The organism is Micromonospora sp. DT201 (genome assembly GCF_049841575.1).
GTDB lineage: Bacteria > Actinomycetota > Actinomycetes > Mycobacteriales > Micromonosporaceae > Micromonospora.
Window position 1 is genome coordinate 57,846 of the sequence record NZ_JBNCKP010000021.1, and the last position, 93,666, is coordinate 151,511.

Genomic DNA, 93,666 nt, shown 5'->3' on the forward strand with positions numbered 1-93,666 from the left:
GTAGAGCATGATGACCGGCTCGCCGCGCTTGAACAGAATGATGAAGCTGGCGGCGAGGGTGCCGATGGCGTTGCAGGCGGCTATCCCGACCAGGAACACCAGCAGCGCGAGGGGGATGGACCGCCATTCGATCTGGGCACCCAACAGGCTGCCGAACGCGATCATGAAGGCCGCCATCACGGTGCCGGTGACGCTCCGCCAGATGTTCATCGCGATCGGAATCAGCGCCCACGGCACGGGCTCCACCAGGTAGGTCTCGAGTGTGCCGCGTTCCTGCGCGAACTGGAGCCGGTTGGTCAACGCGGTAAGCGCGTCCTGGAAGCCCGCGGTGACACTCGCGCCGATGAGCATGAAGGCGAACGCGTCGGTGGCATTGAGGAACGAGCCCTGGAAGAAGTAGAGCAGCACGGGGAAGACCACTGCGGCGTACCGCAGGATGGTGGTGGCCGGGAACATCCGCTCTTCCACCAGGTCGATGCGGACGTAGGCCGCACAGGTGTCGAGCGACTTGCGCCAGAGGCCACGACGGCCGATCGGGGCGGTGTAGGCGAGGCTCATGTCGGTCCGCCCTCTGCGGTCTGGTCGTGACGGTAGGCGCGGGCGATCAGGTCCCGCAGCGGCATCGGGATCTCGCGGACGTGCCGGACCTGCCGGGCGCCGGCACCGAGTGCGGCCAGCACGTCACCCGCGCCGTCGCGGACCTTGAGCCAGCACCGGACGGTGGCCCCGTCGACGGTGAGCTCCAGGCCCAGCGACGTCAGATTCGCGGCCGCCTGGTCGGCGGCGTCGGTCGAGGCGAAGACCAGTTCGAGTTGTGGTCGCTCCCACTGCTCCCGCAGGCTGTCGAGGTCGCCGAAGTACTTGACCCGGCCCTTGTCGAGCAGCAGGGCCTGGGAACGCAACGCCTCGATCTCTTCGAGACGGTGCGACGAGATCAGCACCGCGAGTCGCTCCCGCTGGACGAGATCGGTGATCAGGTCGAGCAGCCCGTGCGCGGCGATCGGATCCACCGCACCGGTCGGCTCGTCGAGGATGAGCACCCGGGGGCCGGACAGCAGCGCCCGCGCCAGCCGCAGCCGGGCCTTCATACCGGCCGACAGGCCGGCGACGACCGTGTCGATCCGCGATTCCAGATCCACCGTCGCCAGGACCTCGGGGATCCGGGTCGCCATCAACCGCGGCGACATGCCCTGCAGCCGGCCGTGCATGTGCAGGTTCTCCCGGGCGGTGGCCCGCATGAGCAGGCTCCGGTCGTCCGACGGCATCCAGCCGACGACCTGGCGGATCTGCTCCGAGTCCCGTTCGACATCGAGCCCGAGGAGGGTGCCCTCGCCGCTCGTCGCCGTGGTCAGGCCGACGATTATCCGGAACAGGGTGGTCTTACCGGCGCCGTTCGGGCCGACGATCGCGCAGATCTCGCCGGCGCGAACGGTCAGGTCGATGCCGTCGAGCGCGATGACGTCCGACTTGATGTGCGTGCGGGCCAGCACCCGCATCCACCTCGGTGTCGGCTCGTACACCTTCGTCAGGCCGGACAGGACAAGGACCTCCTCGGCATCGGCGGGTGACCGCGCGCCGACCTGTTGCGCCTGCCCGAGGCCGTCCGCTGGGGTAGGTGGTCCCGATCGCCCAGCCGGCGGGAGATCGGCTACGCCGACGTCAACCGCTCTCTCCGAAATCGCCGACATGCCGTCAACCGCCCCCTCACCCTCGTGCCTCTGCTTGTTGGCCGCGCCGCTCAGACCCGGATGCCTCGCCAACGCCACCAGCCCCACCGCACCCGGCGATCCACTCGGTCTGCCAGCCGCCGCAGCCGGGGCGGGCGCTCGGGCCGTCGTCCGCGGCGTACGTTGCGTTCGTAACGCCGCCAGAGCCGTGATCCCCGGGCCTCGGCGTCGATGCCCTCGGCCAGATCTGCCAACCGCTCGGGCAACTCGTCTCCGCCGTCGTTCAGCTCGTAGGCCCGGCTCGCGAGGGACAGCGCCGTCCGGGCGAGCGCCGCCTTGGCCGCCTCGTGCAGGTGGCGCACCGGCTCCACCCGGTCGCCCTCCTCGCTGAAGAGGATCTCGAAGACGCTGTGCCGCTCGGTGATGTCGCGGATCATGCCGCCGAACTCCTGGACATGCATGTTGGCGCCATGTACGCGGTAGAAGGCCTGGTCGACGCCGTTGACCCGGCCGACGTGGGCGCGGGCGGCAGCCCGTAGCCAGAGCAGGAAATCCGCGGCGTGCGGCACCCGTGCGTCGTATCCCTTGAGGTCGTGCATGACGCTCGCCCGCATCACCACCTCGGGCGTCGACACCGGGTTGGTGGCCCGAGCGCAGTTCTCCCGCAGCCACTCTGCGCCGGTCCAGATCGTCCAGGAGGTTGCCCGGGTCCGTGGCGTGGGAGTGCGGTCGTTGAACGCCGCGGAGAAGCCGTAGACGAAACCGACCTCGGGGTGTGCCTCCAGCAGCGCGGTGGCCCGTGCCAGCGAACCGGGCGTCAGGAGATCGTCCGCGGAGAGCAGGACGAGATAGTCGCCGGTCGCCTTCGCCAAGCCCTCGTTGTACGTGGCCAGATGACCCTGATTGACCACATGTTCGATTACCTGGACCCGTGGATCCACGGCAATCGTGCGGGCCACCTCGACGCTGCCGTCGGGGGATGCATCGTCGACGATGAGGACATCGACGTCCACCCCTTCCTGCGAAAGGATGCTTTGCACACAGGCCGGAAGATAACGGCCGTAGTTGTAACAGGGCACGACGACGGAAACTGTCGGCCGCCGCCGCAACGGGCGCGGCCGTTCCCGGGTCACCATGCGGCGACGCCCACATCGGCCAGGCTCACCAGGACTCCCTCAAATTGCCTGTGGACAGAATCCGCGCAAGCATGGCCGCGCCGTCCCTCAAGGTGCCGTACGTCCGCGCTGACGCACAACCTCCGACTGCTTCGAGATGGTGTCCGGTAGTTGACTGCGTCAGGCGTTCGGTCGGAATATGACGTCCACCCAGAAGTTGTGCGAGACGGCGGAATCGGGGAAGCCGCCGCCGTACCGGAAGCTGGCGCCACCTGCCGGTATGTGCAGTGGTCCCCGATCAGTTCCCTGGCCCGCGAACGCGTTCAGGGTGACTGCGTATTGTCCGACCGAGGTCCAGTAGGAGACGACGTACGTGGTGCCCGCCGTAATGCTCACGGGTTGCGAGAATGTGGCGGTCTGCCACCCGGATCCGGTCTCGTTCGTGAACGACGCCGTCGCGAGTAGGTCGCCGTTCGAACTCCACAACGAGCCGGTGTGGAGCCCGTTGTTGTCCGGCCCCTTGAAGAATCGCACTGCGGTCACCGCACCGCTGACGTCGGCGGTGAACCGCGCGCCGACCTCGATCGAGTTCGAGTCGTTCCAGTTTGAATGCTGCGGTGTGTCCGTGTCGCTGAACAGGCTGACCGGCGTACCCAGCGGGGGAGTCGGGCTGGGGCTGAGCGTCGGTGTCGGTGAGGGCGTCGGGCCTGGATCTTGTGTCGAGTCCGGCACGAAGAGCGTGTCGACCCAGTAGTTGCTGGACTGGTACGAGTTCTGCGGGAACGCATGCCTGCCGTAGTTGTAGACGCCGTTGGCCGTTGTCGGAGGCGCGCTGAGCGGCCCGTTGGTCCAGAGCGTCGAGAAGAAGTTGGACGTCGAGGCGTAGCGGCCGTTGGGCGCGAAGTACGAAGCGACGTACGTCGTACCGGCGGTCACCGGGATCGGGCTGTCGAAGCGCACGCTCTGCCAGCCTGAGCCGGTCTCACCGGAGAACGTGGCCCGGGCCAGCAGTGTGCCGGAGGCCGTCCACAGGCTGCCGGTGTGCGTACCGCTGTTGCCGGGGCCCTGGTAGAAGCGCACCCCGACGATCCGTCCGTCGGTCGACGGGACGAACCTCACGCCCAGTTCCACGGCGCTGGGGTCGCTGTCCGCCGCTGACTGGGGCGTCGCGTTCGGCGCGAACATCGTGTAGATGGCGGCGTACGCGTCGGTGGTGAAGGACCAGACGGTGGGCTCGTCACCCGGGTTGCCCTGGTTGTCGGCCACGGTCACCCTGGCGGTGTAGGTGGTCGCGGTGGCCAGGGAGGTCGACGGGGTGAAGGTCACCGTCTTGGTCGCGTCGTCGTAGCCGACCGTACCGGCGACGGACACGCCCGCCTGGTTCTTGAGGGTGAACTGGATGGACGTCGGGTTCAACGGCTTCGAGAAGATCACGGACGGACGTACCGTGATCGGCACTGTGGTGGCGTTCGCCGGCGGTGTGGTCGCCACCGGGCTCGGCGGGCCGGCCGCGCTGTCGATGAACGTGATGTCCACCCAGTAGTTGACGTCGTTGTAGGTCAACGTCGGGAAGCCACTGCCGTAGGCGAAGACGCCGTTGCCGCGCGACGGGGTGGATCGGGGTGCGATCAGCGGCGCGGAGTTCACGTCCCGGCCGCTGAAGACCAGTGGGTCGGCGGCGTAGCCGCCGTTGGGGGCGGTGTAGGACGCCACGTACTCCGTGCCGTGGGTGATGGGCACGGGGCTGGCGAAGGCCAGCGTCTGCCAGCCGGCGCTGGTCTCCCCGACGAATGTTCCGGTGGCCAGGCGGGTCCCTGTGCGCGTCCAGAGGCTTCCGGTGTGCGTACCCGTGTTGGCCGCGCCCTTGTAGAAGCGGACGCCGGTGACGTAGCCGTCGTCCTGCGAGGTGAACCGCACGCCCAGCTCGACGGGCGAACTGTCGTTGACCGCCGGGTTGTCCGGCACCAGGGATCCGAAGAGGGTGCTGGGCCCGGCCAGTTTCAGGCTGACCGTGGACGGCGTCGCCGGCATGTTGACGCTGTCGTCGATCGCCCGGACCCGGACCACCTGAGTGCCGGCGCCGCTGGAGTGGAAGCTGTACGACCAGGACGTGGTGCCGTCGGCGGCGTGCCAGGTGGCGCCGCCGTCGGTCGACACCTCGACGCCCGCGACCCGGCCGCCGCCGAGGTCGGCGGCGGTGCCCCGCACGGTCACCAGGGAGCCGTTGGTGACCGTCGAACCGTTCGCCGGTGCGGTGATGGTGGTTGTCGGAGCCTGGGTGTCGGTGGACGCCGACGTCGGCTGGAGGCCCGGCATCAGCGTCGCCGGCTGAACCCCCATGTCGGCGAAGAGGTTGACGGTGGCCTGCTGCATTCGGGTGTCGGCCGACGAGGTGATGCCGTCGTGGACCGAGTCCAGACCCCACGCCCACTGGACAGTCCCGGCGCCGAAAACCAGAGCGCCGCTGGCCGCGCGGTACATCGTGAGGTGGTGAGTGGTGGTGCCCGGGGTGACCGTGTTGCCGAAGTCGCGCAGGTATTCAGGTGTCGATCCGGTCGTGCTGGAGAGCCGGATGAGGCCGGCCGGCCGGAATCCGTTGTCCACGTCCTCGTCGGACTCGTAGCCGACCGTGTGCGGGGCGAGCGTCACCGTCTGGCCCGGCGCGGTACTGGCGAGGCCCGTGTACCGCCACAGCCGGAACTTGCCCTGGTATTCGGGCACCTGCAGCGCGAGATCGGTGTTGTTGCTCATGTAGGCGGTGCCGGTCAGTGCGTTCTCCGGCTGCCCCGCGCCGTTGCCGGGCTGTATGAACCGCGGATCTCGCCACGTGCCGGTCCATTCGTTGGTCGGGTCGATGTCGGCGTTGGCCCAGGTCTCCTTGTAGCAGACCAGCGTGCGGTGCGGGGTGTTGGTCCCGTCCACGCTGGGCGCGAGCCGCGTCCGCCAGTAGACCTCGTTGCCGCTGAAGAAGGCCAGGTTCACGCCGGCGTCGCGGGCCGCCTCGACGTTGGTGCGCTCCGGGCCGGACCAGTACTCGTCGTGCCCCACGGACAGGAACACGTCGTGATTGCGGATGAGGCTGCCACGTCGGTCGGTGTCGATGTCGGTCGTGTAGCTCACGTCGTACCCGTTGCGCTCCAGAAAGCGGATCATGGGGTACTCGTTGCTGAACAGGAAGTCACGACCGTTGCTGCTGCCCCGGGTGGAGAACGGCCGGTTGTAGCTGACCTCGAATGCCCGTCCGTTCTGCAGTGCCTCGTAGAAGTCCCCACCGCCGTACGTGTTGTAGGCGTGCCAGGTGGCATCGGAGGTCTTGAAGAAGAGGCCTGAGGTGCTGCTGTCGTCCCGCACCACGAAGGTGATGTGGCTCGCGCTGCCGGTGTCGACGTCGGTGCGCTTCAACCGTGCGATGTACACGCCGGAGACGGCGGTCGAGGGGACCTGCCACGACGCGGATACCCGCCAGTTCCCACAGTCGAACATCTGGGTGTCGTTGTTGGTGATGCATTCTTCCGGCTGGTGCTGCGGCAGTGTCGCGGACGGTGTCACCGGCGTGATCCGCCGGGCGCCGGCGCCGCCGTACCAACCGAGGCGATAGATCTCGATGGTGTACGCGGTCGCCACCGTGTCGATCTTGAAGTCGATTCGCTGGCCACGGTTCACGCTGATGTCGGTGGCGAAACCCTGGATCGTCCAGTCGCCGAAACCGTCGATGTCCCACTCCGAGGCCGGTTGACCCGCCTGAGCGTTCTCGCAGACCACCGGATTCGGATTGCAGACGGCGGCAGCGGCCCGCGTCGGGCCGGCGACCGCTCCGGCGAGGACGACTCCGACGACGGCAAGGAACGCGACACCGGGTCGCATCCGACGGGGCGTACCGCCTGTTGCGGCCCGACCGCTGGGCCGACCGCTGGCCGGCGGCGGTGCTTGCGGCAGCGCCGTCCGGATCAGTGGTTGGGTCTCCCCGCGCCCGCAGGCTGTGCCGGATATCCCAGTCGTGCCAGGGTTCATCGCCATCGGGCACCAACCTCTCGCTACGAGACGTCACGGCGCCTGCCGGGCGGCTCAATATTGAAAAGTAGAGAACCCCTCATCTCTTGCCAACGGCCGTCCACACTGGCTGTAACACCGGGCGGTCGCCAACGGCCACCCGATCAGGCACGCTCGGTCGGATGGCTGACAGCCGAGGCCGATGAGCAGGCCAACCTGGTCCCGCGCATGCCTCCGACTCGCCGGACCCTGCCATCCCGAGCGGCCTCGCCCCTCGGGCCTCGGCCCTCGCCTGGCCCGTCGATCTTGCAGTTTCGGTCGTCGTTTCGCGTGCTATGCCCCTTACGTCGGGACATAAGTGCAAGATCGCGTAGCCGGGGCGCCAACTCCGGCGGTCATGGAGTTGTGGTGCCCGTTGGGGAGCGTGGCGGGCGTTTTGTCACCCAGCACAGTTCCTTGATCGACGAGGCGCGCCAGCCGTGGGGTGGCTCCACCTAGTCGCGCGCATGCCTCTGGCTCGCCGGACCCTGCTGCTCCGCCCCGGTCACGCGCGGTAGGACGATGGTGAGATCGGAGGCGTTGGTGCGCGGTGATACGACAGTTGCCCTGCTCGGCTCGGTCACGTCCCGCGGAACATCCGGATCGTCGAACGGCATCACCTGCTTCGTCCGGCGCGGCCCGACCGCCTCGGCGACGGAGATCATGCCGAAGAGCAGCACCAGGCAAGCAGCGGACACCGCGATCATCGACCGGATGGTCCCGGTGACCTTGCGCGTCGGATCCGTTGGTGGGTTGATCGGTAGAGCCTGGAACAGGTACTTGTCGTCCGCGCCGTCGACCTTCTGCATGTCGTACAGCTCTTTTTCCATGCTCTTGGACACCAGGTCGAGCGTCTTCGCGGCCGACTCGGGCGAGCTGCCCGTGCCGACGATGTTGATGACCAGGCCCGAGCCGATCGCGTTGGTCGAGCTGATCGTGTAATCCTCGTCGGCTCCTTGGCTGATCAACCCCTGGCGGACCAGGCCGCCCGACACCCGCTGGGCCAGGACGTCGACCACCACGGACGGGTTGGGTAGTCGCAGGTACGGGTTGTTGGCGTTGATCTTGAGTAGCGTTGGATCCCGTTCGATCGCGGCATCGCTCGGCTGGGGTGGCGGGGCGATCAGCACATACTGCGCCTGAGACTCATACACCGGCGGTATCCCGAAGGCGACGAAGGCGTTCCCGGCGATCAGCACTGCCAGCACTGCCAGCACGATCAGCTTGTGGCGTCGCACGGTCGTGAACATGGCCAGGAGATCCATCAGGGCTCAATTCTCGCTGGAGGAGACGGGGCGTCGACGAGGGCAGCCGGCTCTGCTGGCCGCAGGGCCGCCGCCGGCACCGATACGGGAAAGATCCGGGTCTGCGCGGGCCACCGCTGGACGGCCAGCCAGCAAGTGGCGCAGAGCCCGAGGACAACGGCGTGGACCGCGGCGAACTGCGCGAAAGAGAACGCGTCGAACGTGTACGCCCCGACCGCTGCGGCGAGGCAGGCACCGGCAAGCGCACCGCACAGCGAGCGCAACTCGGGGTTGGTCGTCCGGCCCCGTGCCTGCAGCGCCGTGAGTGCGGGCACCAGGAAGTACAGCACGAGCGCGGCCAGGCCGAGGATGCCCATCTCGATGGCGGTCTTCAGGTACTGGTTGTCCAGAATCCGTGTGGCGTCCTCCGGCAGGAACGTGCCACCGCCCCGGCCCAGCCACGGGGCCTGCTGCACGAGCGCGACAACCCGGGGATAGTTGTCCAGCCGATTGGTGATCGAGGCATCCTCTGACCCTGCGGTGATCGAGCCGATGATCGTCCGCAGATAACCCGGTGTGGTGGCGAAGATGGCGACGACGGCGCCCGGTGCGAAGGCAAACAGCCAGACCCGTTGCTTGGCGGGCAGGCAGATGATGAACGTCGCCACCGCGATGCCGACAGCCAGGATCGCCGACCGGGAGACGGACATCGGTATGCACATCCCGATCAGCCCCACCGGCAGCCACCGTCGCACGGGTGAGCGTTCCCGGTCGTGGATGCCCAGCCAGATCGCCACCGGCAGGAGCATGCCGGCGACCACGCCCAGTTCGATCGGATGGATCGTCGTCCCGGTGACCCGGACGAGCGCGTCGCGGCCCTGAAACGAGCCGTACTCCGAGCCGGACTCGAATCCCGGCAGCGCCAGACGCAGCAACGGCTTGAGGTCCCACAGGAACCAGAACTGGAGGGTCGCCACGACACCGGAGAACGCGCCGCCCCACACCAGAGTCCGGATGACTCGCAGGAGGTCGGCCGGGCTGCGCAGGTGCTCGGCGGTCACCAGGATCACCCCGGACATGCCGACGAGCAGGAGCATCCAGCGGTCGGCGCCGAGCCTCTGCGTCTCGTCCGGCGTGAACAGTGGCATGGCGGCGTAGGAGAGCAGCGCGCTGATCCACAGCAGCGCCAGCGCACCGCGAACGGGATAGCGGGTGTGGACCGGGTCGTGCAGGCCGAGGAGCGCTGTCACCGCCCAGGCCAGGAAGAGGACAAGGGATACGAGGCTCGCCAGGTAACCCTGCGCGCCGACGATCCGGATCACCGTGTCCGACGGAAAGATGAAGGCGCTGAGGATGAAGAGCTGCAGCATGAATGCGGCCTGGCGGGACCCCTGCGGGCGTACGACCCGGAGAGTCTCGGCTGGCCCCGCACCGGAGGCCCGGTCGCTGTTCACACGTCTGGCGTCGCCGGTCATGGTTGTCGTCGATCCGTTGAATCGCCGCACCAAGCTCTCGTTCCTACCCTTGAATCGGGATCCTTCAGTGGAGGGCTGGCCCGAGCGTACCGCTCTGGCGTGGGCCGCGGAATCGTCCTGTTTCAGAGCTCAGCCCGCCGGACGGCCGGGTTCAACCACCGCGTCGGGCCGTCGATGTATCCGAATCTCACTCGTAAACCGCACTGTTGTCCGTGGTCAGGCTAGGGAGAGGTTGGCCAGCGCCTGCCGACGCAGCGGCGTGGGCGTACGGGACTTGGCGGAAATCATCACCGCGATGTCGCGATCCTGGATCGCGCCGAGAAACTCCCGCATCGTGCGCTCGTCCAATGGGGTCTCCTCCCAATAGGAATGGCAGAGGGTGTCCGCGGCGCGGAAGGAGCCGACGTTCATTCCAGCACCGGAAACCTCATCGACATAGACGCCGTACAGCGTCCATTCGGAAAAATGCAGCTTTGCCCCGATCACGTCCGTCCATCGGCGTCCGGTCACTGACTCCACGTGGGCCAACAGCCGTCGCACGACCGCCGGATCCCACGCCAACAGCGACGAGACGTAGTCGGCGTAGGGTGGCGCGGCCGCCGGCACACCGAGCAGGGACCGGGCGACCTGATGCCAGATCACGTGCCGGGGCAGCCGCTCGTCGACCTCGTCGGGCTTGCGATAGAAGCGGACCACCTCGTCACGACGGAAAGTGTCGGCGGAGAACGGCCGAACGAATTGGATGTCGGAGTCGACAAGCACGACGACGTCGGCATCGGATCGCGCCGCGGCCGCGAGCTTGATGATCTGTTGCAGGATCCAGCCCCGCAACGGCGGGAACGGGCGGCGGAGGTTGACCGCGAGGTTCGCGCCCGGCAGGGACCGGAAGGAGCGGGGCAGGAAATCCGCCTCGTCATGGATCACCGCGCGTGCCCCGCTCAACTGGCTGAAGAGCGCCAGGTCGGCTCGCGGCACGATGATGTGGTGCTGTATCGAGTCCGGCGAGTGCGCCAGCACCGAGCGGTGCAGGTCCGCGCAGCGGTCGAAGTCCGGCGCGAAGCTGGGGGTGATGATGGCCAGTCGTGACATGCCAGGAGTCCTCTTGTCGGCCGGCTGCGGGCCCGGCTGTTCGGTGTTCACCGGACCACCGCCGGCGACCAGGCGTCGGATACCAGTAGCTCGGGGGCGCCCGTGCCGTCCGCCGGGCTTGACCAGATGTCGCTGGTCGCCGTCCCGGTGCCGCTGCGCGGCAGCGCGTAGATGATTCTCGTGTCATCCAGCCACTCGACCTGGTCGTCGACGCTGCGGGTCTCGGCGAGCAGCGTCTCGGAACCGGTCGCGAGGTCGTGGACGGCGAGGCGCCAGCGGCCGGGTGGCAGGTCGCCGTGCTTCTTGAAGGCGATCCGGGTCCCGTCCGGCGAGAGCGACGGGCACTCGGCGTCCTCCCGGATCGCTGTCACCCGGCGGGCTGCGAGGCTCCCCTCGACCAGCCAGGTCTTTGCCCCGGATGCGGCGGTGGCGTAGAACCGGTCGTCATCGGCGAAGGTCACCCCCCACAGATTCTTGTCCACCGCGGTGACCACCGCGCCGTCGACGACGAGTTGGAACCGCTCAAGGTCCCCGATCAGCTCACCGTCGGTCCGGCTGACCACCGTACGGGTGGAGAACTGACCCGGATTCGCGTACGAGTCACCGAAGACGAACGTGGTCGTCGCCACCAGCGACCCGTTCCGCGACAACCGGGCCCTGCTCGGTGTGCCGACCAGCGGCAGGTCGCGCCGCACCGACCAGTCCGCGCCGAGCAACTGCGCCCGGTACGTGGTCAGCAGGCCCCGGTCAGCCGAGAGGCAGATCGCCTCGTCCCTGGTCGCGTAGACCCGCTCGCAGGCGGCGTCGGTGAGCGCGCGTGGCCCGGCCGGCGCCGAGAGCGGAACCATCGCCACCCGGCCGTAGTCGGCGCCGAGAGCGGTGTTCCGGAAGACCAGGTGTGGCACGTCGCGCACCACGGCGAGGTCGTTGCGTGTCGGCGCTCCGCTCGCCTTCGCCTGCGCGGCGGTCAGGTCCTGCCGGGCCCGCCAGACGAAGCCGCCCGCGCTGACGAAAGCCACAAGCAACACCACTGTCAGCGCCGTCAGCCGTGCCCGCGGCCCGAGCCCACCAACCCGTTCGCTCATGCCGGCGCTCCGCTGGATCGAGCTGCGGGGAGCGTCGCTGGGGTCGAATGATCGATGCCGCGCAGCAGCCAGGCGGCGACCGGCACCGCGACCGCCAACAGGGCGGCGAAGAGCAGCAGCGCCTGACGGGGGCCCTGGACGCTCCAGAGCAGACCGAAGAGCACCGACGCGGCGAACCGGGCCAGCGCCACAGTGGTCTGGGCGGCGGCGATTCCGCTTCCCCGTGCGCTGGGGGCCACGAGGCGGCTCACCAGCGCCGCCAGCACGCCGTCGGTGGCGGCATAGAAGGTGCCGAGCAGGAGCAGGACCGCGAGGGTCCCGCCGACGCCACTGCTGGGCAGCGCCGCGAGCAGGTAGCCGCCCAGCAGTGCCAGGTGGCCGGCGACCAGCACCCGACCGCGACCGACCCGATCGGCCAGCAGCCCCAGGGGTACGGCCAGCGCCAGGTAGGCGACGTTGGTTCCCACGTAGAGCAGGGGGAAGTAGCGGGCAGTGAAGTCGTCCCGGTCCTGCAGGAGCAGGTAGAGGAAGCCGTCACCGATGGTCAGCAGGCCCAGCAGTGCCGCGGCCAGCAGCGGTCGCCGTAGACCTCGTCCGGCGACCTCCGACATCACCTCGCGCAGGGTGGCCCGGGCCGCGCCGGCCGCGGTCGGCAGGTCCGGCACGAGCAGCACCAGCACCGCCAACCCGGCGATCGCGAACGCGAACGAGACGACGAAGATCGAGTCGTAGCTGCCGGGGACGGTCGCGATGAGGGCGAAGGCGACCAGCGGACCGATGGCCGCACCAAGGGTGTCCAACGCCCGGTGTACGCCGAAGGCCCGCCCCAGCACGTCCGGTTGCGACGCGGCGGCGATCAGGGCGTCCCTGGGCGCGGTGCGCAGGCCCTTGCCCAACCGGTCCGCCGTGACCACCGCGGTTATCGCCGCGAAGCCAGCCGCCGGCAGCAGCGCCAGGCGGCTCAGCGCCGATGCGGCGTACCCGGTCACCGCCACCCACTTCGGTCGCTGCCCGCGGTCGCCCACATAGCCCCCGGCGATCCGTACCAGCGCGCTGACGCCCTGGTACATGCCGTCCAGGAAGCCGTACGCGATGGGGCTCAGGCCGACGACGGCGGTCAGGTAGAGCGGCAGGATCGACGCCACCATCTCCGACGACACGTCGGTGAGAAGGCTGACCGTGCCGAGCAGCACGACCGTCCCGGATACGCGGTGCACGGCGATGCGGGTCCGGCTCGGACCGGCATCGTCCGGCCGGTCCCGCAGCGTCACGTACACGGCATCTCCGGTCAGCCGGCCAGGGCCGCGGTCAGCGCGGCGACGACTGACTCCTGCTGGTCGGCGGTGATCTGTGGGTAGATCGGCAGCGAGAGCAGCTCCGGCGCGATCCGCTCCGCGTGCGGGAACGCCCCCTGCGGGTAGCCGAGGCCGGCGAAGGCTCTCGTCCGGTGCACCGGCACGGGGTAGTGGATCCCCGCCCCGACACCGGAGGCGTTGAGCCGCGCCAGCACCTGGTCCCGGCGGGCCGGGGTGCCGTCGCCGGGGACCCGGAGGCAGTAGATGTGCCAGACGTGCTCGTTACCCGGCAGGGTCACCGGGCGGATCACGTCGACCGACGCCAGCAGCGCGTCGTATCGGGCTGCCGCGGCCCGGCGCAGCGCGTTCCAGTTGGCCAGCCGGGCCAGCTTGGCACGGAGCACGACCGCCTGGAGGCCGTCCAGTCGGCTGTTCACACCGATCACGTCGTGCACGTACTTCTTTAGGCCGCCGTGACTGCCGAGGGTGCGGACCATCGTGGCGACGTCGGCGTCGACGGTGACCACGGCGCCCGCGTCGCCGTACGCTCCCAGGTTCTTGCCGGGGTAGAAGCTCGTCGCGGCGACGCCGTCGGCACCGGCGCCGCGACCGTGCCGGGTGGCGCCCTGGCACTGCGCGGCGTCCTCGACGATGGCGATGTCGCGCCCGGCCAGGCCGGCCCGTAGTCGCTCCACCGGTGCCAGTTGGCCGTAGAGGTGCACCGGGATGATCGCCCTGGTGGCCGGCGTGATCGCGGCCAGCGCAGCGTCGACGTCGAGCAGGTACGTGTCGGGGTCGCAGTCGACCAGCACCAGTCGCGCGCCGGCGCGGGCGACCGCCTCGGCGGTGGCGATGAAGGTGTTCGTGGGCAGGATCACCTCGGCACCGGGTCCGACGCCGACGGCGCGCAGCGCCAGTTCGAGCGCGTCGGTGCCGTTGGCGACCCCGACGCAGTGGTCCACTCCGGCGAACGCCGCGTACTCGCGTTCGAAGGCGGCCACCTCGGGGCCGCCGATGAAGGCGGTGTCCGCCAGGACCCGCTTGAAGCCGACCGCGACCTCCTCGGCCACTTCGGCATGTGCGGCCTGCAGGTCCACCAACGGAATCGCGTTCATCGTGGGAGCACTCCCTGAAGAGTTGGCTGACGGACAGGACGAAGGAATCGGGCCGGGTTGCCGGCCCACACCTCACCGGGGGGTACGTCGTCGAGCACGACCGAACCCATGCCGATGAGCGACGTCGCGCCGACCGTGAGCGATTCGCGGATCAGCGCACCTGCCCCGAGGTAGGCGCCCCGTCCGATCCGCACGGATCCGGAGATCCGCACCCCCGAGGCGATCGTGACGTGGTCGGCGACGACGTCGTCGTGGGTGAGCACGGTCTGCGGCATGATGGCCACGTGTGCGCCGAGGGTGACGTCGGCGGTCAGCACGACCTGAGCCAGCAGCACAGAGCCCGGCCCGACCGTGCAGCCGGCGGGCACCTCGGCCGACGGGTGGACGACCCTCGCGTACCGTGCCGGCGGCAGGCCCAGCCGCTGCACCACCTGCTCGCGGACGCCGGGGTTGCGGGCGTTGGCGATGCAGACCACCACGGCGGCATCGGGCAGGTCGGCGATCGCGTCCAGCGGGCCCAGCACCGGCAGCCCGGCACGGGTCACGCCGTGCAAGGCCGGGTCGTCGTCGAGGAAGCCGCGTAGCCGCCAGGTCGGCGCTGCCGCGTTGATCGCCGCAACGGTGGCCGCCGTCTCCCGGGCTATTCCTCCGGCGCCGACGATCACGAGATCGCCTGTCATCGGCCGACCAGTCCACGAAGTGTTCCGACGATGTGGTCCTGGTCGTCTTCGGTGAGCGCATGGTGCAGGGGCAGGACCAGCGAGTCACGCGTGATCCGTTCGGTCACCGGCAGCGGGGCCGGGTTGACGTCCGCGTACGCCGGCTCCAGGTGCGACGCCATGATGCCGCGCCGGGCGGACACCCCGGCGGCGGCGAGCGCGGCGAGGGTCTCGTCCCGCCCGACGCCGAACTCGTCGGTCAGCAGCACCCAGAAGGTCTGGAAGTTGGTGCGGCCGTGCGCCGGGTCGCGGACCGCGACCACGCCCGGCACGTCGGCCAGCAGATCGTGGTAGCGCGCGGCGAGGCTGCGGCGCTGCGCCACGATCTGTCCGAGCTTGCCCAGTTGGACCAGGCCGATGGCGGCCTGGATGTCGGTCATCCGGTAGTTGTAGCCCGTCTCCAGGTACGCCTCGAGGATCGGTTGGGCGCTCGCGTGCCGGTCTGCCGCCGATACGTTCATCCCGTGTTCGCGCAGCCGCCGAAGCCGCACCGCCCACTCGGCGTCGTCGGTGGTGATCATCCCGCCTTCGCCGGTGGTGAGGAGCTTTCGCGGGTGAAACGACCACGCCGCGAGCAACGCACCGGCACCGACCGGACCACCATCCACCATGGACCCTGCCGCGCAGGCCGCGTCTTCGATGAGCGAAATGCCCCAGCGGTCGGCGGCGGTCCGCAGCGCGGACACCTCGGCCGGCACGCCGCCCTGGTGTACGGCGATGACGGCTCTGGTGCGCGCCGTGCGCGCCGCGTCGAGGGTCGCCACCGTGACGTTGCCGGTGGCGACGTCCACGTCGGCGAAGACGGGCCGCGCTCCGACGTAGCGGACCGCGTTGGCGGTGGCGATGAACGACAGCGACGGGACGATCACCTCGTCTCCGGGCTCCACCCCGACCGCGACGAGCGCGAGGTGTAGCGCCGTGGTGCAGGAGCTGACGGCGACGCCGTGGGCCGCACCGACACTGGCGGCGAACGCGGCCTCGAACGCCGCGACCCGAGGGCCCTGGGCGACCCACCCCGAGCGGACAGCGTCCGCCGCGGCCAGTGCCTCCTCCTCGCCGAGCGCGGGGAGCATCACCGGGATGCGGCGTGCCGCCTCGATGGTCACCGCGACTCCTGGGACTCGCCGCGGGCGGGCTGCTCTGCGCGCCACCACTCGACCAGCCCCTGAAGGCCCTCCCGAAGACCGATCTGCGCCCGGAAGCCGAGTGCCTCCGCCGCGGTGGAGGTGTCAGCGAGCCGCCGGGTTACCCCATTGACCTTCCGGGCCGGGCCGTACTCCGGGGACCTGTCGCTCTTCATCACCGAGAGGAGCGTGCGGGCGAGCTCGTTGAGGCTGGTCTCGACCCCGCTGGCGATGTTGAACACCTCGTCGGTGTGCGGTGACTCGGCGGCCAGGATGTTGGCTCGGGCGATGTCGAGGACGTCGACGAAGTCCATCGTCTGGGTGCCGTCGCCGAGGATCAGCGGGGCGATGCCCGCGTCGATGCGCTCCATCCAGCGGATCAGCACCTCGGTGTACAGCCCGTGGACGTCCATCCGCTGGCCGAACACGTTGAAGTACCGCAGGGCCACATAGTCCAGCCCGTACATCCCGTGGAAGCTGCGCAGCATGCCCTCGTTGAACGCCTTGGCAGCCCCGTAGAACGTGTCGTTGTTGTATGGATGGTGCCGTTCGCTGGTGGGGAACTCCTCGGCCAGGCCGTAGACCGACGCCGACGACGAGGCGATCACCTTGCGGACGCCCTCGGCGGCGGCCGCCTCCAGCACGTTGAACGTGCCGTCGACGAGCACCTCGTTGGCCAGCCGGGGCTCCTCGGCGCACTGCGTGATCCGGATGGCGGCAAGGTGGAAGACGAGGTCCTTGCCCCGGGTGACGTCGCGGACGAGGTCGACATCGCGGATGTCTCCCTCCACCACGCGCACCCGATCGTCTTGCAGCGCCCACTTCAGGTTTTCGCGTCGGCCGCGTACGAAGTTGTCGAGAACGACAACCTCGCTGGCGCCGCCACGCACGAGCAGGTCGACCACGTGCGAGCCGATGGTGCCGGCTCCGCCCGTCACCAGGGCACGCGCATTCTTGACCGAAACCGCAGCACTCATCGTTCGGACACCCCTTCCAGATCGACCATCACGCCGCCTTTGGTGAGACTGTGCGAGGCTGCCTGCAGGATCTGCAGGACCCGTAGGCCGGATCGGCCGTCGGTGAGCGCGGGCGACCCGGTGCGGATGGCGCGCGCGTACTCCTCGACCATGGTTCGCAGCGCCTCGCGCTCGGTCAGTGCCGGCGCCACCATGTCCCCCGAGCGGTAGGACACGAGCATGTCGTGGCGTTCTTCGGCGCCGAGCTCGTCGGGCGTCGCCACGTCGACGCCCCGATCGAAGATCGCCAGTCGCTGGCTGGGGTTGAGGTCGTCCCAGACCAGGGTGCGCTTGGAGCCACCGATGATGGCCGTGCGGATCTTGACGGGGGAGAGCCAGTTGACGTGGATGTGTGCGATCGCGCCCGTGTTGAGCTGGAGGGTGAGGTACGCGACGCAACTGCGGCCGGCACCGATGCCGTCGACACCGTGAGCGGCGACGGCCACCGGCACGATGCCGGGCGGCAGCACGAAGTCCAGGATGGACAGATCATGCGGCGCCAGGTCCCAGATCACGTCGATGTCGCGCTGCACCAGACCGAGATTGATGCGCACCGAGTCGAGGTAGTGCAGCTCGCCCAGCTCGCCCGCGTGCAGCAGCTCGCGGATGCGAAGGACCGCCGGGGTGTAGCAGTAGGTGTGGTCGCACATGAGCGTGAGCCCGCGCCGGTCGGCTTCCTCGACGAGTTGGCGGCCCTCGTCGTAGGTGGCGGCGAGCGGCTTCTCCACCAGCACGTGCTTGCCGGCGCGCAGCGCGGCCAACGCCACCGGCAGGTGGGTGCCGGCCGGGGTGGCGATCGCGACGGCCTGTACCGCGTCGTCGGCCAGCACCGTGTCGAGGTCGTCGGTGACCTGCACGGTCGAGTAGTCCCCGAGCACGCGGCGGGCCCGTTCGACGTCGAGGTCGCACAGCCAGCGAAGGCGGAACGCCGTCGATCCCTGGAAGTTGCGCACCAGATTGGGGCCCCAGTAGCCGGCGCCGATCACGGCGATCCCGATGGGTTTGGCGGAGACGGCAGGTGAAGAAGTCACGGCGATCCGTTTCGTCTACGGCGTTCGTGGTGGGCGACCAAGAGCTGACGTCCGACACAGCGCAGTGTCGGACAAGGATTGGCACCCGTTGACCTGGCCCGCCCCGGGAAGCTACCGGCCGCCGATCGGCGGGGACAGCGCTGTGTCGGATTTCGGCGGGCCACTGCTGGGGAACCCATACCTTCGGCCCAGGCGTACCGGCTGTCGGCGCGTCAATTCGAGCCGATGGGTGCGTGACACCGGCCGCCTCAACGGCAGCCGGCCGCCGGCGCTCGTCCCTACAGTGATGGGCACCGAACTCGCGACGAGGAGCGGAATGACCGACTCTGCGCAGCCGCACCGGAACGACGTGTTCGTCGCGCCCGGCGCCGATGTCGACGTACGCGCGACGATTCAGCCCGGCACGAAGATCTGGCATCTCGCCCAGGTGCGGGAGGATGCCCGCCTCGGGTCCGACTGTGTGATCGGCCGGGGCGCCTATGTCGGGCCGGGAGTACGCCTCGGCGACAACGTGAAGGTCCAGAACTACGGTCTCGTCTACGAGCCTGCCGTGCTGGGCGACGGCGTCTTCGTGGGGCCTGCGGCAGTGCTCACCAACGATGAGTACCCGCGGGCGGTGACGCCGGAGGGCCGGCTCAAGGGCGGTGACGACTGGACCGCGGTGGGGGTGGTCGTCGGAGAGGGCGCGTCGATCGGAGCTCGTGCCGTCTGCGTGGCACCTGTGACCGTTGGGCGTTGGGCGTTGGTCGCCGCGGGTGCCGTCGTCGCCAAGGACGTGCCCGACTTCGCGCTCGTGGTTGGTGTCCCGGCCCGCAGGGTGGGCTGGGTGGGCCACGCGGGCGAGCCGCTGGCCGACAAGGGGGACGGCCGGTTCGTCTGTCCGCGTACGGGCCGTGAGTACCGGGAGCTGGCAGGCGTGCTGACGGAGGTGTGAGAGCGGGGACACCTCTCGAGCTGGGTCGATGTAGTCGTTGCCGACCAGATTTCCCGGCGCGCCGAGCTGATTTCAGGCTTTTCCGTCGCGCCGGAGGCGTCCGCAGGGCGGGACGCGGCGGGCAGCGTGCCGGGTTGGTGGCACGCCGTGACAGACTGACCGCTGTGTTGCGCTGGTTGACTGCAGGTGAATCGCACGGCCCCGCCCTCGTCGCGATGCTGGAGGGGGTGCCGGCCGGTATCGAGGTGACCACCACCGAGATCGCCGACGAGCTGGCCCGCCGACGGCTGGGCTACGGCCGGGGTGCCCGGATGTCGTTCGAACGGGACGAGGTCGAGGTGCTCGGCGGCCTCCGGCACGGGGTCACCCTGGGTAGCCCGGTGGCGATCCGGGTCGGCAACTCCGAGTGGCCGAAGTGGCAGACGGTGATGGCCGCCGACCCGGTCGACCCCGACGAGCTGGCCCGGCAGGCCCGTAACGCCCCGCTGACCCGTCCCCGGCCGGGCCACGCCGACCTGGCCGGCATGCAGAAGTACGGCCACACCGACGCCCGGCCGATCCTGGAACGCGCCAGCGCACGGGAGACCGCTGCCCGGGTCGCCGTCGGCACGGTCGCCAAGGCGCTGATCCGTCAGGCGCTCGGCATCGAGATCGTCTCGCACGTCGTCGAGCTGGGTCCGGTGGCCGCGAAGGCCGGGCTGCGCCCCACCCCTTCCGATTCCGCCCGGATCGACGCCGACCCGCTGCGCTGCCTCGACCCGGAGGCCAGCGCCCTGATGGTCGCCGAGGTCGATGCCGCGAAGAAGGCCGCCGACACCCTCGGCGGCGTGGTCGAGGTGCTGGCGTACGGGGTGCCGCCAGGGTTGGGCAGCCACGTGCAGTGGGACCGCAAACTCGACGCCCGACTGGCCACCGCGCTGATGTCCATCCAGGCGATCAAGGGCGTGGAGATCGGCGACGGCTGGCAGCAGGCCCGGTCCCGCGGTTCCGAGGCGCACGACGAGATCATCGCGTCGGCCACCGGTGTCCGCCGGGTCACCGACCGGGCTGGCGGCCTGGAGGGTGGCATCACCACGGGTGAGCCGCTGCGGGTCCGTGCGGCGATGAAGCCGATCTCCTCACTGAACCGGGCGCTGGCCACCGTCGACGTCGCAACCGGCGAGCCGGCCACCGCGATCAACCAGCGTTCCGACGTCTGCGCGGTGCCCGCCGCCGCGGTGGTCGCCGAGGCGATGGTGGCGCTGGTGCTCGCCGAGGCGGCCACCGAGAAGTTCGGCGGAGACTCGATTGCCGAGATCCGCCGCAACCTTGCCGGCTACCTCGACGCGCTGGTCATCCGCTGATGGCACCGGTCGTCGTGCTGGTTGGCGTGCCCGGCTGCGGCAAGACCACTATCGGGCGGGCGCTCGCCTCCACCCTCGGGGTGGAGTTCCGCGACACCGACACCGACATCGAGCAGATGGCCGGCAAGCCGATCCCGGAGATCTTCATCGACGAGGGTGAGGAGCACTTCCGTACCTTGGAGCGGGCTGCGGTGGCCGCGGCGCTGGCTTCCGGCACGGGCGTGCTCGCCCTCGGTGGCGGCGCGGTGCTGGCCGAGGAGACCCGGGCCGCCCTGATCGGGCACCGGGTGGTGCACCTCTCGGTCGAGCTGCCCGACGCGGTGAAGCGCGTCGGGCTCGGCGCCGGCCGGCCGCTGCTGGCGATCAATCCGCGGGCCACGCTGAAGCATCTGATGGACCAGCGCCGGCCGCTGTACACCGAGGTCGCCACCATGACGGTGACCACCGACGGTCGGACCCCGGCGGCGGTCGTCGCCGAGCTGGCCGCCCTGCTACCCCGCTGACCCAACCTGCCGCGCCGATCTTGCACTTGCTGTCCCGGCGTAGGGGGGCATTCCCCGCATCTCGGCAACCGGAACTGCAAGATCGGCGCAGCGGGGTGGTCCTCAGCCTCGGGCGGCGGAGTCGAGGACGTCGGCCAGGGCCTTCGGCTCGCTGAGCATCGGCCAGTGCCCGGTGGGCAGCTCGAACAGCTGGCCACCGGCCAACCCGGTGAAGAACGGGTGCCCTTCGCCGATCATCTGCCGCACCACGGTCAGCGGAAAGGTGCTGGCGACCAGTGCGGTCGGCACCGGCCGGCCGCCGGTGCGTTGCACCGGGTCGGTGGCCGCCCCCAGCGGATGCGGCGTGGCCCGGGCGCGCAGCAGGGCCAGCGTCGGCTCGTCCAGGCCGGCCAGGTTGGTCGGGTCGGCGGCCGGATCCCAGGCTGGCGGCGGCAGCAGGTGCCCGGTGCCGATCGCCGCGCGAAGCCGCTCCTGCTCCTCCGGCGGCACCGTGTCGAACTGCGCGACGCCGTCGGGTAACGGCCCGCTCTCCACATAGACCACCCGGGAGATCCGGTCCGGGATGCGGTCCGCCGCCTGGGCGACCGGCATTCCACCGCCGGAGTGACCAACCAGCAGCACGTCGTGCAGGGCCTCGGTCTCGATCAGCCGGACGATGTCCGTGGTGTGGGTGTCCAGGCCAACCTCTGGCCCGGCGAGGTGGTCGCGCTCGGCCACCCCGGTCAGTGTCATCGGGTATACCTCGTGCCCCTGCGCACGCAGCGTCGAGGTCACCTCCCGCCACGCCCAGGCACCCAACCAGAAGCCCGGGACCAGCACGAACGTCGCCATCTGTCGCTCCTTTCTCTCGGTTACCGCATGACCGTACGATCGAAACCGGTCAGATTCCGCCCGGTTTCGAGGAGTGGCGCGTGTCTCATCCCGCAGGCCGCGTGCTGGCCCTGCTCGAACTTCTGCAAACCCGGCACCGGTCAACGGCCGTCGACCTCGCCGGCCGGCTCGGCGTGGACGAGCGGACCGTGCGCCGGTACGCGGCCACCCTGGTCGAGCTGGGCATCCCCGTCATCGCCGACCGGGGCCGCTACGGCGGATACCGGCTGCACCCCGGGTACAAGCTGCCGCCGCTGATGCTCACCGACGACGAGGCGGTGGCCGTGCTGCTCGGCCTGGTCGTCGCCGAACGGGTCGGGCTGGCCACCGAGCTGCCGGCCACCGCCACCGCGTTGGCCAAGATCCGCCGGGTGCTCCCGGTGACACTCGCCGACCGGCTGACCGCCGTACAGGAGCACCTCGGCTTCACCCTGCGGCGCGCGGAGCCGGAGCGGGGACCGGCGTCCGGCACCCTCCTCACCCTGGCCGCGGCCGCCCGACACCGACAGCGGGTGGCGTTGGACTACCGCTCCTGGCGAGGTGAGCAGTCGCAGCGTGAGCTCGATCCGTACGGGCTGGTCTTTCACGCCGGCCGGTGGTATGTCATCGGCCACGACCACCGGCGCGGCGAGGTCCGCACCTTCCGGCTCGACCGGATCGGCACCGTGACGCCCGTAAAGGCGACGTTCACCGTGCCGGACGGCTTCGACCCGGTGGCCCGGGTGACCCGGTCGCTGGTCGGCGTGCCCTACACGCACGAGGTCGAGGTGCTGCTGGAGACGGATCTGGTCGCCGTCCAGCGCCGCGTCCCGCCCAGCGTGGCCGAGTTGACCGCCACCAGCGCCGGAGTGCTGCTGCGGGCCCGGGCGGAGAGCCTGCCCGGTATGGCCGCGCTGCTCGCCGGGCTGGGCTGCGCGTTCACGGTGCGGCAACCGGACGCGCTGCGTGCGGCTGTGGCCGAGCACGCGCGCCTGCTGGCGGAATGGGCTGCCCGGCCAGCAGGTGGGCAGACGCCGTCACCACGCCGCCCGCTCGACTAGGCTGCCGGCGATGGACGACGTGACCCGGATTCCGGTCGGCGGCGAGCGGCCGTACGACGTGTTGGTTGGACGCGACCTGCTGGGCGCGTTGCCCGGCCTGCTGCCCGGCGCGACCAGGGCGGCGGTGCTGCACGCGCCCCCGCTCAAGGCTCTCGCGGACGCGCTGGGCGAGCGACTACGCGCCGCCGGCGTCGAGCCGCTGCCGATCGAGGTGCCCGACGCCGAGTCGGGCAAACAGATCGACGTGGCGGCCGCCTGTTGGGACCGGCTCGGAGCGGCCGGCTTCACCCGCACCGATGCGGTGGTCGGGGTGGGCGGCGGCGCGGTGACCGACCTGGCCGGCTTCGTCGCGGCCTGTTGGCTGCGTGGGGTGCGCTGGGTGCCGGTGGCAACCTCGTTGCTGGGCATGGTGGACGCCGCCGTGGGCGGCAAGACGGGCATCAACACGGCCGCCGGCAAGAACCTGGTGGGCGCGTTCCACCCGCCGGTCGGTGTGCTGGCCGACCTGGCGACCCTGGACAGCCTGCCGGCAGCCGACCTGACGGCGGGGCTCGCAGAGGTGGTCAAGTGCGGTTTCATCGCCGACCCGGCGATCCTGGACCTCATCGAGAGCGACCCGGTCGCGGCCACCGACGCGCGTGGGCCGGCGACACGGGAGCTGATCGAGCGGGCGATCCGGGTCAAGGCCGACGTGGTCGCGGGTGACCTGCGCGAGTCGGGCGTGCGGGAGGTGCTCAACTACGGTCACACCCTCGCCCATGCGATCGAGCAGAATGAGGGCTACCGCTGGCGGCATGGCCACGCCGTCGCCGTCGGCCTGGTGTATGCGGCCGCGCTGGCCCGGCTCGCCGGCCGACTGGACGCCCCGACCGCCGACCGGCACCGGGTCACCCTGACCGCGCTCGGCCTGCCGGTGAGTTACCCGGCCGACGCCTGGCCGCAGCTGCTGGCCGCGATGCGGGTGGACAAGAAGGCCCGGGGCAGCCGGCTGCGCTTCGTGGTGCTCGACGGCCTGGCCCGCCCGGCGATGCTGGAAGGCCCGGATGACGCGGTGCTGGAGGCGGCGTACCAGGAGGTGGTCACCCCGTGAGCGCGAGGAGTGAGCCGGGTTTGCGAGCCCCGCAGTCGCGAACGAAGAGCGGCCCCGCATGAGGGTGTACGTCCTCAACGGGCCGAACCTGGGCCGGCTGGGCACCCGTGAGCCTGAGGTGTACGGCGCGACCACCTACGCCGACCTGGTGGCGCTCTGCGAATCGACGGGTGAGCAGTTGGGGTTGGACGTGACGGTCCGGCAGACCGACGCCGAGCACGAACTGCTCGGCTGGCTGCACACCGCCGCTGACGAGGGCGCTGCGGTGGTGCTCAATCCGGCCGCCTGGTCGCACTACTCGTACGCCGTGCGCGACGCTTGCGCCATGCTGCGGGGGCCGCTGGTGGAGGTGCACCTTTCCAACATCCACGCCCGCGAGGAGTTCCGGCACCATTCGGTGGTCTCCGCGGTGGCGACCGGGGTGATCTGTGGTCTCGGCATTGACGGCTATCGCCTCGCTCTGCACCACCTGGCCGCCCGCTGAGGGGCCGCCCCGAGCGGGGGGTCGGGTAATTCGACGCAGCTAGTAGACTCGCAGGGTCTGTCCGCCAATTGATGATCAAGGCAGGAAATGGCCTCCACCAACGACCTCAAAAACGGCCTGGTACTCAACCTTGACGGCGAGCTCTGGGCCGTCGTCGAGTTCCAGCACGTCAAGCCCGGTAAGGGTGGTGCCTTCGTGCGCACCACGCTGAAGAACGTGCTGTCCGGGAAGGTGGTCGACAAGACCTTCAACGCGGGCACCAAGGTCGAAACCGCGACCGTGGACAAGCGCACGATGCAGTACCTGTACGCCGACGGCGAAGACTTCGTCTTCATGGATCTGGAGACTTTCGACCAGATCAACGTGCCCGGCGGCACTGTCGGCGAGGCAGCCAACTACCTGCTGCCCGAGGCGGAGGCGACCGTCGCCCAGCACGAGGGTGTGCCGCTCTACATCGAGCTGCCCACCAGCGTCGTGTTGGAGGTCACCTACACCGAGCCGGGCCTGCAGGGCGACCGCTCGACCGGCGGCACCAAGCCGGCGACCGTGGAGACCGGCGCCACCGTGCCGGTGCCGCTGTTCATCACCACCGGTGAGAAGATCAAGGTCGACACCCGCGACGGCCGTTACCTCGGCCGCGCCTGATGGCTGAGGGTTCCAAGCAGCAGATGCCGGCGCGCCGCAAGGCGCGCAAGCGGGCGCTGGATGTCCTCTACGAGGCCGACCTACGGGACAAGCCTCCGGTGGAGGTGCTGGCCGGCTACGTGCAGCGGATCGAGCAGCCCCGACCGGAGCACCTGGGCTACGCGGTGGGCCTGGTCGAGGGTGTCGCCGAGCACCTCAACCGGATCGACGAGCTGATCGCCAGCTACGCCGAGGGTTGGACGCTGGAGCGGATGCCGGTCGTCGACCGGAATCTGGCCCGGATCGCCGTCTACGAGTTGCTCTACGTCGACGAGATCGACGACGCGGTGGCGATCAGCGAGGCCGTGGAGCTGGCCCGACACATGTCGACCGACGATTCGCCTCGGTTCCTCAACGGGGTGCTCGGTCGGATCGCCGAGTACGCCTCCCGCTGAGCCGAAGTCAGCACCAGCATCCAGCACCACGAACGGAAAGGGCCCGTGCCGATGGCACGGGCCCTTTCGTCAAGCGACAGCTCAGGAGGCGAAGAACGCCCGGGGGTCGGCCACCAGCACACCGTGCTCGGTGAGCCGCTCGATCAGACCCGACGGCGAGGCGTCGTAGACGATGGCGAGCGCCCGCAGGTCGTCGGCGCGGATGGAGAGCACCCGGCCGTTGTAGTCGCCGCGCTGCTGCTGGATGGCGCGGGCGTAGCGGGCGACGTAGGCCAGGTCCTCGGAGGCCTCGTCGTAGAGCCGCTCCAGGTCCAGGACGATCTTGCTGGTGGGCTCGTGACGGACGCCACTGCCGTCAGGCAGCAACTCCGAGACGGGGACACGGTAGAACTCGGCCAGCTCGGCCAGACGGGACACCGTCACGGCCCGGTCGCCGCGCTCGTACGAGCCGACCACCACGGCCTTCCACCGCCCATTCGACTTCTCCTCCACGCCCTGCAGGGAAAGACCCTGCTGCTGGCGGATGGAGCGCAGGCGGGCGCCCAGAGACTTGGCGTATTCAGAGGGCATTCGGACACTCCCAGTGCTGCTCGGGGTTCTCCCGTCGATCGCTACGGAGCGTGACGGTACGGGGAATGCGACACCTGGTCAAGTGGTCGTGACACTACCGTTGAGGAGCGTCCGGGAAGTTTTCTCCGATTCGCTGGCCTGATCCGGTGGTCAGCGGCCGCCGTCCATCGGCCCGGTGACCACTGGTAACGTGGCGTGAAGCCCCGGCCAGGTCCGCAGCGCGGTCCGGCCGGAGGTGCCCGACATCCTTTAACGACCCGTCCCGTGAGGCGGGGAAGGAGGTCCGCCGTGGCATACCCACCGGCTGCCCGCTCGTCACCACCGCGACAACCCTCGGTGAAGGTGATCCTCGCCAGCGCCGACGTGCAACGCGTGGTCGATCGCATCGCTCACCAGATCCTGGAGAAGACCCAGGGTGCCGCCGACACGGTGCTTCTTGGGATTCCCACCCGGGGAACACCCCTCGCCCGACGGCTCGCCGCCCGGATCAGCACCTTCGAGGACGTCGCCGTTCCGGTTGGTGTGCTCGACATCACTCTCTACCGTGACGACCTGCGCCGGCACGCCACCCGCGCGGTGGGCCCGACCGAGCTGCCGTCCGGCGGGATCGACGGTAAGCGGGTCATCCTCGTCGACGACGTGCTCTTCTCCGGCCGCACCGTCCGGGCCGCGCTCGACGCGCTCAACGACGTGGGGCGCCCGGCGTCCGTGCAACTCGCCGTCCTGGTCGACCGCGGCCACCGGGAATTGCCGATTCGCGCCGACTACGTCGGCAAGAACATCCCGACCTCGCTCGCCGAGAGCGTGAAGGTGACGCTCGCCGAGACCGACGGCGTTGACGAGGTCAGGCTGTACGGGGGTAGCCCTTCATGATCAAGCATCTGCTCTCCGGTGCGGACCTCGACGCCGACACCGCCACCGAGATCCTGGACACCGCCGCCGAGATGGCCACCGTCGCCGGCCGGGAAATCAAGAAGCTGCCCGCGCTGCGCGGCCGGACCGTGGTGAACCTCTTCTACGAGGACTCCACCCGCACCCGGATCTCCTTCGAGGCGGCGGCGAAGCGGCTCAGCGCCGACGTGATCAACTTTTCCGCGAAGGGGTCCAGCGTCACCAAGGGCGAGAGCCTGAAGGACACCGCGTTGACCCTGCAGGCCATGGGCGCCGACGCCGTCGTCGTGCGGCACCCCGCCTCGGGCGCGCCGCACCGGCTTGCCAACTGGGTCGACGGTTCGGTCGTCAACGCCGGCGACGGCACCCACGAGCACCCCACCCAGGCGCTGCTGGACGCGTACACCATGCGGGCCCGGCTGGGCCGGCTCGCCGGCCTGTCGGTCGCGGTGGTCGGGGACGTGCTGCACTCCCGGGTGGCTCGCTCCAACGTGCTGCTGCTCTCCACCCTCGGCGCCAAGGTCACCCTCGTCGGCCCGCCAACTCTCATCCCGGTCGACATCGCCGGGGCCCTCGCCCCGGGCACCGATGTCTCCTACGACCTCGACTCCGTGCTGCCCAACGTCGACGTGGTGATGATGCTGCGGGTGCAGCGGGAGCGGATGAACGACTCCTACTTCCCCTCCGCGCGCGAGTACGCCCGCCGCTACGGGCTGGACGGCCCGCGCATGCGCCGGCTGCCCGAGCACGCGATCGTCATGCACCCCGGCCCGATGAACCGGGGGATGGAGATCACCCCCGAGGTCGCCGACTCACCCCGCTCCACCATCGTCGAACAGGTCACCAACGGGGTCTCCGTGCGGATGGCCGTCCTGTACCTGCTGCTCGGAGGGAACAACCGGTGACCGCGTACCTGATCACCAGCGTGAGTGTCGTCGGCGGCCCGCCGACCGACCTGCTGATCCGCGACGGCGTGGTCGCCGAGGTCGGCGTCGGCCTGTCCGCGCCGGACGCCACAGTCGTCGACGGCACGGGGCTGGTCGCCCTGCCCGGCCTCGTCGACCTGCACACCCACCTGCGCGAGCCCGGCCGGGAGGACGCCGAGACCGTCGAGTCGGGTTCCCGTGCGGCGGCGCTCGGTGGCTACACGGCGGTCTGCGCGATGGCCAACACCTCCCCGGTCGCGGACACCGCCGGCGTGGTCGAGCAGGTCTGGCGGCTCGGCCGCGAGGCCGGCATGGTCGACGTGCAACCGATCGGCGCGGTCACCGTCGGCCTGGCCGGAGAGCGTCTGGCCGAACTGGGCGCGATGGCCGACTCCGCGGCCCGGGTGCGGATCTTCTCCGACGACGGGCACTGCGTCGCCGACCCCAAGCTGATGCGCCGGGCTCTGGAGTACGTGAAGGCGTTCGACGGGATCATCGCCCAGCACGCCGAGGAGCCCCGGCTCACCGAGGGCGCCCAGATGCACGAGGGTGAGGTCTCCACCCGGCTCGGGCTGATCGGCTGGCCAGCGGTCGCCGAGGAGGCGATCATCGCCCGGGACGTGCTGCTCGCCGAGCACGTGGGCAGCCGCCTGCATGTCTGCCACGTCTCCACCGCCGGCAGCGTCGAGGTGCTGCGTCAGGCGAAGGCGCGCGGCGTACGGGTCACCGCCGAGGTCACCCCGCACCACCTGCTGCTCACCGACGAGGTCGTGAGCGGGAGGAGTGAGCTTGCGAGCCCCGCACTCGCGAACAGCTGGAGCCCAGCGGGAGCCTACGACCCGGTCTTCAAGGTCAACCCGCCGCTGCGAACGGCCGCCGACGTCGCCGCGCTGCGTGCCGCGCTCGCCGACGGTGTGGTCGACGTCATCGCCACCGACCACGCCCCGCACGCCGTGGAGGACAAGGAGTGCGAGTGGGCGTACGCCCGGCCGGGGATGCTCGGCCTGGAGACGGCCCTCTCCATCGCGCTGGACGTGCTCGGCCCGGAGTGGGATCTGATCGCCGAGCGGATGTCGCGGACCCCGGCCCGGATCGCCGGGCTCACCGGGCACGGCGTCGACCCGGCGCCTGGTGTGCCGGCCAACCTGACCCTTGTCGACCCGGCCGCCCGCCGCACCATCGAGCCGGCGGAGCTGGCCAGTCGCAGTCGCAACACCCCGTACGCCCGCATGACGCTGCCGGGTCGCATCGTGGCGACCTTCCTGCGTGGCGAGCCGACGGTCCTGGACGGAAAGGCTGTCAAGTGAGCGCGAGGAATGCAGCGCAGCGGAGTCCCGCAGTCGCGAACGAAGGGCGGGCACGGTAATGGTCAAGCGCAGAGCCGCAATCCTCGTGCTCGAGGACGGGCGCACGTTCCCCGGTGAGGCGTACGGCAGTGTCGGGGAGACCTTCGGCGAGGCGGTCTTCAACACCGGTATGACCGGCTACCAGGAGACCCTGACCGACCCGTCCTACCACCGGCAGGTGGTGGTGCAGACCGCGCCGCACATCGGCAACACCGGCGTCAACGGCGAGGACGACGAGTCCAGCCGGATCTGGGTGGCCGGCTATGTCGTGCGCGACCCGGCCCGGATCGGCTCGAACTGGCGGGCCACCGGGGGTCTTGAGGACCGTCTCGCCACCGAGGGTGTGGTGGGCATCAGCGGGGTGGACACCCGGGCGCTGACCCGGCACCTGCGCGAGCGGGGCGCCATGCGGGTGGGTATCTCCAGCATCGACAACGACCCGCAGAGCCTGTTGACCCGGGTTCGCAGCGCTCCGCAGATGGTGGGGGCGGACCTGTCCGCCGAGGTGACCACCGCCGAGCCGTACGTCGTCGAGGCTCTCGGCGAGCACCGCTTCACCGTGGCCGCACTGGACCTGGGCATCAAGCGCAACGTTCCGCGCCGGCTCGCCACGCGCGGGGTGACCACCCACGTGCTGCCGGCCTCGTCGACCATCGAGCAGTTGCTCGCCACCGGCGCCGACGCGATCTTCCTGTCGCCCGGCCCGGGTGACCCGGGCACCGCCGACGCTCCGGTGGCGCTGGCCCGGGAGGCGCTGCGGCGGGAGGTGCCGCTGTTCGGCATCTGCTTCGGCAGCCAGATCCTCGGTCGGGCGCTCGGCTTCGGCACCTACAAGCTGGGCTACGGCCACCGGGGGATCAACCAGCCGGTGCTCGACCGGGCCACCGGCAAGGTCGAGGTGACCAGCCACAACCACGGCTTCGCGGTCGACGTGTCGGGCCGCGAACAGCGGCTCGGCGCCGTGCAGGTGCCGAGCGCGGGTGCTGGCGCGGTGGTTCCCGACCAGGTGATCGACACCGACTTCGGCGGCGTGCGGGTGTCGCACGTCTGCCTCAATGACAACGTGGTCGAGGGGCTGCGGGCCGTCGACGTGCCCGCGTTCACCGTGCAGTACCACCCGGAGGCGGCGGCCGGCCCGCACGATGCCGACTACCTCTTCGACCGATTCGCCGAGCTGATCGAGGGCCGTGCCCTCGACCGGCGGCCCAGTGAGGGCCGGACCCACAGCAAGGGGCGCAGCAATGCCTAAGCGGACCGATCTCAAGCACATCCTGGTGATCGGCTCCGGGCCGATCGTTATCGGGCAGGCCTGCGAGTTCGACTACTCCGGCACCCAGGCCTGCCGGGTGCTGCGCAGTGAGGGGATCCGGGTCAGCCTGGTCAACTCCAACCCGGCGACGATCATGACGGACCCGGAGTTCGCCGACGCGACCTACGTCGAGCCGATCACCCCGGAGTTCGTCGAGCTGGTCATCGCCAAGGAGCGCCCGGACGCGATCCTGGCGACCCTCGGCGGGCAGACCGCGCTGAACACGGCCGTCGCCCTGCACTCCGCCGGCGTCCTGGAGAAGTACGGCGTGGAGTTGATCGGCGCGAACATCGAGGCGATCAACCGGGGCGAGGACCGCCAACTGTTCAAGGAGATCGTGGCGAAGGCCGGCGTCCGCCTGGGCGTCGACGACCCGACCGGCCTGGTGCCGCGCTCCCGGGTCTGCCACTCGATGGACGAGGTCGAGGCGACGGTCGCCGAGCTGGGCCTGCCGGTGGTGATCCGGCCGTCGTTCACCATGGGTGGCCTGGGCTCCGGCATGGCGCACACCCCGGAGGACCTGGCCCGCATCGCCGGCGACGGCCTGGCCGCCAGCCCGGTGCACGAGGTGCTCATCGAGGAGAGCGTGCTCGGTTGGAAGGAGTACGAGCTTGAGCTGATGCGCGACCGGCACGACAACGTGGTGGTGGTCTGCTCGATCGAGAACATCGACCCGATGGGCGTGCACACCGGCGACAGCGTCACCGTGGCCCCGGCCATGACGCTGACCGACCGGGAGTACCAGCGCCTGCGTGACCTGGGCATCGCCGTGTTGCGCGAGGTCGGGGTGGACACCGGTGGTTGCAACATCCAGTTCGCGGTCAACCCGGCCGACGGTCGGATCGTCGTGATCGAGATGAACCCCCGGGTGTCCCGTTCCTCGGCGCTGGCGTCCAAGGCGACCGGTTTCCCGATCGCGAAGATCGCCGCGAAGCTGGCCATCGGTTACACCCTCGACGAGATCCCCAACGACATCACGTTGAAGACCCCGGCGGCGTTCGAGCCGAGTCTGGACTACGTGGTGGTGAAGATTCCCCGGTTCGCGTTCGAGAAGTTCCCCGGCGCGGACCCGGAGCTGACCACCACGATGAAGTCGGTGGGCGAGGCGATGAGCCTCGGGCGCAACTTCACCGAGGCGTTGAACAAGGCGATGCGCTCGATGGAAACGAAGTCGGCCGGCTTCTGGAGTGTGCCGGACCCGGTCGGCGTCAGCCTGGCGGACACTCTCGCCGCGTTGCGGATCCCGCACGACGGCCGGCTGTACACCGTCGAGCGGGCGCTGCGCCTCGGCGCGTCGATCGCCGAGGTCGCCGAGGCCTCCGGCGGGATCGACCCGTGGTTCCTCGACCAGATCGCCGCGCTGATCGAGCTGCGCGCGGAGATCGTGGACGCGCCGGTGCTCGACGCCGAACTGCTGCGCCACGCCAAGCGGGCGGGCCTGTCCGACCGGCAGCTCGCCGCGCTGCGCCCGGAGCTGGCAGCCGAGGACGGCGTACGGACCCTTCGGCACCGCCTCGGCGTGCGCCCGGTCTACAAGACCGTGGACACCTGCGCGGCCGAGTTCGAGGCGACGACGCCTTACCACTACTCGACGTACGACCTGGAGACCGAGGTCGTGCCGTCGGACCGGCCGAAGGTGCTGATCCTGGGCTCCGGCCCGAACCGCATCGGGCAGGGCATCGAGTTCGACTATTCCTGCGTACACGCGGTGCAGGCGTTGCGGGCGGCCGGTTACGAGACGGTCATGGTCAACTGCAACCCGGAGACGGTCTCCACCGACTACGACACCGCCGATCGGCTCTACTTCGAGCCGTTGACCTTCGAGGACGTCCTGGAGGTCTGGCACGCCGAGGACTCGTCCGGCCGGGCGGCCGGCGGGCCGGGTGTGGTCGGGGTGGTCGTGCAGCTCGGTGGGCAGACCCCGCTGGGGTTGGCGCAGCGGCTCAAGAACGCGGGTGTGCCGGTGGTCGGCACCTCCCCGGAGTCGATCCACCTGGCCGAGGAGCGGGGCGCGTTCGGCGCGGTCCTGGCCCGGGCCGGGCTGCGCGCGCCGGCGCACGGCATGGCCACCTCGTACGACGAGGCCAAGACGATCGCCGACGAGATCGGCTACCCGGTGCTGGTCCGGCCGTCGTACGTGCTGGGCGGGCGGGGCATGGAGATCGTCTACGACGACCCGACGCTGCGCGACTACATCGGTCGGGCCACCGACATCTCCCCGGATCACCCCGTGCTGGTGGACCGGTTCCTCGACGACGCCATCGAGATCGACGTGGACGCCCTCTGCGACGCCGACGGCGAGGTCTACATCGGCGGGGTGATGGAGCACATCGAGGAAGCTGGCATCCACTCCGGCGACTCGTCCTGCGCGTTGCCGCCGATCACCCTCGCGGGCTCGCACCTGGCCGAGGTTCGCCGCTACACCGAGGCCATCGCCCGGGGCGTCGGGGTCCGCGGCCTGCTCAACGTGCAGTACGCGCTCAAGGACGACGTGCTCTACGTCCTGGAGGCCAACCCGCGGGCGTCGCGGACCGTGCCGTTCGTCTCCAAGGCGACGGCGGTGCCGCTGGCCAAGGCGGCGGCCCGGATCGCGCTCGGCGCGCGCATCGCCGAGCTGCGCGTCGAGGGCCTGTTGCCGGCGACGGGGGACGGGGGCACGATGCCCGCCGACGCGCCGGTGGCGGTCAAGGAGGCGGTGCTGCCGTTCAAGCGCTTCCGTACCCGCGCCGGCAAGGGGATCGACTCGCTGCTCGGGCCGGAGATGAAGTCGACCGGTGAGGTGATGGGGATCGACACCAACTTCGGGCATGCCTTCGCCAAGAGCCAGTCGGCCGCGTACGGCTCGCTGCCGACCGCCGGCAAGATCTTCGTCTCGGTGGCCAACCGCGACAAGCGCGGCATGATCTTCCCGATCAAGCGGCTGGCCGATCTGGGCTTCGAGATCGTGGCGACCACCGGCACGGCCGAGGTGCTGCGCCGGCACGGCATCGCCTGTGAGCAGATCCGCAAGCACTATCAGGCGGGTGAGGGGGACGACGCGGTGTCGCTGATCGGTGGCGGCCACGTGGCGCTGGTGATCAACACGCCGCAGGGTTCGGGTGCGAGTGCCCGCTCCGATGGCTACGAGATCCGCAGCGCAGCAGTCACCGCGGACATCCCGTGCATCACCACCGTCCCCGGTGCGGCCGCGGCCGTGATGGGCATCGAGGCGCGGATCCGCGGCGACATGCAGGTACGCCCACTGCAGGACCTGCACGCGACCCTCCGGGCGGCCCAGTGACCCTGTTCGAGCGGGCCGTGCGGCCTTGGTTGTTCCGGCTCGGGGGTGGGGACGCCGAGGCAGCGCACGAGTGGACACTGCGGCGGTTGACCGCTCTGTCGGGGCAGCCGGTCGCGCTGGCGGCACTGCGGGCCCGGTACGCGGTCAGCGCGCCGCGCACGGTGTTCGGTGTGCGGTTCCCCAACCCGGTCGGGCTGGCCGCGGGGATGGACAAGGACGGTGCGGCGCTGCCGGCGTGGCCGGCGCTCGGCTTCGGTTTCGTCGAGGTCGGCACGGTCACCGCGCACGCCCAGCCGGGCAATCCACGGCCGAGGCTGTTCCGTCTGCCGGCCAGTGAGGCCGTGGTCAACCGGATGGGCTTCAACAACGCCGGGGCCGCCGCGCTGGCCGCCCGGCTGGCGGCGTTGCCGCGCCCGCTCGGGGTGCCGCTGGGCATCTCGCTGGGCAAGTCCAAGGTGACCCCGCTCGACGAGGCCGTCGAGGACTACCTCGCCTCGTACCAGGCGCTTCGCGGGCACGGTGACTACTTCGCGGTGAACGTGTCCTCACCGAACACTCCAGGGCTGCGCTCGTTGCAGGACCGCTCCCATCTGGACGCGCTGCTCGCCGCGTTGGTGGGGGAGAAGCCGGTACTGGTCAAGATCGCACCAGATCTGACCGAGGCGGCGATCGCCGAGTTGCTGGAGGTCTGCCTGGCTCGGGGGGCCGCCGGGGTGATCGCCACCAACACCACATTGGCCCGTACCGGGGTGGCCACGGTGGACGCCGAGCGCGGCGCCCAGACCGGTGGTCTCTCCGGTCGGCCGCTGACCGGGCGGGCTCGGGAGGTGGTCGACTTCGTACACCGGGAGACCGGCGGCCGACTACCGATCATCGGCGTCGGCGGGGTGCTCGACCCGGACGACGCGGCGCGGATGTTCGACGCTGGCGCTTCTCTGGTGCAGCTCTACACCGGCTTCATCTACCGGGGCCCGGCCCTGGTGCGCGCCGCTGCCCGCGCGACGGTCACAGCGGTGACACCGGATCCGGTCGCCGGCCGGTGACCGGCCGGCTGTCCGGGTCGGTTGCCGAGTCCGAGGGCGGCACCACATTGTGTGCCGTGCCTGTCCGGTGGCGTGCCGAGGTATCCCCTGCTGCCTTTGCTCTGCTTCAACCCAGGCAACAGTCGGCGTCCGGTATCCGGACACCAGGTGTTGCCTCCGGTGAAGCAGAGCAAAGGGCGCCGAGCAGGGACCGGCCCGGCGGCGCACCACGTGTCGGTCGCGCCTCGCCGGCTGGTTGCGCCGTGTCCGCTGGCCGAGGCGCGTCCACCCGGTGGGCCGGGGGCACGATCCGGCCCGTTCGCACCTGGAGGGAGCGCACATGACACCCGAGGAGATCCTGGCTGCCGACCGGGCCCACGTCTGGCACCCGTACGCCGCGCTGCCGCCGACGAACCCGCCGTACGTGGTGCAGAGCGCCGAGGGGGTGCGGCTGCGGCTGGCCGACGGGCGTGAGCTGGTGGACGGGATGTCGTCCTGGTGGGCGGCGATCCACGGGTACCGCCACCCGGTGCTGGACGCGGCGGTGACCGATCAGCTCGGCCGGATGAGCCACGTGATGTTCGGTGGACTCACCCACGAGCCCGCCGTGCAGCTTGCCCAGACCCTGGTCGAGCTGACCCCGGACGGGCTGGAGCACGTGTTCCTGGCCGACTCCGGCTCGGTCAGCGTCGAGGTGGCGGTGAAGATGTGCCTGCAGTACCAGCGGGCCATCGGTCGGCCGCAGCGGCGCCGGTTGGCGACCTGGCGGGGCGGCTACCACGGCGACACGTTCCACCCGATGAGCGTCTGCGACCCGGAGGGTGGGATGCACCACCTCTGGGGCGACGTGCTGCCCCGGCAGGTGTTCGCCCCGGTCCCGCCGGGTGGCTTCACCGACCCGCCCGACGACGCGTACGTCGCGGCGTTGGTGGACACGGTCGAGCGGTACGCCGACGAACTGGCCGCGGTGATCGTCGAGCCCGTCGTCCAGGGCGCCGGCGGGATGCGTTTCCACAATCCGGGTTACCTGCGGGTGCTGCGCGAGGTGACCCGCGCGCACGGGGTGTTGTTGATCTTCGACGAGATCGCCACCGGGTTCGGCCGTACCGGTGCGATGTTCGCCGCCGAGCACGCCGAGGTGACGCCGGACGTGCTGTGTGTGGGCAAGGCGCTCACCGGGGGCTACCTGACGCTCGCGGCGACGCTCTGCACCCCGGAGGTCGCCCGGGGCATCTCCGCTGCTGGTGTGCTGGCGCACGGGCCCACCTTCATGGGCAACCCGTTGGCCTGCGCGGTGGCCAACGCCTCCATCGGGCTGCTGCGGGCCGGGGACTGGTCGGCCCAGGTGGCCAGGGTCGGCGCGGGCCTGCGCGCCGGCCTGGAGCCCCTGCGCGGTACGCCGGGGGTGGCCGACGTGCGGGTGCTCGGCGCGATCGGGGTGGTCCAGCTCGATCACGAGGTCGACCTCGGGGCGGCCACCGTGGCCGCGGTCGACCAGGGGGTGTGGCTGCGCCCGTTCCGCGACCTGATCTACACGATGCCGCCGTACGTCACCGACGACACCGACCTGGCCCGGATCGCGGCCGGGGTGGCGGCGGCGGTGGCGGCCGGCTGAGTCGTCCCGGTCGCCGGGTCGACGGTTACCCGGGCGGGGCTGCCGCCCGGACGACGAGAGGGGAACACTCCGATGGACAGCTTCGGTACCCGGCTGCACCGGGCGATCACCGAGCGCGGGCCGCTCTGTGTGGGCATCGACCCGCATCCCGGTCTGCTGGCCCGCTGGGGCCTCACGGACGACGTCCAGGGGCTCGAGCGGTTCAGCCGGACCGTCGTGGAAGCCCTCGGTGACCGGGTTGCGGTGGTGAAGCCTCAGTCGGCCTTTTTCGAGCGATTCGGATCCCGAGGTGTGGCCGTTCTTGAGTCAACTATCCGACAGTTGCGGGATGCCGGCTCGCTCGTTCTCCTCGACGTCAAACGCGGCGACATCGGCTCGACGGTGAGCGCGTACGCCTCCGCATACCTTGATCCATCCAGCCCGCTGTATGTCGACGCGGTCACCGCGAGCCCCTACCTCGGGGTCGGTTCGCTGGCACCGATGTTTGAGCTGGCCGCCGAGCACGGCGGTGGGGTCTTCGTGCTGGCCCTCACCTCCAACCCCGAGGGCGCGGCCGTGCAGCGGGCCCGCACGGCCGACGGCCGCACCGTGGCGCAAACCGTGATCGACGAGATTTCCCAGCTCAACAGGGGTGCGACTCCGCTCGGGAGCTTCGGTCTGGTGGTCGGCGCGACCATCGGCGACACCGGTCACGACCTCTCCGGCGTGGGGGGCCCACTGCTCGCTCCGGGGCTCGGCGCACAGGGTGCTGGTGCCGCCGATCTGCGTACCGTCTTCGGTTCGAGCCTCGCCTCGGTGCTCCCGTCGTACTCCCGGGAAGTGCTCTCGGTCGGCCCCGATGTGGCCGCCCTGCGGGCCGCCGCGGACCGCGTGTTGGTCGACTGTCGGGCCGTCCTGCCTGCCCGGTGACTGACTGACGGGTCGGTCACTCTACGGTGATCATGCGGCCCCCACGTTGCCGAAAGCTCCGTTGGCCGCTAGTTTTCCCCGCGCTGGGAACCATGGACCCCTTGGTTCACAGCGACACCACGTTTCACAGATGCGGCGGTGCGCCCCGCCCGCCGCGATAGGGACCTGAGGAGAACTGGTGCCGCTCCCGTCACTGACCCCCGAACAACGCGCTGCCGCGCTCGAGAAGGCCGCGGAGATCCGCAAGGCCCGTGCTCAGCTGAAGGAGCAGCTCAAGCAGGGCAAGACCACCCTCGGCGCCGTCCTCGAGCGCGCCGAGAGCGACGACGTCGTTGGCAAGCTCAAGGTTTTGGCCGTCCTGCAGGCCATGCCGGGTATCGGCAAGATCCGGGCTACCCAGATCATGGAGAAGCTCAAGATCGCCGACAGTCGTCGCCTGCGTGGCCTCGGCGAGCAGCAGCGCAAGGCATTGCTTGGAGAGTTCGCCGCCAACTGAACCTGGCAGCGTGTAGAAACAAGCAGTGAGCACGGATGACGAGACGCGCCCGGCGGCTCGGCTCACTGTCCTGGCTGGACCTTCGGGTTCCGGCAGGGAGAGTGTCGTCGAGCTAGTCCGGGCGCGTTCTCCGTCCGTGTGGATCCCGGTGCCGGCAACGACCCGGCCGCGCCGGGAGTCGGAGATCGACGGGGAGGACCGCGTCTTCCTCGCCCCCGCCGAGTTCGATCGCCGGCTCGCTGTCGGCGAGCTGCTCGAGTGGTCCCGGATCGGCAGGTACCACCGGGGCACCCCGTACCCACCGCTGCGCGCCCGGCTCGACGCCGGGCAGCCGGTGCTCCTCCCGCTCGACCTACCCGGTGCTCCGCTGGTCCGGGCGTGCCTGCCCGATTCTCGGCTGGTGCTGCTGAGCCCACCCGGATACGTTCCCGACGCCACCCTGGCGGCCGCCGTCGAGCACACGCTGACCCACGACCGCACCGAGCGGGTGGTCAACGAGCTGGTAGGCTTGCTCGGTTCTTCTTATCCGGATCCGGCCTGGTCGCGCGTTCGCGGCTGACGGCCGGCCGCCGTTGAGACTCAGCACCGCGTCCGCGCGGTTCGAAAGACGCAGAGGTTAATTCGTGGGATCCATCGCCAACCCCGAAGGCATCACCAACCCGCCGATCGACGAGCTCCTCGAGAAGACGACGTCGAAGTACGCGCTGGTCATCTTCGCCGCCAAGCGCGCGCGCCAGGTCAACGCCTACTACAGCCAGCTCGGTGAGGGTCTGCTGGAGTACGTCGGCCCGCTCGTCGAGACCACCCCGCAGGAGAAGCCCCTCTCCATCGCCATGCGCGAGATCAACGCGGGCCTGCTCACCGCCGAGCCGACCGACCAGCCGTAAGCCCCCGCCAGCCGATGTCCGCCTCGATCGTCCTCGGGGTCGGTGGCGGCATCGCCGCCTACAAGGCGTGCGAGCTGCTGCGACTGTTCACCGAATCGGGTCACCAGGTTCGGGTCGTGCCGACCGCGTCGGCGCTCCGGTTCGTCGGGGCGCCGACCTGGGCGGCGCTCTCCGGCCAGCCCGTCGCCGACGACGTCTGGACCGATGTCCACGAGGTGCCGCACGTCCGGCTCGGTAAGCAGGCAGACCTGGTGGTGGTCGCGCCGACCACCACCGACCTGCTCGCCAAGGCCGCCCACGGGCTCGCCGACGACCTGCTGACCAACACCCTGCTGACCGCCCGCTGCCCGGTGCTGTTGGCCCCGGCCATGCACACGGAGATGTGGGAGCACCCGGCCACCGTGGCCAACGTCGCCACGCTGCGCTCCCGCGGGGTCCGGGTCATCGAGCCGGCCGTCGGCCGGCTCACCGGCGTCGACACCGGCAAGGGTCGGCTGCCGGACCCGGCCGAGATCTTCGCCATCGCCCGTCGGGTCCTGGCCCGGGGCGACTCCGCCCCTGCCGACCTGGCCGGCCGCCGGGTGGTCGTCACCGCCGGCGGCACCCGCGAACCACTGGACCCGGTCCGCTTCCTGGGCAACCGCTCCTCGGGCAAGCAGGGTTACGCGTTTGCCCGCGCGGCGGTCGCCCGGGGCGCCCGGGTCACCCTGATCGCGGCCAACGTCTCCCTCGCCGACCCGGCTGGTGTCGACCTGATCCGGGTGGGCACCACCGCCGAGCTGCGGGAGGCGACGCTGAAGGCCGCCGTCGAGGCCGACGCGGTGGTGATGGCGGCGGCTCCGGCCGATTTCCGCCCGGCGACGTACGCGCCTGGCAAAATCAAGAAGTCGGACGATGGCGTCGCGCCCACCATCGAGCTCGTCACGAACCCGGACATCGCGGCGGAGCTCGGCCAGCGCAAACGACCGGAGCAACTGCTCGTGGTGTTCGCCGCCGAGACCGGTGACGCCGAGGCCAACGGCCGAGCGAAACTCGCCCGGAAGCGGGCCGACCTGATCGTCATCAACGAGGTCGGTCCCGACCTGGTCTTCGGCGCCGACACCAACACCGTGACGGTCATCGGCGCGGACGGCTCGGTCAGCCGACTGCCCGAGCAGGCCAAGGAAGCCGTAGCCGATACCGTCTGGGATCTCGTCGTGGCGCGGTTGCCCGTCCGCTCCTGACGGGTGGAACAGAGCGCGACCGGTCCCTACACCGGCCGCAGTGGTGACTAGACTGCCGCGGAACGACCTCACACGCTTAGGAGTGCCGTGACACGCCGCCTCTTCACGTCCGAATCGGTCACGGAAGGCCACCCGGACAAGATCGCCGACCAGATCAGCGATGGCATCCTCGACGCGTTGTTGGCTGAGGATCCGCACAGCCGCGTGGCGGTGGAAACCATGATCACCACCGGCCAGGTGCACATCGCCGGTGAGGTGACCACCAAGGCGTACGCCGACATCCCGACGATCGTCCGCCGGACCATCCTCGACATCGGCTACGACTCGTCGAAGAAGGGCTTCGACGGCGCCTCCTGCGGGGTCAGCGTCTCCATCGGTGCGCAATCCGAGGACATCGCGCAAGGTGTGGACAACGCCTTCGAGCTGCGTACCGGGGCGTCGGAGAGCGCGCTGGACGCGCAGGGCGCCGGCGACCAGGGCATGATGTTCGGCTTCGCCTGCTCGGAGACCCCCGAGCTGATGCCGCTGCCGATCGCCCTCGCCCACCGGTTGGCCCGCCGCCTCGCCGCGGTCCGCAAGGACGGCACGATCCCCTACCTGCGGCCGGACGGCAAGACCCAGGTGACCATCGAGTACGAAGGGCTGCGCCCGGTCCGGCTGAACACGGTGGTCGTGTCCAGCCAGCACGCCGCGGACATCTCCCTCGACTCGCTGCTCACCCCGGACGTGCGTGACCACGTGATCGCGCCGGAGCTGGAGAGCCTCGGTCTGGACACCGACGGCTACCGGCTGCTCGTCAACCCGACCGGCCGGTTCGAGATCGGCGGCCCGATGGGTGACGCCGGGCTGACCGGCCGCAAGATCATCGTTGACACGTACGGCGGCTACGCCCGCCACGGCGGCGGCGCGTTCTCCGGCAAGGACCCGTCCAAGGTGGACCGCTCGGCCGCGTACGCGATGCGCTGGGTGGCCAAGAACGTGGTCGCCGCAGGTCTGGCCGAGCGCTGCGAGGCGCAGGTCGCCTACGCCATCGGCAAGGCGCACCCGGTGAGCCTGTTCATCGAGACGTTCGGCACCGAGACCGTGCCGGTCACCTCGATCGAGAAGGCCGTTGCCGAGGTGTTCGACCTGCGGCCGGCCGCGATCATCCGGGACCTCAACCTGCTCCGCCCGATCTACCAGCAGACCGCCGCGTACGGCCACTTCGGCCGGGAACTGCCGGACCTGACCTGGGAGAGCACCGACCGGGCCGCCGACCTCAAGTCGGCCGCGGGAGCCTGACCGCCACCAGGCGTAGCGACCGGCGACCCGCGGACGGGTCGCCGGTCGCGCGCGTCTGCGTAGATGTCCCGCTGGCGCATCTGGACCGGCCGTTCGACTACCTGGTGCCGGCGGAACTGGACGACGCGGCAGTGCCCGGCACCCGGGTGAAGGTGCGTTTCGCCGGGCAACTCGTCGACGGATGGCTGCTGTCCCGCGCCGACGACTCCGGGCACACCGGCCGCCTCGCGTACCTGGAAAAGGTGGTCTCCCCGGAACCCGTGCTGGCACCCGAGGTCGCCCGGCTGGCCCGCGCGGTCGCCGACCGGTACGCGGGCAGCCTCGTCGACGTGCTCCGGCTCGCCGTGCCGCCCCGGCACGCTCGGGTGGAGAAGGAACCCCACGACGAGCCGCCCACCCCGGTGGTCGCCGCCGAGGTCGGCGCGGTCGACCCGCGCGGTTGGCGGGACTACCCGACGGGCCCGGCGTTGCTGCGCGCGCTCACCGACGGCCGGGCGCCCCGCGCGGTCTGGTCGGCGCTGCCCGGTGAGGACTGGGCGGCCCGCTACGCCGACGCGGTGGCCGCCACCGTCGCCGGCGGGCGCGGCGCGGTGGTCGTGGTGCCCGACGCCCGTGACCTCGACCGGCTGGATGCCGCGCTCACCAGCGTGCTCGGCCCGGGGCGGCACGTCAGCCTCTCCGCCGCGCTCGGGCCGGCCCGACGCTACCGGGCGTTCCTCGCCGCCCGTCGCGGGCAGGTGCCGGTGGTGATCGGCACCCGGGCGGCGATGTTCGCCCCGGTGGAGCGGCTCGGCCTCCTCGCCATCTGGGACGACGGTGACGACCTGCACTCCGAGCCGCGGGCTCCCTACCCGCACGCCCGTGACGTGCTGCTCACGCGCGTCCAGCTCGCCGAGGCCGGCGCGCTGGTCGGCGGGTACGCCCGCACCGCCGAGGCGCAGCTGCTGCTGGAGACCGGCTGGGCGCGGGAGGTCGTCGCCGAACGGGCGACCGTGCGGGCCCGTATCCCGGCCATCGCGCCGACCGGCGACGACCCGCAACTGGCCCGCGACCCCGGGGCCGCCACCGCGCGGCTGCCCAGCCTGGCCTGGACGGCCGCCCGCGATGCCATCCGAGGGGACCTGCCGGTGCTGGTGCAGGTGCCCCGACGTGGTTACCTGCCGTCGATCTCCTGCGCCGAGTGCCGCACCCCGGCCCGCTGCGCGCACTGCGCCGGCCCGCTCGCGCTGCCCTCGGCCGGCGGCACCCCGGCCTGCCGGTGGTGCGCTCGGGTGGACGCCGCGTACGCCTGCCCGGAGTGTGGTGGACGGCGGCTGCGGGCCGCGGTGACCGGTGCTCGGCGGACCGCCGAGGAGCTGGGCCGGGCGTTCCCCGGTGTGCCGGTACGCACCTCGGGGCGCGAGGAGGTGCTGACCGAGGTGCCCGGCGGCGCGGCTCTGGTGGTGAGTACGCCCGGTGCGGAGCCGGTCGCCGAGGGCGGCTATGGCGCGGTGCTGCTGCTCGACTCGTGGGCTCTGCTGACCCGGGCCGACCTGCGTGCCGGCGAGGAGGCGCTGCGGCGCTGGCTGGGGGCGGCTGCCCTGGCCCGTCCGGCACCGGCCGGCCGGGTGGTGGTGGTCGCCGACGGCGCGCTCGCCCCGGTGCAGGCGCTGCTGCGCTGGGACGCCGCCTGGTTCGCCGGCCGGGAGTTGGCCGAGCGCCGGGAGTTGGGCTTCCCTCCGGCCGTCCGCATGGCGAGCGTCACAGGCCCGGCTGAGGCGGTCGCGGACCTGCTCGCGGCGGCGCGGCTGCCCGACGACGCCGAGGTGCTCGGACCGGTGCCGGCCGAGGAGGGTCGGGAGCGGATGTTGGTCCGGGTGCCCCGGGCCAGGGCCGCCGCGCTCGCTGAGGCGCTGCACTCGGCCGCTGGCGCTCGCGCCGCCCGCAAGGCCGCCGACCCGGTTCGTCTCCAGGTCGATCCGCTGAGCCTGTTCTGAGGAGTCTCGGCCGGTGTCGACGACGGCGGACCCCTGTTTCGGCTGGTGTCGGCGCCGACGGGCCCGGCCCGCAGGGGTGGCTCTCGCACACCTCGTCCGGCAAAGCGGTGGCGCCAAAGTGGTAGCATCGCCCGTCATGCCGAGGCGTACGACGGCTCCAGGTTGCGACGGAGCGTCAGCTGCGCTGAGCTGGAGCCGCCGCAGGATGGCGCGACGATAGCGGGAACGCGTCGCTCGGACGCGATGTCGATGATGAGCCGGTGATCAGGGGTGGACCAGTCGTGACCGTTGGACAATCGATCGTCTTCAACGGCGACCTCGGCAGCGGCAAGAGCACCGTGTCGGTCGAGATCGCCAAGCGGCTCGGGATGCGCCGGGTCAGCGTGGGTGACCTCTACCGGGAGATGGCGCAGCAGCGGCAGATGACCGCACTGCAGCTCAACCTGCACGCCGAGCTCGACCAGGCCGTCGACGGCTACGTCGACCAGCTCCAGCGGGACATCGCCGCCTCCGGTGAGCCTCTGATCATGGACTCCCGGCTGGCCTGGCACTTCTTCACCGATGCGCTCAAGGTCCACATGATCACCGAGCCGGGCGAGGCGGCCCGTCGGGTGCTCGCCCGACCTTCCGGGCCGGCGGAGAGCTACGCCACCCTGGAGGAGGCCAAGGCCAAGCTCCGTGAGCGCAGCGCGAGTGAGCGCAGCCGCTTCATCATCCGTTACGGGGTGGACAAGGCCCGGCTGCGCAACTATGACCTGGTCTGTGACACCACCCGGGCCTCCGCGGCCGAGGTGATCGAGCACATCATCGCCGCGTACGAGGGCACGCTCGGTGCCGAGGTGCTGCGCGACGGGCCGCCGCTGCTGCTGCTGGACCCGGCCCGCGTCTACCCGACCGAGGACATCGCCACCCTGCGGGGTCTGTGGGACACCGACTTCGTCGGTGACGTGGCCGAGGCTGGCGACGAGGCCCTCGAACCGCTGAAGATCGGCTTCACCGGTGAGTACTTCTTCGTCGTCGACGGTCACCGCCGGCTCAGCGCCGCCCTGCAGAACGGCTTCTCCCTGGTGCCCGCCCAACTGGTCGCCGAGGTCGACGAGCCGGTCGTGGGCGGGATGACCGCGATCGACTACTTCGCCGCGCAGGTGCGCCCCGGCCTGGTCTACGACTGGGAGGCGGCCCACAAGATCCACCTGCCGCTGCCCGAGCCCGCGCTGCTCCGCGGCGACGCGGTGCTCGCCGGCGACCCGGGCGCCAACGCCTGACGGGTCGTTCCCCGGGCCCGGCGCGAACCTGGCGCAGGGCCCGGCCCGCACACGGGGCTGCCGGGACCTGCCGGCCGGCAGCACGACGCTGCTGCTGTTCGGCGCTGCCAACCGAGAGTCTGCCCGTGACGCTGGGCACACCGGCGGTGGCCGATCGAGGTACGCCGGCCGGCGCGCATCCGGGCACTCCGTAGACTGGTACGGCACTGCCCGTCCACCTGTCGAAGGAGCCCCTCCGCGTGACCGTTCAGCCCATCCGTCTGTTTGGGGATCCGGTGCTGCGCACGCCGGCCGATCCGGTGGTCGACTTCGACGCCGAGCTGCGTCGGCTCGTCGCCGACCTCACCGACACGATGCGTGAGCAGAACGGCGCCGGCCTGGCCGCGCCGCAGCTCGGCGTGAGCCTGCGGGTGTTCACCTTCGATGTCGACGACGTGCTCGGGCACCTGATCAACCCGGTGCTCGAATTTCCCGATGAGGAGGAGCAGGACGGCCCGGAGGGCTGCCTGTCGATTCCCGGGCTCTACTTCGACACCAAGCGTCGGCAGAATGTCATCGCCAAGGGCTTCAGCGCGTTCGGCGACCCGATGCAGATCGTCGGCACCGGCCTGATGGCGCGTTGCGTCCAGCACGAGACCGACCACCTCGACGGGGTGCTCTTCCTCGACCGGCTGGATTCCCAGGGGCGCAAGGAAGCCATGAAGGCGATCCGCCAGGCCGAGTGGTACGACGCGGCGGCCCCGCCGACGGTCAAGCTGAGCCCGCACATCAGCGACCCCTTCGGTCTGGGGCGGTGACCCCGATGCGCGTGATCTTCGCCGGTACGCCGGCCGTCGCCGTTCCCGCCCTGGCCGCCGTCGCCGCCTCCGGGCACGACCTGGTCGCCGTGGTCACCCGACCCGACGCGCCCGCCGGGCGCGGGCGTGGCCTGTCCCGCTCCCCGGTCGGCGAGTGGGCCGACGAGCAGGGCGTCGAGGTGCTGACGCCGGCCCGCCCCCGCGACCCGGAGTTCCTCGACCGGCTGCGCGAGCTCGCACCGGACTGCGTGCCGGTGGTCGCCTACGGCGCGTTGGTGCCGCCGGCCGCCCTGGAGATCCCCCGGCACGGCTGGATCAACCTGCACTTCTCGCTGCTGCCCGCGTGGCGTGGCGCCGCGCCCGTGCAGCACGCCGTGCTGCACGGTGACGAGCTGACCGGGGCCAGCGTCTTCCAACTGGAGGCGGGCCTGGACACCGGCCCGGTCTACGGCACCCTCACCGACGAGATCCGCGCCGCTGACACCTCCGGCGACCTGCTGGAGCGGCTCGCCGAATCCGGTGCCGGGCTGCTGGTGGCGGTGCTCGACGCGATCGCCGACGGCACCGCCAGGGCTGAGCCACAGCCCGCCGACGGGGTGTCGCTGGCACCGAAGTTGACCGTGGACGACGCCCGGGTGCGCTGGAGTGACCCGGCCTTCGCCGTGGACCGCCGGCTGCGGGCCTGCACCCCAGCCCCGGGCGGCTGGACCACTTTCAGGGGCGAGCGGGTGAAGCTCGGCCCGGTCGTGCCGGTGCCCGACGGCCCCGAGTTGAAACCGGGGGAGTTGCTAGTGGAAAAGTCTCGGGTGCTGGCCGGCACGGCGACCGTGCCGGTGCGCCTCGGCGAGGTCCGCGCTGCGGGCAAGCGGGCCATGGGCGCGACCGACTGGGCGCGCGGCGTCCGGGTCGCCACCGGAGAGGACTTCGCGTGACGGCCCCGGAGGGAACGCGCCCGATGCGCTCCGGCCCGTCGGCCGGTCGTGGCGGGGACCGCCGGCCGGTCCGGCCGCCCATGGACCGGCCGCGCCGGGCGGCGTACGAGGCGGTCGCCGCGGTGCACCGCGACGACGCGTTCGCCAACCTGGTGCTGCCCATCATCCTGCGCGAGGAGGGGCTGTTCGGCCGGGACGCGGCCTTCGCGACCGAGCTGACCTACGGCACCTTGCGCCACCTGGGCACGTTGGACGCGATCCTGACCGACGCCGCCGGCCGGGACGTGGCCCGGATCGACCCGCCGGTACGCGACGCGCTGCGGCTCGGGGCGTACCAGCTGCTGCACACCCGGGTGCCGGCGCACGCCGCGGTCTCGTCGACGGTGGACCTGGTCCGTTCGGTCGCACCGGGCGCCACCGGCTTCGCCAACGCGGTGCTGCGCGAGGTGTCCACCCGCGACGCGGACGCCTGGGTGGCGAAGCTCGCCCCACCGATGGAGACCGACCCGGTCGGACACCTGTCGTTGGCGTACAGCCATCCGCAGTGGATCGTGCGGGCCTTCTCTGAGGCGCTCGGCGGCGATCTCGGTGAGACGGCCCGCCTCCTGATCGAAGACAACGAGCGCCCGCCGGTGCACCTGTGCGCACGACCCGGGCTGATCGACCCGGTCGAGCTGGCCGATCAGGTCGGCGGGGCGCCCGGCGCCTTCTCGCCGTACGCCGTCTATCTGCCCGGCGGCGCGCCGGGCGACGTGCCGGCAGTGGTCGACGGCCGTGCCCACGTCCAGGACGAGGGTTCCCAGCTGGTGGCCGCCGCACTCGCGGACGCGCCGTTGGACGGCCCGGACGGGCGTTGGCTGGACCTGTGCGCCGGGCCGGGCGGCAAGGCCGGTCTGCTGGGGGCGTTGGCCGCCCAGCGTGGTGCGCGGGTGACCGCGGTGGAGGTGGCCGAGCACCGGGCCCGGCTGGTCTCGCAGGCAACCCGGGGTCTGCCGGTGGCCGTGCTGACCATGGACGGCCGGGATGTCGGCGCTGACCCGAAACTCCCGGAGCAGCACTTCGACCGGGTGCTGGTGGATGCCCCGTGCACGGGGCTGGGCTCGCTGCGTCGCCGGCCGGAGTCGCGTTGGCGCCGCCAACCGTCCGACCTGCCGCCGCTCACCCGGCTGCAACGGGAGCTGCTCGGTGCGGCGCTGCGGGCGGTCCGTCCGGGTGGCCTGGTCGCCTATGTCACCTGTTCGCCGCACACGGTCGAGACGCACGTGACGGTGACCGAGGCGGCCCGTCGTAGTGGAGTCGCTGTGGACTTCGTGGACGCCCGGCCGCTGCTGCCCGCCGGCATGCCCGGTCTCGGCGACGGGCCGACCGTGCAGCTCTGGCCGCACCGCCACGGCACCGACGCGATGTTCCTCGCCGTTCTGCGTCGAGGCTGAGTTGGGGAGGGTCCCGTGTCGACGTTGGCGTTGACACGGGACCCTTCCGTTCTTCAAGCGCGGGTTCTGGGCGCCACCCGGACAACGCTCGCTCCCAGAACGCTTTCCTCGCCTTGCTGTACGGAAGTGATCAGGTTGTAGTAGCCAGGCGACGCGTCCTCGGCGATTGAGATGAGACTGACGGGGCGTTCGTCAGACGCGCCGGAGGGCCGCACCAGGGGAGCCTCGAACGTCACCACTCCTGCAGCGGGCTGAGCCGCACTCGTCGCGGCATCCTTCAAGTCGTCGACACCCGCATACGGGCCGGTCAGACGCGCAGCCAGTTCGACCTGCAAGGGCTTCGCGGCGGGGTCGGTCCCCGGCTTGACCGTCCAGTGAACCGTCAGTTGCTGGCCGGGCCGGTAAACCGTGTCGACGTCCAAGCTATCGCAACACGTGTACGTCATCGGGGTGTTTGTCGTGGTGATGGACGGCTCGGGGCCACAGCCTGATAAGACCGGCGGAGCCAGGCAAGCAACAACCACCAGTCGCCACGCTCTCATGAGCGTGATCGTAGCTTCGTGGATCTAACGGTGTTTACGGCCAGGACTGCCAGGCGTTATGCCTGGCGGGACGCGCCGACATTGCTCAGCCAGCGGGTGTCGTTGACCGGTGGCAGAGGTGCTCGTTTCCGCCTTTGCTCTGCTTCCACCCAGGCAACACATTTACCTCATGAGTGTTGCCTGGGTGGAAGCAGAGCAAAGGACGTCGAGACATGGTGTTCCCATCCGTCATCCGTCAGGCGTCAGCCCCGCCCGGTCAGCCGATGGCGCGGCTCTTTGTTCAGCTCGGTCAGGTGACCGGGAGCCCCTTGGTGCCGGCGTTCTTCATCGAGCGGGTCAGGTCCCGGTCGGAGATCCAGAGGAAGCACTGCACGCCACGGTTGCCGTTGTTCCACTCTTCCTCGTACGGCTGGTAGTAGATCGTGCCGGCGCGGAAGTCGAGCTGGGAGTTGTCTGGCACCTTGGCGTACTTGGCGATCATCGTCTGGCAGGCCTGGTGCGTCCGCTTGACGGCGCCGGAGAACGCGGCGTAACTGGTCTCCGGGGCCTGCCAGACCCCGACGAACTCGGCGTGGTGCTTGGTGGTGCAGGAGGCCGGCACCATCTCGTCGATGTCGTCCTTGACGAGCTTCGGGTTGAAGCAGCGGTACGCCAGCGGCGCCGCACCGGACAGCGCACCCCGGAGGCTGCCGGTGCGCGGGTCGACCGTGGTGTCGTCGATGCTGGCGATCGCGGTGACGTCGCAGCGGTACCAGCGGGCCCCACCGGCCCAGGCCTGCGGCGACGGCAGCACCACGGTCAAGCCGAGCCGCCCGGAACGCCAGTCGGCGCCCACCGCCTTGTTGACCTCCGTGTCGCATGCGGCCTGCGCGGCCCGCAGGCCTGCCGAGCCGGGCTGCGGGGGCGTGCCAGGCACGGCGCTCGAGCCGGTGAACGTGCCGACATGCATGGTCTCCACGAGGTGCGACTCGGTGCACGCCGTCGGGTTGTAACCGGTCAGGAAGCCGACCTGCTGAGGAGTTTGGTGGCAGACGTCGGCGGCGGGAACGAACTGCTGCGCCGCGACGGGCGCCGGCCAGTCGTCGATGAGGTCACGGTCGACTCCGGCCGGCGTGCTGCATCCGGCCAGCGCCAGGGCCAGGGCCGCACCCCCGGCGAACGCCGCCAACCACCGTCGCATCCCCGACCTCCCGCCGCGGTGGCCTCCAGCCGGACCCCGCCGGTCGGTAGCGCCACGGCGCAGCAGCATACGGCACCGATGCTCAGATCGCGGGCAATCCCTTGGGGCCGGCGCTGCGCATCGAGCGGGTGAGTTTGCGGTCGTCGCTCCACAGGAAACAACGCACTCCACGGTCACCGTCCTCCCACTCCCGTTGTGACGGTGGGTAGTAGATGGACCCGGCCCGGTACGGCAGGTCGCTGTCGTTCGGTACGGCGGCGTACTCGGCGATCAACGCCATGCAGCGTTTGTGCGCCTGCTCGGCGGAGCGGCTGAACTCTGCCCAGCTCACGTCCCGTTCCTCGTAGACGCCCACGAACTCGGCGCGGTGTGGCTCGGCGCAGAGCACCGGCTCCATGTAGTTGAGGTTGTCGCCGATCAGCTTGGGATCGAAGCAACGGTGAGTGAGAGGGGCGTCGCCGATCAACGCGCCGCGCAGGCTGCCGGTGCGGTTCACCGGGCGGGTGTTGTCGATGCTGCCGGTCTCGCTGAGGTCGCACCGGAACCACCGCGCCCCACCGGCCCAGGCGGGTGCCGAGGGCAGGGCGAGGGACAGTGAGAGTCGGGCCGCGTGCCAGTCGCCGCCGAGCACCTCCCGGGACCGCTGGTCGCACTCGGCGCGGGCCGTGCGCAGCGCCGACGATCCGGGTTCGGGGCGGGTCTCGGCCAGCGCGTCGGGCCCGACGAAGGTGCCGACGTGGATGGCCTCGGCCAGGTGGTTACGCGCGCAGTCCACCGTCTCGTAGGTGCTGGCCTGCACGATCGAGGTGATCCGGGGCAGGCAGGTGTCGGTGGCGGGGGCGAACGGCTTCGGGTCACGCAGCGCCGGCCAGTCGTCGGTCAGATCACCGTCCGCGCCGCGCGCCGGCCCGCAGCCGGCCAGCAGTATCGTCGTGACTCCGGCCAGCACCAGCGCTGGAAGCCACCGTCGCATCGTCCGCCCTTCCGGGAGCTGGCGGCCGGTCACCGCGCCCCGCGGCGAGACCCCGGCGGGCGTGCAGCCTACGGCACCGTCCCGCTTGGAGTGTCGTCGTGTTTCCGTCGATCGGCCAGCCAATCATGCCTGATCGTCCGGATTCGGCGGTCCGGAGCGACTAATTCTGCACCACTGGTCACTGTCGGATCACAGCGCGTCCGCTTTGATGCCGCGATGCGGGTTGTCGGTGACCACGTTCGTACACTGGCCCCGTGACCGTACCGCCGCCGATCGTCGCGCCGAGCATCCTGGCCGCCGATTTCGCCCGCCTCGCCGAAGAGGTCCGTGCCGTCGAGGACGCCGCGGACTGGTTGCACGTCGACGTGATGGACAACCACTTCGTGCCGAACCTGACCATTGGGCTGCCCGTGGTGCAGAGCCTGCGGGCTGTCACCGCGATGCCGTTCGACGTGCACCTGATGATCGAGGACCCGCGCCGGTGGGCCCCCGGTTACGCCGACGCCGGGGCGTACAACGTCACCTTCCACGCGGAGGCGTCCGACGACCCGGTGGCGCTGGCCAAGGACCTGCGCTCGGCCGGCGCGAAGGCCGGCCTGGCCATCGACCGGGACACGCCGATCGAGCCGTACCTGGACCTGCTGCCCAGCTTCGACACCCTGCTGATCATGACGATCAAGGCCGGCTTCGGCGGGCAGCGGTTCCTCCCGCACCTGCTGGACAAGGTGCGTGCCGCCCGCCGGCACGCCTCGGCCGGGCACCTGGAGCTGCGCATCGAGGTGGACGGCGGGATCGCCGCCGACACCATCGAGCAGGCGGCCGCCGCCGGCGCCGACGCGTTCGTGGCCGGCACCGCCGTGTACGGCGCCGCCGACCCGGCGGAAGCGGTACGGCACCTGCGGTCTCTGGCGGAACGCGCGGCTCCCGAGGCCTGAGGTGGACCCCGACGGCGACCGTAAGGACATCATTCTCGTCGTCGATGACGACGAGGACATCGCTCGTTTCGTCGAGTTCAACCTGCGGCTGCACGGCTTCGAGGTGATCCACGCCAGTGACGGCCAGGAGGCCCTCGAGGTCATCGAGCGTCAGCGGCCCGACCTGGCGGTGGTCGACCTCATGATGCCCCGGATCGACGGGCTGGAGTTGACCCGGCGGCTGCGCGCGGACCCGATGACCTCCGCCCTGCCAGTGATCATGCTGACGGCCAAGGGGATGACCGTCGACAAGGTGCACGGGCTCAGCGCTGGCGCCGACGACTACCTGGTCAAGCCGTTCGACACCGCCGAGTTGGTGGCCCGGGTGTCGTCCACCCTGCGTCGGAACAAGGAGTTCCGGGAGGTTTCCCCGCTGACCGGGCTGCCCGGCAACAGCCGGATCCGTCGGGAGATCAGCGATCGGGTCCGACAGGGCGTGGACTACGCGGTCGGCTACATCGACATCGACCGGTTCAAGAGTGTCAATGACCGGTACGGCTTCGTCCGCGGCGACGACTTCATCTCCGCGCTCGCCCGCAGCCTGCACCGGGCGGTGGTGGCGGTGGGGCTGCCACCGGCCTTCCTCGGCCACGTCGGCGGCGACGACTTCGTCATCGTCTGCGCCCCGGACCAGGTGCGCCCGCTGACGTCCCGCGCGGTGATCGACTTCGAGAAGTCCGCCGACACGCTCTACGACGCGACCGACCGTGAGCGCGGCTTCGTCGAGCTGAAGGATCGGCGTGGCACCATCCGTCGCGCCGCCCTGGTCACGCTCTCCATCGGGGTGTCCCTGTCCGACGCCGGCAAGCGGTTCACCGACCCTCTCGAGGCGATCGCGGTGGCCTCGGAGATGAAAACGGTGGCCAAGAGCCAACCGGGTTCGTACGTGGCGGTGGATCGGCGCCGCGGCGTCACCTAAGCATGATCTGACTGTGAAGTAGCTCGCCTAGGTAGCGGCACACCCGGATCGGGGTGTAAGACTTTCGGTATACCCACCACGCGCTGGCGGGACTCGGTGAAATTCCGAACCGGCGGTGATCCACGGTCCGACCGTGGTCAGCCCGCGACCCGGACGGCTCTGCCGTCCGGTGGACCTGGTGAAAATCCGGGGCCGACGGTTGGGAGCGGTTCGTCCGCGCCCAGACAGTCCGGATGGGAGACAGCGCGCGGGACGGACGGGTCCGAGCCGGCCGCTGGCTTCAGCGTGCCGTGCCGACCCCCCGGGGCGGCTCCGCCGTTCCCGGATTCCGCCACCGCCTGCCCGCGGCCCCATGGCCGTAGCCTCCCTGACCGCCGCGCGCGGACCGGCGAGTGGGAGGGCAGGGCAGGGCGATGGCCAGCGTCTCGGTCGATGAGGCGATGCGGCGTGCAATCGAGTTGGCGGCACGCGGGCTCGGCACCACCAGCCCCAATCCGGTGGTCGGTTGCGTGCTGCTCGACGAGGACGGCCAGGTCGTGGGTGAGGGCTTCCACGCGTACGCCGGCGGGCCGCACGCCGAGATCGTCGCCCTGGCGCAGGCAGGGCAACGCGCCAAGGGCGGCACCGCAGTCGTCACTCTGGAACCCTGCGACCACACCGGCCGCACCGGCCCCTGCAGTTCCGCGCTCGTCCAGGCCGGGGTGGGCCGGGTGGTCATTGCCGTGCCCGACCCCAACCCGGTGGCTTCCGGGGGTGCCGCCACGTTGCGCACCGCCGGGGTCCGCGTCGATCTGGGGGTACGCGGCGAGGAGGCCGAGGCCGGCAACGTCGCGTGGCTGACCTCGATGCGCCGGGGCTGGCCGTACGTGATCTGGAAGTACGCCGCCACGCTCGACGGGCGCTCCGCCGCGGCCGACGGCACCAGCATGTGGATCACCTCGGAGGCGGCCCGGATCGACGTGCACGCCCTACGCGGCACGGTCGACGCGGTGATCGCCGGGGTGGGCACCGTGCTCGCCGACGACCCCCGGCTGACCGCCCGTAACCTGCGCGACGGCAGCCTGGCCATCCGGCAGCCGCTACGGGTGGTGGTGGACAGTTCGGGGCGTACCCCGGCTGACGCCCGGGTCCGCGATGGCGCCGCGCGGACGTGGATCGCGACCGCCGACGAGGTCGGCGCCGGCCCGGACGGCCGGGTCGACCTGTCGGCGCTGCTCGCGGCGCTGCATCTGCGCGGGGTCCGCGCGGTGCTGTTGGAGGGCGGCCCCCGGCTGGCCGGGGCGTTCCTGGAAGCCGGCCTGGTCGACAAGATCGTCGGTTATGTCGCGCCCAGGTTGCTCGGTGCCGGCCCGACCGCCCTGGTCGACGCGGGAGTGAGCACCATCGCTGAGGCCATCGATCTGGAGTTCGTCGACGTTACGCAGATCGGTCCGGATCTTCGGATCACCGCTTTGCCCCGCAAAAGGGAGGGCTGACATGTTCACCGGGATTATCGAGGAACTGGGCGAGATCGTCCGGGTTACGCCGACGGCGGGCGATTCGGCGCTGGTCGCCGTACGCGGTCCGTTGGTCACGTCCGACGCCCGGCACGGTGACTCCATCGCGGTCAACGGCGTCTGCCTGACCGTCGTGGAGGTCGCCGACGGAATCTTCACCGCCGACGTGATGGGGGAGACGCTGCGCCGCTCCGCGCTGGGCGCGCTGCGCCCCGGCGACCCCGTCAACCTGGAGCGTGCCGCCGCCCTTGGCAGCCGCCTCGGCGGGCACCTGGTGCAGGGCCACGTGGACGGGGTCGGTGAACTGATCTCCCGGGAGCCGGCCGAGCAGTGGGAGACCGTCCGGTTCCGGCTGCCCACCGCCCTGTCCCGGTACGTGGTGGAGAAGGGCTCGATCACCATCGACGGCGTCTCGCTGACCGTGGCCGAGGTGGGCGCGGACGAGTTCGCCGTCGGGCTGATCCCGACCACCCTCAAGCTGACCACACTCGGTGCGAAGCGTGCCGGCGACCCGGTCAACCTTGAGGTCGACGTGTTGGCCAAGTACGTCGAGCGGCTGCTCGGCAGCCGGCTCACCGGCACCGACGGTCACCCAGTGGCCTCCAGCACAGGCGAGGTGGCCTGATGGGTCCGCTCAGCTGGCTGCTGGACGCCCAGGTGCAGGTGGCCGGCTCACCGGTGTTGGTCCGGGAGATCGTCGGCAACGCGTTCGGGCTGATCTCCGCGCTGTTCGGGCTGCGCCGGCTGCTCTGGGCGTGGCCGATCGGGATGATCGGCAACGTGCTGCTCCTCACCGTGTTCCTCGGCGGGGTGTTCGCCACCCCGCAGGAGCACGACCTCTACGGCCAGGCCGGCCGGCAGGTGTTCTTCTTCGCGGTCAGCGTCTACGGCTGGTGGCGCTGGCAACGACACCGTCGCGGCGACGCCGCTCAGGCGGCGGTCGTCCCGCGCTGGGCCACCGGGCGGGAGCGACTGGTGCTGCTGCTGGCCGCCGTGGTCGGCACCGCCGCGGCGTACCCGGTGCTCGCGGCGCTGGGCTCGTGGGGTCCGCTGGCCGACGCCTGGATCCTCACCGGCAGCCTGCTCGCCACGTACGGCATGGCCCGCGGCTGGGTGGAGTTCTGGCTGCTCTGGATCGCGGTGGACGCGGTCGGCGTGCCGTTGCTGCTGCGCGGCGGGTTCTACCCGTCGGCAGTCATGTACCTGATCTACGGCGCCATCTGCGCCTGGGGCTTCGCCGCCTGGTGGCGCACCTCGCGCGCCACCCGGCCGGCCACCCTCACGCCCATCTACACGGAGGCCGTCGCATGAGCGAGCGCAGCGAGCGAATCATCGGGTCCAGCGCCATGGTGCCTCATGGCGCCACGGAGCGAAGCGGAGTGGCGGCATGAGCAGCTTTGGAAGCATTGAGCAGGCGATCGCGGACATCGCGGCCGGTCGGCCGGTCGTCGTGGTCGACGACGCGGACCGGGAGAACGAGGGCGACCTGATCTTCGCGGCCGAGTTGGCCACGCCGGAGCTGATGGCGTTCATGGTGCGCTACACCTCCGGGTACGTCTGCGTGGCGTTGACCGAGAGCGAAGCCGACCGGCTCGACCTGCCGCCGATGCACCACACCAACCAGGACCGGCGCGGTACCGCGTACACGGTGACCGTGGACGCCCGCGAGGGGGTCAGCACCGGCATCTCGGCGGCCGACCGCGCGCACACCAGCCGGCTGCTCGCCGCCGCCAGCACCGACCCGACCGATCTGGCCCGTCCCGGGCACGTGGTGCCGCTGCGCGCTCGCGAGGGCGGGGTGCTGCGCCGGCCGGGGCACACCGAGGCGGGGATCGACCTGACCCGGCTGGCCGGGCTGCGTCCGGCGGGCGTGCTCTGCGAGCTGATCAACGACGACGGCACCATGATGCGGGTGCCGGACCTGGAGAAGTTCTGCGCCGAGCACGGCCTCACGCTGATCACCATCGCCGACCTGATCGCTCACCGGCGGCGTACCGAAAAGCAGGTCGAGCTGGTCGCGGACGCCCGGATGCCGACGCGGCACGGGGTGTTCCGGGCGCTCGGCTACCGCGCCGAGCACGACCCCGCCGAACACATCGCGATGGTGCTGGGCGACCTCGGCGATGGCCAGGACGTGCTGGTCCGGGTGCACTCGGAGTGCCTGACCGGGGACGTGTTCGGCTCACTGCGCTGCGACTGCGGACCGCAGTTGGATGCCGCGCTGGCCCGGGTCGCGCGCGAGGGCCGGGGCGTCGTGCTCTACGTACGCGGCCACGAGGGGCGCGGCATCGGGCTGCTGCACAAGCTGCAGGCGTACCAGTTGCAGGACCTGGGCCGCGACACCGTCGACGCCAACCTCGACCTGGGTCTGCCGGCCGACGCCCGTGACTACGGCACCGGCGCGCAGATCCTCTACGACCTGGGCGTGCGCTCGATGCGGCTGCTGACCAACAACCCGGCCAAACGGGCCGGGCTGGAGGGGTACGGGTTGACCATCACCGGCCGGGAAGGACTGCCGGCCGGCGCGCATCCGGAGAACCTGCGCTACCTGCGCACCAAGCGGGACCGGATGGGCCACCTGCTGGACGAGTTGGACGAGGTGTCCGAGGCGCCGCTGGGGCGCCCGGTCGCCAATGACGAGATCGGAGCATGACGATGGCGGGTTTCGGAGAGCCGGGAGTCGACGCGGTGGACGCCGCGGGACTGACCGTCGGGGTCGTTGCCGCCCGGTGGCACGGCGACCTGACCGATCACATGCTGGAACGTGCGGTGGCTGCCGCCGAGGCGTGCGGGGCTCGTTCCGTTGTCGCCCGGGTCGCCGGCTCGGTCGAGCTGCCGGTGGTCGCCCAGGCCCTCGCGCGCCGCTGTGACGTGGTGGTCGCGCTCGGCGTGGTGGTCCGCGGCACCACCGCCCACTTCGACTACGTCTGCCGCTCCGTCACCGACGGGCTGACCCGGGTGGCGTTGGACGAGGGCAAGCCGGTGGCGCACGGGGTGCTCACCGTGGAGAACATCGAGCAGGCCCGGGACCGGGCCGGTCTGCCCGGCTCGGCCGAGGACAAGGGCTGGGCGGCAACCGTGGCGGCGCTCGACGCGGCGCTGGCTGTCCGGAGCGTGGCGGCGGGCAACGTGCAGCGGGTCGGCTTCGGCGGCTGACCCGTCCGTGAAGGCGGCCGGCTTCGGAATGCGGCGGCTTCGGAGTGGAGTCGGCTTCGGAGTGCGGCAGGCTTCAGAGGCGGCCGGCCTGGATGATGCGGTGCAGGAACTGTTGGGTGCGGGGTTGGGTCGGCTCGCCGAGCACCTGCTCCGGTGGGCCGCTCTCGATGACCCGCCCCGCGTCGAGGAAGCAGACCTCGTCGGCGACCTCGCGGGCGAAGCCCATCTCGTGGGTGGCCAGCACCATGGTCATGCCGTCGGCCTTGAGGTCCCGGATCATTGCCAGCACCTCACCGACGAGTTCCGGGTCCAGCGCGGAGGTGACCTCGTCGAGCAGCATCAGTCGAGGTGAGTTCGCCAGCGCCCGGACGATCGCCACCCGCTGCTGCTGACCGCCGGAGAGCCGGTCCGGGTAGGCGTCCGCCTTGGCTCCGAGACCCACCCGGTCGAGCAGTTCCCGCGCCTGCGCCTCGGCCTCCGCCCGGGCCCGCCGGTGTACGCGGCGCGGCGCGAGGGTGATGTTCTCCAAGACGCTCAGGTGCGGGAAGAGGTTGTACGCCTGGAACACCATGCCGATCCGACGGCGGACCCGGTCCGGGTCCACGCGCGGATCGGAGATGTCCTCCCCGTCCAGCTCGATGGTGCCGTCGTCGAGCTCCTCCAGCAGGTTCACACACCGCAGCAGGGTCGACTTGCCGGACCCGGACGCGCCGATCAGGGCCACCACCCGGTGCTCGGCGACGGTCAGATCGAGCCGGTCGAGCACGACGTGGCCGGCGAACTCCTTGCGCAGGCCCTCGCAGCGCAGCAGCGCCATGGTCAGCCTCCCGACTGTCGGCGGGCGGCGCGCAGCGTCACCCAGTCGGTGACCGCGATCAGCGGGATCGCGAGCAGCACGAAGAGCACCCCCGCCACGACGTACGGCGTGTAGTTGAACGTCTGGGCGGTGGCGATCTGGGCGGCACGGACCGCGTCGATCGGCCCCGCGAGTGAGACCAGCCCGACGTCCTTCTGCAACGCCACCACGTCGTTGAGCAGGGGCGGTGCCACCCGGCGGACGGCCTGTGGCAGGACCACGTGCCGCATCGTCTGTCGGTAGGTCAGGCCCAAGGAGCGGGCCGCGGCGAGCTGGCTGGGATGCACCGACTCGATGCCGGCCCGGAACACCTCGGCGAGGTAGCCGCCGTAGGTGAGGATCAACGCGATCCCACCGAGCACCAGCACCGGCGGCATGCCCTGCAGGCGCAGCCCCGGCACTCCGAGGGTGAGCAGGTAGAGCACGATGATCAGCGGCAGGCCGCGGAAGGTGTAGGTGTAGCCGGCGGCCAGTGCCCGGACCGGGAAGAAGATCGGGCCGCGCAGCGTCCGCAGTACGGCGATCACCAGCCCGAGCACCAGCGCGCCGACCGCACAGCAGACCAGCAGCCGTACGTTCAGCCAGAGCCCACTCAGCACCGCCGGCAGCGCGTCCCGGGCGATCCCCGGATCCAGGAACGACTGCCGGACCCGGTCCCAGCCGGGCGCACCGGTCACCGCGATGACCAACAGCGTGCCGAGAGCCGCCGTCGAGGAAGCCGCGACCAGCACGCTGTAGACGGTCTGCCGATGCCGGTACGCCGAACGCCGCACCTGCGCCTCGGAGGGGACGTGCTCCAGAAGCGTCACCGCAGCTCGGCCGCCCCTGCCACCTGCGCGAGCCACTTCTGCTCCAACTGCTTCAGCGTGCCCGCCTCAGTGAGCTGACCGACCGCGCCGGTCACACAGGAGGTCAGCGGCGAATTCTTGTCCAGCAACAACCCGAACGCCTCCGGCGTGCCGACCTGCGGCACCTGCCCGACGATCGTCGCGTCGGTGATCTCCGCGCCGGTGATGTAGAAGGCCGTCGGCAGGTCCACCACCAGACCGTCGATCTGCCCGTTCTGCAGGGCCTTCTTGGCGTCGTCATTGCTGTTGTAGACCTGCGGCTTCGCGGCCGGCTTGAGCACCTCGGTGATCGCCTGGTAGCTGGTCGTGCCGACCTGGGCGCCGAGTCGGGCGTCACGGAAGTCGGCCAACGACTTCCTGCCGGCGATCTTCGAGGACTTCAAGGCGATGACGGTCTGCCGGACCAGGTAGTACGGCGCGGAGAAGTCGACCGCCTGCTTGCGTTCCTCGGTGATGGAGAACTGGTTGATGTCGAAGTCGAAGTTCTTCGGCCCCGGGGCGATCGCGGTGTCGAACTTGACCCGGGTCCAGGTCACGTCGGCGCGGGCGTAGCCGAGCTTCTCGGCAACCGCGTACGCGACGGCGGACTCGAAGCCCTCGCCGCTGTCCGGCTTGTCCTTGGAGAACCACGGCTCGTACGCGGGCTGGTCGGTGGCGATGGTGAGCTTGCCCGGCGTACGAGTGGGCAGGCTGTCCTTGGCGCAGGACGGCAACGCGGTGACGATGGGGGTCGGTTTCACTACCTGCGGCGCGCATCCGGCGGTGGCTACGACGACGGCACCGGCGAGGGTGAGCGCGAGAAGACGTGAGCTGCTGGCCATGGCGGACAGCGTAGAGGTATCGACCGGTCTGCTTGGGGCTTCATCCCACCATGTCGATAGGGAATTGTCCGCCTGCTGGATTTCGGTGGACCCGGACTCGGTGTGTCGGTCGACCGGCTGGAAGAATCGTCTCCCGTGAAGACGTTCGAGGAGTTGTTCGCCGAGCTGCAGGCCAAGGCCGCTGCCGGCACCCCGGGCTCGGGCACCGTCGCCGCCCTGGACAAGGGGGTGCACTTCATCGGCAAGAAGGTCGTCGAGGAGGCGGCCGAGTCGTGGATGGCCGCCGAGTACGAGGGGCCGGAGCGCACCGCCGAGGAGATCTCCCAACTGCTCTACCAGGTCCAGGTGCTGATGCTCGCCAGCGGTCTCGAACTCAAGGACGTCTACCGACATCTGTGAGTGCCCCCACCCGTTGATCGCCATCCGGATCGAAGGAGCACTCCTGTCATGCTGCGTGTCGCCATCCCCAACAAGGGCACCCTGGCCGAGCCGGCCGCCCAGATGCTGCGTGAGGCGGGCTACCGCCAGCGCACCGACCCCAAGGACCTCGTCTGCCGCGACGAGGCCAACGACGTCGAATTCTTCTACCTGCGCCCCAAGGACATCGCCACCTACGTCGGGTCCGGCGATCTCGACCTCGGGATCACCGGCCGGGACCTGCTGATCGACTCGGCCGCGCCGGCCGAGGAGGTCCTCGACCTCGCCTTCGGCCAGGCCACCTTCCGCTTCGCCGCCCGCCCCGACGACACCGCCTCCGTGCAGGACCTGGGCGGGCACCGCATCGCCACCGCGTACCCGGGGCTGGTCGAGCGGCACCTCGGCGAGGTCGGCGTCAAGGCCGACGTGATCCGCCTCGACGGTGCGGTGGAGAACGCCGTACGCCTCGGCGTCGCCGACGTGATCGCCGACGTGGTGGAGACCGGCGCCACCCTGCGCCAGGCGGGCCTGGTGGTCTTCGGTGAGCCGCTGCTGCGCTCGTCGGCGGTGCTGGTCCGTCGTGCCGGCGCGCCCGCGCACCCGCAGGCCGAGCAGCTGCTACGCCGCCTGCACGGTGTGCTGGTGGCCCGCCGCTACGTGATGCTCGCCTACGACGTGCCGGCCGGTCTGCTGGACCGGGCCAGCGGGCTCACCCCGGGCATCGAGTCGCCCACCGTGTCGCCGCTGCACCGCGAGGGCTGGGTGGCGGTGCAGGCGATGGTGCTCCGCGACGACGTCCACCGCATCATGGACGAGCTGTACGAGCTGGGTGCCCGCGCCATCCTGGTCACCAACATCCACGCCTGCCGGCTCTGACCGCAACAAACCCCACTAATCCGGTACGTCCGCGAGTCCGCGCGCGCGTTCGAGTGGGTCAGCCGCGCTTGATCAACTCCAGATCGCCGACGTGGGGGTGTCCTTGCGGGCGGACACCACCACATCGGCGATATTGAGTTGATCTACCCCTCGCGCGGGCCTGCCGCGCCCGAGCCTGCCGCGGGCGTGCCGCGGGCGTGCCGCGCCCGAGAAGCGCGCTCGAACGGCAAGATCGCGCTCGAGCATGGATGTAGTGGCCTCGCGCGCGGGCCGACACCACTACATCCCGGATCAAGCACGATCTTGCGGAGCAGTCCCGGCGCAGTCTGGCCCGCCCAACGGGGCGCGCCGCAGCCCGGTCGACTGCCCCGCCCCCCGGTGCCATTGCGGCCGGGTGCGGCCCGGCCCGGCGCGGCCCGGTCCGCCCGGCGCAGCCCGGTCCCGGTGCCGTGGCGCACTGGCTCGGTGGATCAGGTCCTGCCGTGTTGGCAGTGGCTCGGCGGGTGGTGCGTTCGACGGGCGGGTGCGGGTGGCAGACTGGTGGGGTGAGTGAAACCGAGCTGATTCGCCTGAAGCCCCGCCGCATCCGGCTGGTCTGCTGGTCTGCGGCGATCGCGCTGGTGGTGGTGTTCGGCTTGGTTGCCACCTCGTTGAGCGGACCGACCGGCGACGGCTATGGCAGCTTCCAGCGCGGTGACCAGATCGCCATGATCGGCCTGGGCATATTCGGTGCCCTGGGCTTCCTGCTGTTCACCCGCCCGCAGGTCGAGGCTGACGCCCGCGGCGTCCGGGTGCGCAACGTCATCAGCTCGTACGAGCTGCCCTGGGAGGTCGTGCGGGGCGTCCGGTTCGACCGGAGCGCGCCCTGGGCAAGCCTGGAGTTGCACGACGACGACCTGCTGCCGATGATCGCCCTGCAGGCCGCCGACAAGGAGTTGGCCGTCGAGGGGGTCCGCGCGCTGCGCCGACTGCACCAGGCGCACCAGGCCCGCCTCGCCGAGCGCGCCAGCGGCCGCTAACCCAATCCTCCCACCTTGCCCCGGTCGAGCGGTCCGGCGCGAGCACCGCACGTCGCGGTCCAAGATCCGAGCAATTTCCCCGAAACTGCTGCTTCAGCTCACCCGGAGGCAGCACCTTCGGGGAAGTTGCTCGGATCTTGACCCGCCGCCCGCCGCCCGCTGCTGCCCGCCGCCGCCCGCTGCCCGCCGCTGCCCGCTGCCCGCTGCCCGCTGCCCGCTGCCCGCTGCCCGCCGCTGCCCGCTGCCCGCCGCCGAACGGACGCCCGCCGCCGCAGTGGCACGAGGCAGTGGGGTGAAGCGACGGCCGGCGGCGCGGGCCCCGCGGTCGAGTGGCAGCGGCGGTGGCGGTTGGTGGGTGAGTCGACCCAGCGTGGCTCGGGTGGTCTGGTGTGCCCGGTTTGGGGGCGGCCGGGGCGTCGGTGTAGTGTTATCGAGTCGACCAGGCTGTCTCCGCGTGCGAGCAGACGGCCTTTGAAAGCGGAGCGCCTGCTCCCACCCGAGTCGCCGCTTCGGTGGCCGGGTCCGGTCACCGGTTCCGGGCATGTCCCGGCGTCGGATGCGCGATCCTGTGATCGTGCTGACCGGTCGAGCGGGCCCTGGCATACGCCGGGGCCTTCTGCTTTCCAGGTCGGTTCCCACCTGGGGGCCGCGGGGGTCGGCACCTGAGCAGAAACGACTCGAGGAGGCCCCATCAGCGTCGAACCACGCGTGAACGAGCAGATCCGGGCACGTGAGGTCCGACTGGTCGGCCCCGAGGGTGAGCAGGTGGGCATCGTCCCGCTGGAGCGCGCCCTTCAGCTGGCCGCGGACGTCGATCTGGACCTGGTCGAGGTTGCGCCGATGGCGCGCCCGCCGGTGTGCAAGCTCATGGACTTCGGCAAGTTCAAGTATGAGAGTGCACTGAAGGCGCGCGAAGCGCGGCGTAACCAGCAGCAGACCGTCATCAAGGAAATGAAGCTTCGGCCGAAGATCGACCCGCACGACTACGAGACCAAGAAGGGTCACGTGGTGCGGTTCCTCAAGGCGGGCGACAAGGTCAAGGTGACGATCATGTTCCGCGGTCGCGAGCAGAGCCGCCCGGAGCTGGGTTACCGGCTCTTGCGTCGGCTCGAATCCGAGATCACGGACCTGGGCTACGTCGAGGCCGCTCCGAAGCAGGACGGCCGAAACATGATCATGGTTCTCGCTCCGCTTCGGGCCGTCAAGGCCTCCGCGGTCGCCGCTACGGCGTCCCGCGGTGCACCTCGGGACCGGGCGGCGGACGAGTCGGGCGCTTCGGCAGCCGATGAGACCGCAACGGCCGGCGAGACTGCGGCGGCCGGCGAGACCGCAGCAGCCGGCGAGAACGCAACAGCCGGTGACACCGGCACCGCCGCCGACACCAGCGGCGAGTAACAGGGGAGAAGACGTTCCACATGCCGAAGATGAAGAGCCACACGGGTATGGGCAAGCGGGTCAAGGTGACCGGCCGTGGCAAGATCGTGGCCGAGCAGGCTGGCAAGCGCCACCTGTTGGAAGGCAAGTCTTCCACCCGCACCCGCCGGTTGACCGGCACGGTCGAGGTGGCCAAGGCTGACGTCAAGCGCATCAAGAAGCTGCTCGGCCGCTGACGCGCGCCACCTTTACGTAAGAAGGAGTTGAGATGGCACGCGTCAAGCGGGCTGTAAACGCCCAGAAGAAGCGTCGTACCCTGCTGGAGACCGCGAGTGGTTACCGCGGTCAGCGCTCCCGCCTGTACCGCAAGGCCAAGGAGCAGGTGCTGCACTCGATGCAGTACGCCTACCGGGACCGTCGCGACCGCAAGGGCGACTTCCGGCAGCTGTGGATCCAGCGGATCAACGCAGGCGCCCGGGCCAACGGGATGACCTACAACCGTCTGATCCAGGGCCTGCGTCTGGCTGGCATCGAGGTCGACCGCAAGATCCTGGCCGACATGGCTGTCAACGACGCCGCCTCTTTCGCGGCGATCGTCGAGCTGGCTCGGGCCGCGGTCACGGCCGAGGGCACCGGCGGCGCGGCGGCTCAGGCCGCCTGATCCCCACGCACCAGAGCGAGGCGTCTCCCGTGTCGGCACCGCCGTCCGGGGGGCGCCTCAATCGTGCCGGAGGAAACCACAACATGGCCTTCACCCCGCGTACCCCCAGGGTTGTCGCCGCCCGCCGCCTGCAGCGCCGCCGCGACCGCGACGCCACCGGCCGTTTCCTGGCCGAGGGCCCGCAGGCGGTCCGCGAGGCCCTCGCACGGCCGGGGGTGGTCACCGAGCTTTTCGGTACGCCCACAGCCCTCGACCGGCACCCGGAGTTGGCCGCCGCGGCGGCCCGCGCCGACGTGCCGGTTTCCGAGGTGACCGACGACGCCGTCGCGGCGCTGGCGGAGACCGTCGCCCCGCAGGGGCTGGTCGCCGTCTGCCGGCACCTGGACGTGTCGTTGGAGCAGGCCCTCGCAGGTGCGCCCCGGCTGGTGGCGGTGCTCGCCGAGATCCGCGACCCCGGTAATGCCGGCACGGTGTTGCGCACCGCCGATGCGGCCGGTGCGGGTGCGGTGGTCTTTGCCGGCGAGGCCGTCGACCCGTACAACGGCAAGTGTGTGCGGGCCTCGGCCGGCAGCCTCTTCCACGTCGACGTGGTCCGCGCCCCCGACCCGGTCGCGGTGGTCGACGCGCTGCGCGCAGCCGGGCTGTCGATCTTCGCCACCACGGGGTACGGCGACGACGACCTGGACGACCTGACCGACTACGGCCGGCTCGTCGGGCCCACCGCCTGGCTGTTCGGCTCCGAGGCGCACGGCCTGCCCGAGGAGTTGACCGCCGCCGCGGACGCCCGGGTGCGGGTGCCGCTGTACGGGCGCGCGGAGAGCCTCAACCTGGCTGCCGCCGCGGCGGTCTGCCTGTACGCTTCAGCGAGAGCACAGCGCTGAGGGTGACCGAGCCCGGCGCGACTGACAGCAGGGGAGAGCGTCCGCCCATGAACGCGCCACGGCGTTCGTTTAGCCAGCCCGCCGGTGTCGGCGGGCGGCGGGCCTGACCTGCTCCCTGCACAACTCCTACCGGCGGGCTGCGGCGAAGCCGCGCGTCCGTAGACTCGCCTAGCCGCCCGTGGAGGGCTGGCGCCGCCGTGAGGGAGTGCCCGTACGCCATGAGCTACCGCAACGATCCGTACGACCCGAAGCAGGTTGCCCTGCTCGACCCCGCCGCCTTGGACGAGGCTGTCGCGGACGCCACGAAGGCGTTCACGGCGGCCACCGACCCGGATGCGCTGACCGCGCTGCGCTCGGTGCACCTCGGTGACCGGTCACCGGTTTCGCTGGCCCGCCGGGAGATCGGCGCGTTGCCGCCGGCTGCGAAGTCCGACGCCGGCAAGCGGGTCAACGAGGCCCGCCGGGCGATCGAGACCGCGTACGCCGACCGCGCCGAGGTGGTGGAGCGCGAGCAGGCCGAGCGGGTGCTGGTCGAGGAGCGGGCGGACGTCACCCTGCCCTACGATCGGCGTCCACGTGGGGCCCGGCACCCGTTGAGCACCCTGATGGAGTCGATCAGTGACCTCTTCGTCGGGATGGGCTACGAGGTTGCCGAGGGGCCCGAGGTCGACCTGGAGTGGGTCAACTTCGACGCGCTGAACATCCCCGCCGACCACCCGGCGCGGGGGTTGATGGACACCTTCCACATCGCATCCGCCGATGGCTCTGCGGGTTCGGGTCTTGTTTTACGAACGCACACCTCCACCGTGCAGACCCGCACCATGCTCAGTCGGAAGCCGCCGATCTACGTGATCGTGCCCGGTCGCGTCTACCGCACCGACGAGATCGACGCCACGCACAGCCCGGTGTTCCACCAGGCCGAGGGCTTGGTGGTCGACAAGGGCATCACGATGGCGCACCTGCGGGGCACGCTCGACCATTTCGCGCGGGCGATGTTCGGCCCGGAGGCGAAGACCCGGTGGCGGCCGCACTACTTCCCGTTCACCGAGCCGTCTGCGGAGTTCGACGTGTGGTTCCCGGAGCACCGCGATGGCCCGCAGTGGGTCGAGTGGGGCGGTTGCGGGATGGTCAACCCGCGGGTGCTGCGTGCCTGCGGCGTCGACCCGGAGGTCTACTCCGGCTTCGCGTTCGGGATGGGCATCGACCGGACCCTGATGGTCCGGCACGGGGTCAGCGACATCCGCCATCTCTTCGAGGGCGACGTGCGGTTCAGCCGCGCGCTCGGGACCGGGGCGTAGGCGATGCGGGTACGAGACACGGGAACGGTGGTCTGAAGTCATGCGAGTTTCTGTCAGTTGGCTGCGGGAGTACGTCGATCTCCCCGCCGACCTGCCCATCGGTGACCTGGAGCAGGCCCTGGTCGCCCTTGGTATCGAGGTCGAGTCCGTCGTGGACCTGGCCGAGACCGTCACCGGCCGACTCGTCGTCGGTGAGGTGCGCGAGATCGAGGAGCTGACCGGCTTCAAGAAGCCGATCCGGTTCTGCCGGGTCGACGTGGGTGACGCGAACGGCACCGGCGAGCCGCAGGAGATCGTCTGCGGGGCCCGGAATTTCGCCGTGGGCGACCGGGTGGTGGTGATCCTGCCCGGCGGTGTGCTGCCCGGCGGCTTCGCGATCGGGGCCCGTAAGACGTACGGGCACAACTCCGCCGGCATGATCTGCTCGGCGAAGGAGTTGGGCCTGGGCGACGACCACTCCGGCATCATCGTGCTGGGGCCGGAGGTGACGGCCAAGCCGGGCGACGACGCACGCCCGGTGGTCGGCCTCGACGATGTCGTGCTCGAACTGGAGATCACCCCCGACCGGGGGTACGCGCTGAGCTTGCGCGGCCTGGCCCGGGAGTTGTCGCACGCGTTCGACGTGCCGCTGCGTGACCCGGCCCTGGTGCCCGCACCGAGCGGCACCGAGACGCCGGCGTACCCGGTCGAGGTCCGCGACACGGTCGGCTGCGACCGGTTCACGGCCCGCCTGGTCCGGGGTGTCGACCCGAACGCGCCCACGCCGTCGTGGATGCAGCAGCGGCTCGTCACCGCCGGCATCCGCAGCATCTCGCTGCCCGTCGACATCACCAACTACGTGATGCTGGAGCTGGGCCAGCCGATGCACGCCTTCGACGCCGACCGGATCGCCGGGCCGCTCGTGGTCCGTCGCGCCGAGGCGGGGGAGAAGCTGACCACGCTCGACGGGGTCGACCGGGTGCTCACCGCCGACGACATGGTCATCTGCGACGACACTGGTCCGATCTCGCTTGCGGCGGTGATGGGCGGCGAGACCAGCGAGGTCGTCGCCGGCACCACCACCGTGCTCTTCGAGGCCGCGCACTGGGACCCGGCGATGGTCGGGCGCACCGCCCGCCGGCACAAGCTGTTCAGCGAGGCCGCGAAGCGCTGGGAGCGGGGCGTCGACCCTGCCGTGGCGCTTGTCGCGTTGGAGCGTGCCGTTCGGCTGCTCACCGAGCACAGCGGTGGCACCCCGAGCGCGGAGATCCTGGACATCGACCACGTCCGGCCGCGTACCCCGATCATCCTTCCGGCGGACCTGCCGACCCGGCGGGTCGGGGTCGAGTACCCGCCGGCGCGGGTGGTCGCCCTGCTGGCGCGGGTCGGTTGCACTGTCGCGCAGGGCGCGGACCGGTTGTCCGAGGACCCGGGCTCGGTCGGCGTGGCCGGCGGTGCCGACCTGGCGCTGAGCGTCACCCCGCCGACCTGGCGGCCCGACCTGACCGACCCGGCCGACCTGGTCGAGGAGGTGGTCCGCCTCGACGGGTACGACAAGGTGCCGTCGGTGTTGCCGACCGCGCCCCCGGGCCGCGGCCTGACCCCGCGGCAGCGTCGGCGCCGGGCGGTCGCCGGGTCCCTCGCTGAGCGGGGGTACGTGGAGGTGCTCGCGCACCCGTTCGTGTCGCCGGGGTTGGCCGACCTGCTCGGCCTGCCGGCCGACGACCCGCGCCGACCGGCGGTGCGGCTGGCCAACCCGTTGTCCGAGGAGGAGCCGCTGCTGCGCACCACGCTGCTCGGCCCGCTGCTCGGCATCCTCAAGCGCAACCTCGGTCGGGGTCACCGCGATCTCGCCCTCTACGAGATCGGGGCGGTCTTCCACCCGCGCGTCGGCGCTGGCAGCCCGCCGGCGATGGGCGTGGACCGGCGTCCCACCGACGCGGAGTTCGCGGCCGCCGACGCGGTGGTGCCGGCGCAGCCGGTGCACGTCGCCGCGGTGCTCTCCGGCGACCTGGACCCGGCCGGCTGGTGGGGCCCGGGCCGACCGGCAGGCTGGGCGGACGCCATCGAGGCGGCCCGCGACGTGCTGGACGCCGCCGGTGTCTCCGGGGAGCGGGTCGAGGTGCGGGCAGCCGAGTACGCGCCGTGGCACCCGGGCCGCTGTGCCGAGCTGCGGGTCGACGGTTCGGTGGTCGGGCATGCCGGTGAGCTGCACCCGCTGGTGGTCGCGGCGTTGGAGTTGCCGCGCCGTACCTGCGCGATGGAGCTCGATCTGGACGCGCTGCCCGCGGCCGGGGTGACGCCTGCCCCGACGGTCTCCGGCTTCCCGCCGGCGCTGATCGACGTGGCCCTGGTAGTGGACGACTCGGTGCCGGCGGAGCAGGTGCGCCGGGCGCTGGAGGCTGGCGCCGGTGAGCTGTTGGAGGACGTGCGGCTGTTCGACGTGTATGCGGGGGCGCAGCTCGGCGAGGGCCGTCGGTCGCTGGCGTACAAGCTCACGTTCCGGGCGTCGGACCGCACGCTCACCGTCGAGGAGGCGGTCGCGGCACGGGACGCGGCGGTCGCGGTAGCGGCCGAGCGTCTAGGAGCAACCCTCCGCGGCGCGTAATCCCACCCCACCCCCGCGATCTTGCAGTTTGTGTTGCCGATGTGCGTTTTTTGTCGGCTATGCGAGGACAGTAAGTGCAAGATCGCGGGGGCTGGAGCGGTTCAACGCTGTTGCGTTGAGGGCGGGGGTCGGTGTGGCGATCCTGCGGCTAGCGCGGCGGGTGATGACCCGTGTGTGTGCGTCGCTGGCGGGGTGGCAGGGGTGCTCGGGTTTCCCTTTGCTCTGCTTCAACGGAGGCAACACTTCTGCCGCGTAAGTGCCGCCTCCGTTGAAGCAGAGCAAAGGCGGCGAGGTGTGGGTGGCGCCCCCCTCGTCGGGCATCGAAGGCTGCACTGCGCGCGACGATCGGCGTCTGGCCGGGTGCCGAGACGAGGTCTTGACGGGTTGCCATGCCGACCCGCGCCCTAGCGCAACGGTGTTGTGGAGCGGTTTGCTCATCACCATGCAGTCAACCGTATGAACTTGCAGTCGACGATCACTCTTGTTAGCCTTCGCTGCATAGTCATGCGGAGGTGAGTATGGGAATCCGAGTCGCGGTCGCCGGTGCGAGCGGATACGCCGGGGGTGAACTGCTGCGACTGGTCGCCGGGCACCCGGAGTTCGACCTGGTCGCTGCCACCGCGCACAGCCAGGCCGGGCACCGTGTCGACGCGGTGCACCCGCAGCTCACCGGGCTCGACCTGGTGCTCGGCGCGACCGACCCGACGACCCTGGCCGACGCGGACCTGGTCTTTCTGGCCCTGCCGCACGGTGAGTCGGCAGCCCTCGCGGCCCAGCTTCCGAGCGAGGTGCGGATCGTCGACCTGGGTGCCGATCACCGGCTGGCCGACCCGTACGCCTGGGCGCAGTACTACGGCGGCACGCACGCCGGGCAGTGGACCTATGGTCTGCCGGAGCTGCCCGGCCAGCGGGAGCTGATCGCCGGCTCCACCAGGGTGGCGAATACCGGCTGCTACGCCGCCACGATCACGCTGGCGCTCGCACCGCTGATCGCCGCCGGCGCGGCCAGCCCCGCCGACGTGGTGGTGGTCGCCGCCTCCGGCACCTCCGGCGCTGGGCGGGCGGCGAAGCCGCACCTGCTGGCCAGCGAGGTGCTGGGGGACCTGTCGCCGTACCGAGTGGGCACCCACCAGCACGTACCGGAGATCAAGCAGGCCACCGGCGCGACCGGCCTGTCGTTCACCCCGATCCTGGCACCGATGCCGCGGGGCATCCTGGCCACCGTCACGGCCGTTCCGGCGCGCGGCGTCGACCCACAGCAGGTGCTGGCGCAGGCGTACGCGGACGCGGCGTTCGTGCACGTGCTGCCGGAGGGCCGCTGGCCACACACGGCGGCGACCCTGGGCTCGAACTCCTGTCACCTACAGGCCACCGTCGACGTCGACTCGGGTCGTCTGATCGTGCTCAGCGCGTTGGACAACCTGGGCAAGGGCGCAGCCGGTCAGGCCGTGCAGAACGCCAACCTGATGCTCGGCCTGCCGGAGACGACGGGCCTCTCGATCTGGGGAGTTACTCCTTGAGTGTCACCACCCCACGGGGGTTCCGGGCGGCCGGGGTGGCCGCCGGTCTCAAGGCCAGCGGTGGCGCTGACGTCGCCCTGGTGGTCAACGACGGTCCGGACGCTGGTGTCGCCGGTGTCTTCACCACCAACCGGGTCAAGGCCGCACCGGTGCGCTGGAGCCAGCAGGTCGTGCAGGGCGGTGTGGTCCGCGCCGTGGTGCTCAACTCCGGTGGCGCCAACGCCTGCACCGGCCCGGCGGGCTTTCAGGACACCCACGCCACCGCCGAGCACACCGCCGCCGCGCTGACCGCGGTCAGCCCACGGCTGATCCTCGGTGCCGGTGAGGTCGCGGTCTGCTCCACCGGGCTGATCGGTGAGCGGCTGCCGATGCCGAAGCTGCTGCCGGGCGTCCGCTCGGCGATCAAGGGGTTGTCCCGGGACGGCGGCCCGGCCGCCGCCGAGGCCATCATGACCACGGACACCCGGCCGAAGACCACGGTGGCCCGGGGCAGCGGCTGGACGGTAGGTGGCATGGCCAAGGGCGCCGGGATGCTCGCGCCGGGCATGGCCACCATGCTCTGCGTGCTGACCACTGACGCGGTGGCGGGGCCGGCGACGCTGGACGAGGCGCTGCGCGCGGCCACCCGGGTCAGCTTCGATCGGGTCGACTCCGACGGCTGCATGTCCACCAACGACACCGTCTTGCTGCTGGCCAGCGGTGCGAGCGGCATCGAGCCGACTCCGGCCGAGCTGGCCGCCGCCGTCACCGCGGCCTGTCACGACCTGGCCCAGCAGTTGGTGGCCGACGCCGAGGGTGCCACCAAGCAGATCGCCATCGACGTGGTCGGTGCCGCCGACGAGGACGACGCGGTCGAGGTGGGCCGCACGGTGGCCCGCAACAACCTGGTCAAGACCGCGCTGTTCGGCAACGACCCCAACTGGGGTCGAATCCTCGCCGCCGTCGGCACCACGGCCGCCGCGTTCGAGCCGGACGAGGTGGACGTGGCCGTCAACGGGGTGTGGGTGTGCCGGGGCGGTGCCGCCGCCGAGGACCGCTCGAAGGTCGACCTGACCGGGCGGGACGTGACCATCCGGATCGACCTGCACGCCGGCACGTCCGCGGCGACGATCTGGACCAACGACCTGTCCCACGCGTACGTGCACGAGAACTCGGCGTACTCATCGTGAGCGCGAGGAACGCAGCGCAGCGGAGTCCCGCAGTCGCGAACGGAAGGCGGGTGCGGTGAGTCTCAGCAAGGACCTCACCCGCGCTCAGGTCAAGGCGGAGACGCTGATCGAGGCGCTGCCGTGGCTGGCGCGTTTCTCCGGCTCCACGGTCGTGGTCAAGTACGGCGGCAACGCCATGACCGATCCCGAGTTGCAGCGCACGTTCGCCGCCGACATGGTCTTCCTGCGCTATGCCGGGCTCAAGCCCGTGGTGGTGCACGGCGGAGGTCCGCAGATTTCCGCCATGCTGGGCCGGCTCGGCATCGCCAGCGAGTTCCGGGGTGGTCTGCGGGTGACCACCGCCGAGGCGATGGACGTGGTGCGGATGGTGCTGGTCGGGCAGGTGGGCCGCGAGTTGGTCGGGCTGATCAATTCGCATGGCCCGTTCGCGGTGGGCCTTTCCGGTGAGGACGCCGGGCTGTTCACCGCGGTGCGTCGCCCGGCGTACGTGGATGGGCTGCCGGTCGATGTCGGCCAGGTGGGGGACGTCGAGTCGGTCGACGTGTCCGCGGTGACCGACCTGATCGATGCCGGTCGGATCCCGGTGATCTCCACGGTGGCACCGGACGTGGACGGGGTGCTGCACAACCTCAACGCGGACACCGCCGCCGCCGCGCTGGCCATCGCGTTGCAGGCCCGCAAGCTGGTCGTGCTCACCGATGTGGCCGGCCTGTACGCGGACTGGCCGGACACCTCGAGCCTGGTCTCCGAGATCACCGCGGACGACCTGGCCAAGCTGCTGCCCGGCCTGGAGTCGGGCATGGTGCCAAAGATGGAGGCCTGCCTGCGGGCGGTGCGTGGGGGAGTGCCCGCCGCGCACGTCGTCGACGGTCGGGTGGCGCACTCCACGTTGTTAGAGGTGTTCACTTCGGAAGGGTTCGGGACGATGGTGGTGCCAGGAGACGGGACGGTCGTGTCATGAGCACGTTGGTGCAGCGCTGGACGCAGTCCATGATGGGCAACTACTCCACACCGCAGTTGGCGCTGGTCTCCGGTTCCGGTGCCGTCGTGGTCGACGACGCCGGCCGCGAATACCTCGACCTGCTCGGTGGCATCGCGGTGAACGCCCTCGGCCACGCCCACCCGGCCGTGGTGGCCGCGGTGTCGAAGCAGGTCGCGACCCTCGGGCACGTCTCCAACTTCTACGCCGCGGAGCCGCCGGTCGCCCTGGCCGAGCTGTTGCTGGCGCTCGCCGGCCGGCCCGGCCGGGTCTTCCTGTCCAACTCGGGCGCGGAGGCGAACGAGGCGGCGTTCAAGTTGTCGCGGCAGACCGGGCGCACCCATGTGGTCTCCACCAGGGGCGGCTTCCACGGCCGCACCATGGGTGCTCTCGCGCTGACCGGCCAGCCGGCCAAGGCCGACCCGTTCCGGCCGCTGCCGGGCGAGGTGACCCACATCGACTTCGGTGACGTGGCCGCCCTCGAGGCGGCCGTCAGTGACGCCACCGCCATGGTGATCCTGGAGCCGATCCAGGGCGAGAACGGCGTGGTCGTCCCGCCGGCCGGCTACCTCGCCGCAGCGCGGCGGATCACCGCCCGGCACGGGGCACTGCTGGTCCTCGACGAGGTGCAGACCGGCATCGGGCGCACCGGGCACTGGTTCGCGCACCAGGCCGACGGCGTGGAGCCGGACGTGGTCACCCTGGCCAAGGGGCTGGGCGGCGGGCTGCCCATCGGGGCCACGCTGGCCTTCGGCCGGGCCGCCGACCTGCTCACCCCCGGCTCGCACGGCACCACCTTCGGCGGCAACCCGGTCAGCTGCGCGGCTGCGCTCGCCGTGGTGGCGACCATCGCCAACGAGGGGCTGCTCGACCACGTCAAGCGGATCGGCGAGCGGTTGCGCCGGGGCATCGAGGCGCTGGGTCACCCGCTGATCGACGGCGTGCGCGGCGCCGGGCTGCTGCTCGGCGTGACGCTCACCGCGCCGGTGGCGCCGGTGCTCGCCGAGGCGCTGCGGGAGGCCGGCTTCCTAGTCAACGCGGTGCAGCCGGGCGCGCTGCGGCTGGCCCCGCCACTGATTCTCACCGCGGCCCAGGCGGACGCCTTCGTCGCCGCGCTACCCGCTGCGCTGGACGCGACCTCCCCGGCTGCGGCTGGTGCACAGCTCACGTCACCCACGACCACCACCACCACGACGGGGACGACCGCATGACCCGGCACTTCCTGCGCGACGACGACCTCTCGCCGGCCGAGCAGTCCACGGTCCTCGACCTGGCGGCGCGGATGAAGGCGGACCGGTTCGGCCACCGGCCACTGGTCGGCCCCCGCTCGGTGGCAGTGCTCTTCGACAAGCAGAGCCTGCGGACCAGGATCTCGTTCGACGCCGGGATCGCCGAGCTGGGCGGGCACCCCCTGGTCGTGGACACGCAGGTCACCCACTTCGGTCGCGGTGAGTCCCTCGCGGACGCGGGGCGCGTGCTGTCGCGCTACGTCGCGGCCATCGTGCTACGGACCCACGGCGACGACCGGATCGCCGAGGTGGCCAGCGGCGCCACCGTGCCCGTGATCAACGCGCTCACGGACGGTTTCCACCCGTGCCAGTTGCTGGCCGACCTGCTCACCGTGCGCGAGCGGTTCGGCGGCACGGCCGGCCGCACCCTGGCGTACGTGGGGGACGGCGCGAACAACATGGCGCAGTCGTACCTGTTGGCCGGGGCGATGGCTGGGATGCACGTGCGGGTCGCCGGGCCGGCCGGGTTCGCGCCCGACCCGGCTGTGGTGGAGCGGGCGGCCCAGATCGCCGCCGGCACCGGAGGGTCGGTACGGGTGCTGACCGACCCGGCCCAGGCGGTACGCGACGCGGACGTGCTGGCCACCGACACCTGGACGTCGATGGGTCAGGAGGCCGACGGGCTGGACCGGATCACCCCGTTCCTTCCGTACCAGGTCAACAAGGAGTTGCTCGGCCAGGCCGCGCCGGACGCGATCGTGCTGCACTGTCTGCCCGCACACCGTGGCGAGGAGATCACCGGCGAGGTGCTCGACGGCCCGCAGAGCGCGGTCTTCGACCAGGCGGAGAACCGGCTGCACGCTCAGAAGGCGCTGCTGACCTTCCTGCTCGGAGCCGCCACCGGCGACACCGGGGCCGAAGCCACGGCGGCCGAAGCCACCGCGACAGGGACCACCGCGACCGGGGAGCTCCGATGACCGCGCCGCTGACCCGCGCGGCCCGGCACGCCCGGATCGTGGAGCTGATCCGCGACAGGGCGATCCGGTCGCAGACCGAGCTGGCTGACCTGCTCGCCTCCGATGGTGCCGGTGTCACCCAGGCCACCCTCTCGCGGGACCTGGAGGAGTTGGGTGCGGTCAAGGTACGCGGCGGCGACGGCCCGGCCGTCTACCTGATCCCCGAGGACGGCCAACGCCCGCTGCGCGATGCCGAGGCCGCGCCGGCCCGGCTGGTACGGCTGCTGCGCGAACTGCTCAACGGGGTCGACTCCAGCGGCAACATCGCCGTGCTGCGTACACCGCCGGGCGCAGCCCAATACCTTGCCAGCGCGTTGGACCGGGCGGGCCTCCCCGAGATCGTCGGCACCATCGCCGGCGACGACACCATCCTCGTCGTGGCCCGCGAGGCCGTCGGCGGGGCGGCACTCGGTGAGAAGCTCGCTGGCTGGGCCCGCCGGGAAGACATTGTCGAAGGGAACACGACATCATGACCGAGCGGGTCGTGCTTGCGTACTCCGGAGGGTTGGACACCTCCGTCGCCATTCCGTACCTGGCCGAGCAGACCGGCGCCGAGGTGATCGCCGTCGCGGTCGACGTCGGGCAGGGCGGCGAGGACCTCGACGCGATCCGGCAGCGTGCCCTGGACTGTGGCGCCGCCGAGTCCGAGGTCATCGACGCGCGCGACGAGTTCGCCGCCGACTACTGCCTGCCGGCCATCCGGGCCAACGCCCTCTACATGGACCGTTACCCGCTGGTGTCGGCGCTGTCTCGGCCGCTGATCGTGAAGCACCTGGTGGCCGCGGCGCGCAGGCACGGCGGCACGATCGTGTCGCACGGCTGCACCGGCAAGGGCAACGACCAGGTTCGGTTCGAGGTGGGTCTGAACGCGCTCGCCCCCGACCTGAAGATCATCGCGCCGGCGCGGGACTTCGCCTGGTCGCGGGACAAGGCGATCGCCTTCGCCGAGGAGAAGGGACTGCCGATCGACGTGTCGGCGAAGTCTCCGTACTCGATCGACCAGAACCTGTGGGGCCGCGCGGTGGAGACCGGCTTCCTGGAGGACATCTGGAACGCCCCCATCGAGGACCTCTACTCGTACACGATCGACCCGGCGCAGGAACGCGACCCCGACGAGATCGTGATCACCTTCGATCGCGGCGTGCCGGTGGCGGTCGACGGTGAGACGGTCACCCCGTATCAGGCGATCCTGGAGCTGAACCGGCGCGCCGGCGCCCAGGGCGTGGGCCGGCTCGACATGGTCGAGGATCGCCTCGTCGGCATCAAGAGCCGCGAGGTGTACGAGGCTCCCGGCGCGATCGCGCTGATCACCGCCCACCAGGAGTTGGAGGCGGTGACCGTGGAGCGGGACCTGGCCCGGTTCAAGAAGAGCGTCGATCAGCGTTGGGGCGAGCTCGTCTACGACGGCCTGTGGTTCTCGCCGTTGAAGGACTCGCTGGACGCGTTCATCGACGACGCGCAGCGGCACGTGAGCGGCGAGGTGCGGATGACTCTGCACGGTGGTCGGGCCACCGTCACCGGTCGCCGCTCCGAGGCGAGCCTCTACGACTTCGGGATGGCGACCTACGACACCGGCGACACCTTCGATCAGTCTTTGGCGAAGGGTTTCGTCCAGTTGTGGGGGCTTCCGAGTCGGATGGCCGCCGCGCGGGACGCCCGGGTCGGCGGTGCCTGATCGTGGGAACCACAATGGGTAGCGTGGACGACAAGAGCCTGACCGAGAACAGCGCAGCCACCAACCGGACGAGCCTGTGGGGTGGCCGGTTCGCCGGAGGCCCCGCCGAGGCGCTCGCGCGCCTGTCGGTGAGCGTGCAATTCGATTGGCGCCTGGCCCCGTACGACATCGCCGGCTCCCGGGCGCATGCCCGGGTCCTCGCCGGTGCTGGCCTGCTCGACCCCGAGGAACTGGGTCGAATCCTGGCCGCCCTGGACGACCTGGAGGCCGCCTGTGCCTCCGGCGCGTTCCGCCCCACCATCGACGACGAGGACGTGCACACCGCGCTCGAGCGCGGTCTGCTGGAGCGCCTCGGCAGCCTCGGTGGCAAGCTGCGTGCCGGCCGGTCCCGCAACGACCAGGTCGCCACGGACCTGCGGCTCTACCTGCGCGACCACGCCCGGGGCGTGGCCAGCCGCCTCGTCGAGCTGGCCGAGGCGCTGGTGGAGCAGGCCGAGCGGCACGTCGACACGGCCGCGCCCGGCATGACGCATCTCCAGCACGCCCAGCCGGTGACGTTCGGGCACTGGTTGCTCGCCCACGTCCAGCCACTGCTGCGGGACCTGGAGCGGCTGCGCGACTGGGACCACCGGGCGGCGATCAGCCCACTCGGCGCGGGCGCCCTCGCTGGTTCCGGGCTTCCCCTGGATCCGGTGGCCGTGGCCAAGGAGCTGGGCTTCCGGACGTCGTTCGCCAACTCGATGGACGCCGTCGCCGACCGGGACTTCGTCACCGAGTTCCTCTTCACCACCGCCATGATCGGGGTGCACCTCTCCCGGCTCGGCGAGGAGGTCGTGCTCTGGACCTCGCACGAGTTCGGCTGGGTGGAGCTGGACGACTCGTTCGCGACCGGGTCGTCGATCATGCCGCAGAAGAAGAACGCGGACATCGCCGAGCTGGCCCGTGGTAAGTCCGGCCGGTTGATCGGCGGCCTGGTGACCGTGCTCACCATGCTCAAGGGCCTGCCGATGACCTACGACCGGGACATGCAGGAGGACAAGGAGCCGGCCTTCGACGCGGTCGACACCTTGGAGCTGCTGCTCCCGGCCCTGGCGGGAATGATCTCCACGATGACGGTCCGGGTGGATCGTCTCGTCGCCGCCGCGCCGGTGGGTTTCTCCCTCGCCACCGAGGTCGCCGACTGGCTGGTCCGGCGCAACGTGCCGTTCCGTGACGCGCACGAGATCACCGGCCGGCTGGTGGCTCTCTGCGCCGCTCGGGAATGCGAGCTGGAGGACGTCTCCGACGACGACCTGGCTGCGATCAGCGGGCACCTCGACCCGTCGGTTCGTGACGTGCTCTCGGTCCGTTCGGCCCTCGCGGCTCGGATCACCCCCGGCTCGACCGGCCCCGGCCCGGTCGCCGACCAGCTCGCCGACGCGGCGGACCGGCTGGCCGGCTGGCGGGACTGGGCCACCGAACAGGTCGTCCCGCGCTGATCGCACCGTGGCGCCGGCGCATGCCGCCGGCGCCACGGCCGGTTCAGGCCGTCGGGCGCTCCCGCTTCGGGAGCTTGGCCACCACCATGTCGTACGACGCGTCGACCGCCTCGGTCAGCTCCTCGTCGTCGATGCCGCCGTCCAGGCGCAGCGTGTTCCACCCGGACCGGCCGATGTAGGCCATCACCTGGGCGTCGTCGGGGTGCCGGTGCAGCCACTCGTCGGCCACTTCGCGGGTCGGTCCGCACTTGACGCCGACCGTCGGCCTGCCCTCGCCGCTGCCGAGGAACGCGAAGATCCGGCTGCCCACCTTCACCACCTCGTCGCCCTCCCACGGCCGGTCCAGCCACGCTCCCGGCTTGGCAAGGCAGTACGCCAGCATCTCCGCGCGCTCCATGGGTGCCTCCTCGTCGTGGGCACAGTCTGCCCGCCCGGCGACCGGTAGGCACGCGGCGTGCCGATCCACGCGTCTGGTCGCGGCCGGCGGTCAGCCGGTCCGTTCGGCCGAGCGGGCGGCGACCCGCTCGTAGCGCTGGCGAGCCGCCTGCGCGCTGCCCAGGCCCAACCCGTACGCGATGGCCTGCCAGGTCAGTCCACGGTCGCGGGCCAGCGTCAACAGCCCGGCCTCCAGGGCGTCCAGCTCGGCGCGGACGTGTGGCAGCAGGGTCAGCGCGGCGGTGAGGTCGGCGGCGTCGATCGGTTCCTCCGTCGGCTCCCGCTCGGCTCCGCCGGCGGCCAGCGCGGTGACCAGGGCGACCGCCTCCCACGGGTCCAGCACATACGGGTGGGCCCAGCGCCCGCGCTGGGTGTCGGTGCCGGCGTGCCGCTCGCTGATGCGTTGCAGTGCCTCGTAGGTGCGGTGGGCGCGGGCGCGGGACGCGTCTGGCGCCGTGAACAGGTCGTCCGTCGTCATACCCCGATCCCAACCCGTCAACGAACGATTGTCAACAAAATGTTGAAGCGGGGCGGCGCGGTCTTGCCGCGCCGCCCCGCCATGGCTCAGAGCGACAGCTCGAAGCGGTGCTCGTCGGTGAGGGAGTTGCACAACGCGTCGCAGGAGTTGCCGGTCACCACGCCGAACGCCACGCCGGGGGCGAACGGGCGCTCCGTCGCGGTCACCGCGATCCGGACCTTCTGCGTGGTCGCGTCGCAGACCACCTTCCGAGTGGTCGTACCGGTCCGCATCGTGTCCCCGATCGCCTGGGCGACCTTGACGGTCAGGTCGACCGAGGTGCGCTGCGAGCAGGTCAGGCTGACCGGGACGAAGACCGCCGCGCCGCTGGCGTCGATCTTGCCGGTGCCGCCGAGCACGACCGCGGTCAGCGGGGCACCGTCGACCGCCGCACCCGCCCGCAGCGGGGCGCTGGCACTGGCCGACGGGGCGAGAGCAAGCGTGGCGCCTGCCGCAGCCAGGACGATGGCGACGAGAGGTCGACGGATTCTGCGTACGTTCATGGTGGTTCCCCTCCGGATGCGCCGTCGCGCCCTGCGACGACACTCGTTACACCCGCCGGTCGCGCGGCGGGTTTCCGCGCATGGATGACGAGCGGATGAACACCGGAGGGCTTCCGGGTGCCCAGCCGGATCCGGTGGCGGGATGGTCAGGCGGAGGGCTGGGTACCCTTCGGGTCATGGACCTGTTGCCCGGTGACCGCTCCGCCGACGCCGACCTGGCGGCGTTGGCTGACCTGCTCGCCGGCCCGCTGCTGCCGGCCGCGCGCGGGCTGCTGGGCTGCCAACTGCACGCCGGCGGTGTCACCGTTCGGATCACCGAGGTCGAGGCGTACGCCGGCACGGCCGGTGACCCTGCCTCGCACGCTCATCGCGGGCGCACTCCGCGCAACGCGGTGATGTTCGGGCCCGCCGGGCAGGTCTACGTCTACTTCACCTACGGGATGCACTGGTGCATGAACGTGGTTACCGGGGCGGAGGGGGAAGCCGCCGCAGTGCTGCTGCGAGCGGGTGAGGTCGTCGATGGCGTCGACATCGCCCGAAAGCGCAGGGGCGTGGAGGTGCCCGACCGTGACCTGGCCCGCGGGCCCGCTCGACTGGCGGTCGCGCTCGGGATCGACGCGGAAGCCAAGGGCACGTCCATGATCGACGGCAACGGTCCAATTTTCCTGGCACCGCCGACGCGTCCGCTTGCGAGGTCGGCCATCTCTGCCGGCCCACGGGTCGGGGTGGCTGCGGCGCAGGACGTTCCGTGGCGTTTTTGGATCACCGGCGATGTCACCGTCAGCAGTTACCGGCGGCACGTGCCCCGACGGCGGGCCGCGAGGAAGGCCGAGGATTAGCCTGGTTACTCGATCAGGTGCAGGAACTCCGCCGACGTCAACCCTGCCTGGCTGGGCGGGTCGCAGATTCGCGACGACCTCGCCGGAGTTGTAGGGCATTGCCGTCGGTGGTCTTGGTCACCACTGTGCCGGTAGCCTCGGCGGCGGAGCATCGTGGGACTGACGACATTGGTCCGCATTTTCTGCCCGACGACGTCGTGACCGTGGGATCGCAGTGCGGGCACCAGTCGTCGTCCGATGGTGCCGGCGCCGCCCACGACGATGATCCTCATCGTGGTCCTCCTTCTGAGCCGGGGCTCCTGGTGTGACGGGTCGTTCGAGGCCGACGGCCGACCGCCTCACGCCAGCCGGTCGGGCAGTGGGGCGAACGCGTAGTTGTTCCACACGTAGTTGTCCATCTGGTGCTGGTCGGCGGAGAGGTTGACCACCCGGTCGATCTTGCCTTCGGCGGTGAAGTGCCACACCAGCGCCCACAGGGTGTCGACCTTGCCGACACCCTCGGTGGTCCAGCCGCGGTGGATGTCGACCACGTACCCCTCGTTGGCTTCCAGGAACAACGGTTCGGCCTGGAATCCGGCCTTGCCCAACTCGGTGAAGAAGGCTGCGACCTCCTCCACGCCCCGCTTGGTGCCGGACAGCGGATGATGGCCGGGGATGGTCCACTCGACGTCATCGGTCAGCACGGCTCGCATGGCCGGGATGTCGTAGGTCGCGTAGGCCGCGAAGAACTTGTTGATGGTGTCGATCTTTGAGGTCTTGTCGCTCATGGTTCCCGCTCTCACGTCGTTGTTTGCGAGATCAATCCTGGTCCCCCCGGCCACGACCGTCCAATACCTGCATCCATAACCTGATGGCATGGACGTCGACACGCGGTTGCTGCGCTACTTCACCGTCGTCGCAGAGGAAGGTCACCTCACCCGGGCGGCAGGGCGGCTGTTCGTGTCCCAACCGGCGCTGACCAAGCAGGTCAAGCAGTTGGAGGCCCAACTCGGCGTCGAGTTGTTCACCCGATCCCGGGCTGGCATGACGCTTACCGAGGCCGGGCGCAGCCTGGCCGAACGGGCACCGGCGGTGCTGCAGGCATGGGAGGTGGCGCTGCGCGACACACGCAGCGCGTCCAGCCGGGCCGCTCACGTGCTGCGCGTCGGGTTCGTCGCCAGCGCCGCCAACGAGAGCACGCAGGCGATCGTGGGAGAGTTCGCACGCCGCCGTCCGGGCTGGCGAGTGGACATGCGCCAGACCGACTGGTCCGATCCCACCGCCGGGTTGGCCGACGGGCTGGTGGACGTCGCGCTGCTGCGACTGCCGCTTTCCGGACAGTACCGGCTGCGGGTGGAGATCGTGCTCACCGAGCCGCGTTGGGTCGCCCTACCCAGCGCGCACCCACTCGCCGAACTCGCCGAGATCCCGTTCCAGCGGTTGTGGGACGAGCCCTTCGTCGCCACACCGCCAGAGTCAGGCTGGTGGCGTGACTACTGGCTGGCCACCGACGAACGAGATGGTCACGAGGTCCGCATCGGTGCGGTCGCCCGCAACCCGGATGAGTGGCTCTCGGCCATCGCCAACGGTTACGGCGTCAGCCTCACCCCGGAAGCCACCGCCCGCTTCTACCAGCGTCCCGGGGTCATCTACCGGCCCGTCACGGGTGTCAGCCCCAGCCAGGTCGGGGTCGCCTGGGTGCCCGCCGATGACGACAACCAGGTGATCGGCGATTTCGTCCGAGCCTGTCTCCAACACCGCGCCTCCCCGGACACGCCGACCGCCGCTGCCGGATGAGACCACCTGTGCGGTAGCCGTGGTCGGCCGTCGGGGCTCTGGTCAGGTGCGCGGCCGGAACGGGGCGAGGGTGGCACGGATCTGGTCCGCCGCGCCCCAGTCGTCGTCGAACTGGGCCAGCACGGCGAGGTGTTGTCGCAGCTGGATGATCGGCATGCGGGACCGCCAGTCGCTGTCGAGCGAGGTCAGCTCCGCGTAGACCTCGAAGAACCGTTGCGCTTCGGGCGGGGGCGAGGTGGACCAGACGTGGGCGAGGTCGACCTCGGCCCACAGGTAGGACACGGCCGGGTCGATCAGCGCGGGCCGCCCGTCCGGGGTGGCCAGGATGTTCTGTGCCCACAGGTCGCCGTGGGTCAGGCATGCCGGCCGGTCGGGCAGCAGGTCGGGCAGGCGGTGACACAGCCGCTCCAGTGCCGCCCGGTCCGCGGAATCGAGTGCCGCGTCGACGCGGGGCTGCCCGAGCCACCGAAGCAGCCGATGCTGTGCGAAGAAGGCGAAGCCGTTGTCGTCGAACGCGTTAATCTGGCGGCGGCGGCCCAGCCAGTTGTCGCGGTGCCATCCGAAGCGGGGATGGGTCGTGGTCAGGTGCATGCGGGCGAGCGCGTGCGCGAACTGTTCCCAGAAGGTTTCGCTGTGCGGCCTCGGGCACAGCACCGACAGGACGAGCAGCTCTCGGCCGGCCAGGATCACCTCGGGTGTCCCCACGCCGCCGAGCTCGCGCAGGGCGGTCAGCCCTTCGGCCTCCGCCTCGAAGACGTCGTCGGCCGGCGCGTCGGCGAAGGCCTTGACGAACACCGGCGGCGCGTCCCGGCGGGTGGCTATGCCCGCGAGCGCCGCGACCCCGCCGGTGGCCGGCTCCACTGTGACGACATCGCGCATTTCGGCCCGGAGCAGGCACTCGATCAGGAACGTCGCCGAGCGCATCCCGTGATCCTAGGAGTTCGAGGGTTGGAGAGGGAGAGGTAGCGGCTGCCGAGGGTCGACCCCACGCTTGTGTCGGTGGGTGTGTCCATAATCACTGGACCTGCTCACGGACGGTTCGGAGGACGTTATGGCAACGCTGCTCGCGATCGGCACGGCGAAAGGATTGTTCCTTGCTACCAGTGGCGATGACCGGCGCACCTGGGAGATCACCGGCCCCCATTTCCCGATGACCGGCGTCTACGCGGTTGCGGTCGACACCCGTCGCGCCACCCCGCGGCTGCTCGCCGGAATGACCAGCTCACACTTCGGGCCCAGCGTCGCCACCAGCGACGACCTCGGCGCTTCCTGGGACGAGCCCGACCAGGCGCCTGTCGCGTTCCCGGCCGATACCGGCGTCTCCCTCGGGCGGGTCTGGCAGTTGATGCCGGGCGGTCCCGACGAGCCGGACGTGGTCTGGGCCGGCACCGAGCCCTCGGCGCTGTTCCGCTCCACCGACGGCGGCCGCAGCTTCGAGCTGGTCCGCTCCCTCTGGGATCACCCGCACCGCCCTCAGTGGGAGGCCGGCTTCGGCGGTCAGGCCATCCACACCGTGCTGCCCCACCCGCGTGACCCGGCCCGGCTGCTGGTCGCGATGTCCACCGGCGGGGTCTACCGCTCGGAGGACTCGGGGGCGAGTTGGGCACCGGGCAACACCGGCATCCGCGCCAACTTCATGCCCGACGAATGGCCGGAGTTCGGCCAGTGCGTCCACAAGGTCGCCCGGGACGCCGGCAACCCCGAGCGGCTGTATGCGCAGAACCACCACGGCGTCTATCGCTCCGACGACGACGGCCGCACCTGGTCCTCGATCGCCGACGGGCTGCCCAGCGACTTCGGCTTCCCGGTGGTGGCGCACCCGGGGCGGGGCGGCATGGTGTGGACGTTCCCGTTGGTGGCCGACGGCGAGCGGTTCCCGACCGATCACCGCTGCCGGGTGTTCCGTTCCGCCGACGCCGGCGGCAAGTGGGAGCCGCTGTCGGTGGGGCTGCCCGAGGGGCCGTTCTATCCGGCGGTGCTGCGCGACGCGATGTGCGCCGACGACTCCACCCCCGGTGGGGTCTACTTCGGCACCCGCTCTGGCTCGGTCTACGCCAGCCGCGACGAGGGTGACTCCTGGTCGTTGGTGGCCGCGCACCTGCCCGACGTGCTCTGCGTTCGCGCGGCGGTGGTCTGACCGTGGTCACCGTGTTGTTGCCCGGCCCGCTGCGTGGCGAGGCCGGCGGGGCGAGCCGGCTGAACGTCACCGCCACGGGGACGCTGCGGGCGGTCCTCGACGAGGTGGCCACCGAGCATCCGCGGCTGGCCCGCCGGATCCGTGACGAGCGAGGTGAGCTGCGCCGTTACGTCAACGTCTTCGTCGACGGAGAGGACTGCCGGCACTCGGGCGGTCTGGCCACCCCGGTCGGCGACGGTGCCGAGGTGCAGGTGCTCCCCTCAGTGGCCGGAGGCTGAGCCGACAGCAGACCACCCTCGTTCGTCCTGGCTGGCATCGTGCGTGATCTGTGTCGGCGATGTGGCGGTGTCCCGGCATCCAGATACCGCAATGTCGCGGATACGGTGTTGATCTCGACGATGGTGGTCGATGCGCGGCAGTTCATGGGGTCGGTTGCTGGCCAGTCGTCCGTTTTTGGGAGTGACCGGCGCCACTGCGAGGCCTGCCGCTGGCGGAATAGTTGACTCGTCAAATAAGTTGTGAGCTGCGTCCGGGTACCACGACCCGGTTCGACAAGCGAGGAGCTGGTCATGCAGTTCGGAGTCTTCACCGTCGGCGACGTCACGGTTGACCCGACCACCGGGCGGGAGCCGACCGAGCATGAGCGGATCAAGGCGATGGTCGCCATCGCGCTCAAGGCTGAAGAAGTCGGTCTGGACGTCTTCGCGGCCGGCGAGCACCACAACCCGCCGTTCGTGCCCTCGTCACCGACCACCATGCTCGGCTACATCGCGGCGCGTACCGAGCGGCTGCTGCTGTCCACCGCGACCACGCTGATCACCACAAACGACCCGGTGAAGATCGCCGAGGACTACGCGATGCTTCAGCACCTCTCCGACGGCCGGGTGGATCTGATGATGGGCCGCGGCAACACCGGCCCGGTCTACCCGTGGTTCGGCAAGGACATCCGCGCCGGGATCCCCCTCGCGATCGAGAACTACGACCTGCTGCACCGGCTGTGGCGCGAGGACGTGGTCGACTGGAAGGGCAAGTACCGCACGCCGCTGCAGTCGTTCACCTCGACGCCACGCCCCCTCGACGGGGTGCCCCCGTTCGTGTGGCACGGCTCGATCCGCAGCCCGGAGATCGCCGAGCAGGCCGCGTACTACGGTGACGGCTTCTTCGCCAACCACATCTTCTGGCCCAAGGAGCACACCCAGCGGATGGTCGAGCTCTACCGCCAGCGGTACGCGCACTACGGCCACGGCACCGCCGACCAGGCCATCGTCGGCCTCGGCGGGCAGGTGTTCATGCGGCGCAACTCGCAGGACGCGGTCCGGGAGTTCCGGCCGTACTTCGACAACGCCCCGGTCTACGGGCACGGGCCGTCGCTGGAGGAGTTCACCCGGGAGACGCCGCTGACCGTGGGCAGCCCGCAGCAGGTCATCGACCGCACGTTGGGCTTCCGCGAGTACGTCGGCGACTACCAGCGCCAGCTGTTCCTGATGGACCACGCGGGCCTACCCCTGAAGACCGTGCTGGAGCAGCTCGACCTGCTCGGCGAAGAGGTCGTGCCGGTGCTGCGCAAGGAGTTCGCCGCGCTGCGTCCCGCGCACGTGCCGGACGCGCCGACCCACGCCTCGATGGTCGCCGCAGCCGGCGGCGCCAAGGACAGCACCGTCCACGCCGTCGACGACGTGACGGGCAAGGCACCGGAGGTGACACGATGACGCACCGCACCCTGGCTGTGGTCTCGGCGGGGCTGAGCCAGCCCTCGTCGACCCGGCTGCTCGCCGACCAACTCGCCGCGGCTACCCGCGACGAGCTGGTCCGGCGCGGCTCCGAGGTGGAGCTGCACGTCGTCGACCTGCGGGAGTACGCCCACGACGTGGTGAACAACATGCTCACCGGGTTTCCGCCGACGGCGCTGCGCGAGGCCATCGACGCGGTGACCGGGGCGGACGGGATCATCGCCGTCACCCCGATCTTCAGCGCCTCCTACAACGGCCTGTTCAAGTCCTTCTTCGACGTGTTGGATGCCGAGTCGTTGATCGACCGGCCGGTGCTGATCGGGGCCACCGGCGGCACCGCACGACACTCCCTCGCCCTGGAACACGCGGTCCGACCGATGTTCGCGTACCTGCGTTCGGTGGTCGTCCCGACCGCGGTCTTCGCCGCCCCGGAAGACTGGGCGGACGGCACCGCCGACGGTGCGTTGCGTGCTCGGATCCTGCGCGGCGCCGGCGAGCTGGCCGACCAGATCGAGCGTCGGCCGCCGGCCAGTGGCCCCGCCGACCCGTTCGCCCTCACCACCGACTTCCTCCAGATGCTCGGCGGAGGGTCAGACGCCCCGGTCAGCTGACCGGGTGCGGGTGAGCGACCAGCACCGGGCAGTGCGCGTGCCCGATCGCCGCCTGGCTGACCGAGCCGAGCAGCAGACCGGTGAAGCCGGCCCGGCCCCGGGTGCCCACGACCAGCAGCGACGCCGTGCCGCTGGCCTCGATGAGCCCCTGGGCCGCGCCGGCCGCCCGGACCGGATGCTCCCGCACCACCAGACCGGGGTGCGCGGCGCGAACTGCCGTGGAGGCGTCGGCCAGCAGCCGTACCGCCTCGGCCTGGTACGCGGCCTGTGACTCGACCTCCTCCGGCACCGCCCGGTCTTCCCCGTCCGACGGGTTGACGTGCACCAGCACCAGCGGCACATCCCGTAGCGCTGCCTCGTTGGCGCCGTAGCCCACGGCGAGCCGGGACGACTCGGACCCGTCAACGCCGACCAGCACCGGCGCGTGCACCGGGGTCGGCTGCTCATCCGGGCGGACCACCAGCACCGGGCAGTGCGCGTGCGCGGCCACCTGCGCGCTGACCGAGCCGAGCAGCAGCCCGGCGAACCCGCCCAGCCCTCGACTGCCCACCACGACCAACTCCGCCCGGCGGGACTCCTCGACCATCGTGATGCCGGGACCGCCGGCGACCTGGCGCACCTCGACAACCAGGCCTGGCCACCGGTCGGCCAGGTCGGCCGCTGTGCGTTCCAACATCTTCTGCGCCTCCTCGGAGGGCACCGGCACCCCGATGTCGTACGGGTTGAGCGGCACCCCGTAGCCGAGTGGATGCAGGTAGCCGTGCACCAGGAGCAGCGGGCGGGACCGGAGCAGGGCGGCGCTGGCCGCGTGCTCCGCGGCGACGAGGCTGGACGGCGATCCGTCCACGCCCACCACGACGGGTCGATTCATCGGCACTCCCTTCGCCGGTCCGCTGCCTCAGCCATCTTGCTGCCTGGTGGCGGCAGGCTCGGCTCGGATCGCCCGACGGGTGGGCACAGATTTTGTTCGCAAGTACGTAAGTGCGTAGTATCGACGTATGAGCACAGTGGAGGAGCGGCTGGCCGCCCTGGAAACACAGGTCACCGCCCTGAACGAGCGGCTGACACCGGCACCGACGGCACCGGCCACCGCCGAGGACACCTTCTGGGCCCTCAACGGCCTCAAGCAGCGAGTGCCGCCCGACGGCACCGGCGCGGTCCTCTACACCGGCGCCGTCCGCGTCGCCGGGCAGCACTACGACTGGCAGTACGGCCGCACCGTCGACGACGTGCTCGCCGCCGACTGGACCGAGCTGGCCAGCACCCTCTCCGCGTTGGCCCACCCGGTGCGGCTGCGGCTGCTCCGGGAGATCCTCGGCGGTCGGCAGAGCACCAGTGACCTGGCCGAGATCGAGGAGCTGGGCACGACCGGCCAGCTCCACCATCACCTGCGCCAGATCACCGCCGCCGGTTGGCTGCGCAGCGTCGGCCGAGGTCGGTGGGCCGTCCCCGCCGAACGCGTGGTGCCGCTGCTCACCATCCTCACCGCCGCCGACCGTTGACCCGCGACGAGCAGCAGGGAGAAGCAGCATGCGCAGGACGACCGCGACCACCATCGTCGTCGCGCTGACCGCCGGCCTCGCCGGGATCGCGCTGATGCCCCGGGTGACCCGCCTCAGCGCGCACGCCACCGGCGACGCCGACCTGGTCGCCGCCGCACGGGCCGCCGTGCGCGATCCGTCGGGGCACCGCGGGCTAGCCGTCGCACTGGTCGAGAACGGCCGGATCCGCACCGCCGGTCTGGGCGACCGGGACCTGACCGGTCGGCCCGTCGAGCCCGGCACCTCGTTCGAGATCGGCTCGGTGACCAAGGTGCTCACCGGAATGCTCCTCGCCGACCAGGCCGCCGCCGGGGTCGTCCACCCCGACGATCCCCTCGTTGCCACCTGGCCCACCGTTACTGGTCCCGCGCACGACGTCACCCTCGCCGAGTTGGCCAGCCACCGCGCCGGCCTGCCCCGGCTCGCGCCGGGCGGCATCCTGGGCTGGGCTCGCATCCTCTGGTCCAACTTCTCCGGCGGCAACCCGTACGCTGGGCAGGACACCGACGCCACCCGGAGCGCCGCCGACCGGGTCACCCCCGACGACGACAAGCGCGGCGAGGTCCACTACTCCAACCTCGGGCCGTCCGTGCTCGGTCACGCGCTCGCCGCGAAGGCCGGCGTCGCGTATGCCGATCTGTTGCGGGCCCGGCTGCTCCAGCCGCTCGGCATGAACGCCACGGTGATCGCCACCCGCGCCGACGACCTGCCGACCGGCCGCGCCGAGGGCGGCCGGGCCGCCGGTCGGCCGCTCGACACCTGGTCGGGAGTGGGGTACGCCCCGGCCGGCGTCGGCCCCTGGTCCACCGCGGAGGATCTGGGCCGGCTGGCCGCCGCGACCCTCGCCGGCACCGCGCCCGGTGCCGACGCCGCCACCGCCCGTTTCTCAAGGGACGCGGACACCCGCATCGGATACGGCTGGTTCACCACTCGACACGGTAACCACGAGGTGGTCTGGCACAACGGAGCGACCGGCGGCTTCCGGTCCTACGTCGGTTTCGAGCGAGCCACCGGCCGGGCGGTGGTCGTGCTCGGCAACACCGACAGGGGCGTCGAGCCAATCGGGCTGCGACTGCTCGGTGTGCCGGAGCAGGAGGCGGGGGAGGCGGCTGCGGCGACCTCCGTCTGGATCGGCGCCGGCCTCGCGGTGGCGTTCACCTTCCTCGGCGGCCTGTCCCTGCTCGGCACCGCCCGCCGCCGCGAGCTGGATCGGGTGACCCTGGCGGCGGCGGTGGTGTGGGCGTTCGCCTATCTCGGGTTGGCGCACCGGATGGGTGACTGGTCGGTGGTGCCGGTCTGGCTCTGGCCGCTCGGGGCCGGTCTTTCGGCGGCGGGGGCGGCTTTGGCCATGACCCGGTGGTCTGCCCTGCCGGTGGTCGACGCCCTGGTGCCGTGGCGCCGCCTGCTGTCGGTGGGCAGCTCCCTGCTCGCCGCCGTGCTGGCGGTCGCCGCCGTGAGCGACTGAGCGAGCGGCGCGGGCTCGCCGTTGCGTACCCTCGTCCGATGACGTCTGATCCGCGGTTGCGCCCGGTGCTGGAGGACGACCTCGTGGAGTTCTTCCTGCACCAGCAGGACCCGGAGGCCAACCGGATGGCGGCCTTCGTCGCCGAGGACCCGTCCGACCGTCGGGAGTTCGCCAAGCACTGGGCTCGGGTGCTCACCAACCCGGCGAACCGGGTCCGCACCATCGAGGTCGACGGCGAGGTGGTCGGCTACGTGAGCGCCTTCCCCGTCGGCGAGCAGACCGAGGTCAGCTACTGGATCGACCCGGCCCGTTGGGGCCGCGGTCACGCCACCGCCGCCCTGGACGCCCTGCTGCGCGAGCTGCCCCGGCCGGTGCACGCCCGCGCCGCCAAGGACAACGCCGCCTCCCTGGCGGTGCTCCGCAAGTGCGGCTTCGTCGTGATCGGTGAAGACTCGGGGTACGCCAACGGCCGCGGCGAGGACGTCGAAGAATGGCTGCTGGAGCTGCCCGCCGATGGGCCTGAGCTGGGCGGGCACTAGTCTCGCGGAGTGAACTGGTTGGATCTCGTCGGCTGGGCCGGCTCCGCGGTGCTGGTCTGGTCGCTGCTGCAGTCGCGCGTCCTGCGGCTGCGGGCGCTCAACCTCGTCGGCAGCGTCGTGCTGATCGGCTACAACGCCGCGATCGAGGTCTGGCCCATGGTCGGGCTCAACGTCGTGCTCGCGGCGATCAACGTCTGGTACCTGCGCGGGATGCTCGCCACCCGCCACGACGAGAAGACCTACCAGGTGGTGGAGGTCGGTGTCGGCGACCAGTTCCTCGCGCACACGCTGCGGGTGCACGCCACCGACATCATCCGGTTCAACCCTGACTTCCACTGGGATCCGAAGGTCGCGGGATGCTCCGCGTTCCTGGTGGTCACGGCCGACGAGGTGGTCGGGGTGGTGCTGTCGCACGCCGAGGCGCGCGGAGTCGCCCAGATCGACCTGGACTACGTGACCCCGAAGTTCCGTGACTTCACCCCGGGCGAGTTCGTCTACCGGCGCAGCCACCTGTTCACCGAACGGGGCTTCCACCGGGTGGTCAGCCCACCCCGGATGGTCGCCCCGTACTACCACCGGCTCGGCTTCCGCCCGGAGGGCGACTCGTACGTCCTCGATCTGCCCACAGCACCGGCCGCCGATCCGGCGTAGCGTCGCCGGCCGCCGTTGCGGCATAGCGTCGTCGGCCGCCGTTGCGGCATAGCGTCGTCGGCCGCCATTGCGGCGTGGCGTCGTGGGACGCCGATCCGGCGTGGCGTCGCGGGGCAGGATTCGGCCGGCGCCGGACGGGGCAAAGACACGCCTACGCCGGGCGGGTTCACCGACCGGCGGGCGCCGCCGTACCGGCCGGTGCCACCACCGCAGAGGGAGCGAACCGGGCGTGCAGAGCTACGGGAGCCAACTGGCCCTGGTCGGGATCCTGGTCGTGATCAACGCGCTCTTCGCCGGTAGCGAGATGGCGTTGGTGTCACTGCGGGACAGTCAGATCCAACGGTTGGAGCGCACGAGTCGGGCCGGGCGGGTGCTGGCCCGCCTCGCCAAGGACCCGAACCGCTTCCTGGCCACCATCCAGATCGGCATCACCCTGGCCGGCTTCCTGGCCTCCGCCGCCGCGGCGGTTTCGCTGGCCAAGCCCCTCGTGCCGCTGCTCGGGGTGTTCGGCGGCGCTGCCGAGACCGTGGCGATCGTGGTGGTGACCCTCGCGCTCACCTTCGTCACGCTGGTCTTCGGCGAGTTGGCACCCAAGCGGATCGCCATGCAGTCCGCCGAGCGGTGGGCGCTGCTGGTGGCCCGCCCACTCGACCTGCTCGCCAGCTTCACCCGACCGGCCGTCTGGGCGCTCGGTGCCACCAGCGACCTGGTGGTCCGCCTGGTCGGGCTCAACCCGAAGCACCAGCCGGAGGAGATCGGCCCGGACGAGCTGCGCGACATCGTCTCCGGGAACCACGGCTTCACCAAAGAACAGCGCACCATCATCGCCGGCGCCGTGGAGATCGCCGACCGGCGGTTGCGGGCTGTCCTCGTACCCCGATTGCAGGTCTTCACGCTCGACAGCGGGACCACCGCGGAGGCGGCGCGGCTCGTGCTGGCCGCCACCGGGCACTCCCGGGCGCCGGTGGTGCGTCACGGTGGCCTGGACGACACGGCCGGCGTGATCCACCTGCGCGACCTGGTGGGGGTGCCCGACGACCGCCCGGTCGACGAGATCGCCCGCCCCCCGATGCTGTTGCCCGACTCGCTGCCGGTGGTGGACGCACTGCGTCAGTTCAAGGCGGAGCGCCAGCACATCGCCCTCGTCGTGGACGAGCGCGGCGCCGTCGACGGCATCGTGACGCTGGAGGACATCCTGGAGGAAATCGTCGGAGAGATCTACGACGAGACCGACCGGGATGTGAACTCGGTTCGCCGCGACCCCGACGGCGCGCTGCTGCTCCCCGGCACCTTCCCGGTGCACGACCTCCCCGACATCGGCGTCGAGCTGCCGTCGCGCCCCGCCGGTGACTACACGACCATCGCCGGGCTGGTGCTGGCCCGCCTCGGGCACATCCCCACCGTCGCCGGGGAGGACGTCACGCTGGACGGCTGGGTGCTGGTGGTGGCCGGCATCGACCACCGGGCGATCACCGAGGTACGAATCAGCCGCGTACCCGATGACACCGACACCGACACCGACCAGGCGGCGGAGCCGGTGTTGGACGAGGCCCGCAGCTGACCCGGCCGATGAGGCCGCCGCTCAGGCGCGCGAAAGGTTCTGCAGCCGGACCTGGCCGCGGGCGACCAGCCGCTCGTCGGCATCGGTGATCTCCACCTGCCAGAGCTGCTGACTACGACCCCGGTGTACGGGCGTGCCGACCGCGGTCAACTCGCCCTCCCGGACGGCGCGCAGGAAGTCGGTCTGGTTCGACACCCCGACCACGGTGCCCCGGTCAGCGAGCCAGAGCGAGCCGCCCACGCTCGCCGCGGTCTCCACGACCGAGCAGTACACCCCGCCGTGCTGGATGCCGAACGGCTGGTGCAGCTCCGGTCGGACCTGCCAGCTGATGACCACCCGCTCGGGGGTCGCCTCCTCGAACTTCAGGCCGAGCAGGGCGACGAAACCACCCGTCAAGTTCGGCATTTCCACGGCGCAAACCCCTCCTCGATCAACGGGGCGCAAGCCTAACCGGGGCGGGTTGCCCGAAACCCGGTACGGGTCAGTGCTGGCGATGGGGGAGAATCGGTGACCGTGACCGACAGCAACCTCCCGCAGCCTGGGCGGGACTCCCTGACCGATGACCTGCTCTGGCGTGGCCTGATTCAGGACTCGACCGGCCTCGACGAGCTGCGCGAGCTGCTCGACGGCGGGAGCGCCGCCACCTACTACGTGGGCTTCGACCCCACCGCGCCGAGCCTGCACGTCGGCCACCTCATGCAGGTCACCATGGCCCGCCGGCTGCAACTCGCTGGCCACCGCCCGCTGCTGCTCGTGGGCGGGGCGACCGGGCAGATCGGCGACCCGAAGGAGACGGCCGAGCGGACGCTCAACCCGCCCGAGGTGATCGCCGGCTGGGTCGAGGTGATCCGCGACCAGCTCGCGCCCTTCGTGTCGTACACCGGTGAGAACGCGGCGCAACTGGTCAACAACCTGGACTGGACCGGCGAGATGTCGGCGGTCGAGTTCCTGCGCGACGTGGGCAAGCACTTCCCCGTCAACAAGATGCTCGCGCGGGAGGTGGTGCGGGCGCGGTTGGAGACGGGCATCAGCTTCACCGAGTTCAGCTACCAGCTGTTGCAGTCCAACGACTTCTTCGAGCTGCACCGCCGCCACGGGTGCCAGCTCCAGTTCGGCGGGTCCGACCAGTGGGGCAACATCACCGCCGGCGTCGACTACGTACGGCGACGTGGCGCGGGGCCGGTGCAGGCGTTCACCACGCCGCTGGTCACCAAGGCCGACGGTACGAAGTTCGGCAAGACCGAGGGCGGCGCCGTCTGGCTCGACCCGACTATGACCAGCCCGTACGCGTTCTACCAGTTCTGGCTCAACGTCGACGACCGGGAGGTCGACCGCTACCTGCGCTTCTTCAGCTTCCGCACGCGCGACGAGTTGGAGGAGTTGGCGAAGGCGACAGCCGAGCGGCCGGCGGCTCGCCTGGCGCAGCGGGCGCTCGCCGAGGAGCTGACCACTCTGGTGCACGGCCCCGACGAGACCCGGCAGGCGGTCGCCGCCAGTCAGGCGCTCTTCGGGCGTGGATCGCTGGACGACCTGGCCCCGGAGACACTGCGGGCAGCGTTGACCGAAGCCGGGCTGGTGCGCCTCTCCGGCGAATTGCCGGATGTGGCGGGTCTGCTGCGGGATTCCGGGCTCGTGAGTGGCCTCAAGGAGGCACGTCGGGTGATCGCCGAGGGCGGTGCCTACGTCAACAACACCAGGGTGACCGAGGTGGACGCCGAGGTCTCGTCGGCCGATCTGCTGCACGGGCGATACCTGGTGCTGCGCCGTGGCAAACGCTCGTTCGCGGGCGTTGAACTGGGCGAATAGCCGCCTGTCGACGATGTGACCGGGGACGCGTCCGGCGGATTTGACGATCATCCCGCTGGACGCGTAACTTTCTCTCTGTCAGCGCGGAACGGACGAAACGGGCGAA

At 71.0% G+C, this 93,666-nt stretch carries 92 protein-coding genes and 1 riboswitch (1 of these 93 cut by a window edge); of the genes, 62 read left to right on the forward strand and 30 right to left on the reverse strand.

All coding sequences use genetic code 11. From position 1 onward, the window contains the following. The 14 genes from ACLQ28_RS27650 to ACLQ28_RS27715 form a co-directional block, all read right to left on the reverse strand. Nucleotides 1-558: the 5' portion of an ABC transporter permease gene (locus tag ACLQ28_RS27650; RefSeq protein WP_425689178.1), read on the reverse strand. 270 nt of this gene lie to the left of the window's left edge; the window shows 558 of its 828 coding nt (coding positions 1-558); its start codon is at nucleotides 556-558; its stop codon lies beyond the left edge, outside the window. Further along, nucleotides 555-1,490: an ABC transporter ATP-binding protein gene (locus tag ACLQ28_RS27655; RefSeq protein ID WP_425689179.1), complete on the reverse strand. Its 936-nt coding sequence runs from the start codon at nucleotides 1,488-1,490 to the stop codon at nucleotides 555-557. Before ACLQ28_RS27655 ends, ACLQ28_RS27650 begins: the two co-directional genes overlap by 4 nt. Nucleotides 1,491-1,738: 248 nt before the next feature. Beyond that, complete coding sequence (locus ACLQ28_RS27660; RefSeq protein ID WP_425689180.1) at nucleotides 1,739-2,803, reverse strand: glycosyltransferase; 1,065 nt, start codon at nucleotides 2,801-2,803, stop codon at nucleotides 1,739-1,741. A gap of 159 nt (nucleotides 2,804-2,962) precedes the next feature. After that, nucleotides 2,963-6,646 carry a DUF4082 domain-containing protein gene (locus tag ACLQ28_RS27665; RefSeq protein WP_425689181.1) on the reverse strand — a complete coding sequence of 1,228 codons (3,684 nt, stop codon included), beginning with the start codon at nucleotides 6,644-6,646 and terminating at the stop codon, nucleotides 2,963-2,965. Between the two features lie 620 nt (nucleotides 6,647-7,266). Beyond that, the gene (locus tag ACLQ28_RS27670) at nucleotides 7,267-8,076 is read right to left on the reverse strand and encodes a Wzz/FepE/Etk N-terminal domain-containing protein (RefSeq protein WP_425689182.1); all 810 of its coding nucleotides are present in this window, start codon (nucleotides 8,074-8,076) and stop codon (nucleotides 7,267-7,269) included. Further along, nucleotides 8,076-9,530, reverse strand: coding sequence for an O-antigen ligase family protein (locus tag ACLQ28_RS27675; RefSeq protein WP_425689183.1), 1,455 nt, complete (start codon nucleotides 9,528-9,530; stop codon nucleotides 8,076-8,078). The genes ACLQ28_RS27670 and ACLQ28_RS27675 overlap by 1 nt, the downstream gene beginning before the upstream one ends. Before the next feature lie 216 nt (nucleotides 9,531-9,746). Further along, nucleotides 9,747-10,619, reverse strand: a complete 873-nt coding sequence (locus ACLQ28_RS27680) for a DUF6492 family protein (protein ID WP_425689184.1) — start codon at nucleotides 10,617-10,619, stop codon at nucleotides 9,747-9,749. 47 nt (nucleotides 10,620-10,666) lie between these two features. Continuing rightward, nucleotides 10,667-11,704, reverse strand: a complete 1,038-nt coding sequence (locus ACLQ28_RS27685; protein ID WP_425689185.1) for a TolB family protein — start codon at nucleotides 11,702-11,704, stop codon at nucleotides 10,667-10,669. Then, nucleotides 11,701-12,975: an MFS transporter gene (locus tag ACLQ28_RS27690; RefSeq protein WP_425689186.1), complete on the reverse strand. Its 1,275-nt coding sequence runs from the start codon at nucleotides 12,973-12,975 to the stop codon at nucleotides 11,701-11,703. The genes ACLQ28_RS27685 and ACLQ28_RS27690 overlap by 4 nt, the downstream gene beginning before the upstream one ends. 17 nt (nucleotides 12,976-12,992) lie before the next feature. Beyond that, the gene (locus ACLQ28_RS27695; protein WP_425689187.1) at nucleotides 12,993-14,114 is read right to left on the reverse strand and encodes a DegT/DnrJ/EryC1/StrS family aminotransferase; all 1,122 of its coding nucleotides are present in this window, start codon (nucleotides 14,112-14,114) and stop codon (nucleotides 12,993-12,995) included. Next, on the reverse strand, nucleotides 14,111-14,794 hold the full coding sequence (locus tag ACLQ28_RS27700; protein WP_425689188.1) for an acetyltransferase: 684 nt from the start codon (nucleotides 14,792-14,794) through the stop codon (nucleotides 14,111-14,113). The genes ACLQ28_RS27695 and ACLQ28_RS27700 overlap by 4 nt, the downstream gene beginning before the upstream one ends. Further along, nucleotides 14,791-15,939, reverse strand: a complete 1,149-nt coding sequence (locus ACLQ28_RS27705) for a DegT/DnrJ/EryC1/StrS family aminotransferase (RefSeq protein WP_425689189.1) — start codon at nucleotides 15,937-15,939, stop codon at nucleotides 14,791-14,793. Before ACLQ28_RS27705 ends, ACLQ28_RS27700 begins: the two co-directional genes overlap by 4 nt. Further along, complete coding sequence (locus tag ACLQ28_RS27710) at nucleotides 15,936-16,934, reverse strand: NAD-dependent epimerase/dehydratase family protein (protein WP_425689190.1); 999 nt, start codon at nucleotides 16,932-16,934, stop codon at nucleotides 15,936-15,938. The genes ACLQ28_RS27705 and ACLQ28_RS27710 overlap by 4 nt, the downstream gene beginning before the upstream one ends. Next, nucleotides 16,931-18,004 (reverse strand): Gfo/Idh/MocA family protein, encoded by a 1,074-nt coding sequence (locus ACLQ28_RS27715; protein ID WP_425689191.1) that lies wholly within the window; start codon nucleotides 18,002-18,004, stop codon nucleotides 16,931-16,933. Before ACLQ28_RS27715 ends, ACLQ28_RS27710 begins: the two co-directional genes overlap by 4 nt. Before the next feature lie 316 nt (nucleotides 18,005-18,320). On the opposite strand from ACLQ28_RS27715, the gene ACLQ28_RS27720 reads away from it, so the two are divergent. The 3 genes from ACLQ28_RS27720 (at nucleotide 18,321) to ACLQ28_RS27730 (ending at nucleotide 20,784) form a co-directional block, all read left to right on the forward strand. Next, the gene (locus ACLQ28_RS27720) at nucleotides 18,321-18,938 is read left to right on the forward strand and encodes an acyltransferase (RefSeq protein ID WP_425689192.1); all 618 of its coding nucleotides are present in this window, start codon (nucleotides 18,321-18,323) and stop codon (nucleotides 18,936-18,938) included. A 164-nt stretch (nucleotides 18,939-19,102) separates the two neighbouring features. Beyond that, on the forward strand, nucleotides 19,103-20,281 hold the full coding sequence (aroC, locus tag ACLQ28_RS27725; protein ID WP_425689193.1) for a chorismate synthase: 1,179 nt from the start codon (nucleotides 19,103-19,105) through the stop codon (nucleotides 20,279-20,281). After that, nucleotides 20,281-20,784, forward strand: coding sequence for a shikimate kinase (locus tag ACLQ28_RS27730; protein WP_425689194.1), 504 nt, complete (start codon nucleotides 20,281-20,283; stop codon nucleotides 20,782-20,784). Before aroC ends, ACLQ28_RS27730 begins: the two co-directional genes overlap by 1 nt. 102 nt (nucleotides 20,785-20,886) lie before the next feature. Here ACLQ28_RS27730 and ACLQ28_RS27735 read toward each other — a convergent pair whose 3' ends face one another. After that, nucleotides 20,887-21,615: an alpha/beta fold hydrolase gene (locus tag ACLQ28_RS27735; RefSeq protein WP_425689195.1), complete on the reverse strand. Its 729-nt coding sequence runs from the start codon at nucleotides 21,613-21,615 to the stop codon at nucleotides 20,887-20,889. Nucleotides 21,616-21,695: 80 nt separating this feature from the next. Here ACLQ28_RS27735 and ACLQ28_RS27740 point away from each other — a divergent pair, with 80 nt between their 5' ends. From ACLQ28_RS27740 to nusB, 5 genes are all read left to right on the forward strand, one after another. Further along, nucleotides 21,696-22,694 carry a helix-turn-helix transcriptional regulator gene (locus ACLQ28_RS27740; RefSeq protein WP_425689196.1) on the forward strand — a complete coding sequence of 333 codons (999 nt, stop codon included), beginning with the start codon at nucleotides 21,696-21,698 and terminating at the stop codon, nucleotides 22,692-22,694. 10 nt (nucleotides 22,695-22,704) lie between these two features. After that, entirely contained in the window at nucleotides 22,705-23,784 is a 1,080-nt protein-coding gene (gene aroB / locus ACLQ28_RS27745) for a 3-dehydroquinate synthase (protein ID WP_425689197.1), read from the forward strand. A gap of 58 nt (nucleotides 23,785-23,842) precedes the next feature. Next, nucleotides 23,843-24,268, forward strand: coding sequence for a type II 3-dehydroquinate dehydratase (aroQ, locus tag ACLQ28_RS27750; RefSeq protein WP_425689198.1), 426 nt, complete (start codon nucleotides 23,843-23,845; stop codon nucleotides 24,266-24,268). An 87-nt stretch (nucleotides 24,269-24,355) separates the two neighbouring features. Then, nucleotides 24,356-24,913, forward strand: a complete 558-nt coding sequence (gene efp / locus ACLQ28_RS27755; protein WP_425689199.1) for an elongation factor P — start codon at nucleotides 24,356-24,358, stop codon at nucleotides 24,911-24,913. Nucleotides 24,914-24,936: 23 nt separating this feature from the next. Further along, nucleotides 24,937-25,347, forward strand: a complete 411-nt coding sequence (nusB, locus tag ACLQ28_RS27760; RefSeq protein ID WP_425689264.1) for a transcription antitermination factor NusB — start codon at nucleotides 24,937-24,939, stop codon at nucleotides 25,345-25,347. 81 nt (nucleotides 25,348-25,428) lie between these two features. Here nusB and ACLQ28_RS27765 read toward each other — a convergent pair whose 3' ends face one another. After that, a complete protein-coding gene (locus tag ACLQ28_RS27765) occupies nucleotides 25,429-25,917 on the reverse strand; it encodes a transcriptional regulator BldD (RefSeq protein ID WP_007458348.1) in 489 nt (162 codons plus the stop codon). 288 nt (nucleotides 25,918-26,205) lie between these two features. On the opposite strand from ACLQ28_RS27765, the gene pyrR reads away from it, so the two are divergent. The 18 genes from pyrR to ACLQ28_RS27855 all read left to right on the forward strand — a co-directional run bounded on the left by pyrR (nucleotide 26,206) and on the right by ACLQ28_RS27855 (nucleotide 47,505). Further along, nucleotides 26,206-26,790, forward strand: a complete 585-nt coding sequence (gene pyrR / locus ACLQ28_RS27770) for a bifunctional pyr operon transcriptional regulator/uracil phosphoribosyltransferase PyrR (protein ID WP_425689200.1) — start codon at nucleotides 26,206-26,208, stop codon at nucleotides 26,788-26,790. After that, a complete protein-coding gene (locus ACLQ28_RS27775; RefSeq protein ID WP_393245633.1) occupies nucleotides 26,787-27,713 on the forward strand; it encodes an aspartate carbamoyltransferase catalytic subunit in 927 nt (308 codons plus the stop codon). Before pyrR ends, ACLQ28_RS27775 begins: the two co-directional genes overlap by 4 nt. Further along, entirely contained in the window at nucleotides 27,710-29,041 is a 1,332-nt protein-coding gene (locus ACLQ28_RS27780; protein WP_425689201.1) for a dihydroorotase, read from the forward strand. Before ACLQ28_RS27775 ends, ACLQ28_RS27780 begins: the two co-directional genes overlap by 4 nt. A gap of 58 nt (nucleotides 29,042-29,099) precedes the next feature. Continuing rightward, nucleotides 29,100-30,329, forward strand: a complete 1,230-nt coding sequence (gene carA / locus ACLQ28_RS27785; RefSeq protein WP_425689202.1) for a glutamine-hydrolyzing carbamoyl-phosphate synthase small subunit — start codon at nucleotides 29,100-29,102, stop codon at nucleotides 30,327-30,329. After that, nucleotides 30,322-33,669, forward strand: coding sequence for a carbamoyl-phosphate synthase large subunit (gene carB, locus ACLQ28_RS27790; protein WP_425689203.1), 3,348 nt, complete (start codon nucleotides 30,322-30,324; stop codon nucleotides 33,667-33,669). Before carA ends, carB begins: the two co-directional genes overlap by 8 nt. Beyond that, nucleotides 33,666-34,712, forward strand: a complete 1,047-nt coding sequence (locus ACLQ28_RS27795) for a quinone-dependent dihydroorotate dehydrogenase (protein WP_425689204.1) — start codon at nucleotides 33,666-33,668, stop codon at nucleotides 34,710-34,712. The genes carB and ACLQ28_RS27795 overlap by 4 nt, the downstream gene beginning before the upstream one ends. A gap of 319 nt (nucleotides 34,713-35,031) precedes the next feature. After that, entirely contained in the window at nucleotides 35,032-36,306 is a 1,275-nt protein-coding gene (locus ACLQ28_RS27800; RefSeq protein ID WP_425689205.1) for an adenosylmethionine--8-amino-7-oxononanoate transaminase, read from the forward strand. A 72-nt stretch (nucleotides 36,307-36,378) separates the two neighbouring features. Beyond that, complete coding sequence (gene pyrF / locus ACLQ28_RS27805) at nucleotides 36,379-37,215, forward strand: orotidine-5'-phosphate decarboxylase (RefSeq protein WP_425689206.1); 837 nt, start codon at nucleotides 36,379-36,381, stop codon at nucleotides 37,213-37,215. A 178-nt stretch (nucleotides 37,216-37,393) separates the two neighbouring features. Continuing rightward, on the forward strand, nucleotides 37,394-37,711 hold the full coding sequence (mihF, locus tag ACLQ28_RS27810; protein ID WP_110566057.1) for an integration host factor, actinobacterial type: 318 nt from the start codon (nucleotides 37,394-37,396) through the stop codon (nucleotides 37,709-37,711). Nucleotides 37,712-37,736: 25 nt separating this feature from the next. Beyond that, the gene (locus ACLQ28_RS27815) at nucleotides 37,737-38,270 is read left to right on the forward strand and encodes a guanylate kinase (protein ID WP_425689207.1); all 534 of its coding nucleotides are present in this window, start codon (nucleotides 37,737-37,739) and stop codon (nucleotides 38,268-38,270) included. 64 nt (nucleotides 38,271-38,334) lie between these two features. Beyond that, the gene (gene rpoZ, locus ACLQ28_RS27820) at nucleotides 38,335-38,598 is read left to right on the forward strand and encodes a DNA-directed RNA polymerase subunit omega (RefSeq protein WP_007075826.1); all 264 of its coding nucleotides are present in this window, start codon (nucleotides 38,335-38,337) and stop codon (nucleotides 38,596-38,598) included. 14 nt (nucleotides 38,599-38,612) lie between these two features. Further along, nucleotides 38,613-39,821 (forward strand): bifunctional phosphopantothenoylcysteine decarboxylase/phosphopantothenate--cysteine ligase CoaBC, encoded by a 1,209-nt coding sequence (coaBC, locus tag ACLQ28_RS27825; RefSeq protein WP_425689208.1) that lies wholly within the window; start codon nucleotides 38,613-38,615, stop codon nucleotides 39,819-39,821. 87 nt (nucleotides 39,822-39,908) lie between these two features. Then, the gene (gene metK, locus ACLQ28_RS27830) at nucleotides 39,909-41,102 is read left to right on the forward strand and encodes a methionine adenosyltransferase (protein WP_425689209.1); all 1,194 of its coding nucleotides are present in this window, start codon (nucleotides 39,909-39,911) and stop codon (nucleotides 41,100-41,102) included. Continuing rightward, nucleotides 41,099-43,078 (forward strand): primosomal protein N', encoded by a 1,980-nt coding sequence (locus ACLQ28_RS27835; RefSeq protein ID WP_425689265.1) that lies wholly within the window; start codon nucleotides 41,099-41,101, stop codon nucleotides 43,076-43,078. The genes metK and ACLQ28_RS27835 overlap by 4 nt, the downstream gene beginning before the upstream one ends. Nucleotides 43,079-43,359: 281 nt before the next feature. After that, nucleotides 43,360-44,343: an AAA family ATPase gene (locus tag ACLQ28_RS27840; protein ID WP_425689210.1), complete on the forward strand. Its 984-nt coding sequence runs from the start codon at nucleotides 43,360-43,362 to the stop codon at nucleotides 44,341-44,343. A 239-nt stretch (nucleotides 44,344-44,582) separates the two neighbouring features. Next, entirely contained in the window at nucleotides 44,583-45,140 is a 558-nt protein-coding gene (def, locus tag ACLQ28_RS27845) for a peptide deformylase (RefSeq protein ID WP_425689211.1), read from the forward strand. A gap of 5 nt (nucleotides 45,141-45,145) precedes the next feature. Further along, nucleotides 45,146-46,072: a methionyl-tRNA formyltransferase gene (fmt, locus tag ACLQ28_RS27850; protein WP_425689212.1), complete on the forward strand. Its 927-nt coding sequence runs from the start codon at nucleotides 45,146-45,148 to the stop codon at nucleotides 46,070-46,072. Nucleotides 46,073-46,095: 23 nt separating this feature from the next. After that, a complete protein-coding gene (locus ACLQ28_RS27855; protein ID WP_425689266.1) occupies nucleotides 46,096-47,505 on the forward strand; it encodes an RsmB/NOP family class I SAM-dependent RNA methyltransferase in 1,410 nt (469 codons plus the stop codon). A 53-nt stretch (nucleotides 47,506-47,558) separates the two neighbouring features. Here the strand turns inward: ACLQ28_RS27855 and ACLQ28_RS27860 are convergent, their stop codons facing one another. From ACLQ28_RS27860 to ACLQ28_RS27870, 3 genes are all read right to left on the reverse strand, one after another. Continuing rightward, complete coding sequence (locus ACLQ28_RS27860; RefSeq protein WP_425689213.1) at nucleotides 47,559-47,927, reverse strand: hypothetical protein; 369 nt, start codon at nucleotides 47,925-47,927, stop codon at nucleotides 47,559-47,561. A gap of 409 nt (nucleotides 47,928-48,336) precedes the next feature. Further along, on the reverse strand, nucleotides 48,337-49,227 hold the full coding sequence (locus ACLQ28_RS27865; protein ID WP_425689214.1) for a septum formation family protein: 891 nt from the start codon (nucleotides 49,225-49,227) through the stop codon (nucleotides 48,337-48,339). An 82-nt stretch (nucleotides 49,228-49,309) separates the two neighbouring features. Next, a complete protein-coding gene (locus tag ACLQ28_RS27870) occupies nucleotides 49,310-50,200 on the reverse strand; it encodes a septum formation family protein (RefSeq protein ID WP_425689215.1) in 891 nt (296 codons plus the stop codon). A 254-nt stretch (nucleotides 50,201-50,454) separates the two neighbouring features. Between ACLQ28_RS27870 and rpe the strand changes: the two genes are divergently transcribed. From rpe to ribH, 7 genes are all read left to right on the forward strand, one after another. Beyond that, nucleotides 50,455-51,135: a ribulose-phosphate 3-epimerase gene (gene rpe / locus ACLQ28_RS27875; protein ID WP_425689216.1), complete on the forward strand. Its 681-nt coding sequence runs from the start codon at nucleotides 50,455-50,457 to the stop codon at nucleotides 51,133-51,135. Nucleotide 51,136: 1 nt separating this feature from the next. Then, nucleotides 51,137-52,093: a GGDEF domain-containing response regulator gene (locus tag ACLQ28_RS27880; RefSeq protein WP_425689217.1), complete on the forward strand. Its 957-nt coding sequence runs from the start codon at nucleotides 51,137-51,139 to the stop codon at nucleotides 52,091-52,093. A gap of 78 nt (nucleotides 52,094-52,171) precedes the next feature. Then, a riboswitch (FMN riboswitch) is annotated at nucleotides 52,172-52,342 on the forward strand. Nucleotides 52,343-52,506: 164 nt separating this feature from the next. Beyond that, complete coding sequence (gene ribD, locus ACLQ28_RS27885; protein ID WP_425689218.1) at nucleotides 52,507-53,568, forward strand: bifunctional diaminohydroxyphosphoribosylaminopyrimidine deaminase/5-amino-6-(5-phosphoribosylamino)uracil reductase RibD; 1,062 nt, start codon at nucleotides 52,507-52,509, stop codon at nucleotides 53,566-53,568. 1 nt (nucleotide 53,569) lies between these two features. Next, the gene (locus ACLQ28_RS27890) at nucleotides 53,570-54,214 is read left to right on the forward strand and encodes a riboflavin synthase (RefSeq protein ID WP_425689219.1); all 645 of its coding nucleotides are present in this window, start codon (nucleotides 53,570-53,572) and stop codon (nucleotides 54,212-54,214) included. After that, complete coding sequence (pnuC, locus tag ACLQ28_RS27895) at nucleotides 54,214-54,900, forward strand: nicotinamide riboside transporter PnuC (RefSeq protein ID WP_425689220.1); 687 nt, start codon at nucleotides 54,214-54,216, stop codon at nucleotides 54,898-54,900. Before ACLQ28_RS27890 ends, pnuC begins: the two co-directional genes overlap by 1 nt. A 76-nt stretch (nucleotides 54,901-54,976) precedes the next feature. Then, nucleotides 54,977-56,242: a bifunctional 3,4-dihydroxy-2-butanone-4-phosphate synthase/GTP cyclohydrolase II gene (locus ACLQ28_RS27900; RefSeq protein WP_425689221.1), complete on the forward strand. Its 1,266-nt coding sequence runs from the start codon at nucleotides 54,977-54,979 to the stop codon at nucleotides 56,240-56,242. 2 nt (nucleotides 56,243-56,244) lie between these two features. After that, on the forward strand, nucleotides 56,245-56,745 hold the full coding sequence (ribH, locus tag ACLQ28_RS27905; protein ID WP_425689267.1) for a 6,7-dimethyl-8-ribityllumazine synthase: 501 nt from the start codon (nucleotides 56,245-56,247) through the stop codon (nucleotides 56,743-56,745). 73 nt (nucleotides 56,746-56,818) lie between these two features. Here ribH and ACLQ28_RS27910 read toward each other — a convergent pair whose 3' ends face one another. Genes ACLQ28_RS27910 through ACLQ28_RS27920 form a run of 3 tightly spaced genes read right to left on the reverse strand, consistent with a single transcriptional unit; the run spans nucleotide 56,819 to nucleotide 59,270 of the window. Then, nucleotides 56,819-57,562: an amino acid ABC transporter ATP-binding protein gene (locus ACLQ28_RS27910; protein ID WP_425689222.1), complete on the reverse strand. Its 744-nt coding sequence runs from the start codon at nucleotides 57,560-57,562 to the stop codon at nucleotides 56,819-56,821. A 2-nt stretch (nucleotides 57,563-57,564) separates the two neighbouring features. Continuing rightward, nucleotides 57,565-58,410, reverse strand: coding sequence for an amino acid ABC transporter permease (locus tag ACLQ28_RS27915; protein WP_425689223.1), 846 nt, complete (start codon nucleotides 58,408-58,410; stop codon nucleotides 57,565-57,567). Further along, nucleotides 58,407-59,270 carry an ABC transporter substrate-binding protein gene (locus ACLQ28_RS27920; protein ID WP_425689224.1) on the reverse strand — a complete coding sequence of 288 codons (864 nt, stop codon included), beginning with the start codon at nucleotides 59,268-59,270 and terminating at the stop codon, nucleotides 58,407-58,409. The genes ACLQ28_RS27915 and ACLQ28_RS27920 overlap by 4 nt, the downstream gene beginning before the upstream one ends. Before the next feature lie 135 nt (nucleotides 59,271-59,405). Between ACLQ28_RS27920 and ACLQ28_RS27925 the strand changes: the two genes are divergently transcribed. From ACLQ28_RS27925 to argH, 17 genes are all read left to right on the forward strand, one after another. Continuing rightward, nucleotides 59,406-59,669 carry a phosphoribosyl-ATP diphosphatase gene (locus ACLQ28_RS27925; protein ID WP_184184738.1) on the forward strand — a complete coding sequence of 88 codons (264 nt, stop codon included), beginning with the start codon at nucleotides 59,406-59,408 and terminating at the stop codon, nucleotides 59,667-59,669. Nucleotides 59,670-59,717: 48 nt separating this feature from the next. After that, entirely contained in the window at nucleotides 59,718-60,563 is an 846-nt protein-coding gene (gene hisG / locus ACLQ28_RS27930) for an ATP phosphoribosyltransferase (RefSeq protein WP_425689225.1), read from the forward strand. Between the two features lie 545 nt (nucleotides 60,564-61,108). Next, nucleotides 61,109-61,582, forward strand: a complete 474-nt coding sequence (locus ACLQ28_RS27935) for a PH domain-containing protein (RefSeq protein WP_425689226.1) — start codon at nucleotides 61,109-61,111, stop codon at nucleotides 61,580-61,582. A 708-nt stretch (nucleotides 61,583-62,290) separates the two neighbouring features. Next, nucleotides 62,291-62,977, forward strand: a complete 687-nt coding sequence (infC, locus tag ACLQ28_RS27940; protein WP_425689227.1) for a translation initiation factor IF-3 — start codon at nucleotides 62,291-62,293, stop codon at nucleotides 62,975-62,977. A gap of 20 nt (nucleotides 62,978-62,997) precedes the next feature. Then, nucleotides 62,998-63,192 carry a 50S ribosomal protein L35 gene (rpmI, locus tag ACLQ28_RS27945; protein WP_110566082.1) on the forward strand — a complete coding sequence of 65 codons (195 nt, stop codon included), beginning with the start codon at nucleotides 62,998-63,000 and terminating at the stop codon, nucleotides 63,190-63,192. Between the two features lie 32 nt (nucleotides 63,193-63,224). Then, entirely contained in the window at nucleotides 63,225-63,617 is a 393-nt protein-coding gene (rplT, locus tag ACLQ28_RS27950; RefSeq protein WP_007458417.1) for a 50S ribosomal protein L20, read from the forward strand. An 83-nt stretch (nucleotides 63,618-63,700) separates the two neighbouring features. After that, a complete protein-coding gene (locus tag ACLQ28_RS27955; protein WP_425689228.1) occupies nucleotides 63,701-64,498 on the forward strand; it encodes a TrmH family RNA methyltransferase in 798 nt (265 codons plus the stop codon). Nucleotides 64,499-64,716: 218 nt separating this feature from the next. Continuing rightward, the gene (gene pheS / locus ACLQ28_RS27960) at nucleotides 64,717-65,796 is read left to right on the forward strand and encodes a phenylalanine--tRNA ligase subunit alpha (protein ID WP_425689229.1); all 1,080 of its coding nucleotides are present in this window, start codon (nucleotides 64,717-64,719) and stop codon (nucleotides 65,794-65,796) included. A gap of 40 nt (nucleotides 65,797-65,836) precedes the next feature. After that, on the forward strand, nucleotides 65,837-68,383 hold the full coding sequence (gene pheT / locus ACLQ28_RS27965) for a phenylalanine--tRNA ligase subunit beta (RefSeq protein WP_425689230.1): 2,547 nt from the start codon (nucleotides 65,837-65,839) through the stop codon (nucleotides 68,381-68,383). Between the two features lie 518 nt (nucleotides 68,384-68,901). After that, entirely contained in the window at nucleotides 68,902-69,903 is a 1,002-nt protein-coding gene (gene argC / locus ACLQ28_RS27970; protein WP_425689231.1) for an N-acetyl-gamma-glutamyl-phosphate reductase, read from the forward strand. Then, nucleotides 69,900-71,072: a bifunctional glutamate N-acetyltransferase/amino-acid acetyltransferase ArgJ gene (argJ, locus tag ACLQ28_RS27975; RefSeq protein ID WP_425689232.1), complete on the forward strand. Its 1,173-nt coding sequence runs from the start codon at nucleotides 69,900-69,902 to the stop codon at nucleotides 71,070-71,072. The genes argC and argJ overlap by 4 nt, the downstream gene beginning before the upstream one ends. Nucleotides 71,073-71,127: 55 nt before the next feature. Then, nucleotides 71,128-72,033 (forward strand): acetylglutamate kinase, encoded by a 906-nt coding sequence (argB, locus tag ACLQ28_RS27980; RefSeq protein WP_425689233.1) that lies wholly within the window; start codon nucleotides 71,128-71,130, stop codon nucleotides 72,031-72,033. Beyond that, the gene (locus ACLQ28_RS27985; protein ID WP_425689234.1) at nucleotides 72,030-73,262 is read left to right on the forward strand and encodes an acetylornithine transaminase; all 1,233 of its coding nucleotides are present in this window, start codon (nucleotides 72,030-72,032) and stop codon (nucleotides 73,260-73,262) included. The genes argB and ACLQ28_RS27985 overlap by 4 nt, the downstream gene beginning before the upstream one ends. Continuing rightward, nucleotides 73,259-74,257, forward strand: coding sequence for an ornithine carbamoyltransferase (gene argF, locus ACLQ28_RS27990; RefSeq protein ID WP_425689235.1), 999 nt, complete (start codon nucleotides 73,259-73,261; stop codon nucleotides 74,255-74,257). Before ACLQ28_RS27985 ends, argF begins: the two co-directional genes overlap by 4 nt. Next, nucleotides 74,254-74,769 carry an arginine repressor gene (locus tag ACLQ28_RS27995; protein ID WP_425689236.1) on the forward strand — a complete coding sequence of 172 codons (516 nt, stop codon included), beginning with the start codon at nucleotides 74,254-74,256 and terminating at the stop codon, nucleotides 74,767-74,769. Before argF ends, ACLQ28_RS27995 begins: the two co-directional genes overlap by 4 nt. Next, nucleotides 74,766-75,971 carry an argininosuccinate synthase gene (locus tag ACLQ28_RS28000; protein ID WP_425689237.1) on the forward strand — a complete coding sequence of 402 codons (1,206 nt, stop codon included), beginning with the start codon at nucleotides 74,766-74,768 and terminating at the stop codon, nucleotides 75,969-75,971. Before ACLQ28_RS27995 ends, ACLQ28_RS28000 begins: the two co-directional genes overlap by 4 nt. Before the next feature lie 14 nt (nucleotides 75,972-75,985). Further along, nucleotides 75,986-77,449, forward strand: coding sequence for an argininosuccinate lyase (gene argH, locus ACLQ28_RS28005; RefSeq protein ID WP_425689238.1), 1,464 nt, complete (start codon nucleotides 75,986-75,988; stop codon nucleotides 77,447-77,449). Nucleotides 77,450-77,492: 43 nt separating this feature from the next. Here the strand turns inward: argH and ACLQ28_RS28010 are convergent, their stop codons facing one another. The 3 genes from ACLQ28_RS28010 to ACLQ28_RS28020 form a co-directional block, all read right to left on the reverse strand. Next, nucleotides 77,493-77,846 (reverse strand): MmcQ/YjbR family DNA-binding protein, encoded by a 354-nt coding sequence (locus tag ACLQ28_RS28010; protein ID WP_425689239.1) that lies wholly within the window; start codon nucleotides 77,844-77,846, stop codon nucleotides 77,493-77,495. 90 nt (nucleotides 77,847-77,936) lie between these two features. After that, nucleotides 77,937-78,362, reverse strand: coding sequence for a DNA-binding protein (locus tag ACLQ28_RS28015; protein WP_425689240.1), 426 nt, complete (start codon nucleotides 78,360-78,362; stop codon nucleotides 77,937-77,939). Between the two features lie 86 nt (nucleotides 78,363-78,448). After that, complete coding sequence (locus ACLQ28_RS28020) at nucleotides 78,449-78,904, reverse strand: hypothetical protein (protein WP_425689241.1); 456 nt, start codon at nucleotides 78,902-78,904, stop codon at nucleotides 78,449-78,451. Between the two features lie 176 nt (nucleotides 78,905-79,080). On the opposite strand from ACLQ28_RS28020, the gene ACLQ28_RS28025 reads away from it, so the two are divergent. Further along, nucleotides 79,081-79,743: a DNA-3-methyladenine glycosylase gene (locus tag ACLQ28_RS28025; protein WP_425689242.1), complete on the forward strand. Its 663-nt coding sequence runs from the start codon at nucleotides 79,081-79,083 to the stop codon at nucleotides 79,741-79,743. Nucleotides 79,744-79,748: 5 nt separating this feature from the next. On the opposite strand, the gene ACLQ28_RS28030 is transcribed toward ACLQ28_RS28025, so the two are convergent. Continuing rightward, complete coding sequence (locus ACLQ28_RS28030; protein ID WP_425689243.1) at nucleotides 79,749-80,015, reverse strand: NAD-dependent epimerase/dehydratase family protein; 267 nt, start codon at nucleotides 80,013-80,015, stop codon at nucleotides 79,749-79,751. A gap of 66 nt (nucleotides 80,016-80,081) precedes the next feature. Further along, entirely contained in the window at nucleotides 80,082-80,510 is a 429-nt protein-coding gene (locus tag ACLQ28_RS28035; RefSeq protein WP_425689244.1) for a nuclear transport factor 2 family protein, read from the reverse strand. 88 nt (nucleotides 80,511-80,598) lie between these two features. Between ACLQ28_RS28035 and ACLQ28_RS28040 the strand changes: the two genes are divergently transcribed. After that, entirely contained in the window at nucleotides 80,599-81,519 is a 921-nt protein-coding gene (locus tag ACLQ28_RS28040) for a LysR family transcriptional regulator (protein ID WP_425689245.1), read from the forward strand. A 42-nt stretch (nucleotides 81,520-81,561) separates the two neighbouring features. Here ACLQ28_RS28040 and ACLQ28_RS28045 read toward each other — a convergent pair whose 3' ends face one another. Continuing rightward, the gene (locus ACLQ28_RS28045; RefSeq protein WP_425689246.1) at nucleotides 81,562-82,443 is read right to left on the reverse strand and encodes a fructosamine kinase family protein; all 882 of its coding nucleotides are present in this window, start codon (nucleotides 82,441-82,443) and stop codon (nucleotides 81,562-81,564) included. A 127-nt stretch (nucleotides 82,444-82,570) separates the two neighbouring features. Here ACLQ28_RS28045 and ACLQ28_RS28050 point away from each other — a divergent pair, with 127 nt between their 5' ends. From ACLQ28_RS28050 to ACLQ28_RS28065, 4 genes are all read left to right on the forward strand, one after another. After that, on the forward strand, nucleotides 82,571-83,656 hold the full coding sequence (locus tag ACLQ28_RS28050) for a WD40/YVTN/BNR-like repeat-containing protein (RefSeq protein ID WP_425689247.1): 1,086 nt from the start codon (nucleotides 82,571-82,573) through the stop codon (nucleotides 83,654-83,656). Nucleotides 83,657-83,658: 2 nt separating this feature from the next. Then, nucleotides 83,659-83,934 (forward strand): ubiquitin-like small modifier protein 1, encoded by a 276-nt coding sequence (locus ACLQ28_RS28055; RefSeq protein ID WP_425689248.1) that lies wholly within the window; start codon nucleotides 83,659-83,661, stop codon nucleotides 83,932-83,934. A gap of 291 nt (nucleotides 83,935-84,225) precedes the next feature. Continuing rightward, nucleotides 84,226-85,365, forward strand: a complete 1,140-nt coding sequence (locus ACLQ28_RS28060) for an LLM class flavin-dependent oxidoreductase (protein ID WP_425689249.1) — start codon at nucleotides 84,226-84,228, stop codon at nucleotides 85,363-85,365. Further along, complete coding sequence (locus ACLQ28_RS28065) at nucleotides 85,362-85,997, forward strand: FMN reductase (RefSeq protein WP_425689250.1); 636 nt, start codon at nucleotides 85,362-85,364, stop codon at nucleotides 85,995-85,997. The genes ACLQ28_RS28060 and ACLQ28_RS28065 overlap by 4 nt, the downstream gene beginning before the upstream one ends. Here ACLQ28_RS28065 and ACLQ28_RS28070 read toward each other — a convergent pair. Continuing rightward, the gene (locus ACLQ28_RS28070) at nucleotides 85,990-86,868 is read right to left on the reverse strand and encodes a universal stress protein (protein ID WP_425689251.1); all 879 of its coding nucleotides are present in this window, start codon (nucleotides 86,866-86,868) and stop codon (nucleotides 85,990-85,992) included. The two genes, ACLQ28_RS28065 and ACLQ28_RS28070, sit on opposite strands and share 8 nt — an antisense overlap. A 127-nt stretch (nucleotides 86,869-86,995) precedes the next feature. Here ACLQ28_RS28070 and ACLQ28_RS28075 point away from each other — a divergent pair, with 127 nt between their 5' ends. The 5 genes from ACLQ28_RS28075 (at nucleotide 86,996) to ACLQ28_RS28095 (ending at nucleotide 91,754) form a co-directional block, all read left to right on the forward strand. Beyond that, a complete protein-coding gene (locus tag ACLQ28_RS28075; RefSeq protein ID WP_425689252.1) occupies nucleotides 86,996-87,499 on the forward strand; it encodes an ArsR/SmtB family transcription factor in 504 nt (167 codons plus the stop codon). A gap of 28 nt (nucleotides 87,500-87,527) precedes the next feature. Further along, entirely contained in the window at nucleotides 87,528-89,003 is a 1,476-nt protein-coding gene (locus tag ACLQ28_RS28080) for a serine hydrolase domain-containing protein (RefSeq protein ID WP_425689253.1), read from the forward strand. Nucleotides 89,004-89,041: 38 nt separating this feature from the next. Beyond that, complete coding sequence (locus tag ACLQ28_RS28085) at nucleotides 89,042-89,542, forward strand: GNAT family N-acetyltransferase (protein WP_425689254.1); 501 nt, start codon at nucleotides 89,042-89,044, stop codon at nucleotides 89,540-89,542. Nucleotides 89,543-89,551: 9 nt separating this feature from the next. Then, nucleotides 89,552-90,193, forward strand: coding sequence for a hypothetical protein (locus ACLQ28_RS28090; RefSeq protein WP_425689255.1), 642 nt, complete (start codon nucleotides 89,552-89,554; stop codon nucleotides 90,191-90,193). 229 nt (nucleotides 90,194-90,422) lie between these two features. After that, on the forward strand, nucleotides 90,423-91,754 hold the full coding sequence (locus tag ACLQ28_RS28095) for a hemolysin family protein (protein ID WP_425689256.1): 1,332 nt from the start codon (nucleotides 90,423-90,425) through the stop codon (nucleotides 91,752-91,754). Between the two features lie 21 nt (nucleotides 91,755-91,775). On the opposite strand, the gene ACLQ28_RS28100 is transcribed toward ACLQ28_RS28095, so the two are convergent. Next, nucleotides 91,776-92,159, reverse strand: coding sequence for a PaaI family thioesterase (locus ACLQ28_RS28100; RefSeq protein WP_425689268.1), 384 nt, complete (start codon nucleotides 92,157-92,159; stop codon nucleotides 91,776-91,778). Between the two features lie 108 nt (nucleotides 92,160-92,267). Between ACLQ28_RS28100 and tyrS the strand changes: the two genes are divergently transcribed. Beyond that, nucleotides 92,268-93,560, forward strand: coding sequence for a tyrosine--tRNA ligase (gene tyrS / locus ACLQ28_RS28105; protein ID WP_425689269.1), 1,293 nt, complete (start codon nucleotides 92,268-92,270; stop codon nucleotides 93,558-93,560). The last annotated feature ends 106 nt before the right edge of the window (nucleotides 93,561-93,666 follow it).

Coding starts and splice junctions, on each gene's coding strand:
- ACLQ28_RS27660 (WP_425689180.1), bottom strand. CDS start 2,803: ATGGTGACCCGGGAACGGCCGCGCCCGTTGCGGCGGCGGCCGACAGTT.
- ACLQ28_RS27665 (WP_425689181.1), bottom strand. CDS start 6,646: ATGCGACCCGGTGTCGCGTTCCTTGCCGTCGTCGGAGTCGTCCTCGCC.
- ACLQ28_RS27670 (WP_425689182.1), bottom strand. CDS start 8,076: ATGGATCTCCTGGCCATGTTCACGACCGTGCGACGCCACAAGCTGATC.
- ACLQ28_RS27675 (WP_425689183.1), bottom strand. CDS start 9,530: ATGACCGGCGACGCCAGACGTGTGAACAGCGACCGGGCCTCCGGTGCG.
- ACLQ28_RS27680 (WP_425689184.1), bottom strand. CDS start 10,619: ATGTCACGACTGGCCATCATCACCCCCAGCTTCGCGCCGGACTTCGAC.
- ACLQ28_RS27685 (WP_425689185.1), bottom strand. CDS start 11,704: ATGAGCGAACGGGTTGGTGGGCTCGGGCCGCGGGCACGGCTGACGGCG.
- ACLQ28_RS27695 (WP_425689187.1), bottom strand. CDS start 14,114: ATGAACGCGATTCCGTTGGTGGACCTGCAGGCCGCACATGCCGAAGTG.
- ACLQ28_RS27700 (WP_425689188.1), bottom strand. CDS start 14,794: ATGACAGGCGATCTCGTGATCGTCGGCGCCGGAGGAATAGCCCGGGAG.
- ACLQ28_RS27710 (WP_425689190.1), bottom strand. CDS start 16,934: ATGAGTGCTGCGGTTTCGGTCAAGAATGCGCGTGCCCTGGTGACGGGC.
- ACLQ28_RS27720 (WP_425689192.1), top strand. CDS start 18,321: ATGACCGACTCTGCGCAGCCGCACCGGAACGACGTGTTCGTCGCGCCC.
- ACLQ28_RS27730 (WP_425689194.1), top strand. CDS start 20,281: ATGGCACCGGTCGTCGTGCTGGTTGGCGTGCCCGGCTGCGGCAAGACC.
- ACLQ28_RS27735 (WP_425689195.1), bottom strand. CDS start 21,615: ATGGCGACGTTCGTGCTGGTCCCGGGCTTCTGGTTGGGTGCCTGGGCG.
- aroB (WP_425689197.1), top strand. CDS start 22,705: ATGGACGACGTGACCCGGATTCCGGTCGGCGGCGAGCGGCCGTACGAC.
- aroQ (WP_425689198.1), top strand. CDS start 23,843: ATGAGGGTGTACGTCCTCAACGGGCCGAACCTGGGCCGGCTGGGCACC.
- efp (WP_425689199.1), top strand. CDS start 24,356: ATGGCCTCCACCAACGACCTCAAAAACGGCCTGGTACTCAACCTTGAC.
- nusB (WP_425689264.1), top strand. CDS start 24,937: ATGCCGGCGCGCCGCAAGGCGCGCAAGCGGGCGCTGGATGTCCTCTAC.
- ACLQ28_RS27765 (WP_007458348.1), bottom strand. CDS start 25,917: ATGCCCTCTGAATACGCCAAGTCTCTGGGCGCCCGCCTGCGCTCCATC.
- ACLQ28_RS27775 (WP_393245633.1), top strand. CDS start 26,787: ATGATCAAGCATCTGCTCTCCGGTGCGGACCTCGACGCCGACACCGCC.
- carA (WP_425689202.1), top strand. CDS start 29,100: ATGGTCAAGCGCAGAGCCGCAATCCTCGTGCTCGAGGACGGGCGCACG.
- carB (WP_425689203.1), top strand. CDS start 30,322: ATGCCTAAGCGGACCGATCTCAAGCACATCCTGGTGATCGGCTCCGGG.
- ACLQ28_RS27800 (WP_425689205.1), top strand. CDS start 35,032: ATGACACCCGAGGAGATCCTGGCTGCCGACCGGGCCCACGTCTGGCAC.
- pyrF (WP_425689206.1), top strand. CDS start 36,379: ATGGACAGCTTCGGTACCCGGCTGCACCGGGCGATCACCGAGCGCGGG.
- coaBC (WP_425689208.1), top strand. CDS start 38,613: ATGTCCGCCTCGATCGTCCTCGGGGTCGGTGGCGGCATCGCCGCCTAC.
- fmt (WP_425689212.1), top strand. CDS start 45,146: ATGCGCGTGATCTTCGCCGGTACGCCGGCCGTCGCCGTTCCCGCCCTG.
- ACLQ28_RS27855 (WP_425689266.1), top strand. CDS start 46,096: ATGCGCTCCGGCCCGTCGGCCGGTCGTGGCGGGGACCGCCGGCCGGTC.
- ACLQ28_RS27865 (WP_425689214.1), bottom strand. CDS start 49,227: ATGCGACGGTGGTTGGCGGCGTTCGCCGGGGGTGCGGCCCTGGCCCTG.
- ACLQ28_RS27870 (WP_425689215.1), bottom strand. CDS start 50,200: ATGCGACGGTGGCTTCCAGCGCTGGTGCTGGCCGGAGTCACGACGATA.
- ribD (WP_425689218.1), top strand. CDS start 52,507: ATGGCCAGCGTCTCGGTCGATGAGGCGATGCGGCGTGCAATCGAGTTG.
- ACLQ28_RS27890 (WP_425689219.1), top strand. CDS start 53,570: ATGTTCACCGGGATTATCGAGGAACTGGGCGAGATCGTCCGGGTTACG.
- pnuC (WP_425689220.1), top strand. CDS start 54,214: ATGGGTCCGCTCAGCTGGCTGCTGGACGCCCAGGTGCAGGTGGCCGGC.
- ACLQ28_RS27900 (WP_425689221.1), top strand. CDS start 54,977: ATGAGCAGCTTTGGAAGCATTGAGCAGGCGATCGCGGACATCGCGGCC.
- ribH (WP_425689267.1), top strand. CDS start 56,245: ATGGCGGGTTTCGGAGAGCCGGGAGTCGACGCGGTGGACGCCGCGGGA.
- ACLQ28_RS27910 (WP_425689222.1), bottom strand. CDS start 57,562: ATGGCGCTGCTGCGCTGCGAGGGCCTGCGCAAGGAGTTCGCCGGCCAC.
- ACLQ28_RS27920 (WP_425689224.1), bottom strand. CDS start 59,270: ATGGCCAGCAGCTCACGTCTTCTCGCGCTCACCCTCGCCGGTGCCGTC.
- hisG (WP_425689225.1), top strand. CDS start 59,718: ATGCTGCGTGTCGCCATCCCCAACAAGGGCACCCTGGCCGAGCCGGCC.
- rpmI (WP_110566082.1), top strand. CDS start 62,998: ATGCCGAAGATGAAGAGCCACACGGGTATGGGCAAGCGGGTCAAGGTG.
- rplT (WP_007458417.1), top strand. CDS start 63,225: ATGGCACGCGTCAAGCGGGCTGTAAACGCCCAGAAGAAGCGTCGTACC.
- ACLQ28_RS27955 (WP_425689228.1), top strand. CDS start 63,701: ATGGCCTTCACCCCGCGTACCCCCAGGGTTGTCGCCGCCCGCCGCCTG.
- pheS (WP_425689229.1), top strand. CDS start 64,717: ATGAGCTACCGCAACGATCCGTACGACCCGAAGCAGGTTGCCCTGCTC.
- pheT (WP_425689230.1), top strand. CDS start 65,837: ATGCGAGTTTCTGTCAGTTGGCTGCGGGAGTACGTCGATCTCCCCGCC.
- argC (WP_425689231.1), top strand. CDS start 68,902: ATGGGAATCCGAGTCGCGGTCGCCGGTGCGAGCGGATACGCCGGGGGT.
- ACLQ28_RS27985 (WP_425689234.1), top strand. CDS start 72,030: ATGAGCACGTTGGTGCAGCGCTGGACGCAGTCCATGATGGGCAACTAC.
- argF (WP_425689235.1), top strand. CDS start 73,259: ATGACCCGGCACTTCCTGCGCGACGACGACCTCTCGCCGGCCGAGCAG.
- ACLQ28_RS27995 (WP_425689236.1), top strand. CDS start 74,254: ATGACCGCGCCGCTGACCCGCGCGGCCCGGCACGCCCGGATCGTGGAG.
- ACLQ28_RS28000 (WP_425689237.1), top strand. CDS start 74,766: ATGACCGAGCGGGTCGTGCTTGCGTACTCCGGAGGGTTGGACACCTCC.
- argH (WP_425689238.1), top strand. CDS start 75,986: ATGGGTAGCGTGGACGACAAGAGCCTGACCGAGAACAGCGCAGCCACC.
- ACLQ28_RS28010 (WP_425689239.1), bottom strand. CDS start 77,846: ATGGAGCGCGCGGAGATGCTGGCGTACTGCCTTGCCAAGCCGGGAGCG.
- ACLQ28_RS28015 (WP_425689240.1), bottom strand. CDS start 78,362: ATGACGACGGACGACCTGTTCACGGCGCCAGACGCGTCCCGCGCCCGC.
- ACLQ28_RS28020 (WP_425689241.1), bottom strand. CDS start 78,904: ATGAACGTACGCAGAATCCGTCGACCTCTCGTCGCCATCGTCCTGGCT.
- ACLQ28_RS28025 (WP_425689242.1), top strand. CDS start 79,081: ATGGACCTGTTGCCCGGTGACCGCTCCGCCGACGCCGACCTGGCGGCG.
- ACLQ28_RS28030 (WP_425689243.1), bottom strand. CDS start 80,015: ATGAGGATCATCGTCGTGGGCGGCGCCGGCACCATCGGACGACGACTG.
- ACLQ28_RS28035 (WP_425689244.1), bottom strand. CDS start 80,510: ATGAGCGACAAGACCTCAAAGATCGACACCATCAACAAGTTCTTCGCG.
- ACLQ28_RS28040 (WP_425689245.1), top strand. CDS start 80,599: ATGGACGTCGACACGCGGTTGCTGCGCTACTTCACCGTCGTCGCAGAG.
- ACLQ28_RS28045 (WP_425689246.1), bottom strand. CDS start 82,443: ATGCGCTCGGCGACGTTCCTGATCGAGTGCCTGCTCCGGGCCGAAATG.
- ACLQ28_RS28050 (WP_425689247.1), top strand. CDS start 82,571: ATGGCAACGCTGCTCGCGATCGGCACGGCGAAAGGATTGTTCCTTGCT.
- ACLQ28_RS28060 (WP_425689249.1), top strand. CDS start 84,226: ATGCAGTTCGGAGTCTTCACCGTCGGCGACGTCACGGTTGACCCGACC.
- ACLQ28_RS28065 (WP_425689250.1), top strand. CDS start 85,362: ATGACGCACCGCACCCTGGCTGTGGTCTCGGCGGGGCTGAGCCAGCCC.
- ACLQ28_RS28070 (WP_425689251.1), bottom strand. CDS start 86,868: ATGAATCGACCCGTCGTGGTGGGCGTGGACGGATCGCCGTCCAGCCTC.
- ACLQ28_RS28075 (WP_425689252.1), top strand. CDS start 86,996: ATGAGCACAGTGGAGGAGCGGCTGGCCGCCCTGGAAACACAGGTCACC.
- ACLQ28_RS28080 (WP_425689253.1), top strand. CDS start 87,528: ATGCGCAGGACGACCGCGACCACCATCGTCGTCGCGCTGACCGCCGGC.
- ACLQ28_RS28085 (WP_425689254.1), top strand. CDS start 89,042: ATGACGTCTGATCCGCGGTTGCGCCCGGTGCTGGAGGACGACCTCGTG.
- ACLQ28_RS28100 (WP_425689268.1), bottom strand. CDS start 92,159: ATGCCGAACTTGACGGGTGGTTTCGTCGCCCTGCTCGGCCTGAAGTTC.